The 114821-nt window shown below is 42.2% G+C and carries 117 protein-coding genes and 2 pseudogenes (1 of these 119 running past the window's edge); 43 read left to right on the top strand and 76 right to left on the bottom strand.

Annotated elements, in window-relative coordinates:
* The 18 genes from rplQ to MTN96_RS25270 all read right to left on the bottom strand — a co-directional run.
* Positions 1-139, bottom strand: partial view of a 50S ribosomal protein L17 gene (gene rplQ, locus MTN96_RS25355; protein ID WP_004589197.1) — the beginning only. It extends 263 nt beyond the left edge of the window; the window shows 139 of its 402 coding nt (coding positions 1-139); the start codon lies at positions 137-139; the stop codon falls past the left edge of the window.
* Between the two features lie 39 nt (positions 140-178).
* Positions 179-1165: a DNA-directed RNA polymerase subunit alpha gene (locus MTN96_RS25350; protein WP_004589198.1), complete on the bottom strand. Its 987-nt coding sequence runs from the start codon at positions 1163-1165 to the stop codon at positions 179-181.
* 24 nt (positions 1166-1189) lie between these two features.
* Complete coding sequence (gene rpsD / locus MTN96_RS25345; protein WP_004589199.1) at positions 1190-1810, bottom strand: 30S ribosomal protein S4; 621 nt, start codon at positions 1808-1810, stop codon at positions 1190-1192.
* A 21-nt stretch (positions 1811-1831) separates the two neighbouring features.
* Positions 1832-2218, bottom strand: coding sequence for a 30S ribosomal protein S11 (rpsK, locus tag MTN96_RS25340; protein WP_002959471.1), 387 nt, complete (start codon positions 2216-2218; stop codon positions 1832-1834).
* 12 nt (positions 2219-2230) lie between these two features.
* Positions 2231-2587, bottom strand: coding sequence for a 30S ribosomal protein S13 (gene rpsM / locus MTN96_RS25335; protein ID WP_004589200.1), 357 nt, complete (start codon positions 2585-2587; stop codon positions 2231-2233).
* A gap of 125 nt (positions 2588-2712) precedes the next feature.
* Entirely contained in the window at positions 2713-2826 is a 114-nt protein-coding gene (rpmJ, locus tag MTN96_RS25330; protein ID WP_002959476.1) for a 50S ribosomal protein L36, read from the bottom strand.
* Between the two features lie 22 nt (positions 2827-2848).
* A complete protein-coding gene (gene secY, locus MTN96_RS25325; protein WP_004589201.1) occupies positions 2849-4177 on the bottom strand; it encodes a preprotein translocase subunit SecY in 1329 nt (442 codons plus the stop codon).
* A 10-nt stretch (positions 4178-4187) separates the two neighbouring features.
* Positions 4188-4622, bottom strand: a complete 435-nt coding sequence (gene rplO, locus MTN96_RS25320) for a 50S ribosomal protein L15 (RefSeq protein ID WP_004589202.1) — start codon at positions 4620-4622, stop codon at positions 4188-4190.
* 4 nt (positions 4623-4626) lie between these two features.
* Positions 4627-4809: a 50S ribosomal protein L30 gene (gene rpmD / locus MTN96_RS25315; RefSeq protein WP_004589203.1), complete on the bottom strand. Its 183-nt coding sequence runs from the start codon at positions 4807-4809 to the stop codon at positions 4627-4629.
* A 2-nt stretch (positions 4810-4811) separates the two neighbouring features.
* Positions 4812-5318 carry a 30S ribosomal protein S5 gene (rpsE, locus tag MTN96_RS25310; protein ID WP_004589204.1) on the bottom strand — a complete coding sequence of 169 codons (507 nt, stop codon included), beginning with the start codon at positions 5316-5318 and terminating at the stop codon, positions 4812-4814.
* 9 nt (positions 5319-5327) lie between these two features.
* The gene (gene rplR / locus MTN96_RS25305; RefSeq protein ID WP_004589205.1) at positions 5328-5678 is read right to left on the bottom strand and encodes a 50S ribosomal protein L18; all 351 of its coding nucleotides are present in this window, start codon (positions 5676-5678) and stop codon (positions 5328-5330) included.
* 9 nt (positions 5679-5687) lie between these two features.
* On the bottom strand, positions 5688-6221 hold the full coding sequence (gene rplF, locus MTN96_RS25300; protein ID WP_004589206.1) for a 50S ribosomal protein L6: 534 nt from the start codon (positions 6219-6221) through the stop codon (positions 5688-5690).
* Between the two features lie 13 nt (positions 6222-6234).
* Entirely contained in the window at positions 6235-6627 is a 393-nt protein-coding gene (gene rpsH / locus MTN96_RS25295) for a 30S ribosomal protein S8 (RefSeq protein WP_004589207.1), read from the bottom strand.
* A gap of 21 nt (positions 6628-6648) precedes the next feature.
* Positions 6649-6954 carry a 30S ribosomal protein S14 gene (rpsN, locus tag MTN96_RS25290; protein WP_004589208.1) on the bottom strand — a complete coding sequence of 102 codons (306 nt, stop codon included), beginning with the start codon at positions 6952-6954 and terminating at the stop codon, positions 6649-6651.
* A gap of 10 nt (positions 6955-6964) precedes the next feature.
* Positions 6965-7504, bottom strand: coding sequence for a 50S ribosomal protein L5 (rplE, locus tag MTN96_RS25285; RefSeq protein WP_004589209.1), 540 nt, complete (start codon positions 7502-7504; stop codon positions 6965-6967).
* Between the two features lie 16 nt (positions 7505-7520).
* Positions 7521-7835: a 50S ribosomal protein L24 gene (rplX, locus tag MTN96_RS25280; RefSeq protein WP_004589210.1), complete on the bottom strand. Its 315-nt coding sequence runs from the start codon at positions 7833-7835 to the stop codon at positions 7521-7523.
* Between the two features lie 10 nt (positions 7836-7845).
* The gene (rplN, locus tag MTN96_RS25275; RefSeq protein ID WP_004589211.1) at positions 7846-8214 is read right to left on the bottom strand and encodes a 50S ribosomal protein L14; all 369 of its coding nucleotides are present in this window, start codon (positions 8212-8214) and stop codon (positions 7846-7848) included.
* 276 nt (positions 8215-8490) lie between these two features.
* Positions 8491-10461 carry an AsmA family protein gene (locus MTN96_RS25270; RefSeq protein WP_248533057.1) on the bottom strand — a complete coding sequence of 657 codons (1971 nt, stop codon included), beginning with the start codon at positions 10459-10461 and terminating at the stop codon, positions 8491-8493.
* Between the two features lie 230 nt (positions 10462-10691).
* Between MTN96_RS25270 and MTN96_RS25265 the strand changes: the two genes are divergently transcribed.
* The 4 genes from MTN96_RS25265 (at position 10692) to MTN96_RS25250 (ending at position 13593) form a co-directional block, all read left to right on the top strand.
* The gene (locus tag MTN96_RS25265) at positions 10692-11111 is read left to right on the top strand and encodes a hypothetical protein (protein WP_058403570.1); all 420 of its coding nucleotides are present in this window, start codon (positions 10692-10694) and stop codon (positions 11109-11111) included.
* 8 nt (positions 11112-11119) lie between these two features.
* Positions 11120-11320, top strand: coding sequence for a helix-turn-helix transcriptional regulator (locus tag MTN96_RS25260; RefSeq protein WP_004589214.1), 201 nt, complete (start codon positions 11120-11122; stop codon positions 11318-11320).
* Positions 11321-11465: 145 nt separating this feature from the next.
* A complete protein-coding gene (locus MTN96_RS25255) occupies positions 11466-12629 on the top strand; it encodes a hypothetical protein (protein ID WP_248533054.1) in 1164 nt (387 codons plus the stop codon).
* 277 nt (positions 12630-12906) lie between these two features.
* Positions 12907-13593, top strand: coding sequence for a TorF family putative porin (locus tag MTN96_RS25250; RefSeq protein WP_054983352.1), 687 nt, complete (start codon positions 12907-12909; stop codon positions 13591-13593).
* Positions 13594-13871: 278 nt separating this feature from the next.
* On the opposite strand, the gene MTN96_RS25245 is transcribed toward MTN96_RS25250, so the two are convergent.
* Together MTN96_RS25245 and MTN96_RS25240 are read right to left on the bottom strand one after the other, a co-directional pair.
* On the bottom strand, positions 13872-17450 hold the full coding sequence (locus tag MTN96_RS25245; RefSeq protein WP_248533052.1) for a M1 family aminopeptidase: 3579 nt from the start codon (positions 17448-17450) through the stop codon (positions 13872-13874).
* A gap of 9 nt (positions 17451-17459) precedes the next feature.
* Positions 17460-18341: an ABC transporter ATP-binding protein gene (locus MTN96_RS25240; RefSeq protein ID WP_248533050.1), complete on the bottom strand. Its 882-nt coding sequence runs from the start codon at positions 18339-18341 to the stop codon at positions 17460-17462.
* A gap of 185 nt (positions 18342-18526) precedes the next feature.
* Between MTN96_RS25240 and MTN96_RS25235 the strand changes: the two genes are divergently transcribed.
* Positions 18527-19204 (top strand): nitroreductase family protein, encoded by a 678-nt coding sequence (locus tag MTN96_RS25235; protein WP_248533048.1) that lies wholly within the window; start codon positions 18527-18529, stop codon positions 19202-19204.
* Positions 19205-19210: 6 nt separating this feature from the next.
* On the opposite strand, the gene MTN96_RS25230 is transcribed toward MTN96_RS25235, so the two are convergent.
* Positions 19211-19519, bottom strand: a complete 309-nt coding sequence (locus MTN96_RS25230; protein WP_004589220.1) for a helix-turn-helix transcriptional regulator — start codon at positions 19517-19519, stop codon at positions 19211-19213.
* 99 nt (positions 19520-19618) lie between these two features.
* Here MTN96_RS25230 and MTN96_RS25225 point away from each other — a divergent pair, with 99 nt between their 5' ends.
* The 3 genes from MTN96_RS25225 to MTN96_RS25215 all read left to right on the top strand — a co-directional run bounded on the left by MTN96_RS25225 (position 19619) and on the right by MTN96_RS25215 (position 21996).
* Entirely contained in the window at positions 19619-19807 is a 189-nt protein-coding gene (locus MTN96_RS25225) for a DUF2892 domain-containing protein (RefSeq protein ID WP_004589221.1), read from the top strand.
* Entirely contained in the window at positions 19807-20151 is a 345-nt protein-coding gene (locus MTN96_RS25220) for a rhodanese-like domain-containing protein (RefSeq protein ID WP_004589222.1), read from the top strand. The genes MTN96_RS25225 and MTN96_RS25220 overlap by 1 nt, the downstream gene beginning before the upstream one ends.
* 66 nt (positions 20152-20217) lie before the next feature.
* Positions 20218-21996 carry an alkaline phosphatase gene (locus tag MTN96_RS25215; protein ID WP_248533046.1) on the top strand — a complete coding sequence of 593 codons (1779 nt, stop codon included), beginning with the start codon at positions 20218-20220 and terminating at the stop codon, positions 21994-21996.
* On the opposite strand, the gene MTN96_RS25210 is transcribed toward MTN96_RS25215, so the two are convergent.
* A complete protein-coding gene (locus tag MTN96_RS25210) occupies positions 21993-22532 on the bottom strand; it encodes a PH domain-containing protein (protein WP_096740265.1) in 540 nt (179 codons plus the stop codon). The two genes, MTN96_RS25215 and MTN96_RS25210, sit on opposite strands and share 4 nt — an antisense overlap.
* A gap of 227 nt (positions 22533-22759) precedes the next feature.
* On the opposite strand from MTN96_RS25210, the gene MTN96_RS25205 reads away from it, so the two are divergent.
* A complete protein-coding gene (locus tag MTN96_RS25205) occupies positions 22760-23509 on the top strand; it encodes a MipA/OmpV family protein (RefSeq protein WP_248533044.1) in 750 nt (249 codons plus the stop codon).
* Positions 23510-23601: 92 nt separating this feature from the next.
* Here the strand turns inward: MTN96_RS25205 and MTN96_RS25200 are convergent, their stop codons facing one another.
* From MTN96_RS25200 to MTN96_RS25180, 5 genes are all read right to left on the bottom strand, one after another.
* Positions 23602-27906 (bottom strand): alpha-1,6-glucosidase domain-containing protein, encoded by a 4305-nt coding sequence (locus MTN96_RS25200; RefSeq protein WP_248533042.1) that lies wholly within the window; start codon positions 27904-27906, stop codon positions 23602-23604.
* A gap of 22 nt (positions 27907-27928) precedes the next feature.
* On the bottom strand, positions 27929-30802 hold the full coding sequence (locus MTN96_RS25195; protein WP_248533040.1) for a TonB-dependent receptor: 2874 nt from the start codon (positions 30800-30802) through the stop codon (positions 27929-27931).
* Between the two features lie 166 nt (positions 30803-30968).
* On the bottom strand, positions 30969-31586 hold the full coding sequence (locus tag MTN96_RS25190) for a LysE family translocator (RefSeq protein WP_248533038.1): 618 nt from the start codon (positions 31584-31586) through the stop codon (positions 30969-30971).
* On the bottom strand, positions 31587-31769 hold the full coding sequence (locus MTN96_RS25185; RefSeq protein WP_126008475.1) for a hypothetical protein: 183 nt from the start codon (positions 31767-31769) through the stop codon (positions 31587-31589). It lies immediately after the preceding gene.
* A gap of 17 nt (positions 31770-31786) precedes the next feature.
* Entirely contained in the window at positions 31787-32185 is a 399-nt protein-coding gene (locus MTN96_RS25180) for a DUF3224 domain-containing protein (protein ID WP_248533036.1), read from the bottom strand.
* Between the two features lie 91 nt (positions 32186-32276).
* Between MTN96_RS25180 and MTN96_RS25175 the strand changes: the two genes are divergently transcribed.
* Positions 32277-34055, top strand: coding sequence for an ABC transporter transmembrane domain-containing protein (locus MTN96_RS25175; protein ID WP_121638102.1), 1779 nt, complete (start codon positions 32277-32279; stop codon positions 34053-34055).
* Here MTN96_RS25175 and MTN96_RS25170 read toward each other — a convergent pair.
* The gene (locus MTN96_RS25170) at positions 34052-34684 is read right to left on the bottom strand and encodes an OmpA family protein (protein WP_004587548.1); all 633 of its coding nucleotides are present in this window, start codon (positions 34682-34684) and stop codon (positions 34052-34054) included. The two genes, MTN96_RS25175 and MTN96_RS25170, sit on opposite strands and share 4 nt — an antisense overlap.
* Positions 34685-34899: 215 nt before the next feature.
* Between MTN96_RS25170 and chrA the strand changes: the two are divergent.
* Positions 34900-36055: pseudogene (chrA, locus tag MTN96_RS25165) on the top strand (chromate efflux transporter).
* On the opposite strand, the gene MTN96_RS25160 reads toward chrA, so the two are convergent.
* The 4 genes from MTN96_RS25160 to speA form a co-directional block, all read right to left on the bottom strand.
* Positions 36015-37271 carry a mechanosensitive ion channel family protein gene (locus tag MTN96_RS25160; RefSeq protein ID WP_029773670.1) on the bottom strand — a complete coding sequence of 419 codons (1257 nt, stop codon included), beginning with the start codon at positions 37269-37271 and terminating at the stop codon, positions 36015-36017. The pseudogene chrA and the gene MTN96_RS25160 sit on opposite strands and share 41 nt — an antisense overlap.
* Positions 37268-38188: an acetyltransferase gene (locus MTN96_RS25155; RefSeq protein ID WP_248533034.1), complete on the bottom strand. Its 921-nt coding sequence runs from the start codon at positions 38186-38188 to the stop codon at positions 37268-37270. Before MTN96_RS25155 ends, MTN96_RS25160 begins: the two co-directional genes overlap by 4 nt.
* Before the next feature lie 28 nt (positions 38189-38216).
* Positions 38217-39095 (bottom strand): acyltransferase, encoded by an 879-nt coding sequence (locus MTN96_RS25150; RefSeq protein ID WP_064384605.1) that lies wholly within the window; start codon positions 39093-39095, stop codon positions 38217-38219.
* Positions 39096-39159: 64 nt separating this feature from the next.
* The gene (gene speA, locus MTN96_RS25145; protein WP_248533032.1) at positions 39160-41040 is read right to left on the bottom strand and encodes a biosynthetic arginine decarboxylase; all 1881 of its coding nucleotides are present in this window, start codon (positions 41038-41040) and stop codon (positions 39160-39162) included.
* 197 nt (positions 41041-41237) lie between these two features.
* On the opposite strand from speA, the gene speE reads away from it, so the two are divergent.
* Positions 41238-42101 (top strand): polyamine aminopropyltransferase, encoded by an 864-nt coding sequence (gene speE / locus MTN96_RS25140; protein WP_054983340.1) that lies wholly within the window; start codon positions 41238-41240, stop codon positions 42099-42101.
* Positions 42102-42155: 54 nt separating this feature from the next.
* Here speE and MTN96_RS25135 read toward each other — a convergent pair whose 3' ends face one another.
* Positions 42156-43382, bottom strand: coding sequence for a hypothetical protein (locus MTN96_RS25135; protein ID WP_248533030.1), 1227 nt, complete (start codon positions 43380-43382; stop codon positions 42156-42158).
* Positions 43372-43995 (bottom strand): methylamine utilization protein, encoded by a 624-nt coding sequence (locus tag MTN96_RS25130; RefSeq protein ID WP_248533027.1) that lies wholly within the window; start codon positions 43993-43995, stop codon positions 43372-43374. Before MTN96_RS25130 ends, MTN96_RS25135 begins: the two co-directional genes overlap by 11 nt.
* 159 nt (positions 43996-44154) lie before the next feature.
* Between MTN96_RS25130 and MTN96_RS25125 the strand changes: the two genes are divergently transcribed.
* Entirely contained in the window at positions 44155-46197 is a 2043-nt protein-coding gene (locus tag MTN96_RS25125) for a glycoside hydrolase family 97 protein (RefSeq protein ID WP_248533025.1), read from the top strand.
* A 45-nt stretch (positions 46198-46242) separates the two neighbouring features.
* Here MTN96_RS25125 and envZ read toward each other — a convergent pair whose 3' ends face one another.
* Together envZ and ompR are read right to left on the bottom strand one after the other, a co-directional pair.
* Positions 46243-47559, bottom strand: a complete 1317-nt coding sequence (gene envZ, locus MTN96_RS25120; protein ID WP_248533023.1) for a two-component system sensor histidine kinase EnvZ — start codon at positions 47557-47559, stop codon at positions 46243-46245.
* A gap of 5 nt (positions 47560-47564) precedes the next feature.
* Entirely contained in the window at positions 47565-48284 is a 720-nt protein-coding gene (ompR, locus tag MTN96_RS25115; protein WP_004587537.1) for a two-component system response regulator OmpR, read from the bottom strand.
* A gap of 450 nt (positions 48285-48734) precedes the next feature.
* Between ompR and greB the strand changes: the two genes are divergently transcribed.
* The 4 genes from greB to MTN96_RS25095 all read left to right on the top strand — a co-directional run bounded on the left by greB (position 48735) and on the right by MTN96_RS25095 (position 52817).
* Positions 48735-49208, top strand: a complete 474-nt coding sequence (greB, locus tag MTN96_RS25110) for a transcription elongation factor GreB (RefSeq protein WP_004588245.1) — start codon at positions 48735-48737, stop codon at positions 49206-49208.
* A 132-nt stretch (positions 49209-49340) separates the two neighbouring features.
* Positions 49341-49652, top strand: a complete 312-nt coding sequence (locus MTN96_RS25105) for a hypothetical protein (protein WP_064384617.1) — start codon at positions 49341-49343, stop codon at positions 49650-49652.
* Between the two features lie 50 nt (positions 49653-49702).
* Positions 49703-50284, top strand: coding sequence for a CBS domain-containing protein (locus MTN96_RS25100; RefSeq protein WP_004588243.1), 582 nt, complete (start codon positions 49703-49705; stop codon positions 50282-50284).
* 211 nt (positions 50285-50495) lie between these two features.
* Entirely contained in the window at positions 50496-52817 is a 2322-nt protein-coding gene (locus MTN96_RS25095; RefSeq protein WP_248533021.1) for a Tex family protein, read from the top strand.
* Between the two features lie 83 nt (positions 52818-52900).
* Here the strand turns inward: MTN96_RS25095 and MTN96_RS25090 are convergent, their stop codons facing one another.
* The 3 genes from MTN96_RS25090 to bioH form a co-directional block, all read right to left on the bottom strand.
* Complete coding sequence (locus MTN96_RS25090; RefSeq protein ID WP_154945414.1) at positions 52901-53761, bottom strand: putative metalloprotease CJM1_0395 family protein; 861 nt, start codon at positions 53759-53761, stop codon at positions 52901-52903.
* A gap of 5 nt (positions 53762-53766) precedes the next feature.
* Positions 53767-54075 carry a hypothetical protein gene (locus tag MTN96_RS25085; RefSeq protein ID WP_248533019.1) on the bottom strand — a complete coding sequence of 103 codons (309 nt, stop codon included), beginning with the start codon at positions 54073-54075 and terminating at the stop codon, positions 53767-53769.
* A gap of 89 nt (positions 54076-54164) precedes the next feature.
* Positions 54165-54902: a pimeloyl-ACP methyl ester esterase BioH gene (gene bioH / locus MTN96_RS25080; RefSeq protein ID WP_248533016.1), complete on the bottom strand. Its 738-nt coding sequence runs from the start codon at positions 54900-54902 to the stop codon at positions 54165-54167.
* A gap of 73 nt (positions 54903-54975) precedes the next feature.
* Here bioH and MTN96_RS25075 point away from each other — a divergent pair, with 73 nt between their 5' ends.
* Positions 54976-55653, top strand: coding sequence for a ComF family protein (locus MTN96_RS25075; RefSeq protein ID WP_054983331.1), 678 nt, complete (start codon positions 54976-54978; stop codon positions 55651-55653).
* 8 nt (positions 55654-55661) lie between these two features.
* On the opposite strand, the gene MTN96_RS25070 is transcribed toward MTN96_RS25075, so the two are convergent.
* A complete protein-coding gene (locus MTN96_RS25070; protein WP_248533014.1) occupies positions 55662-58217 on the bottom strand; it encodes a M14 metallopeptidase family protein in 2556 nt (851 codons plus the stop codon).
* A 146-nt stretch (positions 58218-58363) separates the two neighbouring features.
* On the opposite strand from MTN96_RS25070, the gene nfuA reads away from it, so the two are divergent.
* The gene (gene nfuA, locus MTN96_RS25065) at positions 58364-58939 is read left to right on the top strand and encodes a Fe-S biogenesis protein NfuA (protein ID WP_096042447.1); all 576 of its coding nucleotides are present in this window, start codon (positions 58364-58366) and stop codon (positions 58937-58939) included.
* 6 nt (positions 58940-58945) lie between these two features.
* Positions 58946-59215 carry a hypothetical protein gene (locus MTN96_RS25060; protein WP_029774191.1) on the top strand — a complete coding sequence of 90 codons (270 nt, stop codon included), beginning with the start codon at positions 58946-58948 and terminating at the stop codon, positions 59213-59215.
* Positions 59216-59224: 9 nt separating this feature from the next.
* Here MTN96_RS25060 and MTN96_RS25055 read toward each other — a convergent pair whose 3' ends face one another.
* Positions 59225-60496 (bottom strand): MATE family efflux transporter, encoded by a 1272-nt coding sequence (locus MTN96_RS25055; RefSeq protein WP_054983329.1) that lies wholly within the window; start codon positions 60494-60496, stop codon positions 59225-59227.
* A gap of 42 nt (positions 60497-60538) precedes the next feature.
* Between MTN96_RS25055 and MTN96_RS25050 the strand changes: the two genes are divergently transcribed.
* Positions 60539-61564 (top strand): polysaccharide deacetylase family protein, encoded by a 1026-nt coding sequence (locus MTN96_RS25050; RefSeq protein ID WP_054983357.1) that lies wholly within the window; start codon positions 60539-60541, stop codon positions 61562-61564.
* A gap of 3 nt (positions 61565-61567) precedes the next feature.
* Here the strand turns inward: MTN96_RS25050 and MTN96_RS25045 are convergent, their stop codons facing one another.
* From MTN96_RS25045 to MTN96_RS24985, 13 genes are all read right to left on the bottom strand, one after another.
* The gene (locus tag MTN96_RS25045; protein ID WP_054983328.1) at positions 61568-62599 is read right to left on the bottom strand and encodes a chemotaxis response regulator protein-glutamate methylesterase; all 1032 of its coding nucleotides are present in this window, start codon (positions 62597-62599) and stop codon (positions 61568-61570) included.
* Between the two features lie 8 nt (positions 62600-62607).
* Positions 62608-63231, bottom strand: a complete 624-nt coding sequence (cheD, locus tag MTN96_RS25040) for a chemoreceptor glutamine deamidase CheD (RefSeq protein WP_029774194.1) — start codon at positions 63229-63231, stop codon at positions 62608-62610.
* Positions 63215-64045: a protein-glutamate O-methyltransferase CheR gene (locus MTN96_RS25035; RefSeq protein ID WP_054983326.1), complete on the bottom strand. Its 831-nt coding sequence runs from the start codon at positions 64043-64045 to the stop codon at positions 63215-63217. Before MTN96_RS25035 ends, cheD begins: the two co-directional genes overlap by 17 nt.
* 60 nt (positions 64046-64105) lie before the next feature.
* Positions 64106-66811 carry a methyl-accepting chemotaxis protein gene (locus MTN96_RS25030; protein ID WP_054983356.1) on the bottom strand — a complete coding sequence of 902 codons (2706 nt, stop codon included), beginning with the start codon at positions 66809-66811 and terminating at the stop codon, positions 64106-64108.
* A gap of 48 nt (positions 66812-66859) precedes the next feature.
* Entirely contained in the window at positions 66860-67345 is a 486-nt protein-coding gene (locus MTN96_RS25025; RefSeq protein WP_004588228.1) for a chemotaxis protein CheW, read from the bottom strand.
* A complete protein-coding gene (locus MTN96_RS25020) occupies positions 67342-69429 on the bottom strand; it encodes a chemotaxis protein CheA (RefSeq protein ID WP_248533012.1) in 2088 nt (695 codons plus the stop codon). The genes MTN96_RS25025 and MTN96_RS25020 overlap by 4 nt, the downstream gene beginning before the upstream one ends.
* A gap of 14 nt (positions 69430-69443) precedes the next feature.
* Positions 69444-69806 carry a response regulator gene (locus tag MTN96_RS25015; RefSeq protein ID WP_029773320.1) on the bottom strand — a complete coding sequence of 121 codons (363 nt, stop codon included), beginning with the start codon at positions 69804-69806 and terminating at the stop codon, positions 69444-69446.
* Between the two features lie 8 nt (positions 69807-69814).
* Positions 69815-70087, bottom strand: coding sequence for an STAS domain-containing protein (locus MTN96_RS25010; RefSeq protein ID WP_004588224.1), 273 nt, complete (start codon positions 70085-70087; stop codon positions 69815-69817).
* A gap of 163 nt (positions 70088-70250) precedes the next feature.
* A complete protein-coding gene (locus tag MTN96_RS25005) occupies positions 70251-70868 on the bottom strand; it encodes an SCO family protein (protein ID WP_248443682.1) in 618 nt (205 codons plus the stop codon).
* Positions 70865-71794 carry a heme o synthase gene (cyoE, locus tag MTN96_RS25000; RefSeq protein ID WP_024033912.1) on the bottom strand — a complete coding sequence of 310 codons (930 nt, stop codon included), beginning with the start codon at positions 71792-71794 and terminating at the stop codon, positions 70865-70867. The genes MTN96_RS25005 and cyoE overlap by 4 nt, the downstream gene beginning before the upstream one ends.
* Positions 71795-71806: 12 nt before the next feature.
* Entirely contained in the window at positions 71807-72796 is a 990-nt protein-coding gene (locus MTN96_RS24995) for a heme A synthase (RefSeq protein ID WP_248533009.1), read from the bottom strand.
* A gap of 30 nt (positions 72797-72826) precedes the next feature.
* Positions 72827-73321 carry a hypothetical protein gene (locus MTN96_RS24990; protein ID WP_054983321.1) on the bottom strand — a complete coding sequence of 165 codons (495 nt, stop codon included), beginning with the start codon at positions 73319-73321 and terminating at the stop codon, positions 72827-72829.
* Complete coding sequence (locus MTN96_RS24985; RefSeq protein ID WP_121638116.1) at positions 73311-74051, bottom strand: SURF1 family protein; 741 nt, start codon at positions 74049-74051, stop codon at positions 73311-73313. The genes MTN96_RS24990 and MTN96_RS24985 overlap by 11 nt, the downstream gene beginning before the upstream one ends.
* Positions 74052-74065: 14 nt before the next feature.
* Between MTN96_RS24985 and MTN96_RS37180 the strand changes: the two genes are divergently transcribed.
* Positions 74066-74377: a DUF2909 domain-containing protein gene (locus MTN96_RS37180; RefSeq protein WP_095206665.1), complete on the top strand. Its 312-nt coding sequence runs from the start codon at positions 74066-74068 to the stop codon at positions 74375-74377.
* Here MTN96_RS37180 and MTN96_RS24975 read toward each other — a convergent pair.
* From MTN96_RS24975 to lexA, 5 genes are all read right to left on the bottom strand, one after another.
* Positions 74277-75152, bottom strand: coding sequence for a cytochrome c oxidase subunit 3 (locus tag MTN96_RS24975; RefSeq protein ID WP_004588217.1), 876 nt, complete (start codon positions 75150-75152; stop codon positions 74277-74279). The two genes, MTN96_RS37180 and MTN96_RS24975, sit on opposite strands and share 101 nt — an antisense overlap.
* Before the next feature lie 35 nt (positions 75153-75187).
* The gene (locus MTN96_RS24970) at positions 75188-75718 is read right to left on the bottom strand and encodes a cytochrome c oxidase assembly protein (protein WP_004588216.1); all 531 of its coding nucleotides are present in this window, start codon (positions 75716-75718) and stop codon (positions 75188-75190) included.
* Positions 75718-77310: a cytochrome c oxidase subunit I gene (ctaD, locus tag MTN96_RS24965; RefSeq protein WP_004588215.1), complete on the bottom strand. Its 1593-nt coding sequence runs from the start codon at positions 77308-77310 to the stop codon at positions 75718-75720. Before ctaD ends, MTN96_RS24970 begins: the two co-directional genes overlap by 1 nt.
* Positions 77310-78446: a cytochrome c oxidase subunit II gene (gene coxB / locus MTN96_RS24960; protein ID WP_248533007.1), complete on the bottom strand. Its 1137-nt coding sequence runs from the start codon at positions 78444-78446 to the stop codon at positions 77310-77312. Before coxB ends, ctaD begins: the two co-directional genes overlap by 1 nt.
* Before the next feature lie 472 nt (positions 78447-78918).
* The gene (gene lexA / locus MTN96_RS24955; protein WP_004588213.1) at positions 78919-79536 is read right to left on the bottom strand and encodes a transcriptional repressor LexA; all 618 of its coding nucleotides are present in this window, start codon (positions 79534-79536) and stop codon (positions 78919-78921) included.
* 177 nt (positions 79537-79713) lie between these two features.
* Between lexA and MTN96_RS24950 the strand changes: the two genes are divergently transcribed.
* Positions 79714-80154 carry a PaaI family thioesterase gene (locus tag MTN96_RS24950; RefSeq protein ID WP_004589367.1) on the top strand — a complete coding sequence of 147 codons (441 nt, stop codon included), beginning with the start codon at positions 79714-79716 and terminating at the stop codon, positions 80152-80154.
* Positions 80155-80164: 10 nt separating this feature from the next.
* On the opposite strand, the gene MTN96_RS24945 is transcribed toward MTN96_RS24950, so the two are convergent.
* Positions 80165-80545, bottom strand: a complete 381-nt coding sequence (locus tag MTN96_RS24945; RefSeq protein ID WP_004589368.1) for a hypothetical protein — start codon at positions 80543-80545, stop codon at positions 80165-80167.
* 231 nt (positions 80546-80776) lie between these two features.
* Here MTN96_RS24945 and MTN96_RS24940 point away from each other — a divergent pair, with 231 nt between their 5' ends.
* Positions 80777-81028, top strand: coding sequence for a Rho termination factor N-terminal domain-containing protein (locus MTN96_RS24940; protein WP_241232283.1), 252 nt, complete (start codon positions 80777-80779; stop codon positions 81026-81028).
* A 143-nt stretch (positions 81029-81171) separates the two neighbouring features.
* Complete coding sequence (locus MTN96_RS24935) at positions 81172-81888, top strand: hypothetical protein (protein WP_126008532.1); 717 nt, start codon at positions 81172-81174, stop codon at positions 81886-81888.
* Here MTN96_RS24935 and MTN96_RS24930 read toward each other — a convergent pair.
* Positions 81863-82213 carry a VOC family protein gene (locus tag MTN96_RS24930; RefSeq protein WP_138579339.1) on the bottom strand — a complete coding sequence of 117 codons (351 nt, stop codon included), beginning with the start codon at positions 82211-82213 and terminating at the stop codon, positions 81863-81865. The two genes, MTN96_RS24935 and MTN96_RS24930, sit on opposite strands and share 26 nt — an antisense overlap.
* Before the next feature lie 125 nt (positions 82214-82338).
* On the opposite strand from MTN96_RS24930, the gene MTN96_RS24925 reads away from it, so the two are divergent.
* The 3 genes from MTN96_RS24925 (at position 82339) to MTN96_RS24915 (ending at position 85094) form a co-directional block, all read left to right on the top strand.
* The gene (locus MTN96_RS24925) at positions 82339-82998 is read left to right on the top strand and encodes an endonuclease (RefSeq protein ID WP_248533005.1); all 660 of its coding nucleotides are present in this window, start codon (positions 82339-82341) and stop codon (positions 82996-82998) included.
* Between the two features lie 108 nt (positions 82999-83106).
* Positions 83107-84726: a S41 family peptidase gene (locus MTN96_RS24920; protein WP_248533003.1), complete on the top strand. Its 1620-nt coding sequence runs from the start codon at positions 83107-83109 to the stop codon at positions 84724-84726.
* On the top strand, positions 84726-85094 hold the full coding sequence (locus MTN96_RS24915) for a hypothetical protein (protein ID WP_004589374.1): 369 nt from the start codon (positions 84726-84728) through the stop codon (positions 85092-85094). Before MTN96_RS24920 ends, MTN96_RS24915 begins: the two co-directional genes overlap by 1 nt.
* Positions 85095-85154: 60 nt before the next feature.
* On the opposite strand, the pseudogene hmpA reads toward MTN96_RS24915, so the two are convergent.
* The 3 genes and pseudogenes from hmpA to MTN96_RS24900 all read right to left on the bottom strand — a co-directional run.
* Positions 85155-86345, bottom strand: a pseudogene (gene hmpA, locus MTN96_RS24910) (NO-inducible flavohemoprotein); the annotation flags it as partial.
* Between the two features lie 11 nt (positions 86346-86356).
* Complete coding sequence (locus MTN96_RS24905; protein ID WP_248532999.1) at positions 86357-87589, bottom strand: NnrS family protein; 1233 nt, start codon at positions 87587-87589, stop codon at positions 86357-86359.
* Positions 87589-87858 (bottom strand): hypothetical protein, encoded by a 270-nt coding sequence (locus MTN96_RS24900; RefSeq protein WP_248532997.1) that lies wholly within the window; start codon positions 87856-87858, stop codon positions 87589-87591. Before MTN96_RS24900 ends, MTN96_RS24905 begins: the two co-directional genes overlap by 1 nt.
* 160 nt (positions 87859-88018) lie before the next feature.
* On the opposite strand from MTN96_RS24900, the gene norR reads away from it, so the two are divergent.
* Positions 88019-89575: a nitric oxide reductase transcriptional regulator NorR gene (gene norR / locus MTN96_RS24895; protein WP_248532995.1), complete on the top strand. Its 1557-nt coding sequence runs from the start codon at positions 88019-88021 to the stop codon at positions 89573-89575.
* On the opposite strand, the gene MTN96_RS24890 is transcribed toward norR, so the two are convergent.
* The gene (locus MTN96_RS24890; RefSeq protein WP_004589379.1) at positions 89568-90467 is read right to left on the bottom strand and encodes a LysR family transcriptional regulator; all 900 of its coding nucleotides are present in this window, start codon (positions 90465-90467) and stop codon (positions 89568-89570) included. The two genes, norR and MTN96_RS24890, sit on opposite strands and share 8 nt — an antisense overlap.
* Before the next feature lie 117 nt (positions 90468-90584).
* On the opposite strand from MTN96_RS24890, the gene MTN96_RS24885 reads away from it, so the two are divergent.
* Entirely contained in the window at positions 90585-91151 is a 567-nt protein-coding gene (locus MTN96_RS24885) for an NADPH-dependent FMN reductase (RefSeq protein ID WP_029773331.1), read from the top strand.
* Positions 91152-91154: 3 nt separating this feature from the next.
* Here the strand turns inward: MTN96_RS24885 and MTN96_RS24880 are convergent, their stop codons facing one another.
* Entirely contained in the window at positions 91155-91598 is a 444-nt protein-coding gene (locus tag MTN96_RS24880) for a TerB family tellurite resistance protein (protein WP_024033928.1), read from the bottom strand.
* Positions 91599-91696: 98 nt separating this feature from the next.
* Between MTN96_RS24880 and MTN96_RS24875 the strand changes: the two genes are divergently transcribed.
* Positions 91697-92071 carry a hypothetical protein gene (locus tag MTN96_RS24875; RefSeq protein WP_004589382.1) on the top strand — a complete coding sequence of 125 codons (375 nt, stop codon included), beginning with the start codon at positions 91697-91699 and terminating at the stop codon, positions 92069-92071.
* A 1-nt stretch (position 92072) separates the two neighbouring features.
* On the opposite strand, the gene MTN96_RS24870 is transcribed toward MTN96_RS24875, so the two are convergent.
* Positions 92073-92666, bottom strand: a complete 594-nt coding sequence (locus MTN96_RS24870) for a hypothetical protein (RefSeq protein WP_029773333.1) — start codon at positions 92664-92666, stop codon at positions 92073-92075.
* A gap of 43 nt (positions 92667-92709) precedes the next feature.
* The gene (locus MTN96_RS24865; RefSeq protein WP_096042464.1) at positions 92710-93696 is read right to left on the bottom strand and encodes a hypothetical protein; all 987 of its coding nucleotides are present in this window, start codon (positions 93694-93696) and stop codon (positions 92710-92712) included.
* A gap of 341 nt (positions 93697-94037) precedes the next feature.
* Here MTN96_RS24865 and MTN96_RS24860 point away from each other — a divergent pair, with 341 nt between their 5' ends.
* Positions 94038-95549, top strand: coding sequence for a DUF3360 family protein (locus tag MTN96_RS24860; RefSeq protein ID WP_248532993.1), 1512 nt, complete (start codon positions 94038-94040; stop codon positions 95547-95549).
* 81 nt (positions 95550-95630) lie between these two features.
* Here MTN96_RS24860 and leuD read toward each other — a convergent pair whose 3' ends face one another.
* From leuD to fabR, 5 genes are all read right to left on the bottom strand, one after another.
* The gene (leuD, locus tag MTN96_RS24855) at positions 95631-96230 is read right to left on the bottom strand and encodes a 3-isopropylmalate dehydratase small subunit (protein WP_248532990.1); all 600 of its coding nucleotides are present in this window, start codon (positions 96228-96230) and stop codon (positions 95631-95633) included.
* Positions 96230-97630 carry a 3-isopropylmalate dehydratase large subunit gene (gene leuC / locus MTN96_RS24850; RefSeq protein ID WP_024033932.1) on the bottom strand — a complete coding sequence of 467 codons (1401 nt, stop codon included), beginning with the start codon at positions 97628-97630 and terminating at the stop codon, positions 96230-96232. Before leuC ends, leuD begins: the two co-directional genes overlap by 1 nt.
* Before the next feature lie 54 nt (positions 97631-97684).
* A complete protein-coding gene (gene leuB / locus MTN96_RS24845; RefSeq protein ID WP_004589388.1) occupies positions 97685-98761 on the bottom strand; it encodes a 3-isopropylmalate dehydrogenase in 1077 nt (358 codons plus the stop codon).
* Positions 98758-100311 carry a 2-isopropylmalate synthase gene (gene leuA / locus MTN96_RS24840; protein WP_004589389.1) on the bottom strand — a complete coding sequence of 518 codons (1554 nt, stop codon included), beginning with the start codon at positions 100309-100311 and terminating at the stop codon, positions 98758-98760. The genes leuB and leuA overlap by 4 nt, the downstream gene beginning before the upstream one ends.
* A gap of 405 nt (positions 100312-100716) precedes the next feature.
* Entirely contained in the window at positions 100717-101337 is a 621-nt protein-coding gene (gene fabR / locus MTN96_RS24835; RefSeq protein ID WP_004589390.1) for an HTH-type transcriptional repressor FabR, read from the bottom strand.
* A 127-nt stretch (positions 101338-101464) separates the two neighbouring features.
* Here fabR and MTN96_RS24830 point away from each other — a divergent pair, with 127 nt between their 5' ends.
* Together MTN96_RS24830 and sthA are read left to right on the top strand one after the other, a co-directional pair.
* Positions 101465-102598 carry a fatty acid desaturase gene (locus MTN96_RS24830; RefSeq protein ID WP_054983308.1) on the top strand — a complete coding sequence of 378 codons (1134 nt, stop codon included), beginning with the start codon at positions 101465-101467 and terminating at the stop codon, positions 102596-102598.
* Positions 102599-102611: 13 nt separating this feature from the next.
* Complete coding sequence (sthA, locus tag MTN96_RS24825) at positions 102612-104042, top strand: Si-specific NAD(P)(+) transhydrogenase (RefSeq protein ID WP_029774151.1); 1431 nt, start codon at positions 102612-102614, stop codon at positions 104040-104042.
* A 68-nt stretch (positions 104043-104110) separates the two neighbouring features.
* Here the strand turns inward: sthA and hemE are convergent, their stop codons facing one another.
* Entirely contained in the window at positions 104111-105175 is a 1065-nt protein-coding gene (gene hemE, locus MTN96_RS24820) for a uroporphyrinogen decarboxylase (RefSeq protein WP_248532988.1), read from the bottom strand.
* A 524-nt stretch (positions 105176-105699) separates the two neighbouring features.
* Between hemE and MTN96_RS24815 the strand changes: the two genes are divergently transcribed.
* Positions 105700-106170, top strand: a complete 471-nt coding sequence (locus MTN96_RS24815) for an Rsd/AlgQ family anti-sigma factor (RefSeq protein ID WP_004589394.1) — start codon at positions 105700-105702, stop codon at positions 106168-106170.
* 58 nt (positions 106171-106228) lie between these two features.
* Here the strand turns inward: MTN96_RS24815 and fkpA are convergent, their stop codons facing one another.
* On the bottom strand, positions 106229-106975 hold the full coding sequence (fkpA, locus tag MTN96_RS24810; protein ID WP_004589617.1) for an FKBP-type peptidyl-prolyl cis-trans isomerase: 747 nt from the start codon (positions 106973-106975) through the stop codon (positions 106229-106231).
* A gap of 204 nt (positions 106976-107179) precedes the next feature.
* On the opposite strand from fkpA, the gene MTN96_RS24805 reads away from it, so the two are divergent.
* Together MTN96_RS24805 and MTN96_RS24800 are read left to right on the top strand one after the other, a co-directional pair.
* Positions 107180-108178 carry a WD40 repeat domain-containing protein gene (locus MTN96_RS24805; protein WP_024033936.1) on the top strand — a complete coding sequence of 333 codons (999 nt, stop codon included), beginning with the start codon at positions 107180-107182 and terminating at the stop codon, positions 108176-108178.
* Positions 108165-108377 (top strand): SlyX family protein, encoded by a 213-nt coding sequence (locus tag MTN96_RS24800; RefSeq protein WP_004589619.1) that lies wholly within the window; start codon positions 108165-108167, stop codon positions 108375-108377. Before MTN96_RS24805 ends, MTN96_RS24800 begins: the two co-directional genes overlap by 14 nt.
* Positions 108378-108399: 22 nt before the next feature.
* Here MTN96_RS24800 and MTN96_RS24795 read toward each other — a convergent pair whose 3' ends face one another.
* Complete coding sequence (locus MTN96_RS24795; RefSeq protein WP_004589620.1) at positions 108400-108603, bottom strand: YheV family putative zinc ribbon protein; 204 nt, start codon at positions 108601-108603, stop codon at positions 108400-108402.
* 132 nt (positions 108604-108735) lie between these two features.
* Here MTN96_RS24795 and MTN96_RS24790 point away from each other — a divergent pair, with 132 nt between their 5' ends.
* The 6 genes from MTN96_RS24790 (at position 108736) to MTN96_RS24765 (ending at position 114703) form a co-directional block, all read left to right on the top strand.
* Complete coding sequence (locus MTN96_RS24790) at positions 108736-110658, top strand: ATP-binding cassette domain-containing protein (protein WP_248532986.1); 1923 nt, start codon at positions 108736-108738, stop codon at positions 110656-110658.
* Positions 110642-111064, top strand: coding sequence for a TIGR02444 family protein (locus MTN96_RS24785; RefSeq protein WP_248532984.1), 423 nt, complete (start codon positions 110642-110644; stop codon positions 111062-111064). The genes MTN96_RS24790 and MTN96_RS24785 overlap by 17 nt, the downstream gene beginning before the upstream one ends.
* A gap of 876 nt (positions 111065-111940) precedes the next feature.
* Positions 111941-112087: a hypothetical protein gene (locus tag MTN96_RS24780; protein WP_004589623.1), complete on the top strand. Its 147-nt coding sequence runs from the start codon at positions 111941-111943 to the stop codon at positions 112085-112087.
* Between the two features lie 111 nt (positions 112088-112198).
* Positions 112199-113191: a hydrolase gene (locus tag MTN96_RS24775; RefSeq protein ID WP_248532983.1), complete on the top strand. Its 993-nt coding sequence runs from the start codon at positions 112199-112201 to the stop codon at positions 113189-113191.
* Complete coding sequence (locus MTN96_RS24770) at positions 113188-113442, top strand: YheU family protein (protein WP_248532981.1); 255 nt, start codon at positions 113188-113190, stop codon at positions 113440-113442. The genes MTN96_RS24775 and MTN96_RS24770 overlap by 4 nt, the downstream gene beginning before the upstream one ends.
* A 64-nt stretch (positions 113443-113506) precedes the next feature.
* Positions 113507-114703 (top strand): dipeptidase, encoded by a 1197-nt coding sequence (locus MTN96_RS24765; protein ID WP_064384669.1) that lies wholly within the window; start codon positions 113507-113509, stop codon positions 114701-114703.
* The last annotated feature ends 118 nt before the right edge of the window (positions 114704-114821 follow it).

Genomic DNA, 114821 nt, shown 5'->3' with positions numbered 1-114821 from the left:
CACGGCGTAACTCTTTCGCTTTAGGCAAAGTAGTTTTGATGATTTCATGTTTCACCAAAGAACCTGCCATATTGCTGAACATCGCTTTACGATGGCTACTGTTACGGTTTAATTGACGACCACTCTTACGATGGCGCATGACCCTATCCTTCTAACTAAACTAATATAGTGATTTAGATTATTCAGCTAGGCTTGCAGGCGGCCAATTTTCTAGGCGCATGCCTAGAGAAAGACCACGTGAAGCTAGCACGTCTTTTATTTCAGTTAGAGACTTCTTGCCTAGGTTAGGCGTTTTAAGAAGCTCAACTTCAGTGCGCTGAACTAAATCACCGATATATTGAATTTGCTCGGCTTTCAAACAGTTTGCTGAACGTACTGTTAGTTCAAGATCATCAACTGGACGAAGTAGAATAGGATCGAATTCTGGCTTCTCTTCTTTCTCTTCTGGCTCAGTTACATCACGTAAATCTACGAATGCATCTAATTGCTCAGCTAAGATAGTAGACGCACGGCGGATCGCTTCTTCAGGATCTAAGGTGCCGTTTGTTTCCATATCAATGATTAACTTGTCTAAGTCTGTACGTTGCTCAACACGGGCTGATTCAACCGAGTACGCAATACGTTCAACTGGGCTGAATGATGCATCAAGCAGCAATCGACCAATTGGACGCTCATCGTCATCAGAGGATAAACGACTAGATGCCGGCACATAACCACGACCACGCTCAACACGAATACGCATGCTGATCTCGCTGCTATCTGTCGTTAAATGACAAATAACGTGATCTGGATTAGCAATTGTTACATCGCCATCGTGCTGAATATCAGCCGCAGTCACAGGGCCTACACCAGATTTAGTCAGGGTCAGAAAAACTTCATCTTTGCCTTCTAACGTTACTGCTAGACCTTTTAGGTTTAGTAGTATTTCAATGATGTCTTCTTGTACGCCTTCTTTCGCGCTGTACTCATGCAATACACCGTCGATTTCAACTTCAGTTACTGCACATCCAGGCATAGATGATAACAGTATACGGCGTAAGGCATTACCCAGAGTATGGCCAAAGCCACGCTCTAGTGGTTCTAAAACTACTTTAGAACGCGTTGGGTTGATAGCGTCGATATCGACTAACCTTGGTTTTAGAAATTCTGTAACAGAACCCTGCATTTTATCCTCTCTTAACTCTTAACTTTACTTAGAGTAAAGTTCGACGATTAGTTGTTCATTAATGTCCGCAGACAGATCTGAACGCTCAGGTAGGCGCTTAAAGCTACCTTCCAATTTCTTACCGTCAACTTCAACCCAAGTCGGCTTTTCACGTTGCTCAGCCAACTCTAGAGCAGCGATGATACGTGCTTGTGTTTTAGACTTCTCACGGATTACTACAGTATCTTCTGGAGCAATTACGTATGAAGGAATGTTCACAACACGACCATTAACTAAAATCGCTTTGTGGCTTACTAACTGACGTGCTTCAGCGCGTGTGCTAGCAAAACCCATGCGATATACAACATTGTCTAAACGTTGCTCTAAAAGCTGTAACAAGTTTTCACCTGTATTACCTTTAAGGCGAGCAGCTTCTTTGTAGTAATTACGGAATTGCTTTTCTAATACACCGTAGATACGACGTACTTTTTGCTTTTCACGTAATTGTAAACCGTAATCAGATAAGCGACCTTTACGAGCGCCGTGCTGACCAGGTGCAGTCTCAAGTTTACACTTAGAGTCGATAGCTCTTACGCCGCTCTTAAGGAACAGGTCAGTACCTTCACGACGACTCAGCTTGAGCTTAGGGCCCAAATATCTTGCCATGTTATTTCTCCTAACCTATTGTTAAACGCGACGTTTCTTCGGTGGACGACAACCATTGTGTGGTATTGGCGTCACGTCAGTAATGTTGGTGATACGGTAACCAGCAGCATTCAAAGCACGTACAGCAGATTCACGACCTGGACCTGGACCTTTAATGAAAACTTCTAGATTTTTTAAACCGTATTCTTGAGCAGCAGTACCTGCACGCTCTGCAGCAACCTGAGCAGCAAATGGTGTAGATTTACGTGAACCACGGAAACCTGAACCACCGGCAGTAGCCCATGATAGTGCATTACCTTGACGGTCGGTAATTGTTACAATAGTGTTGTTGAAAGACGCATGAACATGAGCCATACCATCAGCAACTTGCTTTTTAACCTTTTTACGACGAATTGGTGTCTTAGCCATAATACTATCCCCTTATCGCTTAATAGGCTTACGAGGACCCTTACGGGTACGCGCGTTAGTCTTTGTTCTTTGACCACGTAGTGGTAAAGAGCGACGGTGACGTAGGCCACGGAAACAACCAAGGTCCATAAGGCGCTTGATATTTAGAGTAACTTCACGACGAAGGTCACCTTCTACAGTGTACTTGCCAACTGCATCACGCAGTACGTCAAGAGTTTCGTCTGAAAGTTCACCGATTTTTGTGGTCTCGGCGATACCAGTCGCTTCTAAGATAGCCTTAGAGCGAGTCTTACCTATGCCATAAATAGCTGTTAAACCAATAACTGCATGTTTATGATCAGGGACGTTAATGCCAGCGATACGGGCCACTAACACATCTCCTATATTTGAATTTGGTAATCAAAAGTTTGAAAAGCCCGTAAGGATACTCAAACGAAGACCAAATCACAACTAAAAACACAGGCCGAGAAATCTCAGCCTGCACGACTGTTTACTTAGCCTTGCCTTTGCTTATGCTTAGGCTCACTGCAAATTACGCGTACTACACCAGCACGTTTAATAACTTTACAGTTACGGCATATTTTCTTAACGGAAGCACGTACTTTCATTGCTCAACTCCGTAAACTGACCTTATCGGCCGTAGCCTTTAAGGTTCGCTTTTTTCAGCACAGAATCATACTGATGTGACATCAGGTGAGTCTGTACTTGTGCCATAAAGTCCATGATTACTACAACGATAATCAAAATTGATGTACCGCCGAAATAGAATGGCGTTTGCCATGCCATAGTCATGAATTCGGGCACCAGACAGATAAAGGTTATATACAAAGCACCTGCCAATGTCAGGCGTGTCATCACTTTATCAATGTATTTAGATGTCTGCTCACCTGGACGAATACCTGGGATAAATGCGCCAGATTTCTTCAGGTTGTCTGCTGTCTCACGCGGGTTAAAAACCAACGCTGTGTAGAAAAAGCAGAAGAAGATGATAGCTGCTGCTAGCACCATCGCATACAAAGGCTGACCTGGAGTCAACGTTGTTGCAATAGCTTGTAGCACATCAGCGACCGGACCTTCACCCTGGCCGAACCAGCTTGCAATTGTACCAGGGAACAGAATTATACTGCTAGCGAAGATTGGTGGAATAACACCCGCCATGTTTACTTTTAGTGGTAAATGCGTGCTTTGAGCAGCAAATACTTGACGACCTTGTTGGCGTTTAGCGTAGTTAACAACGATACGACGTTGTCCACGTTCGAAAAACACTACAAGATAAGTAACAGCGAATACTATAACCGCAACCATCAACAGTACAAAAACATTCAAATCACCTTGGCGCGCCATTTCGGCTGTCGAACCAATAGCAGACGGCAGGTTAGCTACAATACCAACAAATATAAGAACTGAGATACCGTTACCGATACCGCGTTCTGTTATTTGTTCGCCCAACCACATTAGGAACATAGTACCAGTTACTAAACTCACCACTGCGGTGAAATAGAAACCGAGACCCGGGTTAACAACTAACCCTTCCATCATGCCCGGTAAGCTAGTTGCAATACCGATTGATTGGATAGTAGCAAGCACAAGCGTGCCATAGCGTGTGTACTGGCTAATTTTTTTACGCCCTTGCTCACCTTCTTTCTTAAGCTCTATAAACGGAGGATACATATGCGTTAATAGTTGCGTAATAATCGAAGCCGAGATATACGGCATAATACCCAGTGCTAACACTGAAGCTCGCTCAAGCGCACCACCGCTAAACATGTTGAACATCTCAACAATGGTGCCCTTTTGTTGCTCGAAGAAATCGGCAAGTACAGCGGCGTCAATCCCAGGGATTGGCACAAATGAACCTAGACGGTAAATAATGATAGCACCTAAAACAAATAGTAATCGACGCTTCAATTCCGAAAGTCCACTTTGTGCACTTTGTGTATCTTGACCTGGTTTAGCCATTAGTACTTCCTTAGTCTTCTACCTTGCCTCCGGCAGCTTCAATAGCTTCGCGAGCACCTTTAGAAGCCTTAAGGCCTTTAACGGTAACAGCGCGTGAAACTTCGCCAGATTTAACAACTTTAACGAACAGAACGTTCTTTTTAACTAGACCAGCTGCTTGTAACGCGTTTAGGTCTACCACATCGCCTTCAACTTTAGCGATTTCAAAAAGGTTTACTTCTGCAGATACTAACGATTTGCGTGAAGTGAAACCAAATTTAGGTAGACGACGTTGCATAGGCATTTGACCGCCTTCAAAACCAACGCGTACTTTACCGCCAGAACGTGATTTTTGACCTTTGTGACCACGGCCACCAGTCTTACCAAGACCAGAACCGATACCACGACCAACACGTTTTGGAGCAGTTTTAGAACCTGCAGCAGGTGAAAGTGTATTCAAATGCATGAAATTAACCCTCTACCTTAACCATGTAAGAAACTCGGTTGATCATACCACGTACACATGCTGTGTCTTCTAACTCAACAGTGTGGTTGATACGACGTAAACCAAGACCGCGTAATGTAGCTTTATGCTTCGGTAAACGACCGATAGAGCTCTTTACTTGTGTTACTTTTACAGTTTTATTTGCCATGGTTACCCCAGAATTTCGTCTACGCGCAGACCACGTTTAGCAGCGATTGACTCAGGAGAGTTCATGTTCTCTAGAGCTTGAATCGTTGCACGTACTACGTTGATCGGGTTGGTAGAACCGTAACATTTAGAAAGTACGTTCTGCACACCAGTAACTTCTAGTACTGCACGCATAGCACCACCTGCGATGATACCAGTACCTTCAGATGCTGGTTTCATGAACACTTGTGAGCCAGCATGACGTCCTTTAACAGGATGCTGTAATGTGTTGCCATTTAGGTCTACATTGATCATGTTGCGACGTGCTTTTTCCATTGCTTTTTGAATAGCAGCTGGAACTTCACGAGCTTTACCATAACCAAAACCTACTTTACCTGCGCCATCACCAACTACAGTTAGTGCAGTGAAGCTAAAGATACGACCACCTTTAACTACTTTAGACACACGGTTTACCGCGATTAGCTTTTCAGCTAAATCAGGCTGTTGTTGCTTTGCTTCTACGTTAGCCATTGTCTACTCCTAGAATTGCAAACCGGCTTCACGCGCAGCATCAGCTAGCGCCTTCACACGGCCGTGATATTTAAAGCCACTGCGATCAAAAGCAATCTTTTCGATGCCTTTGTCAGCCGCACGTTCTGCAACCGCTTTACCAACTGCTTGTGCAGCTGAAACGTTGCCTGTGCCTTTAACTGTTTCGCTAATAGCTTTCTCAACAGTAGAAGCAGCAGCCAGTACAGTACCCTCAGCATTAACTACTTGAGCGTAAATGTGACGTGGCGTGCGGTGGATAACAAGACGCGTTGTGCCTTGTTCAATATAATTTCTACGAGTGCGTTTAGCACGACGTAGACGAGCTGTTTTTTTATCCATCGTCTTACCTTACTTCTTCTTAGCCTCTTTACGGCGTACATTCTCATCTGAATAACGAACACCTTTACCTTTATAAGGCTCAGGTTTACGGTATGCACGAATGTTAGCAGCTGTTTGACCAACTAACTGCTTATCTACGCCCTTAACTAGAACTTCTGTTTGGCTTGGAGTTTCAATCGTAATTCCCTCAGGAACTTCGAAATTAACTGGGTGCGAGAAACCAAGTGTTAAGTCTAAAACTTTACCCTTAGCTGCAGCACGGTAACCAACACCTACTAACTGAAGTTTCTTCTCGTAACCTTCATGCGTACCAACAACCATGTTGTTGATTAGAGCGCGAGCAGTACCTGCTTGAGCCCATGCATTAGCTACGCCTTCACGAGGTAAAGTTGTAATAACGTTGTCGTTAACTTGTACTTCAACAGCGTTGTTGATAGTACGAGTAAGTTCACCGTTTTTGCCTTTAACTGTGATGTCCTGGCCTTTTAATGTAACTTCTACACCGGCAGGAACATTGATTGGTGCCTTTGCTATGCGAGACATAGTTCCCCTCCGATTAAGCTACAAAGCCAATGATTTCACCACCAACACCAGCACTACGTGCTGCGCGGTCTGTCATTAGGCCTTTAGAAGTTGATACGATAGCGATACCAAGACCACCCATTACCTTCGGTAATTCGTCACGTTTCTTATAGATACGTAGACCAGGGCGGCTAACACGCTGGATATTTTCAATTACAGCTTTGCCTTCGAAGTATTTCAACTCGATAGAAAGCTCAGGTTTCGCTTCGCTGTTTACAGCGAAATCTGCGATGTAACCTTCGTCTTTTAATACTTTAGCTACTGCTACTTTCAGCTTTGAAGTTGGCATCGTTACAGATACTTTCTTCGCTGATTGACCGTTACGGATACGTGTAAACAAATCCGCGATAGGATCTTGCAAGCTCATAGTCTTACTCCCGTGATACTATTACCAGCTAGCCTTTTTAAGGCCAGGAATTTCACCGCGCATAGCTGCTTCGCGAACTTTAATACGGCTCATGCCGAATTTGCGAAGGAAACCATGTGGGCGGCCCGTAATGTTACAACGATTACGTTGACGTGCAGGGCTAGAATCACGTGGTAAAGCTTGAAGCTTAAGTACCGCGTCCCAACGATCATCTTCAGATGCGTTAACATCGCTGATGATAGCTTTTAGTGCTGCACGCTTTTCAGCGTACTGAGCAACTAGTTTAGTGCGCTTTGCTTCGCGCGCTTTCATAGAATTCTTTGCCATAACCCTACCCTTATTTCTTGAATGGGAAGTTAAACGCTTCTAACAACGCACGGCCTTCCTCATCAGATTTCGCAGAAGTTGTGATTGTGATATCCATACCGCGTACACGGTCTACTTTATCGTAATCAATTTCTGGGAAGATGATTTGTTCACGTACGCCCATGCTGTAGTTACCACGTCCATCAAAAGACTTAGCACTCACACCACGGAAGTCACGGATACGTGGGATAGCGATTGATACCAAACGCTCAAAAAAGTCCCACATACGCTCGCCGCGTAAGGTTACTTTACAGCCTATTGGGTAGCCTTCACGCACTTTGAAGCCAGCAACAGATTTGCGTGCTTTAGTGATTAAAGGTTTCTGACCAGCGATAGCTTCTAGATCCGCAACAGCGTTATCTAAAATTTTCTTGTCAGCTAGGGCTTCGCCCACGCCCATATTTAATGTGATCTTTTCGATCTGAGGGACTTGCATGACAGAGCTGAAACCAAACTTCTCTTGAAGCTCAGCAACTACTTTGTCTTTATATACTTCATGCAGTTTCGCCATCATTCTACTCCAACTATTAGATAGTTTTACCAGTAGATTTAAAGATACGTAATTTCTTACCATCTTCAATCTTGAAACCTACACGATCTGCTTTACTCGTTTCCGAGTTGTAGATCGCAACGTTTGATACGTCGATAGACGCTTCTTTCTCAACAATGCCGCCAGCTTGGTTCAATTGTGGAACCGGCTTTTGGTGTTTCTTGATTAAGTTAATGCCTTCGACAAATACTCGACCAGACTCGGTAACAACTGAAAGCACTTTGCCGCGCTTACCTTTGTCTTTACCTGCTAGTACGATTACTTCGTCATCACGACGGATTTTTGCTGCCATGATAGACTCCTTACAGTACTTCTGGGGCTAGTGAAACAATTTTCATGAACTTATCATTACGAAGTTCACGAGTCACAGGGCCGAAGATACGAGTACCAATTGGCTGCAAGTTATCATTTAAGATAACAGCCGCATTGCTATCGAAACGGATCAGAGAACCGTCCGGACGACGAACGCCTTTTTTGGTACGCACAACTACCGCGTTTTTAACATCACCTTTCTTCACTTTACCGCGAGGAATAGCTTCTTTCACAGAAACTTTAATGATATCGCCAACTGCCGCATAGCGACGGTGTGAACCACCAAGGACTTTTATACACTGCACTTTGCGAGCGCCGCTGTTATCAGCAACTTCCAGCTGAGTTTGCATTTGGATCATGTTAATGACCTCCGGTGTAGTAATTACAACTTGCCTTAAATTTGTTTAAAATCAAGGCACTTCGATTAAATCCCACTCAAAAAACAACAGAGTTGTCTCTTAAGGGCGGGCAATTGTACCAGCATTGGCTAGTGAGTGGTAGGTTATTTTTTAATTAATTTAAGGGAAGGACAGATTAAAACTGAGTAAAAACCGCTATGTAGCTATTTTACAAGTGGTTATAAAACAATCAAGGCGCAAATAGCGCCTTAATTATTTATTAGTGGGGTTTAATAGTTAGCCAAATAAACCTTTTAGTTTATCTTTAACTTTGTCCTTGGCTTTTTCTTTTGCTTTCTCTTTGGCGTCATCGAGCTTTTGCTTTGCTTCATCTTTAAGCGCGTTGCTTACATCTAGCTTAAAGCCAACGTCATGAAATGGGCCTTCTATACGCAGTGGGATTTTAAAGCCTGTACTATCATCTGTAGTGCCTTGCCCTTCAATCGAATCAACAATGCCGGTCACTAAGCGATAATCAACATTGGTTTTAGGCAAATCTACATCGCCCTCACCTGTAATACGAATAAGTGGGCTCATCAGCGATAGGTCGTTATTATGGCCCACGCCATTAGTAAAGTTAAAGCTACCGGTGAGCGCAGAAAAATCTGTTTGCTCTGATTCTTCAAAGCCTGTATCTAGCCCTTCACTCACAGCTCCAAGGTTACCAGTAATAAGCTCTTTGCCTTTGCGAACCATCTCAGCCACGTTTGCGCCTTTAACAGCACCATCGGCAAATTCAAAGCCAACCTTGCCATTTAATGCATTAATAAAGGTTTTTTGACTTTGCCCAGTTGTGGTTAAATTCCAATTTAATGACCCTTTACCCATAAGCTTATCAAAGCCAGCTGCATCAGTGAGTAACGGTTGTGCGTCTATGTCGGCTAAATCAAAATTTGTGCTTATTTTATACGGCGTTTGCTGCGCATTTATGTTGATAACCCCTTTACCAGTGCCCTCATATGCTTTAAAGCTATCTAAGCTTAATTTAGCAACGCTGTTGTTTAAGTCGACTGTAAATTGATTAGCACCTAGCTCAATATCGTTAGCTTTTAAACCGCTTGAGCGAATAACTACATTAGCATTAAGTGCATTTAATGCGCTTAAATCAATTTTAGTATCGTCCCAAACAATCGGCTGCGCGGCTTTAGGTTCTTCGCTTTGCGGCGCTTGCTGCTTAGCGACTACCTCCGGTAAGTAGGGATTCAAATCAAGCATACCTAGGTCTATATCAGCATTAACCGCTAGTTTATTTCCTAAGTTTACTTCACTTTTTCCTTTAATCTCTAATTCATCTAGGGTAGCAATCAGCTCTTCTAAGTTAAACGTATCATCTATAAGATGCATTTTACCGTTTACACTAAACGCATTAAATGCATTTTCTTTAGCGTTTAAGTCTACCCCTTGCCAAGTTGCTAGCTCTTTAACAGAATCGCCACTTAGCGCTAACTCGCCTTTTATATCTTTACCTTGGCGAGCAATACTGCCGTTAAAAGTAAGATCGACCAAGCGAGAGTCTACGCTTTGAGCAACCTCAAATGTCGCCCCTTCAATTGCCTTTGCCGGCGTATCAAGTTTTACATCAAGCTCAAAGCGCTCTTGCATATATGTAATGCCGCCTTTGATCTCTAGTGTCTTACGTAGTGAAGGAAGTAAAATAGCCAATTCCAAGTCACTAATTTGTTGTTTAGCGCCTGTTTGCCCATCTAGGTAAGTAAACGTACCACCGTAAATAACCACTTCACCTAACTCTATATCAAAGCTCTCTGGTAGTTTAACAGCCTCACCTGATTGAGTTTGCTCTTGCGGCTGCTCTGCTACAGCATCAAACAACTGCCAGTTAGCTTTACCGTTTTTATCAGTTTCTAATAAAATATTGGGCTCGTTAATAACAAACTTATCAAGTTTGAATTCGCCGCCAAATAGCGATAACCATGGTATATGCACAGCTAATTGCTCCATACTTGCCATGTCGTCGCGCGAGCCTGTCTGCATGTTTGCAAAGTGCACATCGTTAAGCTCTAACTTTAATGCAGGAAATACACTAAGCGTTTTATCACCTTTAATAGTAAGTGTGCGCCCTGTTGTTTTTTCAACCTGCTCAGATACTTTATTAAAAATAGTATCGGTTGGGATTAAAAACGGAGCGGCAATAATTAACGCAATACAAAGTAAGAGTATTACACCAACAATTTTGAGTAAGGTCTTCATGATCATCCTTTCAAACGTGCAAATAATGTTCTTATCATAGCGAGTGTTAGCTTTAAAATCATTGTCGTTGTGATAAAAAAGCACTTTATTAAATATTACCGTCTTATCCTGAATCGCCCCTGAAACATTTTGATACCTTTAGGTTACAAAAAAATAGTGACACTGTGAAACCTATAGGTTACATTGATACCTGTAGGTTACATAATGTAAATTTTAAAAGGAAATGAGATATGTCGAATCATGATATTAAAAATGAAGAAAAGTTTATGGGCCAAAATGCTTGGTTCTCATTATTCATGGGAGTCACTTTATTAATCATCAGTGTTTACCCACTGCTTACTCAAACATCAGCCCCACTATTGTTTTTTGGCACTGCTGCCTTTTTAGGTTCATTTTGTATGTTTGTGATCAGAGGCGGGTTTACATGGAAAATGAAATACCACCTTACCTACAAAGATGAGTACTTAAACACTATCGACACTATTGCCTATAAACATGTAGTTCTTGGTTTACTTTTTAGTATGGGTGGCGTGTATTTATTCTCAGATGATTTGGCTTTAGAAGTGTCTCACACCATGATGGCCTCGTTTTACCTTGCTGTAATGTGTTTAATATACGGCGTATCAATTCTTTGGCAAAGCAAAGATTAGGAGCAAAAGTGCAAAATCAAATTGCAAAATACCGTAAAGAAGCAGGCCTTTCGCAGCAAGAGTTAGCAGATCTAATTGCAGTTTCACGTAAAACTATAAGTACTGTGGAAACGGCAAGGTTTACTCCTTCGGTAATAATTGCGCTTAAAATAGCGAGGCACTTTAAAACTTCTGTTGAAAGCTTGTTTACGCTGCAAGAGCATGATTAAACCTCGGCAATCATGGTGCTTATATTAAGCATCATGATTGCATCCCTTGAATTGTTAGGTATGATGCACGGCCCTGTTGCTATTGGCGTATTTGCGCTAAAATAAAGCAGCTAAAAAATGTATCTACTCGGAGACTCTACAAGGCATGAAAAAACTGCTAATTTCACCGTCAAAAATGGCGCTAGGCGAACAAGAAAGTCAAATTTACCAAAACATCTTGAAGCAAGCTGCAGAACTAAGCCTAAACCTAATGGCCGTGAAAGTAGAAAACCACCCAGAGGATTTTTTAGGCTGGTGTTATGAGCTGCTAAGTGCAAGTAAAGACCGTATAAATTACGATTTACTAGAGCCACAGCAACTACCAGTTTTAAAAAAGCTGCACGACCAGCTAACCTCAGCAATTAGCTTTTTACAGCTTAAAACACTACGTGTAGCACCTTGGCCCGTTATTAGTATGTTTGTAGAGCAACACAAAGAACTTATTGCACTGGACGAACAGCTTCGCCTTACCACGTATTTGCACAGCATTCGTGAGCAAGCACTAAAAGATATGATCCCAGAGGATTTACTGGCATTTAGTGGTAAACACACTGCCACGCTCGACCCAAGCACCTATAACTTTGATGTTGAATGGTTCGCATCAACAAAAAGTGCAAAGGGTTTTCATCAAATGCTAGCCGACTTACCTGGCGCGTTTGACGATGCACTTGCTAACATCCCGCTTGAAGGTGATGTGAGCGAAGCTGATTACCAACAGTTTGTTGTTGCTTATTTACTTGCCTTTAACGGTAGCGATGAAAAGCCAACCCTTGCTCCTGCTACACGTTTATTAGCAATGCGCCGCCCCGATGTGTTTACGCCGATTAGTAATAGCCGTCTTGATGCATTATGCGCAGCTTTAGGTATTACAAAATTAAACAATCGCGACTTTGAGCGCTACTGGCAAGATATAGTACAAAGCATTCATGCTATGTCGTGGTTTAAAATGGCTAATGGCAGCAATGAACTAGAAGAGCAACTAGTTAGTATAAAAGCGTTATTACCGTGCTTTTTTTACTATGCAGATGCCAGCACGGCCGACAACTCAAATTATATTAAGCTATTAAATAAACCTAAACGCAGCACAACAAGTGCAGGAAAAGCACAGCGCAGAGGTAAAGAGTCAGCCGAAATACTTGTAGACCGTGCACTTGCAGCCGATGACATTCCCGAGCATATTCGTAGCAAACGCGACTCTATTATTAGCGAAGTACAAAAAGGCCGCGGAGTAAACGAAACAATTAGTCTTATGCGCACTATATTTGGCTAAATTTACCTAACCTAACTGTATTTTTCTGGTGCAGTTAGGTTAATTTATGCACCAGCAGTGTGCGTTTTTTAATTAACCACCTCAATCATCCCCTCTTCTAAAACTTCTCAACATATTGTTTTATAAAAGTAAAAAAACAGTTTTATAGAAATTATTTTAAGCTGGCACATACAGTGCAATTGCATTCCCAGTTAAACAATAAAACACCGCCAGTCAAAGGGTTGCCAATAAGAGAATAAAAACCTAGGCGATAAAAATCATATAACGGGAAATGGACATGCTAAAACTAAAAAAAACCGTCGCAATTAGCGCAATAGCTTTATTAGGTGCTACATCTTTAACATCAACAGCCGTACATGCAGAAGTAACAGCAAACGCAGCGGCTACGTCTAACTACTTATGGCGTGGTCAAGAGCAAACTGGGGGCGATGCTGCTATTTCTGGCGGTATTGATTACGCTGACGAGTCAGGCTTTTATGTAGGTACTTGGGCATCAAATGCTTCATGGGCCGATGAAATGACTTACGAGCTTGATGTTTACGCGGGTTTTGGTGGCGATATTAACGACACATTTAGCTACGATGTAGGTTACATTTATTACGCTTACCCAGATGCAGCTTCTGAGGCAGATGCTGATTTCTCTGAAATTTACGGTAGCATCAGCGCAGAAGGTTTCACCTTTGGCGCTGCAATCCTTGCCACTTCAGCGGCAGATGGCGATGGCACCGACTTTGGCGATTCATTATACCTAAATGCCGATTACAGCTTTGCTGTTGGCAGCAATGGTACTGAGGTTGCGCTGCACTTAGGTCACTACTCTGGCGACTTTATAGGCGATGATAATATTATTGATTACGGTATCTCTGTATCAAAAGATGGTTTTACTTTTGGCGTATCTGACACCGACATGGATGAGTCAGATGTTAAAGTTTACGTAGGCTACGCTGTAGACTTTACGCTTTAAAACAAAATGTGTTACTTGCTGCAACACTAAGGGCCTTTTGGCCCTTTTCTCGTTTAGGGCACCTAAATACTCACAGCGCCTTTTAATTTTAGCTACTAAAGCACTTTGCTATATAACCCACTTCGGTTAATCGCCGAGCTTCTCGCTGCTATTACCCCTTTTTACCAATATGCTAATTCGCTTTATTAAGCTTTATTGCGCATTTGTATTAGTAATTCGCTAAAACAAAAAAGGCCGCATTAAATGCGGCCTTTCAGTTAATTACTAATCGTTAATCGTTAAAACTTAGCTAGGTTGTTTTTACTGTCTTTATCTACAAGCTTAATGTACGGGTCAACCCCTGCGTACACTGGCTTTTCTTTTACTTTTAGCTCAATAGCATTAGTACCAGAGACTATTTGATGCTTTTGCGAGTAAATCACAAAGTCTTCAGCGAGAAGGTTTTCAGGGTCATCGCTAAACAATGCAATATCAATTAGCTCATCAAGTGGTTGCTCGGTTTCTTCACCTTGTCCATCGGCATGCTGCTTAGTTGCTTCAACGTTCAGTGTTACTGTATAAAAACCTTCGCTATCAACATCATCTGTAACCGACACTGCTTTCATTTCAAGCTCATAAAGCGTTATATATTTAAACTGATCATCAATAAAACGTTGCTCCGCTTGCGTTGCGTCTTGTTTTAAATAGCTAAGTAAATCAAGCGTAGTTGGGTATGGGGTTGATTGGTATTTAAACTCATTCAAAAACGCTTTAAGTGCGGCATTTAAGCGTTCTTCACCTAATCGGTCATACAAAGCCATCATCGCAACTGAGCCTTTATTGTAATGAAGATATTGTTGCGAGTGCGTTTTATACAGCGGCATTTCTTCAAAGGCTTCGCCTGTGCGGCCCATTAAGTATCTATCTAACTCGTACTTTAAGAATTTACGAAGCTTCTCGGCGCCAAAGCGTTTTTTTAGTACCATAAGCGCACTGTATTGGGAGAGCGATTCAGAAATAACGGCACTGCCCTCTACATTAGCCCCAGATACTTGATGCCCCCACCATTGGTGTGCAACTTCATGTGCGGTTACATAGTAAGGTAGGTCAACTTTACTCTCATCTCTTAAGTCTGTGATAAAGCCAATACTTTCTGAGTAAGGCACCGTATTAGCAAAACTTTGCGCAAACGAGCGATACTTAGGAAACTCAATAATACGAAGCTGTTTATGCTGATATGGCCCAAAGGCTTGCGTGTAGTAATCTATTGAGTCTTGTACCGACTCAATCATACGGTCAACATTCCATGCATGATCTTTGTGGTAGTACACCTCAATATTTACACCGTTATGTTCAACCTTTTTGCTTTCAAGCTCCGCCGAAAGCACAGAATAAAAGTTTAAAATAGGGGCATCCATTTTATAAACAAAAGTACGTCTTCCGTCTTTTACACTTTCACTTTTTAAATAACCGGGTGTAATAGCAAATTGTGACTCATCAGTGGTTACTGTTGCCTTGTAGTTTATAAAGCCATTAGCAGGCCCAAACTCATTTTGCGTATAATAGCGGCTGTCTTCTAGTTTATGTGCACGTTCAAGCTCGGGTAAATCGTGCTTACGGCGCTCATACTTATCCGCAATTTGAAAATACTTTTGATAACCAAAATTTGGTAATAATTCTCTATTATTTACAAATGTACCATTGTGCACGAGTTGAGTATCAGATCCTCTATCAACAAAACCGTCGTGTTCACGAGTAACAGAAAGCTCACCTTCGCGTACTTCATTAGGCATTAGCGGTTGTTCAAACTCAAACCATACCATGCCAAAATCGGTTAAACGCTCAACTATTTTTCCGCCCGCCATTTTTACATCCCAGCTTTTAGATTGGCTAGGCTCGTTAATTAACACACGGGTTATTGGCTCGTTTGCGGTATTGGTAAACTTAATTTTAGCCACGGCATTTAAAGCACGTTTTTTAGGGTAAATATCAATGTGTAAATCAACATCAGTTATTATAGGCAGTGGCAAGTCTTTGTATTGTGAGAACTCTTGCTCATACCTTACTTGTAGCGCTTCGTTATCATCACTTGTTACAAACTCATTGATTACACGGGTGTTGTAATAAATGTTATAACCCGCGCCCACAAATACCAATAAACTTATTACGGCTGCAATCTGGCCTTTTAAAGACATGTTGTAACGCACTAAAGATAAACGCGTACGCAATGTTTGCGATGGACCACGATGCCATAAAGCAAACCCTACAATAGCTAAAAACACACTCAATGCGCCCCAATATAGGGTATACCAATGCGCGCCTTGTAAAAAATGCCCGTAACCGTTTATGTCTGAATACGGTACGCTACTGCTTTGCGAAAAGTGATACATATGATGCTCAAATCCGTAAGCACCCATTACCATTTGAGCAATGTAATACAGAATAAACAAACCCATACCTATGTATTTATTAGGGCTAATTATTTGTAAAAAGAACGCCAAAATAGCCATCATAATTAAAGGCAATAATGTAAGGTAACCCAACCTAAATAAGTACTGGCCAAGCTCTAAGTTAAATTGCCCCTTAAATAGTTGCACCGCAATGGTAAACATCATACCTACTAAATAAAGGCCACAAACCGCAGTGATTAGCGCAATAATTTTAGATACCCAAAACACACTGTTATGCACCGGGTAGCTGTCAACAATATCGCCCATACCACTGTGGCGTTCTCGCCAAACCAGCTCTGCGCTGTAATAAGCAATAATAATAAACATAAATATAGCGGAGGCGTTTTGAATAATGCCCACCATGTTTTGTGTGAGCGGCCAATCTGTTGTGCCATATGCGCCAATAGGCGCAAAAAGTGGTGCGAGTAACGTAATAATACTGACGCCCGCTAAAATCATAAAAGGAGCACTTAATATAACCTGCTTAAGCTCAAATAAGCTGCGCATTACTAATTGCGATTGCGTATTGACCCCTTTTGACTTGTAGTTTTTAGCGCTGCTAATAAGTGCTGCTTGTTTATTTTTTACAAACGTAGAGACAGCAAATTGCTTTTTCTGTTTTTTAGTGACTACGCGGTTAGCTAACTTTCCGAGGCCAAAAAACATCGCTAAACTTATTGCTACCCATAAAATACGGTTAATTAAAAAATCGCCCGAAAGCGTTAACACTTCAGTATTTTTATCACTTACAGTCCAGTAACGGGTTAAGTCAATTAATGAACCAGTGCCAAATGGGTCTGCGTAAACAACAATATTTCTAAACGCTAAATCGTCAAAATAGATACTCGCCAATTGGTAGCTTATATAGATCACCACGGCCGTTACATATACCGCCATTATGGTTTTAAAATAAACCGCCACACTATTAAAAATAGCACTGAGGACCAATAAGCTTGGCACTGCTAAATATAAGAAAGGCGCAGCGTAATATATAAACTTATTAGGGCCAACTAGCTCACTATCAAGCCAGCCAACCAACAAGCCAAACTGAGACCCCAAAAATACGCCTAGTGGCACGCTTAAAAACACGATAAGTACAACTAAGTAAGCACCAAAAAAACGCCCTGATTGATAAGCAAGCGGGTTAACGGGCTTACTAAACACCAGCTCATCCATTTTGGTCTCGCTGTTGCGAATCGCTGAGCTTGCAACAAAGTTAACCACTAAAAACATAGCAAGCGTACAAAAGGTAACCGTTAAAACCATAATGGTATAAGGCGAGTTCATATGAACATTAGCCCCACCTAGCGGAAACTTACTACTGGAGCTTATAAAAAACGCCATAAAAAAGAAGATTAATGAGGTCACATAAAACGAAGGCTGGCGCACAAAATAGCGCAGCTCAAACGCGAGCATATTAAAAAACATAGCGCCCCCTTATGCTACTTGGCTGTTACGATGATTAAGCAACGTAGAAAAATATACATCTTCTAGGTTTGCACTGCTGAGCTCAAAACCTTCAGGGGCTTCATTGGCTAATACATGTAATATGGTTTGCCCTGCAAATAAGCGTTTTGAAATAACAGGCAGTTGCGGCTCAAGCTCTAGTGCTTCTTCTTGGCTCATGGCTTTACGCCAAATTTGGCCTTGGAGTTTATCGGTAAGGGCAATGGGGTTACCCTCTAATAGTATTTTTCCGCCTGCCAGTACGGCCATGTTTGGGCAAAGCTCTGCCACATCTTCAACAATGTGGGTCGATAATATAACGACTTTTTGCTCGCCTAAGCTTACTAACAAGTTATGAAAACGATTTCGCTCTTCAGGGTCTAGGCCTGCTGTTGGTTCATCAACAATTAGTAAATCAGGGTCACCTAGTAAGGCTTGTGCAATACCAAAACGCTGGCGCATACCGCCCGAAAAGCCACTTACCGCTTTTGAGCGATGTTGATATAAATTAGTATGTGCAAGCAAACCTTCTACCGACTCTTTACGCTCGCCTTTGTTATGAATGCCCTTTAAAACAGCCATATGGTCTAGCAAGTCGTAAGCACTTACGCGAGGGTATACACCAAAATCTTGCGGTAGATAACCTAAACGTTGGCGCAAAGCCTGTGGGTCTTTAAAAACATCAATACCATCAAAAGTAATTGAACCCGAATCGGCAGATTGCAACGTAGAAATAGTACGCATTAGTGATGATTTACCCGCGCCATTTGGCCCTAGCAGCCCAAACATTCCTTTTCCTATAAATAAATCAACACCTTGTAGTGCATGTACGCCATTATCGTAGGTTTTAGATAACCCTGTTATTGATAGCATTTTTACTTCCTTGAATTTTAATAGTTTTTTTATTGCGCTTTTTATACCACATTAAAAAAAGGAACATAAGTTACACCATGGTTAATTTTGTAACAATAAATAAACACAACAGGTAATAATACTTGCCTCGCATTTATTCAGTCGGTATAAAAACCACACACACACTTTATAAGAAGCGTAAAGCCATGCAAAAACATCAAAGCCAACCACTAAACGATTTTATAGAATACCCTCACGATGAAATGCTAAAACGCGCAAACGAATTTTTACAAACCAGCCAGCGCCGCCATAGTATTCGCAGCTTTAGCGACCGACCTGTGCCTAAAAATATAATTGAAGCCTGTATTAAAGCAGCAGGTACCGCGCCAAGTGGAGCGAATCATCAGCCGTGGCATTTTGTAGCTATAAACAGTAGCGATGTAAAAAAACAAATAAGAGAGGCCGCTGAAAAACTAGAGCGCTCTTTTTATGAAGGCAGAGCAGGAGAAGAGTGGCTTGATGCGCTAAAACCATTAGGTACCGACGCCAATAAACCCTATTTAGAACATGCGCCTTGGCTTATTGCAGTGTTTAGTCAAAAAAAAGGCGGTGTGAATACGGATGATAAAAACACCAATTATTATGTGCACGAATCAGTAGGGCTTGCTACTGGGTTTTTAATACAAGCCCTGCACCGCTCTGGCTTAGCTACGCTTACCCATACACCTAAACCAATGAGTTTTTTAACCGACATTTGTAAGCGCGACAAAGACAACGAACGTCCTTACATGTTACTTATTGCGGGCTACCCAAGTGACGATGCAACTGTACCTGCCCATGCACTTGATAAAAAGTCGCTTGATGAGATTGCCACTTTTATTTAAAGCAAATTACTCAGCGGTACTTTGCTTACAAAACCATTCGTATAGTAACGTAATAATCGACTCAACTTTTGGGTCGATTAACGAATAATAAATTGTATGTCCCTCACGGCGAGTTGCCACTAGCTGGGCGTTACGTAAACTCGCCAAATGCTGAGACAAAGCAGACTGTGCCAACGGAACATTTTGATTTAACTCACCCACACTTTGTTCACCTTGCAATAAACTACATAAAATCATTAAACGGTTTTTATTTGCCATTAATTTTAAAAATTGCTCTGCCTGCTGAGCGTTTTCTGCAAGTTGTTCAATATTCATTGTGATACTTAATTATTTTGCGTGTTTTAATTATAGACTTTTACATTAGTAAGTTCTAATATAATTAACATTAGAAAAAACTAATATTAAGGTCAATTCATGAAAATAAGTGACGCCATACTCTTAATTGGCGGAAGTGCCGTTACAATTTCTGTGCTTTTAAGCTACTTTGTTGATAGTAACTTTCAATTTTTAACGTTATTTATTGGTATTAACTTAGTGCAATCCGCCTACACTAAATGGTGCCCATTAATGACTTTTTTGCGCAAAAGAGGATTTACAGACTAATGCTTACTTCAATTCCTGATTTACTAAAAATTATCACACCTAACCAACGCCGTATTGATGCAGCGCAAGCAAAACAAGAGCTAGAACAAAATAAAGGTTTACTTATTGATGTACGCGAACCCGCTGAGCATGCCAATGTAGCTGCGGTAGGGGCAATAAATATTCCACGCGGATTACTTGAAATGAAGCTAATGGAAATAGAAAAAGACGCTGCACGCCCTATTTACTTACATTGTGCCAGCGGTGCCCGCGCCACTTTAGGTGCAGAAGCGCTAACCCGCGTAGGCTACGAAAACGTTACCGTTATTACGTGTAATGCAACGCAAGTAAGTGAAGTTTTTTAATTGCTTCACAAAAAAGTAACCTAAATTGCCTACACTTTGCTTTTTACACTTTACAGGTACAAAGCAATGGCATTTACACGGAGAAGTTTTTTAAAAGCATCGGCAGCAGGATTTGGCGCTGCCGTATTATCACTTGGTTTAACAGGTTGTCGTTTTGACGATGATGACGACACACCCGTTAGCTTTGACCACGGCGTTGCCAGCGGCGACCCGCTAAGCGATAGCTTAATTATTTGGACCCGTGTAACCCCACTCGATGTAACAACTAAATCGTTAAAAGTACAATGGCAAGCCGCCTCCGACCAAAGCTTTACAAATATTGTTCACGATGGTGAAACACATATCAGTGATACGACCGACTTTACTCTTAAAGTTGATTTACAAGGGCTTGATGCCAACACCGTTTATTACTATCGCTTTAATGCACATGGAAAAACCTCCCCTATCGGACAAGGAAAAACGCTTCCTGTCGGTGCGGTTGATCAGGTGAAATTAGCCGTTGTATCGTGCGCAAATTACCCTGCCGGGTATTTTCATGTGTATGGCGAAATTGCTAAGCAAAGCGATTTAGATGCGGTACTGCACTTAGGTGATTACATATACGAATACAGCAATACGGGTTATGCAACCGAAGACGCCGCACAGTTAGAGCGACTGCTACCCTTAGATAACAGCAGCGAAATTATCGCACTGACCGATTATAGAAAACGCTATGCAAATTATCGCCTCGATGCCGACTTACAAGCAGCCCATAGCCACTGTGCATTTATAACAGTGTGGGACGACCACGAAATCACCAACGACACATGGCGCGAAGGCGCAGAAAATCATAACGAAGGTGAAGGCGAATTTAGCCAACGTAAACTCAATGCACTACAAGCCTACTTTGAGTGGATGCCAATTCGTAATGTAGCCGACAAAGAACGTATTTACCGACGCTTTGAGTTTGGTAATTTAGTCTCTTTATACATGCTAGATACTCGTGTATTAGCGCGTGATGAGCAGCTTAACTATAGTGATTTTGATCTTACCTCCCCTGCAGGGCAAAGCGCATTTGCTGCAGCAATAGGCGCAACAGATCGTGCATTATTAGGCAGTGAACAACTTACATGGCTTAGTGATGCCATCACTACCTCAAGCACACAGTGGCAAGTGTTAGGGCAACAAGTGCTAATGACAAAAATGCACTTACCAGTAGAGGTCATGTTACTACTTGCTAGCTTACAAAGTGCACAGTCAAACGGAGGCGATCCAAGTGAATTGCTCGCACAGGCCAATGTATTATTTGCAGAGCTGGCGCAAATTAAAGGCCGTGTATTAGCGGGCGACCCAAGTGTAACCGAGGCAGAGCTTGCCCGTGTTCAAACCACCATACCGTATAACCTTGATGCGTGGGATGGCTATGCCTACGAGCGTGAAGTATTATTAGGTACCGCTATTGCAGCACAAAAAAACTTAGTAGTTTTAGCCGGAGATACTCATAACGGCTGGGCGGGACAGCTTAAAACTGATGTCAGTAACCCTATTGCAGCCTCACAAAATGCTGGGGTGGAATTTGCAACGGCATCGGTTTCATCACCAGGGCTTGAAGAATATTTAGCGCTAAACACACAAGATGCACAAACCGTAGCGCAAATAGAGCAAGTAATTGCCTTATTAGTTGATGACCTTGCTTATAATAATTTAGTAGAGCGCGGCTATTTAACCGTTACATTTACACCTGCAAAAGCCAGTGCTAAGTGGAATTATATAAGCACAATTAAAGCGCGCGAATATCAGGTTGTTGAAAGCCGTACCAAAGAGCTAAGTATGCTGGCAGGTCAGGCTCAATTACAAAACGCTTAACGCTTCGCTTCTAAAGCTGCCAAACGCGTATCTATGCGCTCTACTACCTCAACTAAGCGAGCAAGTAATGCTTGGTTGAGGTGATCTTCAGCAAGCTCCTGTGTTTTAGGGGCTTGCGCAGCTAAGTTATCTTTTTGCTCAAGTATGGCTTCTCTAAACTCACTGGCATTTTCAACACCAAGTAATGACACTAATGCGCCATGACCCGACTGCCCTGCAGTTTCAAAGCTTAAGCGGTATAACCCAAAAAAGCGCATAAGCGGCCCTTGGTTCAGCCCCACATCGGTTATTTTTTCAAGCGGTATAGATTTTTCTTCTTTAAATAAAATGCCGCGTTTAACAACCAGCTTTTGCGTGAGTAATTGCGCCGACATAGCGGCCAAAATTTTACCTGCCACCAGCCATACAACAAATAACACCACAGGTATAAGTGGAATGGTCACTAATGCAACGGCACTAAAAAAGCATGCCATGGTCATCCAGTATTGCTTCACTTTGGGATCAAAGCTGGCACTTTTTAAAATAGGGTTGCTCATTGGTTTATCCTCATTCCCATTTTATTAATCTAATCAAACGTATGCCTTTATTCAACTTATGTGATCAACGTCTTCAATGCAATTTAGCCACTTACATTCAGATAAACTTTCATACACTCTCTTACAAACGCCAATCAAAAATATAGCTACACTAAAGCCTAATAGCGTTGCGGCACACTTTACTTATCGCAAACAATTTTCACTTTTTACTTAACACCAAGGCTCCTATGAACACTTATATACAAAACTCACTCCGGTTATTAGTTGGCACACTTGCACTTGGCAGTATTACTGCGCAAGCTGAGTCGCAGTTTTCATTAGGGGGCGGTGTCATTTCTACCAGCTCACCTTATGCAGGTACCGACAGTGAAACGCTATTTTTACCTATCATTACTTACGAAGGCGAAAGGCTTAGTTTTAAAGGTTTGTCGCTTGATTATAAATTAGTGGAGCAGCAAGGTTTTAACTGGTCATTAGTTTTAGAGCCAGGTGATAACTTTGATACCTCAGATTCAGACCTTGCAGCCATAAAAGCCTTAGACGATAGAAAGCTATCACTCTACGCAGGCACGCAGGTTAGTTACACTTCAAGCTTTGGTAAGATAAGCGCCAGTGCGACTCATGACGTAATAGGCCACGGCGATGGCGCTAAATTTAAAACCAATTACAGTTACCCTATTAAGTTATCTAAACAACTAATGCTCATTCCTTCTGTGGGTGTTGAGCTAAATAGCAGTGATGTATCTAACTATTATTATGGTGTAGCACAGGGCGAATCTACCATCTATGCGCCTTACGAACTTAGTTCTACGGTTAACTACAATGCGGGTTTATTTTTAATGTATTACATTAATAAAAACTGGAACGTAAATGCCATGGTTAACTATAAGCAGCTCGATTCTGATATTGAAGACTCACCCATTATTGATACCGATAACACCACGACTGTGATGATGTCGGTTAACTATCGCTTTTAACCCCCCCCCCCTTTTTGTTGGGTATTAATTAGGCATTAAAAAAGCCGAGCATACAGGGCTATGCTCGGCTTAGGTTTGGGAAAATATAACTGCTACTGCTTATTAATAAGTATGCTTACATTTTCTCTATCTGGGCCTATTACATTAAACGTGTAGGTACCTTGTTCGGTAATATTCAGTGCTATATTGGCGCCTACCGCTTCAAGTGGTGTTAGTTCATCAATTACCACTACCGGCGTATCGCCTGCTCCACCGTAATCCACTGTGCTCCAATCTTCAGACGCTACTTTAAATTCGTAGTCACCCACCTCTAATTCAATAGAAGCAGAGTAAATTGCATCACCCTCGTACATAAGTGGGTTATCAGTACTCCAGTCATTTAAGCTGCCGCGAATAAATACCGGTGTTTGTGCAAACATTTCGCCGTTGAGCACTTTTAGCGATACGTTATTTAAATCACTGGCGTCAAATATAAACTGGTATTCACCTTGCTCGGCAATGTCTATGGTCATATTCGCGCCCGCAACCGACAACTGCTCAGCGGTGCCAACCATTACACTGGCATCACCCTCAGCCGAGCCATAATCAACCGTGCTCCAATCTTCTGACGCTACTTTAAATTCATAGCTTGCAGCGCTCAGTGTTTTAGTAAAGGTGTAAATGCCTTTACCTTTATAACTTAGCTCATCGGTTACTCCCCAATCATTAAGCGTACCGCGCACATAAATAGCGGTGCCTACAAATGGCTCTTCGTTGTATAAAGTAAGCGTTGGATTTTCAGGGTTTGAAGCATCAAGCGAAAATACATAGGTTGCATCAATAGCAGCGCTAAAGGTCATGTTTGCACCTGAGCGCGTTAATGGCTCACTTTGATTTTCAACTACCTCTTTATCAGCGTCAGTAAGCGCACCAAAATCAACCGTAGACCAATCTTCTGAGGCAATTTTAAATTCGTAATCGCCAGCGCTTAGTGCAATTGCTATACGGTATTCTCCCTCGCCAATATATTCAAATGCATCGCGTGTGCCCCAGTCGTTTAAAGTTCCGCGCACAAACACAGCGGTGCTGCCATAAGGTACTACATCAGGCGCGCCTACGGTCGCATTTGCACTTAAACCAGTACCTTGGCTCTCACCTTGGGTTTTAGTAAAAACAGTTAATGTGTAAGGCGGCACAGTAAATGTGCCTTCGTTATCGCCTTGGGCAAAATTGGCGCTGGCCATGCTTGCATCAACACTGTTTTTTAATACGTCGTGTAATTCAAAACCCGCCGCGGTGGCAATAGTATGGCTAAGGGTTTGCTCGGTTGCGTTAATCATCACTACAAGCGCATCAAATGCAGGGTCTAAGTCTGTTAATCCTTCGCCATCATCAATGCTCATTACAATTAAGCCATGTTGCTGCGCTTTACCTACGTTATGAAAACCCACTCGCTCAATGACATCTTGCTCTGTGGTTAATCTAAATAGTGGGCTGCTGCTACGTATTTGTAAAAACTCGTTAAATACATCACCTGCATAGGCTATGTCTTGCGGCATTGCCTGTGCATCTGGATTAGCAGATATAGGCATAATTTCAGACCATTTTTCTTGGTTCTTCTCTGCGTTTGGTAAACCAATGTTCCAGTTATTATTCTCTTTGGTTAAATCAACAGCATTAAACCAATCATCGGCATTATAGCTATCACGATCCATTGACTTAGAACGCAGTAAATCAGCGCCTAATTGCATAAATGGAATGCCTTGGCTCATAAGTGGAATAGACAATGCCATGTTGTGCGCGCGCACACGTTGCTCAATACTCATGCTTGATGCATGTTTGTATTGCAACTGATCCCACAGTGTTTCGTTATCGTGTTTTGATACGTAATGAATGCTATCTGCTGGGTCTAGTGCATACGCCGTTGGCTGAGTATTCCAAGTAAAGCTATTACCTTTAGATGAATTACCTTTAAAGTCTTTTAGAATGTAATTTTGTAAGTTGCCCGCCAGCGATAACCGTAACGTGTCTTGTTCGGCTAGGTTGCCATCTGTCGGGTTATTGCTAAACATTGCACCACCACGCACGGCTTCACGAATACGGTCGTTAAATGTACCCACCTCTGAGCCCGCCATATCAGCCTGTTTAGCTTGTGTGAATAAACGATTGTTAGCTACTTCACCAAAATCCCAGCCTTCACCGTAAAAATAGTTATCAGGGTCAACTGCCTGCACGGCTTCACGCGCAGCTAATATTGATGATTTAGGCATATGCCCCATTACATCAAATCTAAAACTGTCGTAGCCAAATTCACGCGCTAAAATAACCAATGAATCAGTAACAAACTTATCCATCATTACATGCTCTGTAGCTGTATTTTCACAACACGTTGAGCGCTCTATTTCACCACTGACTTCGTTATAGCGATGATAGTAACCCGGTACTAGCTTATCAAATACCGACTTGTCCCAAATACCCGACGACGTTGTATGGTTATAAACCACATCCAGTACAACACGAAGTCCTACTTCTTGCAGTGATTGCACCATAGCGCGGGTTTCTTTAACGCGGGCAATGCCCTCTGGGCTTGAGGCATACGAGCCTTCAGGCGCTATAAAGTAATGCGGATCGTAACCCCAGTTAAAGCCGTCTAAATCACGCATCGCACTGGCTAATGCTTGTGCATCGTCTGAGCCAGGGAGGTAACTTTGCATAATATCGACAATCGTGCTGTTTTTATCTTCGATTTTACATGCATCAGCTTCATCGTTAATACGCTCACATAATTTACCTAAGGTGTCTGTAATTTCCACACGCTGCGAGGCATCCTCTTCAATAGTGCCAATATCAGTCACTGGCAGTAAATGAAAGTGTGTTAAGCCTTTATCTGCTAATTGCTTAAGGTGCTGCATTGGCACGCTTTCAAGCTCAGTGAATGCAAGGTATTTACCGCGGTTTGCTTCGCTTACTGACTGATCACGCACACTAAAATCACGTACATGGCCTTCATAAATAACCGCATCTTCTGGGTTAATAATAGTAGGCACGATACGCTCATCCCAGCCTTCTGGTTTAGTGTCATCATCGGCTAAATTAATCAGCTGGCTGTATAAACCATTGGTAGATACATTGAGTGAGTAAGGGTCTGTACTCCAAAGCGACTCTATTTGCTGAGTCAGTGGGTGGTAAACATCAAAATTAAAGCGGTAGTAGTGGCGGTCGTATTGCATATCTAAACTTGCTTGCCAAATACCTGTCTGTGTATTTAATGTCATTGGTATAGAGTGCACTTGTGTTTTTGCATCATCAAACACGTTTAGCACCATGTTATTAGCAGTGGGTGCCCACACAGTTACATCAATCGCGTTATTGCCATAAGTTACGCCAAGTACAGCTTCGTTAGCGTCGTCTTCGCCTTGTGTGTAAAGGGCATCGAGTGCTTTAGCGGTTTGCACATAGCTTGCTTCTAGCAGCTTACCTTCACTATCGTAACCGGCAATAACAAGCTGCGATTTTATAAGCGCTTTAGCCGTGTTTGTATCCCAACTTCCTTCGTATGCGTTCCAAGTGGTTAAATGCGGTACTTTTGCCGCTTGCTCATCAGTTAAACTGCTTGATTGCAGCGTAACAGTATCGCCGTTTAAACCAGTATCAATATCCACTTCAAGCTCAGCCGTAGCTGATGAATGCAACTTAATTAGGCTTGTAAGCTCGTTACTTGGTTTATACAAAATAGTATTTAAATCAATCCAATGCGCTGAAGCACCTGTTATAGCAACTGCGCGTTCGCCCAAACTTAAAATAGGGTATTCAAACACCGAAGGCTCACCATGAATGGTAAAGTTCATACGTTGAAAGGTTTCATCGTCTTGCATCAGCGGCATGGTTAAATCCACATCACCAAACGCTTTACCTGACCCTTCTGTACCAATATGAATAATAAAATTGGCACATTCGTTATAACCCTCTTTTAGGTTAATTATCCAGTACGCACCATAGTTAGGGTCAATACCATCGTACTCGTGGCCGTTAGCCCAATCGCTCGTGTCAAACGGAGGTGCGTAAGCATCACACACATCGTTATTCCACGAATGTAATCGGTAACCTTCGTAGTTATCGTCGGCTAAACGGTTATAAAATAAAACTGCCTCACCTTCACCAGCAAATACAATAGGATCAGGCAATGTTGGGTCGGCGCCCACTACACAGCTTTCGTTTTTATCATCCGGTACAGTAGGCGCTGCACACGTTATAGGCTCAGGGTCCACACATTGCGAGCCTGCTTCGTTTGGTACTTGTGGCACATTACAGGTTAAAAGCTGCTGCCCCGACTCAACTTCATCTGTCCCACCACATCCTGCTAATATCATTAACCCTAAGGCTATTAGCAAATATTTAGACATTGTTATAATTTTCATTTTTAAACGCTCCGTTTGCTAATTAATGACTGTATGTAAAACCAAGGTAGAACTGACGACCAAAGTACTGAGTCGTCCCTGTTCGTTGCTCTGAGCCAAAGTAACTTTGGGTTGGTTCATCGGTTAAGTTATTAACTTGCAAAAGCATTGTTAGCGAGTCGCTAAAGCGATAAGAGGTTTGAAAGTCGACTACGGTTTCGGCATCAAAATTAACTACTTGCTCGTTAATGGCAACCTGCTCCGATACAAATTCATCGCGGTAACGCACATTAAGGCGGGTTTCAAAATCATCCATTGAGTAAAACACCGTGGCATTAAGCACGTTATTAGAGAGCCCAGGTAAAGATTGCGCTAATGTATCGCCCCCTAAACTGGTAATCGATTCAATTTCACTTTCGGTGTATGAGTAACTTGCGTTAGCGCCTAAGCCATTAAATGGCGAAGGTAAAAAGGTAAACACTTGCGTATACGCAAGCTCTAGCCCTCTAATGTAGCCACCTTCACCGTTATTAACTGCCGTGGTGTAAATACCGTTAGTTGTGGCAACTTGCTCGCTACTGACAGGGTCTTCTATAAAGTCAGGTACATTAAAGCCATTGCCTTTAAAGTCGAAGTTTTCGATTGATAAGATTTCAACAAACGAGTCTATATTTTTATAAAATAACGCCGCAGCAACAGTGCCGTTACCTTCTTCAAAATAATATTCGTAAGATAAGTCGTACTGGTCAGCATAAAAGGGTTTTAAAAATGGGTTGTTATTACTTGAACCGTTAATAACACCATCGTCACTTACGTTTGCGCTGGCATCGCCCGCTAAACGGTTAATTGGTGCACGCGACATGACTTTAGCCGCAGCAAAACGAACTAGCGAGTTGTCGTTAAGTTGCAGGTTTAAATTTAATGATGGTAAGTAGTCGGTGTATTTAGTGCCTAATACATTAGGCGCGTATAAGTCATTAACAATGCCGTTCTCATCAACAATATTTTGCGCACCTAAGCGCGCATCGCCTGCTACGTTCTCTAGTACCGTTGCTGATTGGTCGGTTTCAATACGGCGCACCCCCACATTACCTGATAGGTCAAGGCCGGCAATTTGCGTGTTAATGTTTACCATCACATACGCGGCTAGCACATCTTCAAACACCGAGCCGCTTTGTAACACTGACCACGAATAGTTAGTTGTGTAACCTTGCGCGTCGTCTACGCCATCGGCATTACCCCATGTTTGAACAGGCTCTGGCGTACCATCTGGAAACCATGCGTTAAGTGCTTTGTCTAAATCAATGGCTAAATACGACGGGAAGTAACTAAACTCGCCCTGCCAATCAGCCACTGACGCCATATCGTCGGTTAAACGTAAAGGGGGTTGCGTTGCTGAAAACGCCCCGTCGTTACCGTACTCAAATACCGAGCGTTTACGGCTGTACTCTCTATCTGAGTAGCGCGCACCAAACTCTACTGAGCTAAATATGTCGCTTTCTAGCTCGTATTTAAAGTCGAGCCTAAATGCGGTTACTTCATCTTCTGTTTGATCTGGGTAAATACCATATTTACTGACCATTACACGGTCTATATCACTAAAGGCGGCCGCCTGATTAAACCCAACGTCAGGTAAATTTAAGCCATTTAATTGATAGTTAATTGCTACGTTGTTATCAAATACTGGCGTTTCCGCATTGGCATCTTCTGCTACTAAGCTCCACAGTAAGCCATTTCTAAAATTGCTTTTTGCGCGAGAAAGCGACACATCGGCATTTACGCTTAGTCTCTCGGTTACCTGCCAATCGGCATTCACGCCAAAGCTGTCTACTTCGTCAAAGTCTTGGTTGTCGTCGTTCACTATTTCAACACGGGTATAGCTTTGCGAAGTGCGGTTAACCGCTGCGCCTATTACGGCATTACCATCAAGCTGAGCGTTAGCATATGCAGCTGTTGGCCCGCCTAATTTAACCCTCAGGCCGCGAGCAAATGACTCTTTATCAAAGCGCGATAAAAACGCATCACCTTTTAATTTAAAATTATCTACAGGCGCCCACTCTATAGCTGCTAAGTAACCATTACGGGTTTCTTCGCCGCCTAAATGCTGTAGCTCAAAACCTTCGCTAATGTATTCGTTCTCAGGGTTAGCTAAAGGGCCATTGGTATCGTTAGCTGCGCCATCAACGTCTTTTGTGTCGTTATACGCAAGGCCAATAAACTGCGTTGCTACACTTGGCTGAAACAAACGCGCATAGCCCAGCGCTACGCCTAATGTGTCGTCTAGGTATTTGCCTTGATACGAAAAACTAATTCGGTCGCCAAATTCAGTGGCATCCGATACCTCTGAGGCGCGGTCGTTATACATACCACGCACATTAGCTACAAATTTATGCGTTTGATCATTATTAAGTGGGCTGGCGGTTTCAAGCTCTACCGTACCGGCCACGCCACCTTCAATAAGCGATGCCTTTGGCGATTTGTATACCGCCGCAGAGCTAATTAATTCTGACGGATATTGGTCAAACTCAATACTGCGGCTGCCACTTGTAGATACTTGCTCGCGGCCATTAAGTGTTGAAAATACAAACCCGCCCGACAGCCCGCGTATATTAATTTGCGCCGCTTGCCCACCCGTTCGCACCGCTGAAATACCAGGTAATCGTGTAAGTGCATCGGCCATTGAAATATCAGGCAGTGCCCCTAAATCATCGGCAGAAATTTGCTCTGACACCGTATCGCTAAAACGCTTTTGATTTAAAGATTGAATTAAACTGCGGCTAAAGCCTCGCACTTCAATAATTTCTAAATCTTCAGCTTGTGTGCTGGGTGATTGATTTGTTGAGCCTTCGTTTGCAGCCAATGCACTATTAGCGGCAAATAAAGCCAGCATAAGTGCACTTAGTTTAAACTTGTCCATGTGTGTGAACCTTTGAGTTATTGTTGTCAGGTGTTGCTGTGTTGTTTAAAACACAACCAGCAAATTGTAACTAAAAGGTAAAATTAATGTGATGAATACGTATGCAGGGCATGAGGGTTAGGCTGCAGGGGCATATAGGCACGCGCCCCTGCATCGGGAACGCGATTTAAAGGCTTAGCACCACTTTTATCGCAAGGGCAATAAATACGACCCCCAGTATTTTATCAAGCCACGGACTTTGCTTGGTAAAGCCAAAGCGATTTTTTGAAACCTCTGTCAGCAACGCCACCAGCAAATACCAGCCGGTATCAATTACAAACACGGTTAAACACATAATTATACCCACACTTAAAGTAAGTAGCTGAGGGTCAATAAACTGCGAGAACAAGGCTAAAAAGAAAATAGCGAGCTTAGGGTTCAAAAAGGCAATAGCAAAGCCATCTTGTAAAGCTTGGCCAGCACTTACTTCACTTTCTTGTACTTCAAGTTCGTTATTGCTGGGTTTTGCTAGCAATATTTTTATACCTAAATACGCCAAATAAGCTGCGCCTAAATACACCAGTATTTGATAAACAGTCGGAAACTGCATCATTAAAGCGCCTAGCCCTAATAACGATGCACCTGCGTATAACCCAACACCAGTACCATGGCTGAGCGCGGCAAGCATTCCGTTTTTCATACTGCCGTTAAGTGAGTGCTTTAAAACCACCGCTAAACTTGGCCCTGGCGACATTGCCCCCATCATACAAATAGCCGCTAGGCTTAACCATACTGTAAATGTCATTTAAAGCTCGTCAGTTTCAATAAGTAATGTATAACCGTGCACTTGGCCATAAAAACCTGTCAATGGCACTGCGTTTATTACTTTCCAGCCATCTTGATTTAATTCCTGTATGCGGTCATTCAGGGCGGCTATATCTACGCCACCCAAAAAACGAGTCTTTCTAAATTCGATTACTTTTTGCATTTTAATCCTTGTGTAACTTATAACGTGTATTCAAAATCGTAGTGGTGAATCCCTTGCTCAATACGTATTTTCATACTGCCCGTTAATCCTTCTAGCTCATGAGTGCCTGAATCGGGAATTACGTTTAAAATTAGGCTATCTTGGCCTTTATCCATAGTACCAAAATGCTGCAATACAAAGCTGCCTTTTTTGCCTTCAAGCTCGCCTATTACTTGCTCTATAGCAACATAACCGGCACTGCCTTGCGTGGGTGTCATGGCGCTTAGCATTTCGCCTTGGCTGGTGGCATTTAAGCTACCTTTAAAAGTTTTATCTATCGACATACGCCCTAAATTAACGCCGTTTTGGCCGCTTGCGTAGCCTTCTATTGGGGCCAGGTTTACATTAAATTCTCCACTTACGGTTGCAGTAATCATAACGTTTCCTTATTGATGCTAATGTTTAAAAGTATTGATTTTTATTATCTTAGTGCCATATCTATACCTTAACCTTTAAAAAGAATCCACTATGTCAAAAACAAGCCCTAAGCCCGAAAAAGCCGCTTTTAGTAGTTTATTACCTATTTTTGCGTTTATTAAACCGTATAAATGGATGGTAGTGGCGGCACTTGGCGCCCTTTTAGTCACCGCTGGTGTTAACTTATCATTGGGTCAAGGGGTTAAGTTTGTCATAGATCATGGCTTTATTGCTGGCTCCCAAGCGCAGCTACAACAAGCTGTATTAGTGCTTATTGGTTTAATTAGTTTATTGGCCGTGGGCACCTTTAGCCGCTTTTATTTAATGTCGTGGATTGGCGAACGAGTTAGTAACGATATTCGCAAAGCGGTGTTTAATCGCATTGTTACCTTGCACCCAAGTTACTTTGAAGAAAACCGCAGTGGCGAGCTTATGTCGCGTTTAACAACCGACACCACCTTGCTGCAATCGATTATTGGCTCTTCCTTTTCTATGGCGCTGCGCAGTGCATTAATGTTAGTGGGTGGCTTGGTAATGCTGTTAGTGACTAACTTAAAGCTTACGCTCGTAGTGGTTGCGTGTGTGCCGCTAGTATTAGTGCCGATGATGGTATTTGGCAAAAAGGTTCGCAAACTTGCAAGTTCTAGCCAAGATGCAATAGCCGATATAAGCACCTATGCCGGCGAGATCATTCAAAATATTAAAGTAGTACAAAGCTATAGCCACGAACAGCGTGAGCAACACGCCTTTGCACTTGAAACCGAAAAAGCCTTTAACGTTGCCAAAAGCCGTATTAAACAGCGCTCTTTTTTAATTGCTGCGGTAATATTTTTAACCTTTAGTGCGATTAGCGTAATGCTCTGGGTAGGCGGTAGTGATGTACTGGCAGGCACCATGACAGGTGGCGAGCTAGGTGCATTTGTGTTTTACGCCATTATGGTGGCCATGTCGGTGGCTACCGTAGCCGAGGTTTACGGCGAGCTACAACGAGCTGCTGGGGCGGCAGCGCGCCTACTTGAATTACTGGCCGTTAAAAGTGAAATAGAAAACCCTGTCACTCCACAAGACGAAAAGCTATTAATAAAGACTGACAGCCCCGCCATTGCACTTGAAAATATTAGCTTTAACTACCCATCTCGCCCCGATGTAAGCGCACTTAACAAAATAAGTTTAACAATAGAGCAAGGTAAAACAGTGGCTATTGTAGGCCCCTCTGGCGCAGGTAAAACGACGTTATTTGAATTACTACAGCGCTTTTACGACCCTGCTCTCGGCGCGATTAAATTTCATGATGTAAATATTAAAGACATATCGCTTACCACCCTGAGGGACAAAATGGGCATGGTGGCACAAAACCCTATTTTATTTAGCTCAGACGTAATGCATAACATTCGTTACGGCAACCCAAACGCCACTGACGAGCAAGTATATGCGGCCGCAAAACATGCTCATGCCGATGAATTTATTAAGCAATTACCGCAAGGTTATAACAGCTTTTTAGGTGAGCAAGGCGTAAGACTCTCGGGTGGGCAAAAGCAGCGTATTGTATTGGCACGCGCTATTTTAAAAGACCCAGAAATACTGCTTTTAGATGAAGCCACCAGTGCACTCGATGCGCAAAGTGAGCACCACGTACAAGCCGCGCTTGAGCATTTAATGCAAAATAGAACAACGTTAATTATTGCCCATAGGCTGGCAACGGTTAAACATGCCGATGTGATTGTAGTAATGGAAAATGGGGAAATAAAAGCAACTGGGAGCCACCAGCAATTGCTAGCAAGCTCCCCTTTGTATCAGCGTCTTTGTGAATTGCAGTTCAACAAAAACTAACCTTCTGTGTTTGGCACTATTTGAATTTCTACACGGCGGTTTTGAGCTCGGCCATTAGCGCTATCGTTAGTGGCTATTGGGCGAGTTTCGCCGTAGCCTGTAGTGCTAATACGTGCAGCCATAATTTGCTGGTTCACTAAGTAGTTTTTAACGCTTTGCGCACGCTCGCGCGATAGGTTCATATTGTAGCTGTCTTTACCTGTGCTATCTGTGTGGCCTTCCACACTTAGGTAGGTTTTTTCGTATTTGTTCATTACTTTAGCAATGGCGTTTAGGGTATCGTTAAAACCTGATGAAATATAAGATTGGTCTGTCGCAAAGGTAATATTAGATGGCATAACTAAACGTAAGTTATCGCCCTCACGTACAACTTCAACCCCTGAGCCTGCTAGTTCATCACGAAACGCTTCTTCTTGCTTATCCATGTAATCACCTACAGCAGCACCGGCTAGTGCGCCAATAGCAGCACCAATAAAGATGCGCTTGTCTTTATGATTACCCGTTGCTTTACCTAATACGCCACCTGCGGCTGCACCGATTGCGGCGCCTTTGCCTGTGTTGTTCATTTCGCAACCACTTAGTAATACAGCTACTACGGTTACGCTTAAAAGTGATTTAGTTAAAGTCATGTGATGTCCTATTCATTAAGAATTATAAGGCAAGTATGCAAATACATGTATGAACAAACTATGAAGAGCATGTTAAAAGCAGTTCGCTTTATACCAATCCTCTTAATTAAGTGGATTGGTATTATTTGTAGATTACGAATTAATGTATGCATTTAATAAAAGTGTCATACTCCTTTGTGACAATTTAATGAACTTTAAAAAAGGATATAAGCTCAATGTTAGTCGCTATTTTTAGAGAGTTTTTTTTACTTGGCTGCATGAGTTTTGGTGGCCCTGCTGCCCATTTAGGCTATTTTAAACGCCACTTTGTAGACACACTAAACTGGTTAAGCGATACCCGCTACGCGCAGCTTATTAGTTTAAGCCAAGCGCTGCCCGGGCCTGGTTCAAGCCAAGTGGGCTTTGCAATTGGTGTTGAGCGCGCGGGAGTTATTGGTGGCATTACCGCATTTATAGCCTTTACCTTACCGTCTTTTTTAATCATGTTGTTATTAGCGGTAAGCGCGCATCAGTTTGATGCTGTTTACTTTGCTATTATTGCGGGCTTAAAACTGTTTGCGGTTGTTATTGTGGCCGATGCAACACTCACTATGGCAAAAAGCTTTTGTACCAGCGCTGCGCTCAAGCTTATCGCAGTAATGAGTACCTTGGCTTTATTACTATTTCCTTTACTTGGCACGCAAATAGCTATTTTATTGAGTGCCGCTGCTATAGGCGCAATTTGGCCTCTGTTACAACTCAACACCCATACTGATCCTAAAGCAGATACTAAAAGCGCGTTTAGGTGGCTCCCTTTAGGCTTATTTGTATTACTACTCGCTATTAGCTTTATACCTTTAGGTGATGACCTTGCTTTGTTTGCTCCTTTTTACCAAGCGGGCGCTATGGTGTTTGGGGGCGGGCACGTGGTATTGCCTGTATTGCAAGCTGGCGTACCAGCGCTAAGTAACGATCAATTTTTAAGTGCGTATGCCAGTGCTCAAGCTATCCCTGGCCCCATGTTTACAATAGCTACTTACTTAGGCGCGCAACTCACTTCAGAGCAACCCTTAATAGGGGGCCATAGCTGCAACCCTACTTATTTTTACACCGGGTTTTTTATTAATGCTGGCGTTTCAAAAAAGCTGGTTAAACCTGGCAAGTAAACCTCGCTTTGCAAGCTCTATTGCGGCGCTTAACGCTGCCGTAGTTGGCTTTTTAGCGGCGGCTTTGTACTCACCTATTTGGACATCAGCCGTTCACAACCTATGGCAGGTTGCATTGGTTATTGCTGCTTTTGCATGGCTAAGAATGAAAAAGCCACCTATTTGGTGGCTATTAGCTTTATTTATTAGTGTGGGCCTTGTTCAGCACTATTTGCCATTACTTTAAAGGTCGGCTTATCGGTTTGCTGTGCATTAGGCGGGCTTAATTGCCCGCTAACACTTTGATACGCTCTAAGGCCAAATACTGGCAACACTGCCAATAAGTGATCCATAATTTCAGCTTGTAAATGCTCGTAAGATATCCAGCGTTTGTCTTCACTAAAGCAATAAAACTCAATCGGTAAACCGTGGTTCATTGGTTGTAGCTCACGCACCATGAGCGTCAGTGAGGTATTTATTCTGTTATGCTGCTTTAAATAGCCCTCGGCGTAGCGGCGAAACAAGCCTAAGTTAGAGACCGGATCAGGCAACGAGGCAACACGTATATATTCGTGCAGTGGTATAGCTGCATCTATTTGTTTTCTAAATTCGTCACTTACTAAGCATATGCTGTGCATATCAATATTAAGCGAGCGCTTAATACGTCGCCCGCCAGACTCTTGCATTCCTCGCCAGTTTTTGAACGACCCTGCTACCAGCATATAAGTAGGAATAGTCGTAATGGTGTTATCCCAGTTACGCACTTTTACGGTGTTTAGCCCTAAGTCTATTACTTCACCGTCGGCGCCGTAGTTTTCTACTTGAATCCAATCGCCGTAAGTAACTAATCGGTTTGCCGCAATTTGAATACTGGCTACAAAGCCTAAAATAGTGTCTTTAAAAACCAATAAAGTAACAGCGGCTATCGCACCAAAACCCGACAAAATATAGGTAGGCGATTTTTCAAGCACAATGCTGACTATTAAAATTGCACACACAATAAAGGTGATCAGCTTAACAACTTGTAATAAGCCCTGAATTGGCACTTCGCGGGCAAAATCTAGCTGGTTATAAATAGCGCCGGCAATGCTTACAATGCTGCTAAAAATAAAGCCTACATGAATAATTAATATACCTTGGCCAATGGTTTTTAGTATTTCTGCACTGAGCTCATTAACAGGGTAAACGCTGTCGAAGGTTGCTAAAAAAAGCACGCTACATAGCATACCGGCTATACGCTTATTAAGTTTTGTGAGCAACGGAGAAAGTAACCCTATGCGCTCTGGAGATAACTTAGTCACCACTTTTTGAATGCCTGGCAGCATTAATCGGCGTGTAAATAAATACACCACTAACAACGAAAACACACCAATAGAGGCTGCAGTAATTGCACTTAAAAAATCTGCGTCGGGTACTTTTTCAAACCAAGGAGCGATTAGCTCCTGCAGGTGGGTATTGGTCATAGTGTTTCTATTTCCTTACAAATGGGTGGCTCAGGTAAATCGTGTTGGGCATAAATGCTGGCTAGTTGCGCGTCTTTAGCAACCCATAGCTCATTAACGTACTTTTGAAAGTGGCTTCTAAATGCTTTGTCGTGTTGGTAACTACCTAACATTTTCTGGTTTATAGCAACCACGTCAATAGAAACATAAATCGAATCAAGCTCGCCCTTTAAAATATTACGACAAACATGGCTTGTGTTGCCGCTGTACAGCACACTGGTATTTAGCATGGCGTCAAATTGCTCGCCAAGTACCTCAAGTGCAAAGGCAATGCCGCCCGCTTTGGGCTTGAGTAAATGTTTAAACGGGCTTTGCTGGCTTGCATGCTTTGCGTGCGTGTAGCGGGTGCCTTCAACAAAATTAATTATGGTGGTGGGGTTATTCCTAAAATTACGACAGCTTTGCTTGGTACGCTCAACATCTAGCCCTTTAAGCTTGGGGTTTTTAGCAAGCTGCGCTTTAGTTACGCGCTTCATAAAAGGCATGCCCATAGCCCATGCGCCAGAGCCAATAAATGGCACATACTTTAATTCGTCTTTTAAAAAAAACTTTGGTGCTGGTAATACATTAATTGAGCTAAGCACCACAATATCTAACCAGCTCATGTGGTTACAAATTAGTAAGTACCAACTTTTTGAATTTACATCGCCGTTTATGTTTACTTTTATGTTGGCGCAGCCCAGCCACAAGCCAAACCGATTGCCATTACACCAGCCTCGGTACACGCTATGCAGTATGGTGTTAATTATAGAAAAAGGCAGGACAAGCTTTATTAACCCTAGCAGTAATACTAAGGTGCCAAAAATGATTACATTTGAAAAAATCACGCAGCCTACAATTAAGCCGCTGAGCCAATTTGGTAACCACTTTTTTAGCATAATTGTAAGCCCATTTTTTATTACCTTATTATTTATGGTTTTGTTCGAGCTGCAAAAGCGTGTGCTCTTTTTCTTCCCATAAACGGTTTAATTCACTTTGAAAGCCGACTCTAAACTCAGAGTCGCCAGTGTAATCACCAATCAACTCCTCGCTTACTGGGCGAATGTCTACATGCACATTAATTTGCTTCACTTTGCCGCCGGCAAAGTCCATAAACGTAGGGATGCCATCGGGGTAATGAATGGTCACATTAACCACTTTAGAGATTTGCTCACCCATGGCTTGCATTACAAATGCGATCCCGCCTGCTTTTGGCTTTAATAAATGCGGAAAAGGGCTATTTTGGCGAGCATGTTTTTGCGTAGTAAAACGTGTACCTTCTACAAAGTTAACAATGCTTACTGGCATTTCTTTAAATTTTTCGCAGGCTTTGCGGGTTGTTTCTATGTCTTTGCCACGTAGCTTTGGGTTCTTTTTTAGCTGTGCTTTACTGGTACGGGTCATAAATGGAAAGTCGAGCGCCCACCAGCACACACCTAAAATTGGCACGTAAATAAGCTCTTTTTTTAAAAAAAAGTTTAAAAAAGGTATTTTTCGATTAAATACACGCTGCAGCACTAATATATCTACCCAGCTTTGATGATTAGCAATTACTAAGTACCAGTCTTTTAATTTGGTTTCTTCAAGGCCGGTAACGTTAATTTTTGTTGGCGTGAATAAGCGTTGGTTAATGCTATTAACCGACACCCAAATAGTGGCACACTGTTTAGCAACCCAGCTTAAAAGCTTTTGCATAGGCTTGATAGGGATTAATTTTAATAGCCCACAAACAAAAATAGGCACAAACCAAATAAGTGTGTTGATTGTATAAAGCATAATACTTAATACACTGCGGATTACTGACATTTATTTACTTTCCTTTAAACAATGCGCGCCAAACAGCGACGCTTTTAATTCTGAGAGTGTACGGTTAATCTTCGAAGTAAGTATAACCTTCAAGCCCGGCATTAAGCTCGGCTAAATACCCTGCTTTACACTGCTCAGACACTGCTAGCTTGTTGACCAATAATTCAAAGTTTTGTGCCAAAATGGCGCTATCATAGTCAACAAACTTTAATACATCCTTAACGCTATCACCTTTAATAGCATTGGTTAATACATAACCGTCGTCGTTAAGCTCTACATGCACTGAGTCGGTGTCGCCAAATAAGTTATGTAAATCACCTAAAATTTCTTGGTAAGCCCCTACCATAAACATGGCTATATGGTATTGCTCGCCATGTTGGTACTCAGGTATAGGTAAACTGGTTTCTATGCCCGCGCCTTCTACGTACTCACGAATTTGCCCATCTGAGTCACAGGTAATATCTTGAATAATAGCGCGTTGGGTAAGCGGTTTATCTAAATTCTCAATTGGCATAACCGGAAACAACTGCTCAATGCCCCATACATCAGGTAACGACTGAAACAGTGAAAAATTAACAAATAGCTTATCGGCTAGCTTTTCGTGTAAATCGTCAAGTACCTCACGGTGCGCACGCGCGTTATTGCTAAGTGATGCGCGTACTCGGTGCAAAATAGTAAAGTATAATTGCTCTATTTTCGCCCACTCTAGCATGCTTACTAACCCATGCACGTATTGGTCGTGCGCTTCGCTAAATAAGTGCATCGCATCGTGGTATATCTCTAGCGCCATACGCGGGTTTAAACGCTGTAAACACTGCCACATTTCATCAAGCACTAACGCACTATTTTGAAGTGGTGGCTCAGGGTTTGGATGATTTGGCGCTTTTTCTACGTCTATTACATCGGTAATTAACACCGCGTGGTGCGCTGTTAAAGCACGCCCTGATTCGGTGATAATGGCTGGGTGCGTAAGTTGATGTTGGTCGCACACCTCAGCAAAAGCATTAACCACATTACGTGCGTATTCTTCAACGGTGTAGTTCATCGAGCAAGCACTGCGTGAGCCTGAGCCTTCGTAATCTACCCCTAAGCCACCGCCTACATCAACTGTATTAAGCGGCACTCCTAGCTGGGTAAGTTCAGCAAAGTGGCGCGCGCATTCACGCAGGGCGCGGTGTATGTCGCGTATATTGGCAATTTGAGAGCCAATATGAAAATGCACCATTTGCATTAAATGTAATTTATTATGCTTTTTAAGCACCTCAACAGCACTAAGTACTTGGCCTGCGGTTAAGCCAAATTTGCCTTTTTCGCCGCCGGTATTTTGCCACTTACCTTTGCCTACTGAGTTTAAGCGAATACGTATACCAATGGCAGGCTCTATGCCTAGGTTATCTATTTCTTCAAGTAAGGTTGTCAGCTCTGAGAGTTTTTCGACGACTATTTTAACGCTGTGTCCCATGGCTTGACCAATACAGGCTAAACGTAAAAATTCACTGTCTTTATAGCCATTGCACACAATAGTAATGGGTTTATCGGCTACCCCTAAAATTGCCATAAGCTCAGGCTTTGAACCGGCCTCTAGGCCAACTAAACCACTTGGGTGCGCCAATAGTTTACTGACCACCGAGCGCTGCTGATTTACTTTTATAGGGTATACACACGTGTACTTGCCTTGGTACTCGCGGCTGCTGCGCGCTAAGGTAAATGCATGGGTGAGTGTATCTACTCTATTTTTTAAAATATCGGTAAAGCGCACCAACACCGGCAATGTCAAACCTTGCTGCTTAAATTGCTCTGTGAGCTGCGTTAAAGAAATCGCATTTTTAGATTGGTCACCATCTGGGTAGGCAACCAGCTCGCCTTGTGCGTTAATATCAAAATAGCCATCGCTCCAATGAGCAACATTATATGTAGCGCGTGCTGTTTCTAAACCCCAAGTCATGGCAACTCTTCTTTAATCAATTAGCTATAAAGGCGCATTTTAATACGTCACTACCCCCTACGCTAACAAAAATTGAACTTTAACTCGATACTGGCTAACTTTATTGGCAAAGCAGTTAAAATTTCATTGAGCAAAACGCGAAGCACTGGCAGAATTGCCCCTTTTTCATACTCAACTTAAAAAGTGTAAAAGCAACTATGGCAAATTTAGATCAAAGTAAGTGGTTTACAGAAATTAGCGACCGCGATGGCAGCGCATTTTCATTACGTATCAACAAAAAGTTGGATGAAAAACAGTCTCCTTTTCAAAAGGTAGAAATGTTCGAAACCACAGACTTTGGTAATTTAATGATCATCGATGGCTGTACTATGGTAACTACCCGCGAAAACTTTTTTTACCATGAGATGATTAGCCACCCTGCACTTTTAGCGCACCCAAATCCTAAAAACGTGGTAATTATTGGCGGCGGCGATTGCGGTACATTACGTGAAGTTTTAAAACACCCAGGTGTAGAAACCGTAACGCAAATAGATATAGACGAAGTAGTCACGCAAATGTCGTTAAAATACTTCCCAGAGCTTTGTGAGTCTAACAACGATGCACGCGCAACTGTTATGTTTGATGATGGTATAAAATACATGCGTGACGCTGCGGGCGAGTCTATTGATGTTGTTATTGTTGATGGTACAGACCCTGTAGGCCCAGGCGAGGGATTATTTAACCACGCGTTTTACACTAGCTGCTTAAATGCATTACGCCCTGGTGGTATTTTAGTGCAGCAAAGCGAATCGCCATTAATGCATATGCCACTGCTAGTAGAAATGCGCGAGGCCATGCTAAGTGTGGGCTTTAACGACTTGCAAACACTGCCATTTCCACAGCCAATTTACCCAAGCGGTTTATGGTCAGTAACGCTTGCTCGTAAATCACAAGCATTTAATGGCTTTAGAGAAGCCGATGCCGAGCAAGTTGCACAGCAAAGCGAATACTACAACAGCGGTATTCATCACGGCGCACTTGCTACACCAAACTTTATGAAACGCGCATTTGATAAAAAATAATTCACACTTTTTTTGAAACTAAAAGGGAGCTTTAAAAGCTCCCTTTTTTGTACTTTAAAAACGCCATTGAGCGTTTAGCATAATTTGCTGCTGCGATATTCGCTGAGCAAACCCACTACCCGGCCTATTTTGTACAAAGCTATGCAGCGCCGAGCCTTCAACACCTATTTGTAGCGTATCGGTTAATTGGTAACGCCACGTAGCTGTTAAGCCTTCGCCATGGCTGGCGTTAGGGTCAAATGCGGTGGTATCATCGTCATCTACTTTAAAATAATCATACCTAAGCGATAACCTATGCTTACCTGCTTTATGGCTGAGCATTAAATAATGGCTATAAAAACGGTTATAAATAAGCTTATTAGCCCCCATTTCGGTTTTACCATCGAGTAGCTGGGCAATCAAACGGGTTTTACCTGTAAATTTATATAACCACGCTAAACTGCTAAAGCGAGTATGCCAAGCATACTGCCCTGTTGTGCGATTAAAAATGCTGGGATCGGCGTTATTATCGTAATAATAAAACCTAAACTGCGAGCGTTTTAAATAATCCCAATGCACACCGGCATAGTAGCCAAAGCGGCCATCTACTTCTTCAAAAGGCAGTACTTGGTTAGCTTGCCAACGTAATTCGTCACTATTTAATGCCGCAATAGGTGCAAATTGTACACTTTCGTTAAATGTTGTTTGCCTGTCGTGCAGCGCAAACCCGCGCCACGAAAGCAACGTCCCTGTTGGGTCGTTCCCTTTATAAATAGCAGCGCTCACACTAAAACTATGCTTAGAATTAAAACGTTTACCTGGGCGCTTAATGCTAAGCTCACCACCTATGGTGCGAAGCTCTTCGCCAAGCCAACTGTTTATGGCCGAATTAGTATAATTGTAAGGCGAGGTCCAGCCTATATCGGGGTTTTCTAGCGACATACTAGGATAAAACCCACCAAGTTTTACATGCCATTTATAACGGCTGTTTACTAACGGCTGATACTGGAAATACGCTTGGCTTAAACCTAATGTGGTTTTCGGCTCTTGATTAGCATTAACAACGGCATGTGCGCTCCAGGCGCTACTTAAATCGGCCTTAAAGTCTATAATTCCTTGCGATAACAAAATGCTATCACTGCTATCTCCATGGCGATATAAACCAATACCGCCATCTTGAAAGCTTTGTGTATCATCGCTTGCAACCGCACGTACCTGAATAAGCCCTTTAACTTGCGAAAAAGCCGGTAGGCTCATAAAAAGTAGGCCAAGTAATACTGTATTTTTGCGCTTAATAGTCATCAAATTCATCCGTAGCAAAGTCTATTTGCTCGGCTATGGTCTGCTTTACGGTGTAGTGTATAGGTGAATCGCTTACATTAACGCTGTGGGTTTCTACGTTGCTTATATCGCTAAAGCCAGAATGCCATACACTCATGCTGTATTGCCCATTAGGGGCAGTTAAATTAACCCTACCGTTGTCGTCGGTAATTGCAAAAACGGTGCTATCAACCACCACAATATAGCCCAGCATCCAGTCATGAATATTACAGCCAAGCTCAACCACCCCAGTTTGATCAAACGTTATGGGGGCTTTAGGTTGCTCTTTGTAAAGTTTCAACTCAAAGGTTTTAGCTTTAGAAAACGAATAAACGTGGTGCATGATAGAGTCGGCATTAGGAAACTCTACCTTTGCATTTTGCGGAACAACTAACGTACGCGGCGTAAACTCGCGGTTTTGTTGACTCATTGCGTAGGTTTTACTTGCTTGATTGCCGGCCTGAATTGATGCCCCGCTTAGCCACACTACCGCATTTGCTAAAGGCTGATTATTGGCATTTTTTATAGTTATTGTTGTTGCTGCTGCGCAAGTACTCATACATAGCAGTAACACACTTAGTAAGGGTTTTATCATGGGGCTAATCGCTATTATCAATTTGTTTACATTATAGACCGATTAAACCGTTAAATTCTTTCTATTTTTTAAAACATTGAATACGTATGTATACAGTCGTATTAACAACTCACTGCCATTATCCTTAAAGGTCACCACCGACTCATCAAAGGACACACAATGAGAACATCCGCACTTTTACTACTGGCGTTTGCTGGCAATAGCTTTGCACAAACCGCTGTAGTTGAATCACCAAACTCACAAATAAAAGTGACTATTTCAGATGAAAATAGCACACCCAGCTACGCTATTAGCTTTAAAAACAAACCAGCTATAAACGCATCGCGCCTGGGTTTTGAATTTAAAACCCAAGCCGCATTTAGGGATGGTTTTAAAATTACCCATGTTAAGCAGCAAAGCGTAAATACCCAGTGGCAACAACCTTGGGGCGAGCGACAAACGGTTACTGATAAACACAACGAAGTTGCGGTTACGTTTACAAAAAACGAGCCTAACGCTGCAACCTACACAGTGCGCTTTAGAGCTTTTGATAGTGGCGTTGGGTTTAGATACGAAGTACCAAAACAAGCAGGCTTTGAGCAAACACACATTACCAAAGAGCTCACCGAATTTGCCATTAACAATAACAACAATGCCACCGCCTGGTGGATCCCCGCTCGCGGCTGGAACCGATACGAATACGTTTACAACACCACCGCATTAAATGACGTCCCCCTTGCACACACGCCGTTTACCTTAAAAACCAATGACGGTACCCATATAAGCATTCATGAAGCAGCCTTAGTTGATTACGCAGGCATGGTGCTTAATCAACGCCGCCCAGGCACTTTTAATGCCGATTTAACACCGTGGTCAGACGGCATTGCCGTTAAAAAACAAGGTGCATTTAATACCCCTTGGCGCACCATTCAAATTGCCGACAGCGCGGTAGGCTTAGTCAATTCAGACATAATATTAAATTTAAACGAGCCTAATAAACTAGGCGATGTGTCGTGGGTAAAACCTGGCAAATACGTGGGTATTTGGTGGGGCATGCATATAAACACACAAACCTGGGGCAGCGGCGAAAAACACGGTGCCACTACACAAACCACTAAGTACTACATGGATTTTGCCGCAGAATATGGCTTTGATGGTGTACTAGTAGAAGGCTGGAACATAGGCTGGGACGGTGACTGGTTTTTTAATGGCGATGTATTTAGTTTTACACAACCCTACGACGACTTTGATATAGCGGCCCTTACTCAATACGGAAAACAAAAAGGCGTGCAGTTAATTGGCCACCACGAAACATCGGGTAATGTAAGTAACTATCGCGACCAAATGGAGGATGCCTTTGCCCTTTACGAAAAATCAAACGTAAGCCAAGTTAAAACGGGCTATGTAGCGGATGGCGGTAACATAAAACGCATAGACGAAAACGGCATTGCCCGTCATGAGTGGCACGACGGCCAATTTATGGTTAACGAGTACCTTTACAACGTAAAGCTGGCTTCTAAACATAAAATTAGTATTAACACCCACGAGCCAATAAAAGACACCGGCCTGCGTCGTACCTACCCAAATTGGATTGCGCGCGAAGGGGCACGCGGCCAAGAGTTTAATGCATGGGGCACGCCGCCCAACCCACCAGAGCACATTCCTATGCTGGCGTTTACCCGAATGCTGGCAGGGCCTATGGACTTTACCCCTGGTATTTTTGATATGGGCTTTAATGGCTTAGGCGATGATACAAACCGCCCACAAACAACGCTTGCCAAGCAGCTTGCACTTTATGTTGTGCTGTATAGCCCGATTCAAATGGCCGCCGACTTACCTAAAAACTATTTAGCCAAGCCTGATGCATTTCAATTTATTCAAGACGTACCAACCGATTGGCAGCAAAGTATTGCGCTTGATGGCGAAGTGGGCGACTTTATTGTTTTTGCCCGTAAAGAGCGCAAACGCGATAAATACTCAGGAAACGATTGGTACTTAGGCGCCGTAACCGACGAAAAAGCCCGATCTATTGAGGTAAAACTCGACTTTTTAGAAAAGGGTAAAAAGTTTGAAGCGCACATATACCAAGACGGTAAAAACGCTGAATGGAAAAACAATCCGTACGATTTAGATATCGAAAAGCGCGTAGTTAGCGCAAATGACAAGCTAACTTTAAAACTAGCAACAAGTGGTGGTACAGCAATCCGCTTTAAAGCACTCTAAGTTTTAGCACTATTAACGTTATGGAAATAGCCAACTCTGCACAGCTTACTGTGCAGAGTTTTGTATTTTTATAGGTAAATAAATTTGTGCACTTAGGCCGCCTTCTGGGCGGTTTTCTAGCTTAACTTTACCATCGTGCATATCAATAATACGCTTAATAATGGCAAGGCCTAAACCACTCCCCTCACTACCACGCGCGGTATCACCTTGTTTAAAAGGCTCAAACACCGATTCTAGTTCGCTTTCTGGTATACCGGGGCCGTTATCGTTTACCGCTATCACAACGTATTTTTTGTTTGAATTAAAGTAGCTTAATACTTCTATATCGCCATCGGAATAACGCAGCGCGTTTTCAATCATGTTAGTAATTACACGCTTAATAGCCACACTACTTAACGGAATAAGCCCCACGCTGGGGTTGCCTTTAAAGGTAATAACGCGTTGCTGTTTAAGCTCACAATTAACCACTTCAGTCACTAGCGCATTTATATCTTCGCAAGCAAGCTCATCTGTTTTGTGGTGGCGTAAATACTCAATAAATTGATCGATAATGCCGTTCATATCTTCAATATCGTAAATAATGCCTTCGCGAAGGTAGTCATCTTCATCGTTCATCATTTCGGTGGCAAGGCGGATACGAGTAAGCGGGGTGCGTAAATCGTGAGAAACACCAGCCATGAGTAAACGGCGGTCGTTTTCAAGAGCGGCTATACCGCGCGACATTTGGTTAAATGCACGGGTAACTTCTATAACTTCACTGGAGCCTTCTTCTTCAAGCTTGCTACTAAAATCGCCCTTACCCACTTTCACGGCTGCTTGCTGCAACGCCTTTAATGGGCGGTTTAAGTGCCGAGCAAATAGCCAGCCGCCTAACACACTTAAAAAACCAATACTTGATAAGTAAAACGTTAAAAATTCAAGGTTATTTTCTTGATACCCGCTAAGCGGTACTTTTACCCAGTAACCAGGTGCTTGCGGCGCTTCTACCCAATAAATCAGCGGGTCGGTTTGACTAATACGCACCCGAGCAGAACCATTTAATTGCTCAGACATACTACGCGACAGCATCGAGTATTCTCGGGTTTGACCCAGCCCTTGGCGCATTGCCTCGCGCTGCGTCATCACTTCTATACCTGTAATTTCAAAAAACTTTTCAGACACTTCGTCGTTGATTTCTACGCCGTCTTCCCAGTCTATAAATACCGTTTTAATTTGCTTAGCGAGCATTAAATTTACTTGCTCTATGGTTGGTTTTACAACGTAAAAGCTCACCGTTACATACGACACTATTTGGTTAATTAGCAGTAAAGCGGCCACTAAAAATACAGTTTGGCCAAACGCACTACGCGGAAAAAATCCCATATAAACTACTTATCACCGTCAGGAACAAACACATAACCCAAACCCCATACAGTTTGAATATAGCGCGGGTTGGCAGCATCTACTTCTATCATGCGGCGCAGTCGCGATACTTGCACATCAATACTGCGCTCAAGCGCACTGTAATCTCGCCCACGGGCAAGGTTCATTAGTTTATCGCGGCTCAGTGGCTCGCGCGGGTGCGATACAAGCGCTTTAAGTACGGCAAATTCACCGCTGGTGAGTGAAATGGTTTTATCGCCCTCGCTCATTTCGCGCGTGGCTAAATTAAGCGTAAATTGACCAAAGGCTATTAAGTTTTCTTCTGCTGCGGGTGCCCCCGGTACTTCTTTGGCGCGGCGGCGTAAAATAGCTTTTATGCGAGCCAGTAATTCGCGCGGGTTAAACGGTTTCGGGATGTAGTCGTCTGCGCCTAGTTCAAGGCCTATAATACGGTCGACCTCATCGCCTTTTGCTGTCAGCATCACAATAGGGATTTCGTTTTCTTTTTGGCGTAGCCGACGGCAAATAGATAAACCATCTTCGCCTGGTAGCATTAGATCAAGCACCATTAAGTGAAAGTTCTCTCGCTCAATAAGTCTATCCATTTGCTCTGAGTTTGCGGCGGTTCTAACAATAAAGCCTTGCTCTACTAAATAACGCTCTAGTAAGCTGCGCAGGCGCATATCGTCATCTACAACTAATACTTTTGTGGTTTCGTGTCCCATTGCGTGTTTCTTATTTTTATTTCCAATTAATAGTTAATATAAATGAAAAACTTAATAATCAAAATCTAATTGCGCGCTTAGATTGTTACTGAACATTTCAAAGTTGTATTATTAGGGCGTGTTGACCTTTGCGGATTGAAATTTGTTCAATCTAGGGGCGATTAAATTGCGGCGCGAGCTTTGTAACCTAGTGGGCTAAGTAAAAACCGAGTAACAAAGAGTTTATCGCCCCTAGGCAGAACCCGAAGGGCAGCGCATGTTTGGCATTTATGCTGCGTTATCACCTATTTATGGGGAATAACCACACTTCATAGGCTCTGCCTTGCCTAAAAACCAAACATACTGCTGCAAATTCGACCATCAAAGAACAACACGCCCTAAAGTTTACACTCGACAAATTTTAGCAATTTTAATAACGTGCACAGCATTAGAGTTAATGAATAAAAGCCCATGAAAACAAATTTAATAACCCGCGAAGGTTACTTACAATTACAGCAAGAGCATGACCATTTATGGAACGTTAAACGCCCTGAAGTCACTAAAATAGTGAGCTGGGCGGCAAGCCTTGGCGATCGCTCAGAAAATGCAGACTATCAATATAATAAACGCTTACTGCGCCAAATTGATCGTCGTGTTCGGTATTTGCGCAAACGCTTACCCGATTTAAAAGTTATTGATTACTCGCCGCAGCAAGACGGTAAAGTATTTTTTGGCGCATGGGTAGAAATAGAAAACGAGCAAGGCGAGGTTAAAAAATTTAGAATTGTAGGGCCTGATGAAATATACGACCGTAAAGACTACATATCAATTGACTCACCTATGGCGCGCGCCCTGATAAAAAAACAAGTAGACGATGATTTTGAGGTACCTACACCGCAAGGTAAAAAAGAATGGTATGTAAATAGTATTGAATATCAAAAATAGTCCCCCATAACATTATTAATAAATAACTACTTTGATTCAGATCAGGTAAATTTTTTATTGTGTAATATATCTCATTAGGATATATATTGGTTTAGCAGGTTTATCTTTAACCTGATTTTTAAGGTAGTGGCTATGTCAAACTTAGTACAGCGCATATGTAGTAATGCCGTATTGTTTGCACTTTTAATGAGTGTGAGTTTGACTCTGCATGCCAATACCACCGAAGTAAGTATAGATAACGCCAGTATATCTAATCATTTTATCGCTTGTGAATTTCCTGACCAAGCAACCCCCGACATTGACTTAGATTCTCATGTTAATGCATTTGCTATTAGGTTGTTTCAACCGCTACCTAATGCTGTTTCATCTTTTTACCAAAGTACAAACCTAAACCGTCCTTTTAGTACGGCATATCAACGTGGTCCACCTAGCTATTTAATTTAATTCACAATTTTACTTTTTGATTAAATTTTATAACTAATAAGGTGACTACTATGTCTAACTTTAAAGAATTACGTACCCAAAATATTTCTCATGGCGTTATTGCAAGCACGTTTGAAGATCAACAAGCCACTATTGATTTAACATCTCCGGCTTTAACCGTAATCAATAACTTTACCCAAAAAACGCCAATTCGCGCTCAATACGACACTCCTATTAGCGAGGCGCTTAAACAAGTACTAGCAGAGCATTCTGACTATGTATTGGTGACTGATGATGCGCAAAAATTAATTGGTATTGTTTCAAGTGCCGACCTACAAAGCGCTAAAATTACGGCCATTGCACAGCGTTTAAATACCAGCCGCAATGAAGTGAGCTTACGCTACATTATGACACCTATTAGCCAACTTAATGGCGTAAGTATGCAAAGCCTAAGCTATGCAAGTATTGGCGATGCACTACAAACAATGGAGCATCAAGGCAGCATGTTTTTATTAGCAACAACCACTAATAACGAAATATGCGGGTTAATTTCGGCGCGTCAAATAGCTAAAACGTTACACATTCCAGTGCATATTACCCCTATTGCTCACACGTTTAGTGATGTTTTAGAAAGCGTAGAGCACCCTCACTAAAGCGCGCTTTTACGCTTTGTAAGCTCAGCCAAGCCAACCATCTTAAAGCAAGCAAAATTGCTTGCTTTAAGAGCTTTTTATTACAACCTGCTGTGATATTATTCAACTAATAAATACCTACCAAACTCATTAAATAGCAACTTTAATAAGCTGGGTATAACAGTACCAGAGGGATTTTCTGGTTTTATTTTTTGTATTAAAAGGTTTATGCATGAGCGATATCTCTGCACGTTTAGCCACTGAGCTAAATGCACAACAGCAACAAGTTGTTGCTGCTACAAAATTACTTGATGAAGGCGCAACGGTTCCTTTTATTGCGCGTTACCGTAAAGAAATTACCGGTGGATTAGACGACACGCAATTACGCCTTTTAGAGCAACGTTTGTCGTACTTGCGCGAGCTGGAAGAGCGCCGCAGCTTTATTTTATCAACCATCGAATCACAAAATAAATTAACGCCAGCACTTAGTGCCGATATAACCAGCGCACAAAGTAAAACTGAGCTTGAAGATTTATACCTTCCTTATAAAGCTAAACGTCGTACCAAAGGGCAAATAGCCATTGAAGCAGGCCTTGAGCCACTTGCCGATGCGCTATTTAACGACGCAAACTTAGAGCCAGAGCAACAAGCGCAGCAGTTTATAAATGCCGACAAAGGCATTGCTGATACCAAAGCAGCCCTTGATGGCGCTAAATTTATTTTAATGGAACGCTTTGCAGAAGATGCCAAGTTATTAGCTAAATTTAGAAGCCACATTAGCCAACACGGCGCTATACAAAGCACACTTATTGACGGCCAAGAGCAAGCCGGTATTAAATACCGCGACTACTTTGACCATCAGGAACCTCTTAAAAAGGTCCCTTCTCACCGCGCACTTGCTATGTTGCGCGCGCGTAACGAAGGTATTTTGCAGCTGAGTATTAACCCAGAGCCAAGCAGCGAAAATGCAGCCCAGCTATGCGCGCAAATGATTGCTGATCACTACCGCTTAGATGTGAAATATAAAGCAGCTAGCGCATGGCTATTAAGTGTTGTGCAATGGGCATGGAAAATAAAGCTTGGCCTACACCTAGAAAATGAATTTTTAGCAGCCATGCGAGAAAAAGCCGAAACCGGCGCTATAGATGTATTTGCTAAAAACTTAAAAGACTTACTTATGGCCGCCCCTGCTGGGCCGCGTACCACGCTTGGTCTAGATCCTGGTTTGCGAACTGGCTGTAAAATTGCCGTAGTTGATGGCACAGGTAAATTGCTTACAACCCAAACTATTTTCCCTCACGCACCACAAAATCACTGGGAAAAATCGTTACGTACATTAGAGCAACTATGTCGCCAGCATAAAGTAGAACTTATTGCGATTGGTAACGGAACCGCATCACGCGAGTCTGACAAGCTAGTAGGCGAACTTATTAAGGCCAATGCTGAGCTTAAATTAAACAAAATTATGGTAAGCGAAGCCGGCGCGTCTGTTTACTCTGCGTCTGAATTTGCAGCAAATGAATTTCCTAACTTAGATGTGTCTTTACGTGGCGCGGTATCTATTGCGCGTCGCCTGCAGGACCCACTTGCCGAGCTTGTTAAAATTGAGCCAAAATCAATTGGAGTAGGCCAATACCAACACGATGTATCGCAAAGTCAATTAGGTCAGACACTGACCGCAGTGGTAGAAGACTGTGTAAACTCTGTGGGTGTTGATTTAAATATGGCCTCGGTGCCGCTTCTTACTCGCGTATCGGGGTTAAATAAAACCTTAGCGCAAAATATAGTAAATTACCGCGACACTAACGGCACGTTTACTAAGCGGAGCGAACTTAAAAAAGTTGAGCGTTTAGGACCAAAAGCGTTTGAACAAGCAGCTGGTTTTTTGCGTATTAATCAGGGTAAAGACCCACTTGATAACTCATCAGTTCACCCTGAGGCTTATCCTGTTGTTAAACTTATTTGTGAGCGTAACAACCTTGATGTAAATAGCTTAATAGGCAATAGCGAGTTTTTAAATAAGCTGGTTGCTAATGACTACACCGACGAGAAGTTTGGTTTACCTACCGTTACCGACATCATTAAAGAGCTAGATAAGCCAGGGCGCGATCCTCGTCCTGAGTTTAAAACTGCTGAATTTAAAGCCGGTGTAGAAAAAATCACAGACCTAAAACCCGGTATGATTTTAGAAGGTGTGGTTTCTAACGTTGCTAACTTTGGTGCGTTTGTTGATGTAGGTGTTCACCAAGATGGCCTAGTGCATATTTCGGCAATTACTAATAAGTTTATCTCTGATCCGCGCGAAGTAGTAAAAGCCGGTGACATTGTAAAAGTAAAAGTGGTTGAGGTAGATGCCCCACGTAAGCGCATTAGCTTTACTATGCGCTTAGATGATGAAATAGACACAAGCAATAATCCCGCTGTCGCGCCGCAAAAGCAACGCAGTAATCAGGGCCAGCAACCGCGTGCAGCAAAACCAAAGCGCGATAACGGTAACGCCATGATGGGTAATGCCTTTGCCGATGCATTTGCTAATGCAAAAGTAAAAAAATAATACTCTTTTGCTTCATTAAGTGATGACTCCTTAAACTAAAAAGCCGCTCAGTGAGCGGCTTTTTTAATTATGCTTAGCTGGTGTTAACCAAACGCAGAAAAACCACTCTCGTTTTGGGGTGAGCTAGTCATTTGATAAAAATTAGCTATACGGCCAGCTCGTGCGTCTACTTCTGGGTCGCGTGCTTGCTCTGTATTAGTATCGCTTTGAGACTCAGCGGTGCTGGTTTCGTTTATTGATAACGCACTTTGTGGCTCTTGTGCTTGCGCTTCATCGTCAGCAGGGGCTGATAATTCAGCTTGCGCTGCGGCCATTTTTTGGGTTGCATCAGCGGCAATGGCTCTATCGGCACTAGAAGGTTCAGCAGGGGCAAGTGCGGCTGCACGTACCGTTTGCATTTTATCTATAGTGGCTTGCGGATCGCCGGGGATTTCAGATACATCAATTTGTACCTCACCGCCAACAGCGTAATTAGTGCCATCTGGTCCACGTTGGTATTCATAACTTGGTGAGCCTGCATACTGCCCACCCACCGATGCATGAGCTTGTTCGTGCACACGCACTTCAGTATCGCGCGCTTTAAGCTCTTCAATTTGCTGTTGTTCTAATTCTAGCTGTTGCTGATCTTGCTCTTCTTCGGGTGTGTCTTCGCTTGCTTGTTGGTTTTGTTGCTGTTCGCTATCTGAATCTTCGCTGCCTTGCTGGCGCTGCTCAACAGCTTGCTCATCACTGAGTTTACCGGTTGCATCGTAGGTGGCGGCTTCTGCACTGCTTGGCAGTTTTGCTTTATCAGCATCGCTTTGTGCTTTGGTTTCGGTATTACTGGCGCTATTGGGTGCAGGGGCAGGAATAACTTCGCGCAGTTGGTTGTCACGCCGAGCGGTTTCCGTATAAACATTGGCAGTGTTTATATTGATAGACGGAAATGGCGTGACAATATTCATAACGTTTAAACTTTAATATCGATTAGCGTACCAAGCACTTCATCTGCTGTTTGAATAGATTGCGTGTTTGCCTTGGCATTAAACTCTTCAACTTTTAAATTAACAAGCGCTTCGTCAACCCGAGCTGGTTGTGCAACAGGCGCTATTAAAGCCTCTTCAGGTCGCGCAGCTGTTAACTGGCGCTGTTGGGCTAGTTGCGTATCGTCTTGCTCTTCAATGGTGGCACGGTTTATCTCTGCGCTTGCTCGTTCTATACCTTGGCTTGCACGATTAAACCCTTCTACACCACTATTAAATACTGAACCAATAGCCATGCTGTACCTCCAAAAAATAAATATTGTTTAATTATCGCTCACTTCATGGGCAAAATAAAGCTTTAAACAGTACCTTTCTTTAGGCTATTTTAAAGCATTGATTTAACGGCAGATAAAAACTCTTTTTTATGAGAGATAAACGGTGCATGGGAGGCTTTGTCTAGCACTTCGTATTCAAACTCAGTATTTAGTGCTGCCATTTTATTAATTGCTTTGTAAGGTACCAGCGCATCTAAACGGCCAAATATCGCTTTTACAGGCACTGGGCAATGCGCAAATACGTTGCGTAAATCATCATTTTGTAAAATATTTAAACCCGCACTTAATGCCTCACTTTTAGGCGCGCTGTACTGATTTAGCAAGTGCTTTAGCTGCTTTATATCATCGCGTGCCGACTCACTACCCAAGGCCTGAATAGCTAAAAAGCGCTCTATAGTTTTTTCTCGGTGATTAACTAATTGCTCTTTAAATTGCTCAAGCACGCTGGTTTTTATTCCGGGCCAATCATCTGCCTCGGCAAAAAAAGGGCTTGAGGCAACTAAAATTACTTTTGCTACTTTATTTGGCCAATGTTTAGCAATATAAAGTGCAAACAATCCTCCTAGCGACCAGCCCATTAATATAGAGCCAGGGCTAAGTTGCTCGCTTACGATTTCAGCTGCATCGTGTAAATTATAAGGACTTGGGCAGCTATTGCTGTTGCCAAAGCCAGGCAGGTCAATGCTGCGCACCGAGCCACTGTATAAAAACGTCAACTCTGGCTGCACTAATTGCCATACGCCTTGGTTCATGCCCCAACCATGTAATAAAACTAACTCGCTTTGCATATTTGCCTAACCTTAACCAAACTTAGCCACATCATAACGCTTACATTGACGAAAGCAACGCAAGGAGCAGCCAATGCAACACTCATTTTTTAATTGGTTATTCCCCTCTTATTGCGTGCAGTGTCAGGGAGTTATTAGTGCTCAAGAGGGGTTGTGCGACTATTGCTTAGCGGATTTAAGCGTGTTTGATTTAAATAAGCACAGTAATTTATTGCACCGCCCGGATATTGTAGAAATGTTTCCGCATTGCGAGTTTGATAAGCTCTTTGCCTGTGCTTTTTATCAGCCCCCATTTGAGCATTGGCTTAAACGGCTCAAATTTAATAATCAAATTCACTATAAAAAAGCGCTGCAACAAGTAATTAAACGCCAGCTAACGGTGTTTTTTGAAAATTTAACTACCCAGCCCGACATAGCTATTATTTTACCTTTGCACCGAGGGCGCTTTTTAACGCGCGGGTTTAATCAGGTAAGCCAAGTGTGGCAACCGTGTTTGGCAAAACATATTTGTATAAGTAATGCGCTAATACGCAATAAAGCCACGCAAGCACAGTCACAATTATCTAGAGCTAAGCGGGTTAAAAATGTAAAAAATGCCTTTGTATGTACACAAGATATGAGCGGTAAAACGGTGGTTATTGTAGATGATGTAATGACCACAGGCGCCACGCTTAACGCGGCTACCCGGGTATTAAAGCAAGCGGGCGCTAAACAAGTCTGGGCTTTTGCTACGTGTTTAACGCCACTTTAAAGGGGTAGTTAATCACCTCTTACTCTAAATGTGTGGCCAAAAAATAAAGCATTACTGAGTAATCGGCTTGTGCCGTACCAGTATCCTCTAAATACAGGGTTATCTGTCATCGCAATAACACTGCCACGCCCGTATGAGTGGGCCATCATGGCTGCTGCACCGGCAATTTGCTGCTCATTTACGCCATCGGTAAACCCTGCTAATAGTGGTTTTTGCGGGTAAGTGAGTATGTTTACAAACGGGGCGGATGATTTTTCTAATAACCAGGTACTATTTTTAAATACAGGCAGCGTTTCACGATTAAGCGAAAACGTTAGTGGATGCGTGGTGTCTACATCGGTATTAAAAATAGCGCCGGCTATACGTTGTCGCCCAGCTAAATGATCTTTATCTGCGTAATTTAGCCCTTGAGTATTAAAAGCGCTGGCTACATCTTGCCTAGATAAATAATTAGCCTTGAGTAATTGCTGATCAGCTAAAAATTTAGCGCCGCCTTTGTGGCCCCAAATTACGCCGCCTTTTCTTACCCAGCTTTTAATAGCAACTTTATCACTATCGGGTAAGCCCGAATAATTGCCATTAGCTAGTACAATGTGGCTGTAATTATTTAAATCTAAGCTACCTAAACGCTCCATTTCTACTATGGTCGGAGAAATACCAACAAAGCGGTCAAGGTAATACCATACTTCACCCGCTTCGTATTGGCTTACGCCTTTACCGCCCACAAGCAGTACTTTTGGCTCGTTTAATACCGCCATAGTGCGCGAGCCTAAATCGGCGCCTTTCCCTGTAAGACCAGTGGTAATAGGCTTTATCGCAATACCAGACTGGGTTTGAGCATCGTTTAAAATAGCCACCCAATCAGGGTTTGTTTGCAGCCCTGCGGGGACAATAATGCTGCCAGGTGCAAAGTCTATTTCGGTGGTGCTGCTTTTAGCTGTTAAGGCGCTTAACGCGACACGCGCTTTAATGCCTTGCTTTAGCAAGCTATTTAGCATTTTAGGCGCTAAGTAATCGTCCCAGGCAAAGCCAAATGCATAACTTTGCTTTAACGCAGCAAATGATGGTTTAACTGCTTTTTGCCACGCAGTGCTGGCTACTTCTAAGCCCCAACTACTTTTTACTTGTGCAAACTCTAAATTAAAAGCATGGGCGAGTGTCCAGCCTGACACATCATAAAATGTGTTATCGGCAAAACTTTTTTGCTCACTAAAAATAGCTTTTACTAAACGAAACTGTGGCTGAGCTAACGGCACAAAATAGCTCTGGGTGCTAAAGTTTTTGCCATTGGCTTTTAGCGCTTTTGTAAGTGGATAGGCGTTAATTTGATGCTGCTTTAACAGGTTTAAAAATAGTTTAATCCGGGTGCTATCTTTAGCGCCCTCAACCACATAGCCTTCAAAACTTTCATCATGTGCTAAATCAACTGCTTGGTTATAAAATTTTGCCTGATAGGTTAATAGCGCCTCGCGGTTATCTACCGCTGCTTTAAAGGTTGACAGGCTTGTTAATAACTGATTTTTAATAGTAAAAGGAAACGTAAGCGTACCATTTATGGTTTCTTGTACATGCCCACGTGAGCTGGCTTGCTCAAATAAAATACCTATACCGCCGTTTACATCGGGGTAGGTTGAACCCTTGCCGTAATAAAAGTCGTCAAAGCTTTCTTCGGTAAAATAAAGGGCATTATTTTTATCTAAAGTTTTAGCATGGTAATTGGCTATGGCTTTAGTAAGCGTTACGTTTTCATCTGGGGTAATTGGGTGCTTGCGACTGGCAATGCCAGGTTGAAAAAAGTAGCTGCTGTTTGGCCCCATTTCATGAAAGTCGGTAAGAATATTTGGCTTCCATTGATGAAATTTAGCAATGCGTGCACGCGACTCTGGGTGTTGTAGTAATAACCAATCGCGGTTTAAATCAAACCAATAGTGATTTGTACGGCTACTTGGCCAGCTTTCTACATGTTCACGCGTTTTAGGGTCGCTTGATAAGTTCATCCCCCGATTACTATTAGCCCAATTGGCAAAGCGAGCCAAGCCATCAGGGTTAAGTGAAGGGTCGAGCAAAATAACGGTATTATTTAATAATTTTTCTATTTCTGGGCCTTGCGCTGCAGCAAGGTAATACGCAACCAATAAAGCGGCATTGCTGCCTGATGACTCATTGCCATGCACACTGTATCCCATCCAAACTACAGCAGGCTCATTTTGTGTGTTTTTAGCTTGCTCACTGTTTGTTAAACGGGCTAAGTGCGCTTGGCGAATTTGCTCTAAGTTAGCTAGTTTTTCAGCGCTGCTAATACTTAGCATCACAAGCGGACGTTGCTCGTGTGTGCGCCCTATTACTTCAAAATTTATACGATTACTTTTTTGCGCTAGAATTTCCATGTAACGCACCAGTTGGTCGTGCCTTACATGCCACTCACCTACTTCGTAACCAAGTACGTCTTGTGGGGTGGGTATTGTTTTATCAAACTCTACATCTTGTTCAAAATAATACGAAAGTGGTTTTGCCATACTTGAAAAGCTAAGCATTGCCACCATTATAGTTACTATCCAGCGCATATAAATCACTCTAAAAATGTTTGTTATTTGCACGCTAGCATTGCTTAAAATAGATGCCAACTTTTTACGCTCAACACTAGCCGCAACACGATGAGCGGAGTATGATATGCAGTATCCGAGTAATTTAGTCAAGTATAGACGGTTTTATGATTTCTATTTCCGAAACAGCACAAGCGCATTTTGCTAAACTTTTAGCAGATCAAGCACAACAAACTAATATTCGTGTGTTTGTTGTAAACCCTGGTACATCACAAGCGGAATGTGGTGTTTCTTATTGCCCAGAAGACGCCGTAGAAGACAGCGATATTCGTCTTAATTTTAATGGTTTTGATGCCGTAGTAGATACAGAAAGCGCTCCTTTTTTAGAAGAAGCTGAAATTGATTTTGTTACCGACAAAATGGGCACTCAGTTAACTTTAAAAGCGCCTAATGCAAAGGCACGTAAACTAGGCGATAACGCATCGCTAAATGAGCGTGTTCAACACATGCTAGAAACCGAAGTAAACCCGCAGCTAGCTAACCACGGCGGCCAAGTAAGCCTAGTTGAAGTAACCGCTGAAGGTATTGCTGTACTTCAATTTGGTGGTGGTTGTAATGGCTGTTCTATGATCGATGTAACGCTTAAAGAAGGCATCGAGAAAGAAATGATTGCAAAGTTTGATGAAATCACCGGTGTTGCCGACATTACCGAGCACCAAGCGGGCGATCACTCTTATTACTAAGCAATAATGTTAAAGCCGCTTATTTATCGCTTAGGGAGTAACCCTAAGTTGAGTTTAACGCGCTTTTTTCGCGGCTTAGCACTGTTTGTGCTAGCCGTGATATTTATTGCCCTTGGCTACTACACTCACTTTAGTTTACAAATTATAGGTGTGGTTATTTTAATCCCGGCATTATTTTTTGCTGCATGGGGTTATAGCGGTATTTTTGCCAATCGTTTCTCGCAAGTTTTAAAAGATATGGGGCCAAAAGATCACGACCCCGACCTATGGAAATGACATGTTCGCTTAATCTAGCAGCTGATTAGTTGCTTTTAACTGCAAATACTTAATAATTAACGTAACGCCGCGCATAAGCATAAAGCAACTCATAGCCAGCCATAACGCATTATTTTGCCACTCTATAAACACCCAAAACACCCCAAAAAAGCCAACAGCAGCTGAAAGAATCATACTGTTACGCATATTTTTTGCCCGTGTGAGCCCTACAAATACGCCATCAAACAAAAAACAGCTCATTGCTAACATAGGCAATACTATTACCCACGGTAAGTAATTTGTCGCAGCTTCTATCACCTCGGGTACATTGGTTAAAAGCTTAATAATAGCGCTGCCAAACACAGCAAAAAATACGCTGTATAACACGCCAAAAAGCATACCCCAAAACACACTTATTTTTACCCACAATCTAATGTTATTAACGCTTCGCTGACCTTTAGCTTGACCAACTTTGGCTTCGCTTGCATAGGCTATTCCATCAAGTGCAAAGCTTACTAACATTAAAAAATTAAGTAACACGGCATTTGCTGCAAGCGTTGTTTCGCCTATGCGGGCGCCATAAAAGGTCATAAAGCTAAAGCATAATTGCAAAATTAAAGAGCGAATAAATATATCTCTATTTAAACTAAGTAGCTCTGCCATTTTGCTAACACTGAGCCAGTTGGGCACGCTTAGCTCCACGCCTTGCTTTTTAGCGAGCTTAATCACTAGTAGCAACGCAAAAGCCAACGCGCTGTAATCTGCAATTAACGACGCCCACGCAGCTCCCGCTACTGCCCAGTCTAAATACACCACAAAATATATATCGAGCACTATGTTGGTAATATTGGTCACTAACAGCAAGTAAAATGGCCCTCGCCCATAATGTACGCCAAGCATCCAGCCAAGCAGCACTAAATTACAAAGTGCGGCAGGGGCACTAAATATACGAATACTAAAATACTGATATGCTTGAGCAAGAACCTCACTATTTGCGCCTGATAAAAATGCAATGGCTTGTTTTATCAAGGGCGATAAGGCAATAAGCGCTAACGCCACACACACGGCAAGCAATAAGCTGCGTTTTAAAAGCGCTGCCAACTGTGTTAAGTTATTTTGCCCGTATGCTTGGGCCACTAACCCTGTGGTGCTCATACGTAAAAAACCGGCGAGCCAAAATAAAATAGAAATAACAGCTGAGCCAAGTGCGATGCCCGCTAAGTAATGTGCGCTACCTAAGTGGCCAATAACAGCGGTATCAACAATTCCTAACAGTGGGACAGTAATATTTGATAATATCATTGGACCCGCTAGCAACAGCAAGCTTTTATGGTGTGCCTTATTATGTTTAAGAAATTGTTTCATTTAGTTTTAATTACTCTCATTTGTTTATCAGTACGTGCTCATGCGGCGGTTATTTTACAGTATCACCATGTAAGCGAAACCCTTCCCGCTGTGACCAGTGTAAGCGCAAATACGTTTACCAAGCATTTGAGCTACTTAAAAGAGCATAATTTTAATGTTATTGCACTAAATGAGCTAATAAGCGCTATACAACAAGGCAAAACATTACCTGAGAAAACAGTCGCTATCACCTTTGACGATGGTTACAACAATAACTACGAACAAGCTGCGCCTATTTTAGAAAAATTTGGTTACCCCTATACTATTTTTGTAAACCCTACCCTTATTGATGAAGGCAAAGGCTACGTAATGGGGTGGGATAAATTAAAAGAGCTCGCAGGCAAAGGGGCGTTAATTGCCAATCACACTGCCCAGCATGACTACCTGCATATTAAGCTAAAAGATGAGAGCGATGCACAGTGGCAAGCACGTATAAAACAAGATATTTTGCATTCTCAACAGCGTATTAAAGAAGAAATAGGCCACGACTATAAATACCTAGCGTACCCGTATGGTGAGTTTAATAACAAACTACAAACGCTTGTAGAAGAGCTTGGCTTTATTGGCATTGGTCAGCACTCAGGCGCTGTAAATAAAAACGCTAACTTTACCCGCTTACCGCGTTTTCCAGCCTCTGGCTTTTACAGTAAATTAGATACGTTAATTACAAAATTAAACTCTCGGGCGTTTAGTATTAAAACCCTAGATTACCAAGACAGTGTAACCTCACAAAACCCACCAACGCTCAGCATTGAGTTTGAAATGGGTGATTTTCATAAAAGTCAGTTTGCGTGTTATGTATCAAGTGTTGGGCAGGCTAAGTTAACTTGGGTAAGCGACACAACTGTAAAAATTGACTCGCCAAAGGCGCTAAATAAAGGCCGTTCACGCTTTAATTGTACCGCCCCTTCTATTGAGCACCCTGGTAGTTACTATTGGTTTTCGCAGCCGTGGGTTATTCAGTAGCAATTACACTTTTATAGTCTGATGCAATAAGCGCTGGGTCACTTTATCAAGCGCAACAATTTCGTGAGCGGCACCTAAATCAACCGCCGCTTTGGGCATTCCCCACACCACTGAAGAAAACTCATCCTGTGCAATGGTGTAACCACCCGCTTGTTTAATACTAAGCAAGCCCTTTGCTCCATCGCTCCCCATACCGGTTAGTAACGCTGCCACAATGTTTTTTGCGCCGCACTCAAGTAAAGAGTTAAATAATACATCTACTGCCGGTTTATGGCGGTTAACAGGCTCAGAATCATCAAGCTCGCAATATAAACTTGCCCCTCTTTTTTTTATGCTTAAGTGCAAACCACCTGGGGCTATATAAGCCCATCCCGCAGTGAGCTTGTCGCCGTGCTGCGCTTCTTTTACGTTAATTGCACAGGTGCGGTCCATACGCTGGGCAAACGAGGTACTAAATACCGGAGGAATATGCTGGGTAATCACAATCGCAGGGCAATTGGTCGGCATTTTTATAAGCACTTCTTTTATTGCTTCTGTGCCCCCTGTTGAAGCCCCTATCGCTATTACCTTGTTTAATAAAAATTGTGCATTGCTAGGTAAAGGCTCACTTACGGTGCTTACCTTTTTAAAACTTCTTACCCTTGCACCTGCCGCCACACGCACTTTTTGCTGCACAACATATGCATATTGACTCATTTGCTGCTTAACATTCACAGTTGGCTTGGCAATAAAATCCACTGCACCAAGCTCAAGCGCTTCTAAGGTGATAGGCGAGCCTTGCTGGGTTAGTGTAGAAATCATCACAACGGGCATAGGTCTTAAGCGCATTAAGTTTCTTAAAAAGCTAATGCCGTCCATTTTTGGCATTTCTACATCGAGGGTAAGCACATCTGGATTGAGCAATTTAATCATTTCTCGTGCTTGATAAGGGTCTTCCGCACAGCCCACAACCTCGATATCGCTAGCCTGAGATAATATTTCGCTCAGCAAACGCCTTATCAGTGGTGAATCATCTATTATCAGAACTTTAACCATTACGACTCCTAAAACAGCTCTATGTTAGTCTCGGTGGCTTTATCTTGTTGCTTAAGGTTTTGCAGGTAGCGCACTTCGCGTTTTTCAATTGTGTTGTTGTGCAAATTCTTCAGCTTTTTTACGTGGACTTTGCCCGTATGCGGATGAAAAAAAATTTTTCGAGGCCACGGCCCCCCCATATCTTGTGCAACAAGATTGAGCGACTCTTCCTGAATATACGCATTGGCAAAGCTAATATTACCTATCCCTATGTCGGTCATTGCGCTAATTATTTTGCCGCCACCAAAGAGTTTTATTTTTAAATTTTTTCGCGCAGCACCACCTTTGAGTACTTCGTTGATCAGGTATTCCATTGCCCAATTTCCGTAGCGGCAGCTCAAACTATGGGCACTGTTTAATTCTAGGCCTTTTTTTACCGGCAACATAAAATGATTTACGCCACCTATACCGGCTTTTTCATCGTAAACACACGCGGCTATACACGACCCAAGCACTGTAGAAATAAGCTCATCATTTTTTGAGACATAAAATTCGCCAGGTAATATTTTTGCCACCACGCTTGTGCGCCCTGCATCCCAGTAACGTTTTATATGTTCAAACCCTGGGAGCACCGGCCTAAACTGTGCGTGCATTGTGTTGCTTTTGATACATGGTTTTCCCTAAATTTTTAAACTCAGAATGCTCTTTTCCCATACTCTCTGAGTGCCCTAAAAACAAATAACCGTCACGATTAAGTGCATTTGCATAACGTTTAAATAAGGTGTCTTTTGTTTCTTTATCAAAATAAATAACCACGTTACGACATAAAATTAAGTCAAACTGCCCTTTCATGGGCCATTCTTGTAAAAGGTTAAGGCGTTTAAAAAAAATGTGTTTATTTAACTGTGGTTTTACTTTATATGTTTGCCCATCTTTGCTTTTTAAAAACCACTTTTTAAGTACATTGTTTTCTAAGCCATTTACATTAGCCGCGGTATAAATACCCGCTTGTGCTTTGGCTAATACATTAGAATCTAAATCGGTTGCTAAAATTTTTACATCCCAAGAACTTGGGAATAAATCGGCAAGGGTTATTGCTAAGCTATAAGGCTCTTCGCCTGTAGAGCAACCCGCTGACCATACGCGTACTCGTTTTGTTACTTTGTTACTGCTAAGTAACTGCGGCACTATGGTGTTTTTTAAAAACTCAAAGTGGTGGGGTTCTCTAAAAAAGGAGGTTAAGTTAGTGGTAATAGCATTAATAAATGCGTCAAACTCAGCTTCTTTATTATTGTGTAAGTACTCTAAGTATTGAGAAAAGTTTTTAAGTTTATGCTCTCTTACCCTTCTTGCTAAGCGGGAATACACCATTTCGCGTTTATGATCGCCAAGTACAATTCCGCACGCGTTATAAACTAAAGTGGCAATGTCTTTAAAATCTTTATCGGTACATAAAAATTCTTTCATTGTCATACCATCCCTTGTAAAGCAGGCTTGCTAGGGTATTAACTAGCAAGCCAGTAATGACTAAAACTCTTCCCATTCATCTGCTGAGTCTATAAAGTTTTCGCCTTTGGGTTGGGTATTTTTTAAATAGCCACTAGGTTGGCGCGCAGGGGGCGCTGAGCGTTCAAAGTGCGTATTTGGCAATGTGTTTATGCCTTGCTGCCCGAGTGAAAAAAAGTGCAATAACTGACGCATCTCGTTTGCTTGCTCAGCCATTGACTCGCCCGCCGCAGACGCTTCTTCTACTAGTGCCGCATTTTGCTGGGTCATTTCATCCATTTGGGCAACCGCTTTATTAACTTGCTCAATGCCTGCGCTTTGCTCTTCAGAGGCTTCGGTTATATCCGAAATCATTTGCGTAACACGTTGTACGCTTGAAACAATTTCTCTGAGTGTTTCGCCCGACTCATTTACAAGCACAGAGCCATCGGTAACTTTTGCAACGCTGTCTCTAATAAGCTCTTTAATTTCTTTGGCTGCTCCAGCTGAGCGCTGCGCTAAGTTACGCACCTCACCAGCAACAACGGCAAAGCCACGGCCTTGCTCACCCGCTCTAGCTGCTTCAACGGCGGCGTTAAGTGCCAGTAAATTAGTTTGAAAGGCAATTTCATCAATCACGCCAATAATGTCTGCAATTTTTTTACTCGACTCGTTAATGGCCGACATACTCGTTACAGCTCTATTAACTACTTCACCACCTTGAATTGCTTTCTCGCAAGTTTCTTCGGCTAAATCGTTAGCGACTTTTGCGTTATCTGCATTTTGCCTTACAGTACTGGTCATTTCTTCCATACTTGAGGCGGTTTCTTCAAGTGATGAAGCTTGTTCTTCGGTACGCTGACTTAAATCGGCGTTGCCTTGCGAAATTTCCTCTGCGCCACTGGCTACTAACGTGGCCGATGAGTTAATTCGGTTAATCACATCGGTCAATTTATCTGCTGTGGTATTAGCATCTTGCTTGAGCTTATCGAACGAGCCTTGATACTCTTTTTCTATGCGTTTTGATAGGTCGCCATTGGCCATTGCATCAAGCATTTGCGCGGTATCACTAACGGCATCATCCACAATTTCAACTAAGCTGTTTAAGCCCTGCGCTAAGCGTAAGAAAAAGCCTTCTTTACCTTTTTCATCTACTCGGGTTTCTAAATCGCCATTACCTGCATCGCTGACTAATTGTGCAATTTCTTTTTCTATTGCAACTTCGCCCGTTCTATCTTCCCACTCAACTACGGTGCCTATGCGTTCTTGTTCTGGTGTAAAAATAGGGTTTGCAACTAAACCAAAGGTACGCCCGCCTACTTTTATTTCGGCTCGGTAAGTTGTTGTAAGCTTAGCTAGTAGGTTTTGTTGATGAGCCGGATTTTTATGGAATATATCAATGTTTTGCTGCATTAAATTGGTGCTATCAAAGTTTGGCAGCTCCTTTTTCAAATCATCTTCAGCAATATTCATCATCGATTTAACCGCGTTGTTCATGTATACAATTACATTTGAAGCATCGGCTATCATGGTGTTTGTTGCTACGGTATCAAGGGCTTGTTTTACTCGTAAGTTTTCTTGTGCTTCAGCACGTTCTTGCTCTGCTTTTGCTACGCTATCGGTAATATCTTCCCACTCAACAATGGTGCCTAAATGCTTACCTTCATGGTTTATCCACGGTGTAGCAATTAAACTAAAAATAAGCCCCGCTAAACGTAACTCAGTTTTATAAGGTTGTTTTAAGTTTTTTAATAGTTCGCGTTGATGAGCTGGGTGCTTATGAAAATCATCAACACACGTGCCTATTAAATTATCAACAGAAAAACTAGGTAGCACACCTTGCAACTCAGTTTCTCGCGCTTTGAGCATTAACTTAACCTGATCGTTTACAAATACAATATTTAGGTCTTTATCGGCAATCATCACATTGGCTTGGCAAACAGTTAACGCACTTGCTAAATCGGCAGCCTTTTTAGACTCTCGCTCTAGCTGTTTTTGCGCGGTGATATCACTGGCGTATTTAATAACTTTATAAGGCTTGCCGTTTAAATCAAAAATAGGGTTATAAGAGGCTTGAATCCATATTTCTTGCCCTTGTTTGCCTATTCGCATGTACTCGCCCGAGTCGTACTCGCCTCGTCCTAACTTATCCCAAAATTGTTTATACTCGTTTGTTTTAGCGTATTCTGGGTCGACAAATAATTTATGATGCTGGCCTTTTATTTCGCTAAGTTGATAGCCTAAACCATTTAAAAAATTGTCATTGGCAGTAATAATTGTGCCATCAAGATTAAACTCAATCACCGCCTGAGATTTACTAATTGCCTCAAGTTGGCCTTGCGCTTCAGCGGCCTGTTTCTTTTGTTCGGTAATGTCGGTAGCAAATTTAATTACTTTTAGCACTTGCCCTTGGCTATCAATAATTGGGTTATAGGTAGCTTGGATCCATACTTCTCGCCCTCCATTAGCAAGACGCTTAAACTCATTAGAAATAAACTCACCACCGCGCAAGCGTTGCCAAAAATTTTTATACTCGCTGCTCTGGGCTTCATCTGGTTCAACAAACATAGAGTGGTGCTGCCCTTGCACTTCCTCTAAACGGTATCCCATTGCATTTAAAAAGTTTGAATTAGCCGTAATTATTCTGCCGCTGGGTTCAAACTCAATAACCGCTAATGATTTATTTAATGCATTAACGATTAAGTCATTACTTGATTCTGACTGCTTCGGATTACTAAACCATCCCATGCCCATCACCACCTTTATGTTTGTTTTTGTTGCTACATAGCGCTGTGGCTATATATCCATTGTTCTTTGTAAATCAATTAACGAGACCATTTTTTCGCCCACGTTCACCAACCCTGCGACATATTCACAATTACTCGAATCAGACAGGCTAGGGACGGGCTTGGCGTCTTGCTCTGCAATGCTGTAAACATCTGACACCGCATCTACTGCGATGCCCATTATTTTTGAATCGTTTTCAAAAATAACTTTTACAACAATAACAACCGTTAATGGCCCATATTCAGTGCTTGGCAAGCCAAAACGTAAGCGTAAATCTATTATTGGCACTATGGTGCCGCGAAGGTTTATCACTCCTTTAACAAAATCCGGCGCGTTGGGCAGTACGGTAATTTCTTCCCAACTTCTGATCTCTTGCACGGTTAATATATCTACGCCGTATTCTTCGCCAGCCATAATAAAGGTTAAAAACTGCTTAACGCCTTGCTGTTGCCCTAAATCAATTTTGTTGTTTAGCTCGCTTTGTTCACTAATCATGAAGCCTCCAGGGGTGTTTTAGATTCTATGATTAGCTCTTGGCTACCTGGTTTTTTAAGCCCTGATAATTTTATTAAGCCGCTAATATCAACAATTAACGATACACGCCCGTCGCCTAAAATAGTTGCTCCAGACACCCCATCTACTTTTTGGTAATTAGCCTCTAAACTTTTTATGACTACCTGCTGCTGCGAAAGTAAGTCATCTACCAGCAAACCCACTTTTTGGTTGTCGGTTTCAACAACCACCAACAAGGTTTTGTCTAATGACTCTATGGCGTTTTGATGATTAAAAATTTGATATAAGCGTAAAATAGGAATGTATTCGTCACGCAGCCTTAGTACATCTAAGTCTTTACCCACTCGGCTTACTTTAGTGATATCAATCTGTAGTGATTCAACAATAGAAATAAGCGGAATAATATAAGTATGCTGGGCAACTTTAACTAATTGACCATCTAAAATGGCAAGCGTAAGGGGCAGCCTAATTGTAAAGGTAGAGCCAACGCCAGGCGCTGATGAAACCTCAACCGAGCCATTTAAAGATTGAATATTGCGCTTAACAACATCCATTCCTACACCACGCCCAGATAAATCGCTAACCGCATCGGCAGTAGAAAAGCCAGGCATAAAAATAAGCTCGTTAATTTCATCATCTGTTAAATTACAATCAGCGGTGATCAGCTCATTAGCAATGGCTTTTTCTTTAATTTTTTGCGTATTTAAGCCTTGCCCATCGTCCATTATTTCTATCACGATATTGCCGCCTTGATGAAAGGCATTTAAGGTCACGGTGCCCACTGGGTCTTTACCTGCGGCAACCCGCTGTTCAATTGTTTCAAGGCCATGGTCGAGCGAATTTCTGACAAGGTGCACCATAGGGTCAGATATTTTTTCCATTACCGTTTTATCTAGCTCGGTTTGCTCGCCTAATAATTTTAACTCCACCTGTTTATTTAGTTTTTGCGCTATATCGCGCACTAAACGCGGAAACCGGCTAAATACAAAGTTAATCGGTAACATACGAATACGCATAACATTTTCTTGCAGGTCTCGGGTATTGTGCGCCAGTTGTGCCAAACCTTCTTGTAATGACGTAATGGTTGATTCGCTAATTTCTTGCTCGCTCAACTGATTTAACATGGCTTGTGTTATCACCAGCTCACCAACCATGTTTATTAACGAGTCTACTTTGTCTATTCCTACTCTTATGGAGGTAGACTCTGGTGCTGATGTTGGCTTTTTATCGGCTGTGGGTTTGCTTTTAGGTTTGTCGGGTGCTTTTTTAGCATCGCTAATAGGCGGTGTTTGAGCTGTGCTGTCGTTGCTCTTTTCATCAGCGTTTGCGGCGTGAGAAGTGCCTTCATCAAATAACCCGCCACAGAGCTCTATTTTTATATCGGCATCATCTTCTACCCATTCAAATACCTCTTTAATGGCGGCTTCTTTTTCGCTGGTATTTAAAAAAAAGCGCCAGTGTAAGTAGCACTCGTCACTGCTTAAATCTTTAATATCTGGGATATCGTCTAAAAAGGCCTGTGTTTCAAGCTCGCCGAGTTCAGCTAATTCGCTGATCATAAATAAAGGCTCGTTGCCTGTTTTAAAAAGGTGATGATGCGGTTTAAAATCAATTTGAAAGGTATTTACCTCAGCAGCAGCCGTTACTTCGCTTGCCTCGCTTGGGGCTGAATCGGCTTGCATTTCCAGTACAATTTCAAACTGTTTTTTTAAGGTTGTAGCGTGTGATAAATCAGGCTCTTGCTCTGCTTGCAGCTCACCGAGTAACCCACGCAAGCAATCAATAGCTTTAAGCAATAAATTAACGTGCTCGGTGGTGAGTTCGCGCTCACCTTGGCGTATTTGATCCAGTAGGGTTTCTAGCACATGGGTAAACTCAGCAACAGAGTTAAAGCCAAAGGTGCCACTGCCCCCTTTAATTGAGTGCGCAGCTCTAAAAATAGTATTTATTGTTTCTAAGTCTTCTTCGCCGGGCTCTAAATTTAACAGCTCGGCCTCCATTGTATCTAGGCCTTCAAAACTTTCTTCAAAGAACACTTCAAAAAATTGACTTAAATCTATACTCACGCCGCACTCCTCAGTTAACGAATTACTTTTTTAAGTACCGCTAGTAACTGATCCGGGTTGAAAGGCTTTACAATCCAGCCTGTTGCGCCAGCTGCTTTACCTTCTACTTTTTTATCTAATCCTGACTCTGTGGTTAGCATAAGTAGCGGCGTAAATTTGTAATCAGGAAGGCCTCTGAGCTCTCTGATAAGCGTAATGCCATCCATAATGGGCATATTTACATCTGAAATTACCGCATCAAAACTTTGCTGCTTGGCAATCGCGAGGGCTTCGCTGCCATCTTTTGCTTCGGTAACATCAAACCCTGCGGTTTTAAGCGTAAAGCTCACCATTTGACGCATTGACGCAGAATCATCAACCGCTAAAATTTTCTTCATATAAACCTCTAACCTTTACTTTCAAGTGTTAAATATTGACTTAAGCCAAGTTGATTAATGGCGTTTTGAAGTGCATCACTGCTGCCTACCCATACAATTTTATGATGTATGGTAAGTAGGTGTTTTTGTAAGGCACACAAAAGTTGAATTGACGCGGTATCGGCTGAAACAACCTCACTGACATCTAAACAAATATCGTTGTTGCTATTGAGTTCTTGTAATAAATCTTGGTGAAGAGTCTCTACTTGCATAATCGCAAGTTCGCTTGGAAGTTTTAGCATTTTTTCAGGACTTTCCCTGTCAATTCAATTCATAACAAAAGCTTAGCCTTAGTTATTAAAATTGCCATAAAAGGCTCAAAAAAATTAATAAAACTTTTAAAAGTGGCGCTAAAAAGCAAAAAAGGAGCCTAAGCTCCTTTTAAAATTCGTGAAAAGTTTAAAACTAGTTTTTATAGTAATCCGCTATTTGTTTAAATTCGCTAATGAGTTGAGTGGTATTAATAAGGGGCACATTTCCTTGTTGGAACTCAGGCTTAAATATGGCTCTTACCGCTCCATTTGCATCAACTAAAGCCACCGAAGCACTATGATCGACCGCATATTCTGATTCTTGTGAGTCACTAATGGCATAAATTAGACCAAGCTCTCTAACCACCGGGAATAGGTTTTTGTGCTCACCCGAAACAGCTAAAAAGTCAGGGTTAAAATAATCAATATACGCTTTGCGTTTTTCCGGCGTATCGCGTTGAGGGTCTACCGACATAAACCAAATTTGCAGTGGGTATTCGTTATGTAACTTTTTATACACGCTGTTTAGTTTAGCAAGCGTTAATGGGCAAATATCTGGACAACTGGTATAGCCTAAAAACACTAAGTTCCACTGCCCCAAAAATTGCGCTTTGGTGACTAACTCACCGTTTTGGTCGTTAAGTGTAAAATCAGAAAGAGGCTTTGCTTGCTCATACACTAAGGCTTGCACATCGGGTGCACTATTTTGCTCTGAGCAAGCGACTAATAAAAACGAAAAAATTACAACTAAGCTAATCCGTAACTGCTTCATAAAGGGAGCCATTTATCTATAAATAAGATCACGAAGAGTACCATTAAATGCACAATTGAAAAGCGAAATAAGTCCATTGCGGTGTCATCGCTCGGGGCTAATTTAAGCTTAACTGCTTTATACAAAAAGAGTGCATTGAGCACACATGCGCCGACTAAATAGATACCGCCCGACATACCAATTAAATAAGGTAATACGCATACAAGTGCCAGTAATATAGTGTAAGCCACAACACACGTTTTACAAAAGTCGATACCGTGAGTCACTGGCAACATAGGAATTTTAGCGCGTTCGTAATCGCTTTTGCGTGCTATTGCCAGTGCCCAAAAATGCGGTGGGGTCCACGTAAATATAATCATTACTAGTAACCATGGCGCGGCTGCCATTTGATTGGTTTCAGAAACCCAACCCAATAAAGGCGGCATTGCCCCAGCCAAGCCACCAATCACAATGTTTTGCGGTGTGGCACGCTTTAAAAAAGAGGTATAAATAAAAGCATACCCAACTAATGCAAACAAAGTAAGTACGGCTGTTAGGGTGTTTGCCCAAAGCATTAGCATTATAAAACCAGCAACCCCTATCACGCCTGCAAAGCTTAGCGCATGGGTTTTACTAAGCCGGCCTTTGGCTACAGGGCGGTGGCGTGTACGCGCCATTTTTGTATCTATTTCGCTATCAACAACATGATTTATTACCGCCGCAGCGCCAGAGAGCAAACCAATGCCTAATAAACTAATAAATTGTACTGCAATGCCTCGCCCTACATCAGGCGCCAGTGCCAAGCCAACCCAGGCAGTAAGTACCAACATAGCCACTACTTTAAACTTGCTAATAGCTAAGTAATCTTGCAGTAAATTATAAGCACGTTGAATAAAAGGGTGTGCGCTAATAACCTGTAGTTCTTTTTTGTCGAGTGTGAGTGCCATAATTATTCCCCTTTAAGTGCGTGCTTTTAGGTAGTAACACAACCTAACCATAGTCAATAACAAGATAGCTGCCATTAAATTGTGCGCCAGCGCCACTCCAAGCGGAAAGTGCCAATGCACCACCGCAAGCCCCAAACTAATTTGGCAAAGTAGCGCAACAAGCACGCTGACAGTACAGTGTTTTATTTTTGCAGATTGCGCCTGACTGTATATACGCCACATAATTAGCGCCAACACAATACATGTAACTAGCGCCCAAATTCTGTGTAGTAAATGAATAGACATACGCGCCTGTTGCGATAGCACTCCGTACTCATAATTACTGTGCTCAAGCGGCAGCTGAAACACACTACTGAGTGAAAATGGCTGCGCATAACTACACAGCGGTAGGCCATTACAGTGTGGCGCCGCATAATTTGCTGCAAGCCACCCACCTAATGCAATTTGAATAACCAACACAGCCAATGCAACTAAGCTCAATGAAAAATAGCCTTTAGCGCTACTATCTCCGCCCTCTATGGTTTTACTGGTTAAACGTAAGTATAAAAGAGTGATTAGCGATAAAATACTAAATCCCCCCAGCAAATGCCCCATTACAATGAGCGGTTGTAAGTTCATAGTAACGGTCCACATACCCAGCGCAGCCTGAAATATAACTAACAACAATAAGGCTAGCGGTAATTTAACCGGTGTGTTTGAGTAATGGCGCTTTACAAAAGCCAACACAAATAGCGCTAAAATAAGCAATCCCAGCGCGCCTGCAAAGTAACGGTGGATCATTTCTTTCCACGCTTTGGCGGTTTCAAACATCATATCTGGGTAACTTTGGGTAGCCAGTGCGATATCGGCTTCATGCTTTGGTACAGTTAAAAACCCATAGCAACCGGGCCAATCAGGACAACCAAGCCCTGCGTCACTTAAACGTGTATAAGCACCTAGCCCTACCACCAACAGCGCAAGTAACCCCGTTGCAAGTACCCAGTTTTTATAATTTTTATACATAGGAATCTCCCATTAACAATGCGCTATTAATTAGCTTGAACGAGAATAATTAAGCAGTTTTTTTAAATCTTTTAATAAACCTTTTTGCACTAAACGGTTTTCTTGTGGCTGCTCTTTAAACGGATACTCAAGCACCACTAACCCCATATGATCGATTAAATATAGGCTAGCGGGCTGCAAATTTTGTTGCGCGTTAAAGGTTTTCCAAGGAATGTTTTTAACTTTAGGCGCTCCCATTACAGCCATATCAACCTTGCCCTGATTTTTTCCTAAGGCGATATATAAGTTATTAAGCGCATTGAGCTGCTCATTGCACGAAGCGTTACATTTATTGGAGTAATTAAGCGCAATTGTCCATTGCTTAGGGTTATGTTGCTGCCAGTTTTCAAGCTTTACTTCGTGCTGTAAAAACTCGCCATTATTGGTAATAGCGCTTGGCAACCAGTCTAGCTTTAGCGCACCGTATGCAAGTATTAGCGGTACAGCGCAACATACAACAAACAAAACTAAGGGGTTATTTTTCATTGTTAGTCCTCTTTTTACTGGCAAAAATGGCCACCACTACACAGGCTAAGGCTATTAAAAACCATTGCACTGCATACGCTTGGTGCTTTTGCGGACTCATCACCACCGCTTTATAATGCGGTATAGCTAGCGCATCTCCTGCACCTTGACGATAAGCCATAAAATTAAATAACGATTGATTACTCTGCTCACTTAGCTTTTGTAAATCTATTGATTGAATTCGTTTTTGAAGGTCTTGTTTTGTCGCATTGGTTTGTAAGTTAAAGCTCGTTAAATTTCGCTCTTTTATCTGCGCTTTAAACGTAATATTACGTTTAGGAAGTTGGATGTTAGGTAATTCGCTGCGTGAAATAGGCGCTTTTACCCACCCTAAATTAACGAGTAAAGCGTCACTTGCTTGGCTTGGCTTAAATAAAACCAATAAATCGTAACCGACTTGCCCTTGGTAAACTTGGTTATCTAAAAGCCAGTATTGCTGATTTATTATTTTTCCGACAAGCTCAACCACTACACCTGTTTTATTCCACTTTGAAGGCATTGCCTGTAATTGCTGCCAGCTCATTACGCCTTGGGTTTGCATGTTAGCTATAGCTGTTAGCTGTTGCTGCTTTTGCTCAGCCCTTGCTAATTGCCAATACCCTAAACGTACACATACCAGCACCACAGCTACCACAACGCAAAGTGCGATAAATGAGCTAAGCTTTTGTTTACGCCTTAAAATTAACTGCATAAAGGGTCAACCCAGTGATTATTAAAATTATTATTGTGCTGCTGTTACTATTTATACTTTTCAACTTGTTTAGAGCGCTATTTATTATGGTGACCGATAAATCTGGCGGTCGGCCTATGTCGCATTTTTTAGGCCGTCGCGTGCTGTTTTCTGTGGTGGTTTTGGTGATGGTGATAGCCGCTGTAAAACTTGGTTTTATAAAGGCTAATCACTCACCATTAGCCGTTACAACACATACACAAAAACAAATAAACACAGCCACACCACATCAACAAAATGCCAATACCAAGCCGCTGCTTGAAACGCAAAATGTTTATCTTTCGTAAAGTGGCCTTTTAAAATACGCACAAATACAACAAACAAAATAATGGCGCCAAGGGTCACATGCATGCCATGAAAACCTGTCAGCAAAAAGAATGTATTCCCGTAAATGCCTGCATCTAGTGTTAAGTTTAAGTCGTTGTAGGCATAAATATATTCTTCTACCTGCAATGCTAAAAAGCACACACCCAATAAAATGGTTGCCCCTAGCATCACTTTTAGCGGTTTACGTTTATTGTTTTCAATGGCTACGTGAGCAAAATGCAAAGTAACCGAAGACGCTAATAAAATAAGCGTATTAATAAGGGGTAAGCCTTGCCACCCCATAGCTTGCGTGGTTTCACCTGCTGGTGTGGTTAGTAGTGGCCATACGGCCTCAAAGGTAGGCCAAAGCACCTCGTTGGTCATCGCGTTATTCCCAGCGCCGCCAAGCCAAGGCACCGACAGTATGCGGGCGTAAAATAATGCGCCAAAAAAGGCCATAAAAAACATAACTTCAGAGAATATAAACCAGCTCATTCCTTGTCTAAATGATCGGTCCATTTGCGCTGAATATAAGCCCTGATCAGACTCGCTAATTACATTTTTAAACCAGCTAAAAATCATATACAGCAGCACTGCAATGCCTGCATATAGCAAGTACACACCGCTGCCCCCTTCACTTTCTAAATTCATGACTGTTAAAGCCGCACCCACTGCAATAAAAAATAACGCCACCGCGCCCACTATGGGCCAAGGACTTTGCTCGGGTACGTAGTAGTTTTCATAATCTTGATTCATGTTACTTGCTCCTAGTTTTACACTAGACATGCAGGCTAGTTATTACTTGCTACTAGCTGCTCACTAATATCAAATACGGTGTACGATAAAGTTAGCTCTTCTACATCGCTCGGCAGTGCAGTATCAACATAAAAAAGCAGCTTAAACTCAAGCTCTTCACCCGCTTTTAGCGGTTGTTGATCAAAGCAAAAGCACGCTATTTTATGTAAGTACTTGGCTGCCTTTCCGGGCGATACAGAAGGTACCGCTTGCATTACTTTATCAATATCACTGGTGTTTTTTGCGCTAAACATTACCTCTCGCATGGCACCTGGTTTCACATCAACACTGTATTCTTTAGATTTAACAATAAACGGCGCACCACTTTGCGCATGGGTTGTAAAGCTCACACCTATTTCTCGATTTTGTGCAACCTGTGTACTTTGTTTAGCTTGCTCAAGCGACGGCTTGCCATTAAGCCCAGTTATGTCGCAAAACACGTCATATAAGGGCACTAAGGCAAATGCAAAAGCAAACATACCTATACAAATAAGAATTAGGCGCTTTAATAGCGGTGCATGTGTCATTATTTAATTTCCGGCGGCGTAGAAAAAGTATGATACGGCGCAGGAGAGTCCACTTCCCACTCTAAACCTTCAGCACCATCCCATACTTTTGCAGGGACTTTATCGCCCCCTCTGGCACATTTAATTACCACCGCCACAAAGAGTAACTGCGATAAACCAAAGGCAAACCCACCTATGCTTATGATTGCGTTAAAATCAGCAAACTGCAGGGCGTAATCGGGAATACGGCGCGGCATGCCTGCCAGCCCTACAAAATGCATAGGGAAAAACAATACATTTACGCTTACCAGCGACAACCAAAAGTGCCACTTAGCCAAGGCAATGTTGTACATGTTGCCCGTCCACTTAGGCAGCCAATAATAAGCCCCCGCCATAATCGAAAATATTGCCCCCGTAACTAACACGTAATGAAAGTGCGCCACCACAAAGTAAGTATCGTGATACTGAAAATCAGCAGGGGTTATAGCCAACATCAGCCCCGAAAAGCCCCCTAAAGTAAACAGCACAATAAAGGCAATACTAAATAGCATAGGCACTTCAAAACTTATTGACCCTCGCCACATAGTGGCTACCCAGTTAAATACTTTTACCCCTGTAGGCACCGATATCAGCATGGTCGCGTACATAAAAAATAGCTCGCCAGCAACGGGCATACCGGTCGTAAACATATGATGCGCCCACACTATAAAGCTCAGTAATGCGATAGAGGAGGTTGCGTAAACCATTGAGGCATAACCAAATAGTTTTTTACGTGAGAATGTAGGCACTATGGTCGAAATAATACCAAAGGCGGGTAAAATCATGATGTACACTTCGGGATGGCCAAAAAACCAAAATATGTGCTGAAACATCACCGGATCGCCGCCGCCTGCCGCATCAAAAAAGCTGGTTCCAAAGTATTTATCGGTGAGCACCATAGTGACCGCTCCGGCCAATACGGGCATAACAGCAATTAATAAAAATGCGGTTATTAGCCATGTCCAAACAAATAATGGTAGTTTCATCCATGTCATGCCTGGGGCACGTAAATTAACAATGGTCACAATAACGTTTATTGCGCCCATAATTGAGCTAATCCCCATAATGTGCACTGCAAACACAAACATTGCGGTGTTATCGTTACTGTACGTTGTTGAAAGCGGCGCATAGAACGTCCAGCCAAATGCGGGGCCGCCTCCAGGCATTAATAACGAGGCCAATAAAATTAAAAAAGCGAAGGGTAAAATCCAAAAGCTCCAGTTGTTCATTCTGGGCAGTGCCATATCTGGCGCGCCAATCATAAGCGGTACCATCCAGTTAGCAAGTCCCGTAAAGGCTGGCATTACAGCACCAAACACCATAATTAAACCGTGTACTGTGGTCATTTGGTTAAAAAAGTGTGGGTCTACCAATTGTAATCCTGGCTGAAATAACTCAGCCCGAATAACCATGGCCATTGCACCGCCAATTAAAAACATAGTCAGCGAAAAAATTAAGTACATGCTGCCAATATCTTTATGGTTTGTTGTGTATAACCAACGTTTAAAACCTTTGGCTGGGTGATGGCCGTGGTGAGCGTCATTGGCGTTAGGTTGTTCTACTATGCTACTCATTAGTTCGCCTCCGCATCAAGTGCTGCCTGAATTTCACTAGGTTGGATGACATCACCCGTTTCATTACCCCACGCATTACGTTTATAGGTAATTACCGCTGCAAGTTGTTTAATTGAGAGCTGCTTTGCAAATGCCTGCATTGCAGTTCCTGGGCGGCCATGAATCACTACATCAATGTGATCTTTTATATCACCCAAAACAATGGGGCTGCCTTTTAGCGCAGGAAATACGCCCGGTAAGCCCATACCTGTAGGTTGATGACACGCAGCGCAACTTGCCATATACACTTGCTCACCTAGTGTCATTAGCTCTTCTTTAGGAATTGTTGTATTAAGCAATGCTGCATCAGCAAGTGCGGCTTTTTGCTTAGCTTGCTTAGCATCTGCAAGCCATGCGTTAAAGTCCTCTTGCGATTTAGCTTCAACCACCACGGGCATAAAGCCATGATCTTTACCGCACAGCTCTGCACACTGTCCTCGGTAGATACCTTCTTCGTTAATGTTGGTCCACGTTTCGTTGATAAACCCCGGATTGGCATCTTTTTTAACGGCAAAATCGGGTACCCACCAAGAGTGAATAACATCATCAGAGGTCATTAAAAAACGCACCTTTTGATTAATTGGCAGTACTAAAGGTTTATCAACCTCAAGTAAGTAATTAGGGTTTTTATTAGCAAGGTTGGCTATTTCGTCTTGAGGGGTAGATAAAATAGAGTAAAACTCTACGTCTTCGCCCATGTATTCATAATGCCACTTCCACTGTGACCCTGTAATTTTAATGGTTAAATCGGCCTTACTGGCATCTTCCATCGCAATGAGGGTTTTAGTGGCAGGGATTGCCATGGCAATTAAAATAACAAACGGAATGGCAGTCCAAAGAATTTCTACTTTGGTACTTTCATGAAATTGGGCAGGAACTGCCCCTTTAGATTTACGGTGATGAATCAGTGCCCAAAACATTATTGCGAACACTATCACCCCAATCACACAACATATTAAAAATATGGTCATGTGTAGCTGATATACATTATTACTTATATCGGTTACGCCCTTGCGCATATTGTATTGGCTATTAGCCAGCACTTGCTGCGGGAACATAATCAACACAAGCCACAAGGTAGAGGTCAGTTTACCCATGTGACGGCTCCTTTGATGCTATTGCGAATGCAAAGCGAAGAGGCATACGGCTTAAACGCCAATTCGTTATTTTTATTTTTTAACCAATCTTATTTTTGATTAGTATCGCTAGGACAACAAAAGGTTTGTGTATATTGTGTGTTCTCATAACTAAAAAGCTGTGAGTTATTGTTAGTCCAGCACATTAATGATTAGCTAAAAAACGTACAACAAGCAAGTTTTAGTATAAAAAACAATCAAGTGATATTTTAAAATTGACTAAATGACGGCGTATTAAATTGTTATTTAACAGCCAAGATACGAGCAAAATTAAGGGATGTAACACGCTTAGGAAGATAAAAGTATGAGTGAAAAAAAGTTTACAGCCTAAATAATTTTAGGGCGCTTTGAGATGGTGGAAGGTTTGTTTTTAAAACAAAAATGCGCACTAAAAAGTGCGCATTTATAGATATTACTTAAAAATAGTTAAAAATTACATCCAATCGGCATTTCTTATTACGCCAACGGCTAACCCTTCAATATTAAAAGATTCGTTTTCAAGGTCTACTTCAATTGGCGTAAACTCTTCGTTTTCGGCGTGTAATAATACTTTTCGGCCTGCTTTTTCTAGGCGCTTTACGGTTACGTCTTCATCTACTCGTGCAACCACAACTTGGCCGTTTTCTGCAGTTTGAGTACGGTGTACGGCAAGTAAGTCGCCATCCATAATACCTATATCTTTCATACTCATGCCGTTAACACGCAGTAAAAAGTCGGCGGCTGGTTTAAACATAAGTGGGTCTATTTTACAGTGACTCTCAACATGTTCTTGCGCCAAAATAGGCGAACCCGCTGCAACTCTACCTATTAATGGTAGACCTAGTTGCTCAGGCTCCTCTTCTTCAACCAATTGAATACCACGGCTTGCGCCTGGTTTCATTTTAATAACACCTTTTTTGGCAAGCGCTTTTAAGTGCTCTTCTGCGGCATTGGCACTTTTAAAACCGAGTGTTTGCGCAATTTCGGCACGTGTAGGAGGCATACCAGTGTCTTTAATAAAAACTTTTATTAGTTCGAGTATTTGAGCTTGGCGTTTAGTTAATGGTCGCATACAACTGGTTTTCCATACAGTACATTTAACTGTGAGTATATACAGTTAAATAAAAATCGCAAATTTAAATTGTGCTTTAAAATAGCCAAATACACCGCACCTGGATAAATTTTAGGTAATTACAGACGTTCAGTATTTAAAATGCTATAAATTTGCTTTCAATATAAAGGAGTAATTATGAGTATTTGGCATCAACCCATCACATTAGAGCTTTGCAAACAGTTAGATGAGGGAATAAACGGCCAAGGCACGCTAATGAAAACCATGGGCATAGAAATAACCGAAATAGGAGATGATTACCTAGTGGCTACCATGCCCGCAATTCCTGAGCATCATAATCCTATTGGTATGGTACACGGTGGCGCAAATGTGGTACTTGCCGAAACCGTAGCAAGCTACGCCGCTAACTTTGTAGTGGACTTTACAAAATTTTATTGTGTTGGACAGGAAATTAGCGCCAGCCACTTAAAGGCCTCTCGAAATGGCACTTTAACCGCCGTTACTCGTGCATTTCATATTGGTAAGCGCAGCTCTGTATGGGAAATAAAAATAACCAATAGCCGCGGCGAGCTTTGCTGCGTATCAAAAATGACCGCAGCGGTTGTCGAGCGCAAATAATTAACTATGGCTACTTTTCGATAGGGTAAATCGTTATTTCCATACCAGCGCCAATTGCAGATATACGTAGCAGTGTATCTGCATGTAGAGCTTGGTTAAAACACTTAGGTGACGTGCCCGACTCAAAGCCTATATCAAACGTTCTGCGCGAACAGCTTAGCCACTGCTTAAGCGCATTACGTGAACACGACTCTATTAATTCACATAAGTGGTTGATTGCTTTGTCTGGCGTGGTTATATCACCTGAGGCTTCAATACGCGCCAATTGACGATATTCGTCTTTGTCATAATGCAAAACCATCGCGTTTTTCTTTAAGTCTGCCACTAGGGCACTAATATCTTGTTTAGACTCAAGCTCTAGATCTACATTTAAAAATTGAATTTCCGACATTGTCTGCTTTTTACCCTCTTATAGTTTCATCGCAAACTTTAACGCAGTTTTACTTTTATACCAAATCAACTAAGCGCTAAACATGGCTTTATTAATAGAAAATACCTGTTTAAACGCCATTGGCACCTAATTTGCCTTATAAAACGGGTTAGGCTAGTTACGCTTAATTTTACCGTTTATGTATGAAAGTTATACACACACTGTGTAATTAAACGCTTCAGGAGGACAATTATGGCAGATCATGGCCCGCAAATTAAAAACGACGATCAGTACGATGCGCTTCGAGATGAAGGCATGAGCAAACAAAAAGCCGCGCGCATTGCTAATAGCAATACTCATAAAACCGCAGTTAAAGGCGGCAAAGCCTCAAAGTATGAGCAGCGCACTAAAAAGCAGCTGTACAATAAAGCTAAAGAGCTCGGCATTAGCGGCCGCTCAAAAATGAGCAAACAAGGGCTAATAAATGCCTTACGTGAGCATTAAACACAGCCTCACTGATTTTTTACCGCTCCTTTTTATTATTTTTATAAAGTTAGAGTAAGCTTATGAATAACTGCGACAAAATGCCGCAGTAAAAGCATGGGCTGCTGTAATACACTAACGCTAAAAATAATAAGAAGCACAAAATGAGAAAACAACTATTTAAGCGCGCTCGAAAACTACATAAGTGGCTAGGCTATTTACTTGCCTTACAAATTTTAGCTTGGCTTTTAGGCGGCTTAGTAATGAGCGCGATACCACTTGAATACGTACACGGTAAGCACCTTGCTAAGCGCATACTTACAAACCCATTTACTCAAGCAGACTACCCCACATCACTCGATAATATTACTGCGCAAGTGCCTAACCCCACGCAAATAGTGTTTGAGCACTTTTTAACGACCCCGCTTATTACTGTTATTAATAGTGGCGAGCAGCAAAGCTTTAATGGTTTAACGGGGCGCCCTTTTCAGCCACCGACTAAAATACAAATTACCGCTAATGCACAAGCGCATTTACTCATCGATGCTAAGCCAATTAGCACAACGCTTTTAAAACAAGGCACTCGAGAGGTGGGATACAAAACAAATGTGTGGCAAGTACAATTTAACGACACCTTTAATACTACGCTGTATTTAAATGCAATTAACGGCAAAGTTATCACCGTTCGCAGCACACTATGGCACATATTCGACTTTTTTTGGATGCTACACATAATGGATTACGACGAGCGTGAAGATTTTAACAACCCGCTTCTCATCAGTTTTGCAGCCACCAGCGTACTATTTTGTTTATGCGGTATTATTTTATTAATACAAAACGTTAGGCTAAAAAAACTTACACGTGTTGGTCAATCAAAATAGGGTTGCCGTCTGGGTCGGTAATAATAAAACTTTTATCACCCACAGGTTCAACCTGGATATGAGCGTTTTGAAAATATTCGCTAAGCGTATCAACATCCTTAAACTCTGTAACGGTTTGTGCGTTTTGATCCCAGCCAGGATTGAAGGTCAGCATGTTTTTATCAAACATACCCGAGAACAAACCAATTAAATGCTCACCGTTTTTCATCACTAGCCAGTTTTGCTCTATCTCACCTGCAAACTCGCTAAAGCCCAACTTTTCGTAAAACGCTTTTGAGGCTCTAATATCTTTAACTGTTAAACTTATTGAAAAAGCACCTAGCATAGTCATCTCCTCGCTATTTTTATATCAGTATAGAGTGTACTAAGCATTGCGGATTAAAATTTGTTCAGGCTTTATCTTTTAGCAGCAAAACTTTAGACTAGCGCCTCCTGTAGTTCACGTATGTGATGGATATGCTTAAATTTATTTTGGCCTTTGTGGCTTGTTGTATTTGTTTTTCTGCATCGAGTGAAGAATTTACCCGTTTTTCAACGGCTAAAAGGCACTTAATTAAAACCCTACCCGAAAACGCCAAAAGCCTTTACTGCGGCTGCGACATTAAAAAACAAGGTAAAAAGCTAATCCCCGATCCTAGCAACTGTGGTTATATTCCGCGTAATACGTTAACTTCCTCTGGCAAGGTTAATGTACGTGCACTGCGTATAGAGTGGGAGCATATAGTGCCGGCGTGGGAATTTGGTCACCAGTTACAATGCTGGCAAAACGGTGGTCGTAAAAACTGTCGCAAGGTCAGTGCTAAATTTAGAAAAATGGAAGCCGATATAAACAATTTAGCCCCTGCTATTGGCGAAATTAACGCAGATCGCTCTAACTATCGCTTTGGTATGCTTAGCGAAAACGCCACCCAATATGGCCGCTGCCAGGTAAAGGTTAACTTTAAACAACGCGTTGTAGAGCCTCCTTTTTACGCCCGTAAGCGCATTGCCGACACCTACGCCTATATGCAAAAAACATACGGCTTAAAAATATCAGCTAAACAACAAAAGCTATTTGATGCCTGGCAAAAACAAGCATTTGCAGATAAAAGCAACGCAAGTAAGCTGTAGCACACCTAAGTGTATACACTCATTTACATAATTTAGGGGCGAATACGTTGAATAAATGAGCGGGTGTTGTAGTATTTTAAACAACTTATTTACAAAAAGTAGTTTTGTATGTTTAAAAATAATAAAGCAACACTCGCTATTATTGCTGCACTTTCAAGCCTAACGCTTGTGGGCTGTGGCGGTGGTAGCAGCATGAATGAAACGCCCGACCCAGTCGTCACCCCCCCTGCTAGTTCAGCCCCAACTTGGACGGCAGGTGTATTTGAGCCATCGGAGGAGTTAAAAAACTTTTGCGAAAACCCACGCACAGGTAACGATCCGTTTAATAATAATGAGCCTTACCCAGACCAAGCCGGTTCGGCCCTTTACGAAAAGCTTTGGCTTCGCTCGTGGAGCGACGAAACCTACCTTTGGTATGATGAAATAGCCGATAACGACCCTGAAAACTTTGCTACAGTGGCCGATTATTTTGCCCAACTAAAAACCGAAGAACTAACCGACTCTGGTGCTAAAAAAGATAATTTTCATTTTTCAGAGCCTTCTGAGGACTACTTTCAAGAAGCGCAATCAGGTGTAACCTCAGGCTATGGTATAAATTGGGCATTTATTGGCGACCCAGCTGATAGAATTTTACGTGTTGCCTACCTAGAAGACGACTCACCAGCAAGCCAAATTGGTTTTCAACGTGGCGATACCGTACTTGAAGTTGATGGCGTAAGCATTAATACCAGCACACAAGCAGGCGTAGATACCTTAAACGAAGGCTTATTTAGCCCCGCTAATGGCGACTCGCACACCATCGTTGTGCGCAGTAACAATGGCGCTGAAAAAACCTTTAACGTAACTGCCGGCAACATAGAGCAAACGCCTGTACAAAACGTAAAAACCATTACCACTGCAAATGGCACTAGCGTAGGGTACATGCAGTTTAATAGCCATATAGGTATTGCCCAAGAAGGCTTAATTGCTGCCGTTAATAAATTTAAAACCGATAACGTAGAAGAGCTTGTTATCGACTTTAGATATAACGGAGGCGGTTTATTAGCGCTTTCTTCGCAGCTGGCTTACATGGTGGCGGGCAGCGCCAACATTCAAAACCGTATTTATTACCAAACTCAGCAAAACGATAAACAACCGGTAGAGTCGCCTTTTCCGTTTATAGATGAAGAAATTGATTACTCAACTTTTTTTAGCACTGGCGAAAGCCTCCCCGATTTAAACCTATCTAAGGTGTATGTGCTTAGTACATCGGGTACGTGTTCAGCCTCAGAAGCCTTTATTAATGGCTTAAAAGGCATTGACGCCGAGGTAGTGCTCATTGGCGACACAACCTGCGGTAAACCATACGGTTTTACCCCAACACATAACTGTGGCACCACCTATTACACCATTCAATTTAGCGGTATTAACAGTAAAGGGTTTGGTGAATATGCAGCAGGCTTTACGCCAACGCCTACACCACAGTTTGATGCTGATGTAAAAGGCTGTGTAGTCAGTGACGACTTTGATAATCAATTAGGCGATCCAAACGAAGGGATACTCTCTACTGCGCTTTATCATATTGATAATAACGGCACGTGCCCTGTTAGCACCGCCTCTGCGAGTATTAAAACGCAGGTACAAAGCGCTGCTGGCGATAGCAAGCAGCTATTACCTTTAAACGCACCTAATAACGTTAACCGTGGCAATATGGATTTAACCTGGCCTACGTTAAATAAGGATAAGTAATGGCTAAACTACTGGCAATATTAACCTTATTATTTATTGGAGGCTGTAACAGTATGAGTAATGCCACTGCTAAGCCTGCACTACTTACCGAGGTAAACCCAGGCGTTATAGCCACGCTCCAGCAAGCGATTATAAAAGCAAAGGGCGGCACACTAGTTACACTGGCCGATACCGTTTTTACTAAACGCAGCGAGCTATTATTAAGCCATGGAAATAGTAAAGACTCAAATGGTATGCCCATAATGGGCGCGCATAATATCAAGCCAGAAAAGTTTGTTTTACAAATAATCGGCAAGCAGTGCGTGCTTTATTATCCTAAAAAAGATATGTCTATTGAGCTTAAAAACGTAAGCTGTAAAGCACAATAAAATACTATTAAAAAGGCACACAGCATTTATGCTGTGTGCCTTTATCATTTTTCTCTTGGTTTATAAGTCTTGATGCGGACCAAACACTTCGTAATGAATATGCTCGTTTTTAACACCGAGTGCCATTAACTGGCTTTTCACAAACGCCATAAACCCAGCGGGGCCACATAAGTAAAAATCGCCATTTGTAAGAGGTAACTGTGTTTTTATGGCAGTTAAGTCCATTAACCCTGTAAAATCAGCCCCTTCACTACTTTGATTAAACCACGTAATAGTTTGCAAGCTGTTATAAGCCATACTTAATTCATTTAAATAGTGTGCAAATGAGTGCTGCTGCGTATTTTCGCACGCATGTAAATACATAATATTTTGCTTAGGGTTATCGCTTAATAGCGTTTCGAGCATCGCAAGCATTGGGGTTTGCCCTACACCTGCTGAAATAAGTACCGCTGGGTTTTTACTATTTCGTAAAAAGAAATCACCTGCAGGCGGGTACAGTTCAACTATGTCACCTTGAGCTAGTGAGTGTAAATAATTAGACACCATGCCAGGCTTTGGCTGTAGCTCTTTTTTAACGCTAATACGGTAGTTTTTACCATTGGCTTTTTGTGAAATAGAATACTGGCGAATTTCTTCATATTCAGCGCCCGCTGGTTTAACTTTAATCCCTAAATACTGGCCTGGTTTATGGGTAATCACCGCTTTGCCATCTATAGGCGTTAGTGTAAAACTTGTTACTAGCTCAGATTCAACTTGCTTGTTGGTTATTTCAAATTGGCGCGTGCCCGCCCAACCACCGTGTTTATTTTTACTGTGCTCATATAAAGCCGCTTCTTCGGTAATACAAATATCAGCAAGCAGTGCATATGCTTCACGCCAAGCGTATTCTACATCCGGCGTAAACTGCTCTGGTATTAGCTCTTTTAAGGTGCCAATTAAGTGAGCACCAACAATGGGGTAGTGCTCTGGTAAAATATTTAAACTGGTGTGTTTATGGTTAATGCGCGCTAATGCCTCTTTTAACACCGCTAAGTTATCAATATTTTGGGCGTATGCCGCTAAGGCGTTAAACAAAGCAAATTGCTGGCGCCCAGTGTTTTGGTTGCTCATATTAAAAATATTTTTAAGCTCTGGGTTATGGCTAAATAGTCGCTTATAAAAATGATCGGTCACAACCGTGCCGGCTTGCGCTAATAACGGAACAGTGCTTTTAACAATCTCAATGGTTTTATCAGATAACATAATGTAGTCCTGTAGGTAAACTAACCACGGCGCCCATCAACACGACGGCGCGTTAATATAGGTGTGCAGTAAATTAAAAATAACAAAAAAGCCACTAACCACAGCAAGGCACTGATCTGCCAAGCAAAGTGTGGCGCAATAATTAAGGGGAGTATGGAGCGAGTAATAGCTGCCACCAGCACAAGCGCAAAAGCAACAGATATATATTTAGGTGTATTAAGCGTACGCCCTGTATGCCCTAGTGATACACGGGTCATCATGGCTAAAATCATCATCCCTATTGTGCCAATAGTGATAAGGTGGAGCGCATCTTTAAAATGTACTTCGCTTGTGTAAAAGCTCAGTGCAATCATCATTAAGCCAACACCTAAAGCAGAATAAGAAAAATGCAAAGACCATAATAAAGGCACTTTTAGCACGTTTGCATGCCACCAAAGTTTTGCTCGAATTAAGTGAAGCACAGCCACTATTGCAACAATGAATGCAGGGCTAATTGAGCTTAAAAATAATTTACTGATAAAAAATAAAGTAATTGCCAAAATTGATAAATACAGCAGTGCTTTATCAATTTTAGGAGTGCGTACTTGCTCGCTAAGCGCTAAGCCTTTAGCTGTAAAAAAAGGAATAACCCGCCCTGCTACAATGCCGACCAGTAAACTGACAACCAATACCGCAGTGTCAACCACAGCTAATGCAAGCTGCATGTTGTTATTTAAAACAAGGAGTAAATAAAGAGTATTAAGGGCGCACAACACGCTTGAAATAACTAAAAACGGGTAATTATTTTTACTGCGTGCTGTTATTAGCATATTAGCCAGTGCCGTAATTGCCCCTAGCCACCATGCTAGCTGTAGCACAGTAACAAGCCATAAGTTAGCATTAGCAAAATCAGCCAGCTTTATAAAAAACGCTAAACGAGCACTTATCCATACAAAAGTAAGCAGCATAAGTGCTTTGCCACTTATACTTTCAACGCCCGTCCAAGTTTGTGCCGCCGTAAGTAAAAAACCGACTGCTACCACTCCTGCAAAGCCAAATAGCATTTCGTGCGCGTGCCAAAGTGTGGCTGGCATGGGTAAGTGCCAACTAGCATAGCCCGTTAAAATAAGTAGCCAATACCCTATCGATAAAAATGCCAGCAAACCGCCTGCTAAAAAGTAGGGTCTAAAAGCAAGCATCCATAACGGCCATTTTGTTACGTGATGAATAGCTATGTGCGCTGGCATTGGCTCTGTTAAATTTAGTGGGCGCATTAGCGTACTTCCTGCCCTAAACCATGTTGCGCAACACAACGCAGCACATAACTAACTTTTAAAATAGCTGCCACTACAATCGTACTAATATGCGCTGATATTTGTACCTGCATCGAAAAGTACTCTGCGTACGGGTAACTAATTAAAATGCTCACAACCATACAAATAGCGCTAAGCCCTAATACTGCATTAGCAGTAAATAATAGCGATTTAAAAAATGCGCCTAACTCAACCTGGTTGTTTACATTATTTAGTGTAAGTGTGTTCATAACTACCTCAGTAACCATTAACGTCACTTAGCTATTACACATAGCGTGCCAATAAAATAAAACATTAATATTCAGTAAGTTAAATATAAACACTTTACAAATTGAGTCTTTATGACACACTCTAATTTCAATCATAAAAACACGAATAGGTCATTTTGACATGAATCAACAATTCAACCTTACCCAAGTGGCTTTAGAGCTTGCCCAAAGCACGCTGCACGAGCACAGCTTTGATCAATTATTGGCAACGGTTGAACGTGTAATACCTAGCGATGCCAGTGCGTTACTTATCGTGCAGGGCGAGCAACTTAAGCCCTTAGCCATCAAAGGTCTGATGCCCGACAGCCTTGGCAGGCGCTTTAAAATAGCAGAGCACCCTCGATTAGCGGCCATTTGTAGTGCAAACCACGCATTACAGTTTGCACACGACTGCCCCCTGCCCGACCCATACGACGGCCTGCTGCTGGCCAAAACGGGCGATATTCCTGTGCATGCCTGCTTAGGTTTACCCCTTTACGATAAAGGCACTTTGCTAGGCGTGCTTACATTCGATAGCTTAAACGCAAATGCCTTTTGCAGTATTAGCGCAGATACGCTCAGCACATTACAAACGCTGTGTAGTGCACATTTTAAAACGGCTCTGGAGCTTGCCCACTACAAACACCATGCACAGCATTCAAACGCCCTTGTGCAAGAGTTAACGCGTGATGCGCTTACTCGCGATGGCGGCGAAATTATTGGCCAAAGCCCTGTAATGCAAACGCTTAAAAATGAAATAAAACTCGTAGCGGCCTCTAATTTTAGTGTATTGGTGTTAGGAGAAACGGGCGTAGGAAAAGAGCTAGTAGCGCGTAATATTCACTTAAATTCTGCCCGAAAAGATCAACCGCTGATTCACTTAAATTGTGCTTCACTCCCCGAAAACCTTGCAGAGAGTGAGTTTTTTGGCCACGCCAAAGGCTCATTTACTGGCGCACAAAATGCCCGCCAAGGTAAGTTTCAGCTAGCTGATGGTGGCACGTTATTTTTAGACGAAATTGGTGAGCTACCATTGGCTATGCAAAGCAAATTATTGCGGGTGTTGCAAAGTGGTGAAATTCAAACCGTTGGTGAAGACACGCCAAAATATGTGGATGTAAGGGTAATAGCAGCCACTAATCGTGATTTAAAACATGAGGTAGCACAAGGTCGCTTTAGAGCCGATTTATATCACCGGCTAAGTGTTTACCCTATTACCGTGCCGCCACTTAATAAACGCGAGCACGACATAACTTTACTGGCTGGTTATTTTATTGAACAAACTGCCCGTAAATTAGGTATTAAACAATTAAAGCTAAGCACTGAAGCGCAAGTATTGCTCAACCAATACAGTTGGCCTGGTAATGTACGCGAGCTTGAACATGTTATTAGCCGCAGCGCATTAAAGGCTAAACAAAGCCAGTGGCAAAACCCAATAATAACAATTACAAGCGAGCACTGCGATTTAGCCCAACAACCAAACAACAACGCGCACGTTAGCACGCCAACTACCGCCCACATTGCCCATCATCAGCCCTTAAAACAAGCCGTTGAATCTTTGCAATTTACAGTTATAACCGAGCAACTAAAGCAGCATAATTATAACTGGGCAGCAACTGCAAGAGTGCTGGAACTCGACAGAGCAAACCTTGTACGCCTTGCTAAGCGTTTAGGTATTGAGGTTAAAAAAACTATTTAACGTGTGGCATGTTACTAAAGTAGGTTTTTAATAACGCAGCAAAGGCTTGCACTTTGGCCGTGCGGTGTACTAAATGGTGAGTAACCAACCAAGAGTCAAACTCCCAATGTAATTTGTCGTGCAATATAGGCACTACGTCGGGGTTATTTTCTATCGCGCTTTGGTGCAACCCCCCTATGCCTAAGCCTTTAATAACCGCGCGCGCCGCTTCTGAGGTTTCTGATACTCTTAATTTAATTTGCGACTGAGGAATAAACTCATCAACCCAGCTAAAGTACGGTACACGCGCATTAAACCCCGCAATACCCGATATAAAATTGTGCTGCTTTAAGTCATCTAAGGTTTTTGGCATGCCGTGTTTAGCAATATAACGTTTGTGGGCATAGAGGCCGGCCGATAGCTTAGCTAAGTGCTGCGCTATATAGTCGCCTTCATCAGGTTTAGGGCCTACACGTATTGCTATATGGGCTTGTCCGTGGTCAAGCCTTAGGCGCTTTTGCTCTAAAATCACTTCTAGCTGCACTTGCGGATGCAATGTTTGAAACTGCTCACACACGTTGCTTAGCATATCCATAAAACCACTTACGGTAGTCAGTAACAAGCTCCCTCTGAGCTCACTATCGGCTGCGGCAATGGCATTATGTAAACCTTCGAGTGAGTTATCTATTGCTTGTGCGGTTTCAAATAATTTTGCCCCGCTTTCGGTTACTTTATATCCGCGCGCATGGCGATGAAACAACCGTACATTTAAGTTTTTCTCTAAGTTATTTATGCGTCTCAACACTGTGCTATGGTGCACACTTAGTGCCTCTGCTGCGGCGGTCAAAGTACCTAGCCTTGCCACTTCAAAGGCAACTTTTACGTCTTGCCAGTCGTCAAATTTTATTGCCACGCTACCCGCCTTCTACTTATGTGCATATACGCACATAAGTGTTGCGTTTATTCGGGTTTTCTACAAGCAAAAATTTGCTACATTAGTGTCATACCCAACCAATAAAAGGTCTAAATTATGTCAGCACCAAAAATTATCGCGCTCGCGGGTAGCCTGCGTAAAGATAGCTTTAACCAAAAACTTATTAACGAAGCAGCTCGTTTTGCTCTGCAAACCGGTGCTGAAGTGGAAGTAATTACACTCGCCGAGTTAAATTTGCCATTATTTAGCGAAGACATTGAAGCGCAAGGCACACCTACCGATGCACAACTATTAAAAGATAAACTGCGTAATGCTGATGGTATTTTACTAGCAAGCCCAGAGTACAACGGCTCAATTACTGCTGCACTTAAAAATGCAATTGATTGGGCATCGCGAACTGAGCAAGGCGCAGTCCCCGCATTTCGCAACAAAGTAGTGGCGTTATTTGCTACATCACCGGGTGGTTTGGGTGGTTTGCGCGGCTTAAACCATGTACGCGATATTTTAAGTGGGATTGGCTCGTTAGTACTTGCCGATCAGCTCGCTATCCCATCTGCATTTACTGTATTTGACGAAGATGGAAAAATTAGCGACCCTACCACAGCAGAAAAAGTTAGCGTATTAACGCAGCAGCTCGTTTCTGTTGCTAGTAAATTAAGCTAATTTTTACGATTGTGTCGCTGCTAATTTAGCAGCGATAAAATCGGTGTGCGCTACATATAAAAGCCCAGCCACTTTGCGTATTACATACTCTTCTTGAGGGTCTATCTCTCCATCGGCATACGCCAATCGCCATAATAGCTCAATTATTTCAATGCGCTGCGCCGCACTGCAGTGATCGTTAATCTGCTTAGAAAATTGAAAGTAATCAATAGCCCCATCTAAGCTACCAGCGGCATTGTTGGTGAGCTCATCAACTTCCGATTCTGTTAAATTAAAGTATTTTTTTAAGGTTACAGTCAGGGTGTGTTGTTCATTATGGTCGAGCTTAGAATCAGCACGCATTACTTCAATAAGCAGCGCAGCAACCGCTGTTTTTAGATCATGCTGCTCTATGCTTGGCTGTTGCTCGTCAAAAGCGGCAAACAGTTGTTTTATTTGTTTGAACATCACATATTCTCTTTTTGGGTGTTAGACTTAACTTAAATACATCGCACTTAATGCTTTATTAATGGGTATTAAGTTCGCAAATTAAAGGATACATTTTTATGAAAGGCTTATACACACCGCATTTAGTTGTTGGCGCTGCATTGCTAGCCTTTTCTGGTATAGGGAGCGCCTTTGCAGAAGTGGGCGAAAAAGAAAAGTCATACGACTTTGATAACAAAGTACATTACTACCAAACCAAAATTGGTGAAGACAACTATAAAATAGAAATACAATCAGACGATTACAAACACTTTGCTAATCAAAGTATGTTTTTACTGCGCCACGCAGACAGATTATGCCGCGGCAGAACCTTTATGTTAAAAGTGCTTGAAGGCGTGCAAGAGTACGAACGTTTTCCTACTAAACCACGCGCTTATCAACCACCATTAAACGTTTTACTACAATGTGACGCACCCGAGAAAAAAGAAAAATAGTTTATTTTTCGTAGCCCCACGGCGCTGCTGGTGGAGTAATTGGTTTAGTTAAATCAAAGTCCACCTTAAATTCGCGCCCTTGGCGAATTAACCGATACGTAAATACCTCAGGATAAATATACATTTGCCATGTATTACCTGCCGACTGCGCTATCCCTTGTGCTACAAATAACTCTTTAGAGTATTGATCGGCTGGGAAAGACTGCATTTGTGCAAAACCCGCATCAAGGGTATGACCGCCATACATAGTTGAAGCATCGTCGCTGCCATCTTCATGGCGATGATCATGCTTTAAGCTCAAACCACTGCCCGTTTTAGTAATGATCCATGTACGCGATGCATCATCTCCCACATGAAATGGTACTTGTAGCTCGCTATCAGTACATTTGCGTACATGCATGATTAGTTTTTTATTCTCAAATGAGCTTGGGCCTTTTGCGTTATCTACGCTTACTTTGCCCTCAAACGCTTTACCACAATGCGCAGCTATATTATTAAAAAACGCATCGTGTGTTGGTATAGATACCAAAGGCGCAGGACGCGCGATAGCCGCTGATGAGGCAAGTAATAACGTTGCTGCCGTTAATAATTTCATAAAGTACTCTTATAATAGTTTTTTCATACCATAGCGGTTTAAGTTAATAATGGGAAATAGCTGCGACAAGTGGCTTTTCTGCTCTGTTTTTCATTAATGTTAAAAGTGAATAATGGAAGTCTTGAAAAATCACCTCACCCCATATTCGCGAATAAACACCAAAATTTGTATTATCTTGCACAGTCGTTTTTAAAGTTAAAATAGTATTGCCGCTTTTATCTTCACTTAACGCATACCCACCATAAAGAGGTGAAAAGTATTCGCCGCCTAGTTTTACGTGTTTATCGAGTGCATCATCGGGAATAGCATCAGGGTCTATCTCAAATCTATAAAGCATCTGTTTATTTGGCTGCCAATCCGTAATCACTTCTTTAAATTTAACTCCCTTTTGCCATTTACTCGTTCTAACAGCCCCAACCCCCGTAGCATTCATATTTGCCTCTAAAGGTTTAGGTACACCTATTAATTGGGTAAGCGAAAATGGCAATTCTTGTGGCTCTATTGTGCTTACATTAGCAAGCTGCTGCCATACACGATTTATAGGCGCTTCAATAACTATAGAGTTGGTGACTTCGTACGTTTTTGATAAGTGTAAATAATTTACCTCAATAGGTGAGAGCAATACAGGAAGCAAAGCTATTGAAAGTAAAGGCCTGTTAGCGTTTTTTGTTTGACGGTTTTTAATAAAGCCTGCCAGTAAACCACCCATACTTGCAAAGAGCATAAAGGCAGGCAAAGCCATTGCCACACAAATACTGCCTTCAAGCAGTGTAATAACGCTTACAAGTAAAAAAACAAAAATTGGCTGCCAAGCAATTGTCACCATTTGCCTTTTAGTTAATGTATTTGAGCTTTTAAATTCAAAATGAATACGAATATAGCCAATTGCAACGGGCACTAAAAACATAAATGAAATAGATACAAGGCTACTTAAATTATAAGTATCAAGCAGCTCCACAAACAGCCGCATAAATATGCCGTAAAGCGTACCAAGTAAAATACCAATTGATTTAGGAGATTGAATTTGCATTGTATTTCTTATTATTTGAGTAACCATTGAACCTAGCAGATGCGCTATTTCAGTTCAATTAAAATACATAAACCACTACTTAGACTAAAGGATAACAGCCTTGTTTTTACAATGTTTCACCAAATTAGAACACATAAAAAAACAAATCAACACACTGATTTTAAACAAAATATACTTTACATTTAAGAATGCCAACACAATGATTTAGCATAAAATAAAGCCATACACGACCTTTTGCCTATACATTCCTGAGTAAAAGCTGATCTACTCTGCTTGTTCACTATTCATTTGCTTTAACAAAAGCCGTATTAATAAATAAGCAACGAGTAACAGGAGGGACTATGTCAGTAACCCCAAAGGGTAACGAGCCAGAAAAAACAAGCGCATCCCACGTAGATGATGCCAACAGCTATCAAAATAAGCATAAAGCTAGTTCAGAGTTTAATACCCGCGACGAATACCTAGAGCACGAGCTGCAAATTATGCAGCCTAAGCGCTGGCGGCCTAATTTACCATTTAGAGACTACCGCTTTGAATTTGAAGACACGATTCCTGCCATGGCGGGCACCATTGGTAAAGTCGTTATGGTGGGTGCTATTGCCGCTACATTTGCAGCGCCCCTGGGTTTAAGCGATGCGTTTGTGTTAGAAAACGTACGCTATGAATTACTGATTGTTTCTATTTTTATTATTTTGTTTTCGGGCTTTATTTTACCTACCGCTAACTTAGCAGGTACTCATGGGCCACTTATTCCTCTTATTCCTATTGTGGTTGCCGCTGGTGGCCACCCTATGGCGTTTGGCTTACTGATTGGTGCCTTTGGCTTTATTTTAGCCATAACCAAAGGAGGGAGCTTGCTGGCACGCTTAACGAGTAAAGGCGTGTGCGGGGGCTTACTTATATATTTAGGCTTTATTGGCACAATTTCGCAGGTTAAAAAGCTGTTTGCATGGGCTGAGGCCATTGATATGGCGCACATTGCATTTATTGTTATTTTGGCGACCATTTTATTGTATGCGTTACTTGAGCACTTCAAAAAGCGCTGGTTAGCTGTGCCGCTTAGCTGCCTTATTGGCGGTGTGGTTGCATTTGCACTTGGTGCGCCGTTTGAATTTAATACCGCGCCGGGCTTACCAAATATGAACCCAGCTTATTGGTGGGGCGAGAACACAGGCTGGATGCTTGGCTTACCTACGCTTGAAAGCTTTGTGGTTGTGCTGCCGTTTGCGGTATTAGCTGTCGCTATGTGGTCACCGGATTTTTTAGGGCATCAAGTATTTCAAAAAATTAGTTACCCGCAACGCACTGAAAAAGTTCAAATGAACATAGACGACACCATGCTAAGCGCATCGGTTAGACAAACCTTTGGCTCGCTGGCCGGTGGTGCTAACTTTACCTCATCGTGGGGGACTTACATTGTCCCTGCCGCTATTGCTAAACGCCCTATCCCGGCGGGCGCCATTTTAACAGCCGTATTTTGTATTATTGCGGGTTTATGGGGCTACCCAATGGATTTAGCCATTTGGCAACCTGTGCTGTGTGTTGCGCTTATTGTAGGTGTGTTTATTCCGCTGCTTGAGGCGGGTATGGAAATGACACGCGAAGGTAAAACAACGCAATCGGCCGCTATTGTTGTATTTGCGTCAAGCTTGGTTAACCCTGCTTTTGGTTGGTCACTGACTATGCTGCTTGATAACTTAGGCTTAATTGGCTGTAAAAAGCGCAGTGCTAATTTAACTAAAATGAGCCGTTGGGTTATTCCGCTCATTATGTTTGTTATTTTAACTACCGTTATGGCTATTGTTGGTATGCTGCCAGGCATACCTGCGCTAATGGCAGATTTTAGACATTAATAATTAGAAAACTTAAACATAAAAAAAGCGCGGCTTATACTCAGCCGCGCTTTGTTTTCATATGTAATTAATAGCTTTTCGTTACTGCCAAGGGCGCTCAGCAGCAAGTTGTTTTTCAAACGCATCAATTTGTGGATTTAGCGTTTCGGTCACACCAATAAAATCTAAGCCACTTAATAAACGCTCTTTTACGTCTTTACGAATATCAAAACTAATTGGCGCAAACTTATCGCTTGTTAGTGTTTGGTTTTCAAGATCGATTTGAATGTTTATATCGTCGTGTTGCTCACTAAGTACAAACAATTGCTCAAGCGTATCAGCCGGTAGCGCAATGGCTAACATTTGGTTGTTGCCACAGTTATTAAAGAAAATATCAGCAAAGCTTTCCGCTAAAATTACTTCAAAACCATATTGCTTAAGCGCCCACGGTGCATGCTCGCGTGATGAGCCACAACCAAAGTTGTCGCGGGTTAATAATATTTGCGCGCCTTGGTAGCATGGGCGGTTTAAAATAAAATCAGGATTTAGTTCGCCGTTTTCTAGGTAACGCCAATCGTAAAACAGTGCTGCATCAAAACCATCACGGCTAGTTGATGTTAAAAACTGCTTAGGAATAATTTGGTCTGTATCTACATTGTTTTTATCAAGTGGGGCCATTAAGCCACTAAAAAATACGCTCATTAGGCTTCTCCTCTTATATCAACAAAGTGACCATGTATTGCAGCAGCGGCTGCCATTGCTGGGCTTACTAAGTGCGTACGCCCGCCACGGCCTTGGCGGCCTTCAAAGTTACGGTTAGACGTAGATGCACAGCGTTTGCCCGCTTCTAAGCGGTCGTCGTTCATTGCTAAACACATTGAACAGCCCGGCTCGCGCCACTCAAAACCTGCCGCTTTAAAAATATCTGCTAAGCCTTCGTCTTCGGCTTGCTTTTTAACAAGGCCAGAGCCCGGTACGATAAGTGCCTCAATGCCTGCTACTACTTGCTTGCCTTCAACAATTTTTGCCGCGGCACGTAAATCTTCAATACGGCTATTAGTACACGAACCAATAAAGACCGTATCTACTTTTGCGCTTGATAATTTATCGCCGGCTTTTAAGTCCATGTATCTAAGTGCGCTGCGTATAGCATCGGCTTTAATTAAATCTGGTTCTTGGTCAGGATCTGGTATGCATTCATCAACGCCAATTACTTGCTCTGGGCTGGTGCCCCACGTAATTTGCGGCTGAATGTCGTCAGCTTCAAGCTCAACACTCAAGTCAAACTCTGCGCCTTCATCTGATTTTAAGGTTTCCCAGTATTCAACTGCAGCGTCAAAGTCAGCGCCTTTAGGTGCAAATGGGCGACCTTTTAAGTAATCATACGTAATTTGATCTGGTGCTATTAAACCTGCTTTTGCACCCATTTCAATACTCATGTTACATAACGTCATACGGGCTTCCATTGAAAGTGCTTCAATGCCTTCACCACAAAATTCAGCAACATAACCTGTACCGCCAGCTGTACCTAACTTACCAATAACCGCCATAATTAAATCTTTAGAGGTTACTGTTGGGCGAAGCACACCATTAATTTGAATTTTTAACGATTTTGCCTTTTTTTGCTGTAGCGTTTGCGTTGCTAATACGTGCTCAACCTCAGAAGTACCAATACCGTGCGCTAATGCGCCAAACGCGCCATGCGTAGAAGTATGGCTATCACCACATACAATGGTAGTACCAGGCAGGGTAATACCTTGTTCTGGCCCCATTACATGCACTATGCCTTGGTTAATTGAGTTTAAATCGTAAAGTACAATGCCAAACTCTTTACAGTTAGCATCAAGTGCCATTAACTGGTTTTTAGATACTTCGCTTGCTGCATCAAGTGATCGGCTTTTAGTCGATACGTTATGATCCATTGTTGCAAAGGTTTTTTCTGGGCAACGTACCGTACGGTTTTTTTCACGTAGGCCTGCAAAAGCCTGTGGTGATGTCACCTCGTGTACTAAATGACGGTCAATATAAAGTAAATCAGTTTGCTCGTTTATGCTGGCAACGGTATGTGCTTGCCAAATTTTGTCGTATAACGTTTGGGCCACTTGCTAATTCCCTACTTTGTTAAGTCGCAGCATAACGGTGCTGCGATTTATATATTAAATACGTGAAACGATGGCAGCTGCCACATCGCTTGTGCTGTATCCACCTTGTGGGTAGATATCTGGCGTGCCAACGCCTGCTTCTACAGCTTCGGCTACGGCTTTTTCAATGGTGCGCGCAGCTTCGTCTTGGCCTAATGAGTAACGTAGCATAAGTGCAGCACTTAAAATTTGCGCAATCGGGTTTGCAACCCCTTTACCGGCAATATCTGGCGCTGACCCGCCAGCAGGCTCATACAAACCAAAGCCCGATTGATTCAAGCTTGCCGATGGTAATAAGCCCATTGAGCCTGTAATCATTGCACACTCATCTGACAAAATATCACCAAATAAGTTATCGCAAAGTAGCACGTCAAACTGGCTAGGCTGTTTAACTAATTGCATAGCTGCGTTATCTACGTATATGTAATCTAGGCTGACTTCTGGGTAGTCTTTGCTTACTTCGGTAACTACTTCACGCCATAATACGCTTGATGCAAGCACGTTTGCTTTATCAACCGACGTTACATGGTTGCTACGTAATTTTGCTGCTTCAAAGGCAAAACGGGCAATGCGTTCAATTTCTTTACGCGAGTAAGTTTGTGTATCAAATGCAGCTTCTTCAGCGCCTTCGCCGCTTCGGCCTTTTTCACCAAAGTAAATGCCGCCAGTAAGTTCGCGTACACATAAAATATCAAAGCCTTTTTCGCTAATATCTGCACGTAATGGCGATGCTGCGCTAAGCGCCGGTAAAAGCTGTGCTGGGCGTAAGTTACAAAACAAACCAAAGTGCTTACGAAGCGGTAAAAGCGATGCACGCTCAGGTTGCTCGTTAGGTGGTAGGTTTTCCCATTTTGGGCCACCTACTGAGCCAAATAAAATGGCATCGGCGTTTTCACACGCACTTAGCGTTTTTGGTGGTAATGCTTCACCAAATTCGTCAATAGCTGCGCCACCAATAGCATGATGCTGACGGTTCAGGGTAAAACCAAACTTATTGCTTACAGCATCAAGTACTTGCTCTGCTGCTGCCATTACTTCTGGGCCAATACCGTCGCCTGCTAATACGGCAACGCTGTAGTTTGTTTTACTCATCCTGCTTTCCTTTGTTGTTTTAAATCAGACACTTTTTGTGCACGATAAATTAAGTTGTAAACACGGATCATGGCGCGTACCGACGCCTCTACCACATCCGCAGCAATACCCGCACCGTGATAAGGGCGGCCATCGTATTTAGCAATAATGTTTACTTGACCAAGCGAGCTTGCGCCTTGGCCAGTGGCTTCTAAATTGTATTCAATCATTTCAACGCTCATACCGGTTAAGCGCTCAATAGCCGCAAATGAGGCTTCAACAGGGCCATTACCTGTAGCAGCTTCTTGTTTTGCTTCGCCATCAATTAACATCCCAATGGTAGAGCTGGCTACCGACTGTGAGTTAGACGCTGAGTTTACAAACTCTAATTGGTATTTTTCGTCTTTGTCGTTAATTTGATTAAAGTAAATCATGGCTTCAAGGTCGTAATCGTATACGGTACCTTTTTGATCAGCTAACGCTAAAAAGCTCTCGTATAAGCTGTCCATATCGTAGTCAGCTTTTTGATAACCTAACTCTTCTAAGCGGTGCTCAATAACATGACGGCCCGAACGCGAGGTCATATTTAATTGGTTATTTGGCACACCGACGCTTTCTGGCGACATAATCTCATAAGTATTTTGCGCTTTTAATACGCCATCTTGGTGAATGCCCGAGCTATGTGCAAAGGCGTTTTCGCCCACAATAGCTTTATTTGGCTGTACCGGCATATTGCATATTTTTGCCACTTGGCGAGATGCGCGATAAATTTCTTCGCTTTTAATATCGGTGTGTACGTTTAAGTGGTCTTTGCGCATTTTCATGATCATCGCCACTTCTTCAAGCGAGCAGTTACCCGCACGCTCACCAATACCATTTATTGTACATTCAATTTGGCGAGCACCGGCTTGTACCGCGGCTACCGAGTTAGCTACAGCTAAACCTAAATCGTTATGACAATGTACACTTAAACGCGCTTTATCTATATTCGGCACGTTATTCATTAAATGGCGGATCATTGCGGCGTATTCGTCTGGCGTTACAAAGCCAACGGTATCAGGTAAATTAATAGTAGAGGCACCGGCGTTAATTGCCTGCTCAACAATTTTACATAAATCCCAGTGCGGCGTACGCCCTGCATCTTCACACGAAAACTCAACATCATCAGTGTAGTTACGCGCTAATTTAATTGATTTAACCGCCATGGCCGTTGCATCGTCTAGGCTCATACGTAATTTGTGTTCAAGGTGCAAAGGGCTTGTGGCGATAAAAGTATGAATACGGCTTTGCTGTGCTGTGCGAAGTGCTTCACCACAGGCTTCAATGTCTTTTGCTACTGAACGTGCTAAACCACAAATAATTGGGCCTTTAACCTCGGTTGCAATACGTTGCACCGAGCGAAAATCAGCGGGGCTCGAAACCGGAAAACCCACTTCCATCACATCCACGTTCAAGCGGCTAATAGTATGCGCTAGCTGAATTTTATCGTCTTCTGTAAGGCTTGCTTTAAGTGCCTGCTCGCCATCACGTAAGGTGGTATCAAAAATCCATACTTTATCTTTGTCTTGCATAACTGCCCCTCATTCCTCTGTTACCCAAATTTCAATTTATCCCAGCCGCGAGATAATAAAAAACCCCGCAATTGCGGGGTTTTTAGTGTTTAACTCGATGCAAACACACTAATCCCCGCTCACTGACCATAGCAGTAAGAGGTTAAGTTTTAGTGTAATTAAACGAATATTTTGCATCTTGTTTCTTGTGTGTGTGTTCAGTGAGGCCTATTTTTAACATTACAAAGCAGTTGGTGCAAGCATAAATATTCCAAACAAAGGAATAAAAACCCCACATTGAAGAAATTTATATACCTAAAAATAGCATATTCAGGTTTTATAAATCACACAGATACACTTTTTAGCTTAAATTAATGTGTTGAGTAAACTTGCGTGCTTAGATTAACTTATTGCTAATTTTTTAAGCTAAACCTGATTATTTGTTTCACGAATATAATGACCTGCACCGCGGGTAATATAACGCAGCTGCCAAATAACCCGCTCAATGAGTTCTTCGCGTTGTTGACCTTCTATATCAAGTGCTTCAGCGCCGGCATTAAATACCAGTGTTACCATGGCTTCGGCCTGAATATAAGCATGGATTGAATCGCACTTGGTTTCGCTTTCTAAATAATGCGCAAGCTCTAAAATAAAGTGTTTTACCTCACGCGCTACGGCGGCTCTAAAGGCTTTTGAGGTGCCAGAACGTTCTCGCAGCAGTAATCTAAATTGGTTGCTTGAGTTATCAATAAACTCCATAAAGGTAACAACCGAGGTATTTATTACGCTACCACCACTGGCTATACGTCTGCGAGCTTGGCGCATAAGCTGGCGAAGGGTTAAGCCTGCTTCGTCGACCATGGTTAAACCTAGCTCGTTCATATCTTTAAAGTGGCGATAAAAAGAGGTGGGGGCAATACCGGCTTCGCGGGCAACTTCGCGTAAGCTTAAATTAGAAAAACTATGATCAGCACTAAGCTGATTAAATGCCGCCTCAATTAAGGCTTGTCGTGTTTTTTGTTTCTGTTGTGCTCTAACACCCGACATCCACAGCTCCCTGAGTAATTTTATATGAAGTTTTAATGATAATTAGCCGAATTGTCTAGTCTAATACTTGACGCCAAGAGATTGAAACACTATTTTAGCTTACAGTTGTACGCTGAGAGTAAAAACGATGAATAAACCACCGATTATTTGGACAAACGTCCTATTTTTTAGCCTAACCTTTTTGGCGGCTGTCACACTTGTACCTTGGTACGGCATTAGTTACGGATTTACCAGCGCGCATTGGATTGCATTTGTAGGCTGTATGTTTTACGCAGGCCTCTCTATCACTGCCGGATACCACCGATTATGGGCGCATAAAGCCTATAACGTACACCCTGCAATAGAATTTATTTTTGCCCTTGGTGGCGCATTTGCTTTGCAAAACAGTGCGTTGCACTGGAGTAGCGATCACCGTATACACCACGGCCAAGTAGATGACCCAGTAAAAGACCCTTACGCCGCAACTAACGGCTTTTGGTACAGCCATATTGGCTGGATGCTACGTGATTACCAAGGCGACAGTTATAACGATTACAGTAATTGTCGCGATTTACAGCGCAATAAAATTGTTATGTGGCAGCATAAACACTACTTAAAGCTTGTTATAGCTATGAATGTCGGTTTACCGCTTGTGCTTGGTTTATTAGTAGGCGATGTGTGGGGTATGCTACTACTTGCAGGTTTATTGCGCTTAGTATTGAGCCAGCACTTTACCTTTTTCATTAATTCATTGGCTCATATTTGGGGCTCACGCCCATACACTGAGAAAAACACTGCGCGCGATAATGGCTTTTTAGCACTATTTACTTATGGCGAGGGTTACCATAACTTCCACCATATTTTTGCAAGCGATTACCGTAACGGTATTAAGTGGTTTCATTACGACCCAACTAAATGGATGATTCGCTCTTTAGCAGCGCTCGGTTTAGCCAGTAAATTAAAGCGCACCCCGGTTGAGCGCATAGAAAAAGCCAAAGCCGAAACGCTAATGAGTAAAACGCAAACGCGCCTTTCAAAATTGCCTTTAGCGCAAGATAAGCTTACATTATTACAACAAGAGTACGATTTACTGCTGAAAAAGCTGCAAAATTACTGTTCACTACAAAAACAAGTGTTAGAAGCTAAAAAAAATAACATGGCAAAGCAGTGTGAACAGTCAGCATTAATGACACAATACCATGAGCTGGAAGCCGCCTGGGAAAATCAAAAACAGGCATGGCTAGCACTTAATGCGAGGTTATTAAAAGCCTCTTTTAATTAATTTAGGAGTGGCTGTGGCCAAACAACCAGAACAAAAAAAAGCACCCGTAGTTTACCAATATGACGCAATAATTATTGGTACGGGCCCTGGCGGTGAAGGCACTGCCATGAACCTATCTAAAAACGATAAAAAAGTAGCGGTTATTGAGCGCCAACAAGCGGTTGGCGGTGGCTGTGTACATTGGGGAACAATTCCTTCAAAAGCATTACGCCACTCGGTTAGCCGCTATATTGAATACAAAGCAAACCCACTTTTTAATGTTGGCGAGCGCCCTAGCCGCTTAACGTTTCCTGATATTTTAAGCCATGCAAGTTCTGTTATTTCTAAGCAGTCAAACTTACGTAGCAGCTTTTACGACCGTAACCGCATTCATATGTACCAAGGCGATGCGAGCTTTGTAGATAAACACACGGTTGAAATTAAGCGCCTTGATGGCTCAGCAGAGCGTATTACCGCTAAAACCATTGTAATTGCTACTGGCTCGCGCCCATACCGCCCACCTGAGGTCGACTTTAGCCATTCACGTATTTACGACAGCGATACTATTTTAGGCCTAGAGCACGACCCACAACGTGTACTTATATACGGTGCGGGTGTTATTGGCTGCGAATACGCTTCAATCTTTAAAGGCTTAGGCGCTAAGGTAGATTTAGTAAACACACGCGACCGCTTATTAGCCTTTATGGATGCAGAAATTTCTGACGCACTTAGCTACCACTTTTGGAACAGCGGTATTGTTATTCGTCATAACGAAGAGTTTGACCGTATAGAAACGCGCTCAGATTGCGTTGTAATGCATTTAAAATCGGGCAAGCGTGTAAAAGCCGACTGTATTTTATTTGCTAACGGGCGCACAGGTAATACCGATACGCTAAACCTTGAAGCTATTGGTTTAAAAGCCGATGGTCGAGGCCAGCTTAAAGTCAACGAAATGTACCAAACTGAGGTAGATAACGTTTACGCAGTAGGTGATGTAATTGGCTACCCAAGCTTAGCGAGTGCAGCATTTGATCAAGGCCGTATAGCTGCCGATGCTATTGCCTGCGGTAATTGCGAAGATAAGCTAATTATAGATATACCGGCCGGTATTTATACCATTCCTGAAATGAGTTCGGTAGGTAAAACAGAGCAACAGCTAACCGCTGCAAAAGTACCGTATGAAGTTGGTCGTGCTCAGTTTAAGCACTTGGCTCGTGCGCAAATTGCGGGTACAGAAGTTGGTAGTTTAAAAATATTGTTTCACAGTGAAACAAAAGAAGTACTTGGCGTGCATTGCTTTGGTGAGCGTGCCTCAGAAATTGTTCACATTGGCCAAGCCATTATGGAACAAAAAGGGGCAGGCAACACTGTTGACTACTTTGTAAATACCACATTTAACTACCCAACGATGGCAGAAGCCTACCGTGTTGCGGCATTAAATGGATTAAATAGGTTATTTACTTGACCCGATTACTACACAGCAAAAAGCCCGCTAATTAGCGGGCTTTTTAATAGCTATTAATACTACGGTTGTTATTTGTGGTATTGCGCGCTTAGCTCATGTACTGCATTAATAAATACACCGGCGTTTTCTGGGTCTACATCTGGTGTAATACCGTGGCCTAAGTTAAATACGTGGCCATCACCTCTGCCAAAGTCTTCTAAAATAGTGCCTACTTCTTGGCGGATACGATCAGGCGTACCGTGAAGCATTGACGGGTCCATATTACCTTGCAATGCAACTTTATCGCCTACACGACGTTTAGCGTCGCCAATATTAATAGTCCAATCAAGACCTACTGCATCACAGCCTGTTGCTGCAATTGCTTCAATCCACTGGCCACCATTTTTGGTAAATAGCGTTACCGGTACTTTACGGCCGTCGTATTCGCGAATTAAACCATCAACAATTTTATGCATGTATTGCAGTGAGAATTCGTTGTAATCGCGCGGGCTTAATACGCCGCCCCACGAGTCAAATACCATTAACGATTGCGCACCAGCTTTTACTTGTGCGTTTAAGTAATCAATGACTGAATCAGCTAGTTTATCTAGTAATAAATGTAGTGTTTGCGGCTCTGCAAACGCCATTTTTTTAATTTTACCAAATACTTTACTGCTTCCACCTTCAACCATGTAAGTTGCTAGTGTCCACGGTGAACCCGAAAAGCCAATTAGTGGCACTTCGCCTTTAAGTTCACGGCGAATAGTACTTACTGCGTTCATTACATAGCCAAGCTCGTCAGTTGGGTCTAGCTTAGGAATCTTTTTAACATCAGCAAGTGACGAAATAGGGTTTTCAAATTTAGGGCCTTCACCGGTTTCAAAGTACAAACCTAAACCCATAGCATCGGGAATAGTTAAAATGTCACTAAATAAAATAGCAGCATCTAACGGGTAACGGCGAAGGGGTTGTAGTGTTACTTCACACGCAAGCTCAGCATTACGGCACAGGCTCATAAAATCGCCCGCTTGTGCACGTGTAGCACGGTACTCTGGTAAATAGCGTCCTGCTTGGCGCATCATCCATACCGGTGTTACATCAACGGGTTGTTTTGCAAGTGCACGTAAATAACGGTCGTTTTTTAATTCGCTCATAGCGTAAATAATCCTGAGGCTTATAGAAATTGTTCAAGATTGTACCACCATATTCTCCGGCTCTCTATCGCTAAGCTCGTAAAACATGTGTTACAGCTAACAGAACCTAGTTTGTTGCTTATTTAGTCACATTTGAGTGTTAAATAACCAAAAAGAACTAACAATAAAAACTTTTTGTTAATATGTTTGCAACATAACAAAAACCTTGGTATTGTTTGTCCCGCGTTAACAAGAACAATAATAAAAATCTTAAACAACAATAACAAAAATATTTATAATAAAAATAACAAAAATCTTCTATAACAATAAGAAAGCTTGTATTAACAGGCCAAAACAAGAAATTAAGCCACCTTAACCGGTGGTTTTTTCTTGCCTGCAATAAAATAATAATTTACCTACAATAAATACACACATGCACCAGCTCATACCTTTTACTTGTTGATATACACTTAAATAAAATATATCTTGATGTATAAGAAAATTTAAATTTAACCATAAAAGTGACCCAGCTTAGGAGAACAGTAATGCTGACGCGCGTAGAGAAAGCTCAACAAAAATGGGGTGGTAGCCATACTGTCATTGATAAATGGTTAAACGAGCGCCAAGAGTTAATTGTACTTTATTGTAAAATGGCTGGGTTTTCGCCATACGACAAAAAAGATCACGCCTTACCAGAGCCAGAACAAATTCAATCATTTTGCCAAATTTTAATGGATTACTTATCTGCCGGCCATTTTGAAGTGTACGATGACATTGCAAAAGCCTGTGAAAGCAAAGGCCTTGAAAGCCAAGAGCTGGCAAATACAATTTACCCGCGTATTTCTAGCACAACAGATATTGCTTTAGATTTTAACGATAAATACGCAGAAGTAGATAAAGAGGACTTATTAGCAGAGTTTGATAACGATTTGTCGGTACTTGGCGAAACGTTAGAAGCGCGTTTTGAACTAGAAGATGAGCTAATAGATAATTTGTTTTCTAACCACACAGATTAATAAAATAGCCAACAAAAAAGGGACCGTTATGGTCCCTTTTTGCGTTATAAGCTACCGCTTATTGCGCAGGTGCTTCGTCATCTTGTATTTCAAGTAGTTCTACTTCAAAAACAAGCGTTGAGTTAGCTGGAATTTTACCTAGGTCACGATCGCCGTAAGCAAGTTCAGAAGGAATAGTGAACTTGTACTTAGACCCTACTGACATAAGCTGTAAACCTTCAGTCCAACCTGCAATTACACGGTTAAGAGGGAAAGTAGTTGGCTCGTTACGCGCATAAGAGCTATCAAACTCAGTGCCGTCTAATAAAGTACCTTTGTAATGTACTTTAACTACGTCTGTTGCTGCTGGCTTTTCGCCTTCGCCTTCGCTAAGTACTTCGTACTGTAGACCTGACTCAGTTACTGTTACGCCTTCTTTTTTAGCATTTTCTTCTAGGTATTTTTTACCTGCTTCTTTGCTTTTTTCAGACTCAACTTTAGCTTTAGCTTCTTGCTTTGCACGCACTGATGTATCTAGCTCAGTTAGCACTTCACGGATTTTTTCTTCATCGATTTTTGCATTACCAGCAAGCGCGTCTTCAAAACCACGAATTAATAGTGCTTGGTCTAGTTCAATACCAATCTCTGATTTATCAGCTAGGTCTTTATTTAAAAAGTTACCTACTGATGCACCAATACCGTATGCTTGTTGCTGCTCTACAGTGTCTAATTTAACTTCAGCTTGTTCTTGTTTTGCTTCTTGATTACAAGCTGTAAGCGCTAAAACCGACGCTGCAATCAATGACAATCTAATCGTCTTTTTCATTTTAAATCTCCGACACACTTTGCAGTTGTCATTTATTGTATTATTACTAGTTAAAGATTAACGGCCTACATGATAGGCTGCTTGTTTAATAACTAACTAAATTAAAACCTAACCTATTATAGTGATTAGACAAACACCCTAGGCCTTCAACGTGACCTAGTCTAACCTCTCAGTCACTAAGAGTTAAGAGGAAATACCTGTAATATGTCGATATTTCGTACTTTTTTAATCGCTTTTAGCTGTTTATTAGCCCTAGCTTGTAGCGATCAAAAACAGCAAGCTGCACAACGCTTTGAACACGCAGCACAGGGTGCGTTTTCCTCGGCAGTATCTAACGATGGTAAATACAGCCTAGTCTCCTCCATTCACCATGGGGTCGCCCTGTGGGATAATCAACAGCAGGTGCTAAAATATCAATGGTTTCAACAGCAATCACAAGAAAGCCTAGTATATGCTGTGGCTATTGCCTTTGATAATAGCGTGGCCGTTACCGCCGAAAAAACCACCTTTGCCGTGTGGGATATTAGCAGCGGCGAAAACCGCGGCTATTATAAAATTCAACAAGCCACTATTCGCGATATTGCGATAAGTAACCAAGGCCGCAGTGTTTTATACGGCAGAAGCGACGGCGTAGTGGTATTTTTAAACCTAGAAACCGGACGCCGCATTGAGTTTTTAGGTCACCAAGACAAAGTAAACACCGTTGATTTATCGCCTAATGGGCGCTATGCCTTAAGCGGCTCAAACGATTACGTTGCTTATTTTTGGGATACACGTACAGGGCAAGTAATTCATCGCTTTAATCACCCGACGCGTGTTACCCAAGTAACCCTAGACCCACAAGGTCGCTACGCATTTACCGCAGATAGTATGAAGCAAGCACATGTATGGAAGCTGACTACAGGTGATCTTGTGAGTAAACTGGCGTATATTGCGCGTCAGAAAATTTTTACTGCGGTACGCTTTAACGAACAAGGTACATTGCTGGCCACAGGCTCGCCCAATAAGCGCGTTGATTTATGGCAGTTACCCAGCGGAGAGAAAATTCAAACTTGGCAAGTCACACCACGTGAAGGCAGTAAGCCTAAATCGGCTGTGGTGCTAGATGTAACGTTTATAGATAACGGCAAGTCGTTGTTAACCGAGAGCTCGAGCGGAATTGCAGAGCACTTTACAATACGAGAAGCAAATGAACACAATTGAAAATCGTTTAATGGAGCTTGAGGCAAAAGTTGCTTTTCAAGACGAAACAATAGAAATATTAAATGACGAGCTAAAAGCACACCAACAGCAGCTTGCAAAAATGAAGCGCCAAACTGAGTTACTAGCAGAAAAACTTAAAGAAGCGCAGCAGCCGTCGTTAATGTCGCAAATGCAAGAGCCGCCTCCGCCACATTACTAAGGGGGTAAAAAATAAAACCGGGTTAATCGCCCGGTTTAAATACACCAATTACTTGTTCAAATTGGCGAGTAGATGCCTGAACAGCGTTATCGGGTTGCGCCATTTTGTGGCCACATTCTACACACTCTACTTTTTCAACATCATGTTCTCTGTACAGCATCATGGTATCCATGGCTTTACACTCAGGGCACGATGCACCAGCAATAAATCGCTTCTTTTGTCTCACAACATTTTTCCTGTGGTTTGAACTGCACATATTTTATCGTATAACTTCCTATGTTGATACGCTTGATAAGAGCAATACGTTCTATGGTATGATAGCGCCAACTTAACCAGGGCACAGTAAAGTAACGCATTCATGATCCAAATCTCAGAAATAGAACTACTTCGTGGCGGAAAAGCCTTATTAAAAAATGCCTCGGCTACTTTATTTCCACAGCACAAAGTGGGCTTAGTTGGCGCTAATGGCTGTGGTAAATCTACCTTATTTAGTTTATTAAAATCTGAGCTGCAACTCGATGCGGGTGATTGCAATATACCTAAAGATTGGTCTATTGCTTCTGTAAAACAAGAAACCCCAGCCCTTGAAATAAGCGCCATTGATTATGTACTTCAAGGTCACCCTGAATACTATGCGTTGCGTATTGCCCTGCGTGATGCTGAGCAAACAAACGATGGTGACACCCAAGCCAAAGTACATATTCAGCTTGAAAATATTAAAGGCTACAGCATAGAGTCAAAAGCGGGCGAATTACTGCACGGCTTAGGCTTTGCTAATCACCAAATAGAAAACCCTGTAAGCGCGTTTTCTGGTGGTTGGCGTATGCGTTTAAACCTTGCACAAGCACTTATTCGCGATGCCGACTTACTATTACTCGATGAGCCTACCAACCACCTTGATTTAGATGCCGTTTACTGGCTTGAGCGCTTTTTACGCGCCTACACAGGCACCTTGGTACTTATATCTCATGACCGCGAGTTTTTAGACGCCGTGGTTGATCAAATTTGGCATGTCGATAAACAGCTTATTAATGTGTACAAAGGTAACTACTCACAGTTTGAACGCCAAAAAGCAGAGCGCTTGTTACAACAACAAGCAATGTTTGAAAAACAACAAGAGCAAATTGCCCATCTTGAGCAGTTTATAACTCGCTTTAAAGCCAAAGCCAGTAAGGCCAAACAGGCACAAAGCCGTGTTAAAGCACTCGAACGTATGGAAAAGCTGGCACCTGCACATGCCGACTCACCGTTTGACTTTGAATTTGCCGAGCCAACAGCCCTGCCTAACCCGCTAATGACCCTAGATAAAGCAAAAGCAGGTTATGGCGATGTCACTATTTTAAATAATATCGCGCTAAACCTAGTTCCTGGCAGCCGTATTGCGTTACTCGGTCGTAACGGCGCGGGTAAATCAACGCTTATAAAGCTATTAGCGGGCGAGCTTGAGCCGCAAGCAGGTAAAGTGGTTCAACACCATGGCTTAAATATAGGTTACTTTGCGCAGCACCAACTTGAATCGCTTGATTTAAAAGCCAGCGCAGTGACCCATATTCAACGTTTAAACCCACAGGCCACAGAGCAATCATTGCGTGATTTTTTAGGTGGCTTTGCATTTATTGGCGATAAAGCACTTGAACCCGTGGCACCGTTTTCGGGCGGTGAAAAAGCCCGCTTAGTACTAGCCATGTTGGTATATCAAAAACCCAATTTACTACTACTTGATGAGCCAACTAACCACCTTGATTTAGAAATGCGCCACGCGCTAGTAATGGCACTACAAGGCTTTGAAGGCGCCATGGTTACCGTATCGCACGATCGCCATATGCTTAAAAACACCGCCGATGAATTTTATTTAGTCGATGATGGCAAAGTCACTCAGTTTGGTTACGATTTAGACGCGTATTACCAATGGTTACTCAATGCCAATAAAGAAGCCGCTAAAAGCCAGCAACCTGACGAGCCAAAAGCAAATCCAAGCGTTAACCGTAAAGAGCAAAAGCGCCTAGAAGCTGAGTTTAGAAAAGCCATTCAACCGCTTAAAAAGCAAATTGAAAAGCTTGAAAAGCAGCTCGATAAATTTACTGCAGAGCTTAGCGAAGTTGAAGTAGCCCTTGGCGACAACACACTCTACAACGACGATAACAAAGCCCAGTTAAAAGAGCTAATTGCTAAGCAAGCAACGCTTACCCCTAAAGTAAACGACACTGAAGAAGAGCTACTGATGGCGCTTGAAGAAATGGAAGAAAAAGAGCAGGCCTTTGCCGATGAACTTGCTCAATAAAAACGACTTTTGGCAATTTGCCTGCGCTTTGTACGCAAAACCAGAGCAACAACAAACCTTGCTGGCACTGCAAAACCAGCAAGGTAAAAACGTTAATCTGTGCTTATTTTTGCTGTACTTAGATTCACTTAAGCTAAGTATTAATGCCGAGCAGCTCAGTGCGTTAATAGCGTCTATTAATGAGTTTGATACGCAAGTACTTAAGCCACTGCGCGCCGCTCGTCGTTATTTAAAAGCCAATCAAGAAAGTATCAGCGACTATGCAAAAATACGCCAAGAGCTATTAAGCGCCGAGTTAAAGCTTGAAAAGCAACAACAGCAAATACTAATTGATACAGCGAATAAACTTAGCTTTTTAGAAGCTGTAAAGCCAAACAATATTGAGCTGTATGTGAAAGCCACTTAGGCTGTCAGTTTTTATACCCTCTTCTAAATGTTCATTCTATTTTCTTTGTGCAAAAAATCTTTAAGCCAATTAATCACAAAGAGGGTTAGAGGCGCTGCACTTTTAGAGGAAAATAAAAGCCAAGCTAATATCACTAGAAATATAAGCTTAGGCGCTGTTGGCTCGTGGCTATCTTTCTCATTTGCTTCTCATTCTTTTCTCTTTGTGCAAAAAATCTTTAAGCCAATTAATCACAAAGAGGATTAGAGACGCTGCGCTTTTAGAGGAGAATAAAAACCAAGTTATTATTGCTAAAAATATAAGCCTAGGCGCTGCTGCCTTGTGGCTATCTTTTCTCATTCACTTCTCATTTCCTTCTCTTTGTGCAAAAAACCTTTAAGCCAATTAATCACAAAGAGGATTAGAGACGCTGCGCTTTTAGAGGAAAATAAAAACCAAGCTAATATCACTAGAAATATAAGCCTAGGCGCTGTTGGCTCGTGGTTATCTTTTCTCATTTACTTCTCATTCTTTTCTCTTTGTGCAAAAAATCTTTAAGCCAATTAATCACAAAGAGGATTAGAGACGCTGCGCTTTTAGAGGAAAATAAAAGCCAAGCTAATATCACTAGAAATATAAGCCTAGCCTCTGTTGGCTTGTGGCTATATTTTCTCATTTACTTCTCATTTTTTTCTCTTTGTGCAAAAAATCTTTAAGCCGATTGATTCTTCAAAGCCTATAGGCGCTGTAGTAGGAACTGAATAGCCCCTAAAACATGATCTACATCAACTTTACTTGGTTACTTTTTCCACGCAGGGGAATAGTTTGATCTCGATCACATTATGCTTTGCAAAGTCACTTTATGATGTCTCCATCAACTGAACGAGGAGATTAATCATGAACGTATTCTTTAGAGACTTTTTTAGCGACCCTGTTTTATTTATGTCTTTTGGGATTTTAGGCGTCGTGATTTCTCTTTGCCTATTTTACGCTTTTTACTTTATTAAAAAAATTAGCGAGGCTGAAGTTCCCGAGCATCATTAAGCACGACGCACAAAGCGCCTACTCAGGTTACTGATTAGGCGCTTTTTATTTTATAAAGCGAAAAATTTGGTACACTAACGTTTCGTTTTTTTCATAGTGCGTAGTACAAACATGATCAATAAGTTTAAACCAGCATGGTGGATGACCAATCGTCACGTTCAAACCATAATGCCGCGTTTTTTCCGTCCATTTCACAATACGTCCTACGAACTTGAGCAACTTGATACGCCCGACGGCGATTTTATTGAACTTGCATGGTCGCTGCCTCATAACGAAAACGCTCCCCTTGCTGTGGTTTTACATGGCCTTGAAGGCAACATAAATAGCTTTTATGCCAAAGGCATGATGAAAGCCTTAAAAAAGCAAGGCTATGCCGTAGTACTTATGCACTTTAGAAACTGCTCAAGCGAAGTTAACCGCTTACCGCGTGCTTATCATAGTGGTGATACCGCCGACTTAGCTTTTTTTATAAATCATTTAAGGGAGCAATTTCCCAGCCGCCCGATCATGGCTCTTGGTTTTTCGTTAGGGGGCAATGTACTGGCTAAATACCTAGGCGAAGAGCGCGAAAACTGCCCCTTAAGTGCTGCAGCCGTGGTCTCGGCTCCTTATGATTTATCATCATCAAGCGATGTTATTCGTAAAAGCTTAGGCAAAATTTACCAAAAGTATTTGCTCGATAGAATGAAAAAATCAATGCAGCGTAAATTGCCACAAATCAAGCAGCAAATACCTATTACCTCTGAGCAGTTAATGAAAATTGACGATTTGCTAGAGTTTGATAATCAACTAACCGCTCCACTGCATGGCTTTGAAAACGCACACGATTACTATCGCCAAGCCAGCGCAATGCCTTACTTAAAACATATTGCGATTCCTACGTTAATAATTCATGCCAAGGACGATCCAATGTTGTCGATTAAGGCTGTGCCAAGTAGGCAAGATGTGAGTGAGCATGTTACCCTGAGCGTCTCTGAAAAAGGCGGCCACGTAGGGTTTATTAGCGGTAATAATCCGTTTAGGCCAGTATTTTGGCTTGAACAAGCCGTCCCTCATTATTTTGGCCAGCACGTCCCCACTAAAGCGAGCAGTAAGCAGTTATGATTATCCCTTTTGAACAACTTGATAAAGACACCCTCTATAACCTAATTGAAAGCTACGTGCTTCGTGAAGGCACCGATTACGGTGAGCAAGAAGTGAGTATTCAAAGTAAAGTAGCGCAGGTTAATCAGCAGCTTAGAAATGGTGAAGCGATGGTATTTTTTTCTGAGCTACATGAATCGGTCACTATTATTTCAAAAAATGAATTTAAAGCACAGCAAAGCGAGGAGCATGAAGCACAGTCGTTTGATTAACGCCTAACACTTGTAACTTTTGAGCTGAACGTACACAATGGCTTTTTACCCAAAGAGCCAAAACATGATAAAACTCAGCACTCTAGTGGTAGCCATATCACTAGCTTTAACACCACAAGCCTTTGCAGAGCAAGTAAAAAGCCCGTCAGACAAAGCAGTAAAACTAGCAAAAGACACTATTTTAATCGATACCCATATTGATGTACCTTATCGTATCCACGAAAAATGGGTTGATGTAACTAAAGCCACCGAAGGCGGCGACTTTGACTACCCTCGCGCAGTACAAGGGGGGTTAAACGCCCCTTTTATGTCGATTTATATTCCTGCTCACTTAGAATTTGAAGGCAAAGGTAAAAGCTACCAGCTAGCCAACCAAATGATTGATAGCATGGAAGCCATTGCACAGCGTGCCCCTGAAAAATTTGCTATTGCTAGCTCAACAGCGGATATAGAAGCGCAATTTGAGCAAGGTAAACTGTCAATTGCGATGGGCATGGAAAATGGCTCGCCAATTGAAGGAAAAATGGAAAACCTTCAGCACTTTTTTGACCGCGGTGTACGCTACATCACACTTGCGCACTCGCAAAGCAACCATATTTCTGACTCGTCATACGATATTCGCCGTAAATGGAAAGGTTTAAGCCCATTTGGTAAAAAGCTAATTACTGAAATGAACAACGTCGGTATGCTAATTGACGTATCACATATATCAGATGATGCGTTTTATCAGGTAATGGAGCTATCTAAAACGCCGGTTATTGCTTCACACTCTTCACTGCGCAAATACACGCCAGGCTTTGAGCGTAATATGAATGATGACATGTTATTAGCGCTTAAAAAGAATGGCGGGGTTATTCAAATTAACTTTGGCTCAAGCTTTGTAACCTCTAAAGCCGGTGCGTGGTACAAAGACCTTAAAAGTACTAAAGAGACCGTTAAAAAAGAAGGCACTAAGCCAAGTAAAGACTTTGATGCAGCGTACCGCGCTAAAAACCCATTCCCGTTTGCAAGCCTTGAGCAAGTACTTGATCATATTGATCACGTTGTAGAGCTTATTGGCATTGATTACGTGGGCATTGGCTCTGACTACGATGGGGTTGGCGATTCGTTACCGATTGGCTTAAAGGATGTATCTAGCTACCCTAACCTAGTACAAGGCTTAATGGACAGAGGCTACAGCGATTCAGACATTAAAAAGATTTTAAGCGAAAATACGCTAAGGGTTTGGAAGCAAGCCGAAGCATATGCGAAAAAGCACTAGCGTGTAAGCTGTAAGCTGTAAGCTGTAAGCTGTAAGCTGTATGATCTGACTCCATAAAAGTAGACACCTATTTAGGAGTCAGTTCTCATGAAAGTAAAAGCGTTTCGTAAACATACAG

This window comes from Pseudoalteromonas sp. 2CM28B, assembly GCF_023161935.1.
The sequence above is the reverse complement of the archived record's forward strand: the minus strand, read 5'-3'. Positions and strand labels throughout refer to the sequence as shown.

Excerpts from the sequence above, each read along its gene's own strand:
- MTN96_RS25350 (WP_004589198.1), bottom strand. The coding sequence starts at position 1,165 with ATGCAGGGTTCTGTTACAGAATTTCTAAAACCAAGGTTAGTCGATATC.
- rpsD (WP_004589199.1), bottom strand. The coding sequence starts at position 1,810 with ATGGCAAGATATTTGGGCCCTAAGCTCAAGCTGAGTCGTCGTGAAGGT.
- rpsK (WP_002959471.1), bottom strand. The coding sequence starts at position 2,218 with ATGGCTAAGACACCAATTCGTCGTAAAAAGGTTAAAAAGCAAGTTGCT.
- rpmJ (WP_002959476.1), bottom strand. The coding sequence starts at position 2,826 with ATGAAAGTACGTGCTTCCGTTAAGAAAATATGCCGTAACTGTAAAGTT.
- secY (WP_004589201.1), bottom strand. The coding sequence starts at position 4,177 with ATGGCTAAACCAGGTCAAGATACACAAAGTGCACAAAGTGGACTTTCG.
- rplO (WP_004589202.1), bottom strand. The coding sequence starts at position 4,622 with ATGCATTTGAATACACTTTCACCTGCTGCAGGTTCTAAAACTGCTCCA.
- rpmD (WP_004589203.1), bottom strand. The coding sequence starts at position 4,809 with ATGGCAAATAAAACTGTAAAAGTAACACAAGTAAAGAGCTCTATCGGT.
- rpsE (WP_004589204.1), bottom strand. The coding sequence starts at position 5,318 with ATGGCTAACGTAGAAGCAAAGCAACAACAGCCTGATTTAGCTGAAAAG.
- rplR (WP_004589205.1), bottom strand. The coding sequence starts at position 5,678 with ATGGATAAAAAAACAGCTCGTCTACGTCGTGCTAAACGCACTCGTAGA.
- rplF (WP_004589206.1), bottom strand. The coding sequence starts at position 6,221 with ATGTCTCGCATAGCAAAGGCACCAATCAATGTTCCTGCCGGTGTAGAA.
- rpsH (WP_004589207.1), bottom strand. The coding sequence starts at position 6,627 with ATGAGCTTGCAAGATCCTATCGCGGATTTGTTTACACGTATCCGTAAC.
- rpsN (WP_004589208.1), bottom strand. The coding sequence starts at position 6,954 with ATGGCAAAGAATTCTATGAAAGCGCGCGAAGCAAAGCGCACTAAACTA.
- rplE (WP_004589209.1), bottom strand. The coding sequence starts at position 7,504 with ATGGCGAAACTGCATGAAGTATATAAAGACAAAGTAGTTGCTGAGCTT.
- rplX (WP_004589210.1), bottom strand. The coding sequence starts at position 7,835 with ATGGCAGCAAAAATCCGTCGTGATGACGAAGTAATCGTACTAGCAGGT.
- rplN (WP_004589211.1), bottom strand. The coding sequence starts at position 8,214 with ATGATCCAAATGCAAACTCAGCTGGAAGTTGCTGATAACAGCGGCGCT.
- MTN96_RS25270 (WP_248533057.1), bottom strand. The coding sequence starts at position 10,461 with ATGAAGACCTTACTCAAAATTGTTGGTGTAATACTCTTACTTTGTATT.
- MTN96_RS25265 (WP_058403570.1), top strand. The coding sequence starts at position 10,692 with ATGTCGAATCATGATATTAAAAATGAAGAAAAGTTTATGGGCCAAAAT.
- MTN96_RS25255 (WP_248533054.1), top strand. The coding sequence starts at position 11,466 with ATGAAAAAACTGCTAATTTCACCGTCAAAAATGGCGCTAGGCGAACAA.
- MTN96_RS25250 (WP_054983352.1), top strand. The coding sequence starts at position 12,907 with ATGCTAAAACTAAAAAAAACCGTCGCAATTAGCGCAATAGCTTTATTA.
- MTN96_RS25245 (WP_248533052.1), bottom strand. The coding sequence starts at position 17,450 with ATGTTTTTTAATATGCTCGCGTTTGAGCTGCGCTATTTTGTGCGCCAG.
- MTN96_RS25240 (WP_248533050.1), bottom strand. The coding sequence starts at position 18,341 with ATGCTATCAATAACAGGGTTATCTAAAACCTACGATAATGGCGTACAT.
- MTN96_RS25235 (WP_248533048.1), top strand. The coding sequence starts at position 18,527 with ATGCAAAAACATCAAAGCCAACCACTAAACGATTTTATAGAATACCCT.
- MTN96_RS25230 (WP_004589220.1), bottom strand. The coding sequence starts at position 19,519 with ATGAATATTGAACAACTTGCAGAAAACGCTCAGCAGGCAGAGCAATTT.
- MTN96_RS25225 (WP_004589221.1), top strand. The coding sequence starts at position 19,619 with ATGAAAATAAGTGACGCCATACTCTTAATTGGCGGAAGTGCCGTTACA.
- MTN96_RS25220 (WP_004589222.1), top strand. The coding sequence starts at position 19,807 with ATGCTTACTTCAATTCCTGATTTACTAAAAATTATCACACCTAACCAA.
- MTN96_RS25215 (WP_248533046.1), top strand. The coding sequence starts at position 20,218 with ATGGCATTTACACGGAGAAGTTTTTTAAAAGCATCGGCAGCAGGATTT.
- MTN96_RS25210 (WP_096740265.1), bottom strand. The coding sequence starts at position 22,532 with ATGAGCAACCCTATTTTAAAAAGTGCCAGCTTTGATCCCAAAGTGAAG.
- MTN96_RS25205 (WP_248533044.1), top strand. The coding sequence starts at position 22,760 with ATGAACACTTATATACAAAACTCACTCCGGTTATTAGTTGGCACACTT.
- MTN96_RS25200 (WP_248533042.1), bottom strand. The coding sequence starts at position 27,906 with ATGAAAATTATAACAATGTCTAAATATTTGCTAATAGCCTTAGGGTTA.
- MTN96_RS25195 (WP_248533040.1), bottom strand. The coding sequence starts at position 30,802 with ATGGACAAGTTTAAACTAAGTGCACTTATGCTGGCTTTATTTGCCGCT.
- MTN96_RS25190 (WP_248533038.1), bottom strand. The coding sequence starts at position 31,586 with ATGACATTTACAGTATGGTTAAGCCTAGCGGCTATTTGTATGATGGGG.
- MTN96_RS25185 (WP_126008475.1), bottom strand. The coding sequence starts at position 31,769 with ATGCAAAAAGTAATCGAATTTAGAAAGACTCGTTTTTTGGGTGGCGTA.
- MTN96_RS25180 (WP_248533036.1), bottom strand. The coding sequence starts at position 32,185 with ATGATTACTGCAACCGTAAGTGGAGAATTTAATGTAAACCTGGCCCCA.
- MTN96_RS25175 (WP_121638102.1), top strand. The coding sequence starts at position 32,277 with ATGTCAAAAACAAGCCCTAAGCCCGAAAAAGCCGCTTTTAGTAGTTTA.
- MTN96_RS25170 (WP_004587548.1), bottom strand. The coding sequence starts at position 34,684 with ATGACTTTAACTAAATCACTTTTAAGCGTAACCGTAGTAGCTGTATTA.
- MTN96_RS25160 (WP_029773670.1), bottom strand. The coding sequence starts at position 37,271 with ATGACCAATACCCACCTGCAGGAGCTAATCGCTCCTTGGTTTGAAAAA.
- MTN96_RS25155 (WP_248533034.1), bottom strand. The coding sequence starts at position 38,188 with ATGCTAAAAAAGTGGTTACCAAATTGGCTCAGCGGCTTAATTGTAGGC.
- MTN96_RS25150 (WP_064384605.1), bottom strand. The coding sequence starts at position 39,095 with ATGTCAGTAATCCGCAGTGTATTAAGTATTATGCTTTATACAATCAAC.
- speA (WP_248533032.1), bottom strand. The coding sequence starts at position 41,040 with ATGACTTGGGGTTTAGAAACAGCACGCGCTACATATAATGTTGCTCAT.
- speE (WP_054983340.1), top strand. The coding sequence starts at position 41,238 with ATGGCAAATTTAGATCAAAGTAAGTGGTTTACAGAAATTAGCGACCGC.
- MTN96_RS25135 (WP_248533030.1), bottom strand. The coding sequence starts at position 43,382 with ATGACTATTAAGCGCAAAAATACAGTATTACTTGGCCTACTTTTTATG.
- MTN96_RS25130 (WP_248533027.1), bottom strand. The coding sequence starts at position 43,995 with ATGATAAAACCCTTACTAAGTGTGTTACTGCTATGTATGAGTACTTGC.
- MTN96_RS25125 (WP_248533025.1), top strand. The coding sequence starts at position 44,155 with ATGAGAACATCCGCACTTTTACTACTGGCGTTTGCTGGCAATAGCTTT.
- envZ (WP_248533023.1), bottom strand. The coding sequence starts at position 47,559 with ATGGGATTTTTTCCGCGTAGTGCGTTTGGCCAAACTGTATTTTTAGTG.
- ompR (WP_004587537.1), bottom strand. The coding sequence starts at position 48,284 with ATGGGACACGAAACCACAAAAGTATTAGTTGTAGATGACGATATGCGC.
- greB (WP_004588245.1), top strand. The coding sequence starts at position 48,735 with ATGAAAACAAATTTAATAACCCGCGAAGGTTACTTACAATTACAGCAA.
- MTN96_RS25105 (WP_064384617.1), top strand. The coding sequence starts at position 49,341 with ATGTCAAACTTAGTACAGCGCATATGTAGTAATGCCGTATTGTTTGCA.
- MTN96_RS25100 (WP_004588243.1), top strand. The coding sequence starts at position 49,703 with ATGTCTAACTTTAAAGAATTACGTACCCAAAATATTTCTCATGGCGTT.
- MTN96_RS25095 (WP_248533021.1), top strand. The coding sequence starts at position 50,496 with ATGAGCGATATCTCTGCACGTTTAGCCACTGAGCTAAATGCACAACAG.
- MTN96_RS25090 (WP_154945414.1), bottom strand. The coding sequence starts at position 53,761 with ATGAATATTGTCACGCCATTTCCGTCTATCAATATAAACACTGCCAAT.
- MTN96_RS25085 (WP_248533019.1), bottom strand. The coding sequence starts at position 54,075 with ATGGCTATTGGTTCAGTATTTAATAGTGGTGTAGAAGGGTTTAATCGT.
- bioH (WP_248533016.1), bottom strand. The coding sequence starts at position 54,902 with ATGCAAAGCGAGTTAGTTTTATTACATGGTTGGGGCATGAACCAAGGC.
- MTN96_RS25075 (WP_054983331.1), top strand. The coding sequence starts at position 54,976 with ATGCAACACTCATTTTTTAATTGGTTATTCCCCTCTTATTGCGTGCAG.
- MTN96_RS25070 (WP_248533014.1), bottom strand. The coding sequence starts at position 58,217 with ATGCGCTGGATAGTAACTATAATGGTGGCAATGCTTAGCTTTTCAAGT.
- nfuA (WP_096042447.1), top strand. The coding sequence starts at position 58,364 with ATGATTTCTATTTCCGAAACAGCACAAGCGCATTTTGCTAAACTTTTA.
- MTN96_RS25060 (WP_029774191.1), top strand. The coding sequence starts at position 58,946 with ATGTTAAAGCCGCTTATTTATCGCTTAGGGAGTAACCCTAAGTTGAGT.
- MTN96_RS25055 (WP_054983329.1), bottom strand. The coding sequence starts at position 60,496 with ATGATATTATCAAATATTACTGTCCCACTGTTAGGAATTGTTGATACC.
- MTN96_RS25050 (WP_054983357.1), top strand. The coding sequence starts at position 60,539 with ATGTTTAAGAAATTGTTTCATTTAGTTTTAATTACTCTCATTTGTTTA.
- MTN96_RS25045 (WP_054983328.1), bottom strand. The coding sequence starts at position 62,599 with ATGGTTAAAGTTCTGATAATAGATGATTCACCACTGATAAGGCGTTTG.
- cheD (WP_029774194.1), bottom strand. The coding sequence starts at position 63,231 with ATGCACGCACAGTTTAGGCCGGTGCTCCCAGGGTTTGAACATATAAAA.
- MTN96_RS25035 (WP_054983326.1), bottom strand. The coding sequence starts at position 64,045 with ATGAAAGAATTTTTATGTACCGATAAAGATTTTAAAGACATTGCCACT.
- MTN96_RS25030 (WP_054983356.1), bottom strand. The coding sequence starts at position 66,811 with ATGGGATGGTTTAGTAATCCGAAGCAGTCAGAATCAAGTAATGACTTA.
- MTN96_RS25025 (WP_004588228.1), bottom strand. The coding sequence starts at position 67,345 with ATGATTAGTGAACAAAGCGAGCTAAACAACAAAATTGATTTAGGGCAA.
- MTN96_RS25015 (WP_029773320.1), bottom strand. The coding sequence starts at position 69,806 with ATGAAGAAAATTTTAGCGGTTGATGATTCTGCGTCAATGCGTCAAATG.
- MTN96_RS25010 (WP_004588224.1), bottom strand. The coding sequence starts at position 70,087 with ATGCTAAAACTTCCAAGCGAACTTGCGATTATGCAAGTAGAGACTCTT.
- MTN96_RS25005 (WP_248443682.1), bottom strand. The coding sequence starts at position 70,868 with ATGAAGCAGTTACGGATTAGCTTAGTTGTAATTTTTTCGTTTTTATTA.
- cyoE (WP_024033912.1), bottom strand. The coding sequence starts at position 71,794 with ATGGCACTCACACTCGACAAAAAAGAACTACAGGTTATTAGCGCACAC.
- MTN96_RS24995 (WP_248533009.1), bottom strand. The coding sequence starts at position 72,796 with ATGTATAAAAATTATAAAAACTGGGTACTTGCAACGGGGTTACTTGCG.
- MTN96_RS24990 (WP_054983321.1), bottom strand. The coding sequence starts at position 73,321 with ATGAAAAATAACCCCTTAGTTTTGTTTGTTGTATGTTGCGCTGTACCG.
- MTN96_RS24985 (WP_121638116.1), bottom strand. The coding sequence starts at position 74,051 with ATGCAGTTAATTTTAAGGCGTAAACAAAAGCTTAGCTCATTTATCGCA.
- MTN96_RS24975 (WP_004588217.1), bottom strand. The coding sequence starts at position 75,152 with ATGAATCAAGATTATGAAAACTACTACGTACCCGAGCAAAGTCCTTGG.
- MTN96_RS24970 (WP_004588216.1), bottom strand. The coding sequence starts at position 75,718 with ATGACACATGCACCGCTATTAAAGCGCCTAATTCTTATTTGTATAGGT.
- ctaD (WP_004588215.1), bottom strand. The coding sequence starts at position 77,310 with ATGAGTAGCATAGTAGAACAACCTAACGCCAATGACGCTCACCACGGC.
- coxB (WP_248533007.1), bottom strand. The coding sequence starts at position 78,446 with ATGGGTAAACTGACCTCTACCTTGTGGCTTGTGTTGATTATGTTCCCG.
- lexA (WP_004588213.1), bottom strand. The coding sequence starts at position 79,536 with ATGCGACCATTAACTAAACGCCAAGCTCAAATACTCGAACTAATAAAA.
- MTN96_RS24950 (WP_004589367.1), top strand. The coding sequence starts at position 79,714 with ATGAGTATTTGGCATCAACCCATCACATTAGAGCTTTGCAAACAGTTA.
- MTN96_RS24945 (WP_004589368.1), bottom strand. The coding sequence starts at position 80,545 with ATGTCGGAAATTCAATTTTTAAATGTAGATCTAGAGCTTGAGTCTAAA.
- MTN96_RS24940 (WP_241232283.1), top strand. The coding sequence starts at position 80,777 with ATGGCAGATCATGGCCCGCAAATTAAAAACGACGATCAGTACGATGCG.
- MTN96_RS24935 (WP_126008532.1), top strand. The coding sequence starts at position 81,172 with ATGAGAAAACAACTATTTAAGCGCGCTCGAAAACTACATAAGTGGCTA.
- MTN96_RS24930 (WP_138579339.1), bottom strand. The coding sequence starts at position 82,213 with ATGCTAGGTGCTTTTTCAATAAGTTTAACAGTTAAAGATATTAGAGCC.
- MTN96_RS24925 (WP_248533005.1), top strand. The coding sequence starts at position 82,339 with ATGGATATGCTTAAATTTATTTTGGCCTTTGTGGCTTGTTGTATTTGT.
- MTN96_RS24920 (WP_248533003.1), top strand. The coding sequence starts at position 83,107 with ATGTTTAAAAATAATAAAGCAACACTCGCTATTATTGCTGCACTTTCA.
- MTN96_RS24915 (WP_004589374.1), top strand. The coding sequence starts at position 84,726 with ATGGCTAAACTACTGGCAATATTAACCTTATTATTTATTGGAGGCTGT.
- MTN96_RS24905 (WP_248532999.1), bottom strand. The coding sequence starts at position 87,589 with ATGCGCCCACTAAATTTAACAGAGCCAATGCCAGCGCACATAGCTATT.
- MTN96_RS24900 (WP_248532997.1), bottom strand. The coding sequence starts at position 87,858 with ATGAACACACTTACACTAAATAATGTAAACAACCAGGTTGAGTTAGGC.
- norR (WP_248532995.1), top strand. The coding sequence starts at position 88,019 with ATGAATCAACAATTCAACCTTACCCAAGTGGCTTTAGAGCTTGCCCAA.
- MTN96_RS24885 (WP_029773331.1), top strand. The coding sequence starts at position 90,585 with ATGTCAGCACCAAAAATTATCGCGCTCGCGGGTAGCCTGCGTAAAGAT.
- MTN96_RS24880 (WP_024033928.1), bottom strand. The coding sequence starts at position 91,598 with ATGTTCAAACAAATAAAACAACTGTTTGCCGCTTTTGACGAGCAACAG.
- MTN96_RS24875 (WP_004589382.1), top strand. The coding sequence starts at position 91,697 with ATGAAAGGCTTATACACACCGCATTTAGTTGTTGGCGCTGCATTGCTA.
- MTN96_RS24870 (WP_029773333.1), bottom strand. The coding sequence starts at position 92,666 with ATGAAATTATTAACGGCAGCAACGTTATTACTTGCCTCATCAGCGGCT.
- MTN96_RS24865 (WP_096042464.1), bottom strand. The coding sequence starts at position 93,696 with ATGCAAATTCAATCTCCTAAATCAATTGGTATTTTACTTGGTACGCTT.
- MTN96_RS24860 (WP_248532993.1), top strand. The coding sequence starts at position 94,038 with ATGTCAGTAACCCCAAAGGGTAACGAGCCAGAAAAAACAAGCGCATCC.
- leuD (WP_248532990.1), bottom strand. The coding sequence starts at position 96,230 with ATGAGCGTATTTTTTAGTGGCTTAATGGCCCCACTTGATAAAAACAAT.
- leuB (WP_004589388.1), bottom strand. The coding sequence starts at position 98,761 with ATGAGTAAAACAAACTACAGCGTTGCCGTATTAGCAGGCGACGGTATT.
- leuA (WP_004589389.1), bottom strand. The coding sequence starts at position 100,311 with ATGCAAGACAAAGATAAAGTATGGATTTTTGATACCACCTTACGTGAT.
- fabR (WP_004589390.1), bottom strand. The coding sequence starts at position 101,337 with ATGTCGGGTGTTAGAGCACAACAGAAACAAAAAACACGACAAGCCTTA.
- MTN96_RS24830 (WP_054983308.1), top strand. The coding sequence starts at position 101,465 with ATGAATAAACCACCGATTATTTGGACAAACGTCCTATTTTTTAGCCTA.
- hemE (WP_248532988.1), bottom strand. The coding sequence starts at position 105,175 with ATGAGCGAATTAAAAAACGACCGTTATTTACGTGCACTTGCAAAACAA.
- MTN96_RS24815 (WP_004589394.1), top strand. The coding sequence starts at position 105,700 with ATGCTGACGCGCGTAGAGAAAGCTCAACAAAAATGGGGTGGTAGCCAT.
- fkpA (WP_004589617.1), bottom strand. The coding sequence starts at position 106,975 with ATGAAAAAGACGATTAGATTGTCATTGATTGCAGCGTCGGTTTTAGCG.
- MTN96_RS24805 (WP_024033936.1), top strand. The coding sequence starts at position 107,180 with ATGTCGATATTTCGTACTTTTTTAATCGCTTTTAGCTGTTTATTAGCC.
- MTN96_RS24800 (WP_004589619.1), top strand. The coding sequence starts at position 108,165 with ATGAACACAATTGAAAATCGTTTAATGGAGCTTGAGGCAAAAGTTGCT.
- MTN96_RS24790 (WP_248532986.1), top strand. The coding sequence starts at position 108,736 with ATGATCCAAATCTCAGAAATAGAACTACTTCGTGGCGGAAAAGCCTTA.
- MTN96_RS24785 (WP_248532984.1), top strand. The coding sequence starts at position 110,642 with ATGAACTTGCTCAATAAAAACGACTTTTGGCAATTTGCCTGCGCTTTG.
- MTN96_RS24780 (WP_004589623.1), top strand. The coding sequence starts at position 111,941 with ATGAACGTATTCTTTAGAGACTTTTTTAGCGACCCTGTTTTATTTATG.
- MTN96_RS24775 (WP_248532983.1), top strand. The coding sequence starts at position 112,199 with ATGATCAATAAGTTTAAACCAGCATGGTGGATGACCAATCGTCACGTT.
- MTN96_RS24770 (WP_248532981.1), top strand. The coding sequence starts at position 113,188 with ATGATTATCCCTTTTGAACAACTTGATAAAGACACCCTCTATAACCTA.
- MTN96_RS24765 (WP_064384669.1), top strand. The coding sequence starts at position 113,507 with ATGATAAAACTCAGCACTCTAGTGGTAGCCATATCACTAGCTTTAACA.